We start from the raw sequence: 115343 nt of genomic DNA on the forward strand, positions 1-115343 counted from the left end.
AAAGTGTTACCTATGTGCCAGTTCATACAACGCCATGCCCCCTGACAACCCCCGGCGCCCGGCGAGCTCATCGCCGCTGAAGCGGTAAACCCACCGGCCATCACCCAAACATTCGGGGTCGTTCGCGATTCGTTCCCGACGATCGCTCTCTTTCGCTGTTCCCGACAGCTCAACCCCGCCTGAGTTGGGTCATAGCCTGGGGCGATGAGAGCCGGGGACAAGGGCGTGGCGGTGTGACTTGCAGCGACTGTTGCGTTCAGCGTTGCTTTGAGCTTAAAGCGAGGCTCGGTTCCGGCTTAAATCGCCTCCGTTTTCTCTCCGACTGGCCAGGGTCCGGGCGTCGGGAACGGCCGGAGGCTGAGAGCGTCGGGAGCGCATCTCAGTCGACCCAGGACTGGGAGATAAAACGGAGGTCTGCCGCTTCAGCGGTCGATTTATTTGGCCGGGAGTCCGGGGTCTCGGGGGAGTGACGGTGACTCCCCTGAGCCGTTCACTAATTCGATGGTGACATATTAAACAGGTTTGGAAGTGAACGGGACCTTAGCTGATCCTTCATAAGCAACCCTCATCAGGTCCTCTGACTCGATCAAAACCCCGCCTCAACCTCTCGCATATCCGGCAGCTTATGCGCTATGCCTTTATGGCAATCAATACAGGTTTTTCCGTCTTTGATCGCCTCATCGTGCATTTTGGCCGCCACGGTTTTCTGCGCGGTGAAATCCATATAGTCGAAGTTATGGCAGTTTCGACACTCCTGGGAGTTATTGTTTTTCATCCGCCGCCACTCGTTTTGCGCCATCGCCAGGCGGTGATCGTCAAACTTCTGCGGCGTGTCTATCAGCCCAAAGGCCTTAGCGTACAGCTCCTTGCTGGCCTGAATTTTACGGATCATTTTCGGCACCCATTCGTGCGGCACATGGCAATCCGGGCAAGTCGCACGCACGCCACTGCGGTTGTTGTAATGCACCGTGCCCATGTATTCCTCATACACGTTATTGCGCATTTCATGGCAGCCGATGCAGAACTCTTCGCGGTTGGACATTTCCATCCCGGTGTTGAAACCGCCCCAAAAAATTATCCCGGCAGCAAAGCCAATCAGCAGCAACGTGCCTAGCGCTAACCGACTCGGCCTGCGCCACCACTGCCACACGCGTTTAATGATGCCGGGTTGACGAGTTGATTTATCCATAACTTATTTCCCAAACCCTTTAGATGGCTCGAAGGTATTTTCAACAATCGGGGCAACATCCGCCTGGGGCACGTGGCATTGCAGGCAGAAATAGCGGCGAGGCGCCACGTTCGAAAGCACCTTGCCGTCGCTATCCATAAAGTGCGTTGGGCTGACGCGCGGAGCCCCCGTGGTGCGGTAACTTTCAACGCCGTGGCACTGCAGGCAGCGGTTACTGGTCGTCGTGACCTGGTAGCCGTCCACGCTATGCGGGATCATCGGCGGCTGGTTAACGTAGTTCAGCGCCATCCGCTGCTGCTGCTTTGGCATCAGCACAGCCCCTTCCGGGGTGCCGGACACTTCAGGCGATTGCTTAAGATCCACGTCAGTTGCCGCCCAAAGCGCACCGCTGACAACCAGAGTGAATGCCGCTCCCCATTGAAACAACGCCTTCATCAGGCCTTGGTTATTCATGATTTAGCTCCCAGGCTCCATCGAATTGTTATTCTGAAAACACCCTCCGGACACTTAGCGATGCCGCGACCGAAGGGCATTGCGCGTTACACCTTCGCCAGCTTTACGGAGCACTTCTTGAAATCCGCCTCTTTGGAGAGCGGGTCGGTGGCGTCGAGCGTCAGGTTATTCACAAGCTGCGCGGCGTCGAAGAACGGCATGTAGACCAGGCCTCGGGGCGGCTTATTGCGGCCACGGGTTTCGACGATGGAAACCACTTCACCACGGCGAGAAATCACCTTCACTTTGTCGCCACGGCGCAGACCGCGCGCCTGGGCATCCAGCGGATGCACAAACGTGACGGCCTCGGGGAAGGCACGATGCAGCTCCGGCACGCGGCGCGTCATGCTGCCGGTATGCCAGTGCTCGAGCACACGCCCGGTAGATAGCCACAGGTCGTACTCCTGGTCCGGGGCTTCTGCCGCCGGCTCGAACGGCAGCGCGAAGATCACCGCTTTCCCGTCCGGTTTACCGTAGAACTTGAAGCCTTCCCCGGCCTTAACGTACGGGTCGTGGCCCTCGCTGTAGCGCCACTGGGTTTCTTTCCCGTCGACCACCGGCCAGCGTAAGCCCCGGGCTTTGTGATACTCGTCAAACGGGGCCAGATCGTGCCCGTGCCCGCGGCCAAAGCTGGCGTATTCCTCAAACAGGCCTTTTTGCAGGTAGAAGCCCAGCTCGCGGGATTCGTCGTTTAGCTGCTCTGCTGCCAGTTCGGTCACCGGGAACTTGCGGACCACATCGCTGGCAAACAGCACGTCGAACAGGGTTTTGCCCCGGTATTCTGGTTTTTTCTCGAGAAGCTCAGCAGGCCAGACATCCTCGACCTTGAAGCGTTTCGCGAAGGTCACAAGTTGCCAGAGATCGGACTTCGCCTCGCCCGGCGCGCTCACCTGCTGACGCCAGAACTGCGTACGGCGCTCGGCGTTACCGTAGGCGCCCTCTTTCTCAACCCACATTGCCGTCGGCAGGATCAGGTCCGCCGTTAACGCACTGATGGTCGGATAAGGATCGGAGACGATGATGAAATTACGCGGATCGCGCCAGCCCGGCATACGCTCTTCGGTGATATTCGGCCCGGCCTGCATGTTGTTGTTGCACATCACCCAGTACACGTTGAGCTTGCCATCTTTCAGCGCCCTGTCCTGCGCCACTGCGTGCAAACCTACTTTGGCTGGGATAGTGCCGGCGGGCAGCTGCCAGGTTTTTTCGACGATCTCCCGGTGCTTTTCGTTGGTGACGACCATGTCTGCCGGTAAGCGGTGTGCAAAAGTGCCCACTTCACGCGCGGTGCCGCAGGCGGACGGCTGCCCCGTCAGCGAGAATGGCCCGCAGCCTGGCTGAGAGATTTTCCCGGTCAGAAGATGCAGGTTGTAAACCAGGTTATTCGCCCAGACGCCGCGCACGTGCTGGTTAAAGCCCATCGTCCAGTAGGAAATCACTTTTTTATTCGGGTCAGCGTAGAGCTTCGCGAGCGCTTCAAGCTGGTCTTTCGGCACCCCGCTCATTACAGCGGTTTTCTCCAGCGTGTACTCGGCGACAAACGTTTTGTATTCGTCGAAGCTCATCGGCTCGGAAGCGTCAGATCCCGGATTCTTCGCGGCCTTTTCCAGCGGGTGCGTCGGGCGCAGCCCATAGCCAATATCCGTCACGCCACGGCGCAGGTTAACGTGCTGCTTAAAGAACGACTCGTTCACCGCGTTGTTCTGAATGATGTAGTTGGCGATGTAGTTCAGGATCGCCAGATCGCTTTGCGGCGTGAAGACCATACCGTTGTCCGCCAGCTCGAAGCTGCGGTGCTGGAAGGTCGAAAGCACGGCAACCTTGACGTTTTCATCGGTCAGGCGGCGGTTAGCGATGCGTGACCAGAGCACCGGATGCATCTCCGCCATGTTGGAGCCCCAAAGCACAAAGGCGTCCGCCTGCTCAATATCGTCATAGCAGCCCATCGGCTCATCCATGCCGAAGGTGCGCATAAAGCCCACGACGGCAGACGCCATGCAGTGACGCGCGTTCGGATCGATGTTGTTCGAACGGAAGCCTGCCTTGAACAGCTTCGCGGCGGCGTAGCCTTCCCACACCGTCCACTGGCCGGAGCCAAACATGCCGATACCGTCCGGGCCTTTCTCTTTCAGGGTGTTCTTAAATTTATCTTCCATCACGTCGAAGGCTTTTTCCCAGCTTACCGGCTGGAACTCGCCCTCTTTGTGGTACTGCCCGTCTTTCATGCGCAGCAGCGGCTGGGTGAGACGATCTTTTCCGTACATGATCTTTGGCAGGAAGTAGCCCTTAATGCAATTCAGCCCTCGGTTGACCGGCGCTTCCGGGTCGCCCTGGCTTGCGACGACGCGGCCATTTTGGGTCCCCACCAGCACGCCGCAGCCGGTACCGCAGAAGCGGCACGGCGCTTTGTCCCATTTAATGGCATCGGGTTTGCCGACCACCGCACGAGCCACGCCCGGTGCGCTGAGGCCCGCCGCCGCGGCAGCTGCGGCAACGGCATTCGCTTTCATAAAGCTACGACGACTGAGTTTCATGGTGCTTCCTCACCTTGTTCATTCTGCTGGTGATAAACCAGCGACACCGCCAGCACGCCGGAGATATTGCGTGCCCGCTCAATTTGTTCCAGCAGCATGTTGCTTTCGGCGGCTTCAATAACCACCGCAAGTTTGCCGCTGTCGATATCGTCAACCGCAACCTCGCTGCCGGGCAGCGAGTTGATCGCGCTGCGTACGGCAGCAACATGTTCAGGTCTGGCCTGAACCACCAGGCCGCATACGTGCCAGTCAGTGTGCATTTTGTGGCCTCAGGGTGATGGCTGACGTTGGGCACCCGGCAACACAAGCGCCGCAGCCGTGACAGGCAGACAAAGAAATCTGTGGACGGGAAACGTCCTGCAGAGTGGGGATGAACCGGATGGCCTGCGGTTCACAGGCATCTTCGCAGCTGCGACATTCCACCTGATGCCAGGCCAGACAGGTTTCGGCGAGCTGTAAAGTCAGTGCCCAGGGTTGCGCTGATTGCGGGGCAAAAAGCCGCTGAGGGCAGGCGTCCGCGCACGCGTAGCAGAAAGTGCACTCGCCCCGGCTAAAGTCGATTTCGGGGTAGCCGCCCTGGCCACGGCGAAGCACCCGGCTCTGACAGGCGGTCACGCAGCTATCGCAGCGCGTGCAGTCCAGAAGAAAATGGTTTTCATCACCGCTCCATGGAGGGCGAACAGCGGGAGTAGAACTGTGCCAGCCCCCGGTCAGCAGGCCGCGACGGGTCAGTTTAGCCATTGGGCAGATCCTTGCTCAAAATACCCGGCCAGGTCGACACCGGGTAGAAACGTCATTCTTTTTATCCGCGTATTCTCTGCGGTTTTTACGGCACTTAAGGTATGTGACGAGGGGTTACAAAAGCATCCCCATAAAGGGGTAAATGCCGTTGTCGGATCAAAGAGGTGCACGGTTTCGGCGTGACGGGGAGGAATCAGCAGATGTAAGACAGACGTTATGCTGTCGCAAAGCTTGCGTTAAATACGGCTGCATTTTTCGCGCTGGGGCGAAAAAGTCACCGCCAGGCGTTTGCGTCTCAGGCAGATTCTGGTAGGTTTCGCTCCACCGCATACTTTAAAGGGTTATTCCCCCGTGACAGTCAAACGCTCGGTCTCCACCAGCCTTGCCCGCGCTTTCTTTTCGATTGTTTTGCTGTCATTGCTTTCCACCGGCATCGCGATGCTGACGCTCGCCAGCAGCCTGAAAGACGCAGAAGCAGTGAACATTGCGGGCTCGCTGCGTATGCAGAGCTACCGTCTGGGCTACGATCTTCAGAGTAACCCCAGGGCTATTGCGGCACATTTACAGCAGTTTCAACAGTCGCTGAACGCCCCAACATTGCTGCAGCTTAACCGGTTTTGGGTGCCTGCTGAGGTGCAAGCCCGCTATAACGCTCTGCAGCAGGCCTGGCAGCAAATGCAACAGCATATTCAGAACGAAGACATCGACTGGTACCGCTATAACATTGCCGCCTACGTGGAACAAATCGACCTGTTTGTGCTGGCGCTGCAGCATTATGCCGAGCGAAAAATGATGCAGGTTGTCGCGGCTTCGGTGGTCGGTTTTATCGCTATTTTTACCCTGGTATTCTTCACTTTGCGCCGCATCCTCCAGCAGGTGGTCATGCCGCTCAATACCATGGTGGAAGCGAGTAAAGCTATTGAGCGCGGCGAATTTACCCTCCCGAACCTTGACCGCTCTCTGCCCAATGAGCTGGGCGCCCTGGCACAGGCTTTTATCCGCATGGCAGATGAGCTGCAAAAACTTTATCGTTCCTTAGAGCAGCAGGTGGAGCAAAAGACCCTGCGCCTGCAGGAAGCCAACCGCATGCTCGAAGTGCTGTACAGCTGCTCCCAGGCGCTGAACGTCAGCACCATCAATCGCGACTGCTTCATGCAGATCCTGCAAATCATCCACCAGCATGAGGCGATCAGCGCCCTGGAAATGCAGGTGGGTGAAAACTGGCGGCTGACGGAAGGCTCCCCGGTCCCGGACGAAAAATGGCATACGCTGCCGCTGGTTCAGCAGGACAGCGCTTTTGGCACGCTGCGCTGGCAGTCACCGGATAAAGCCCCTTCCCAACAGCTGATGAAAAGCGTGGCCACCATGCTGGGGCGAGGTGTGTACTTTAATCAGGCACAAAAACACTACCAGCAACTGCTGTTAATGGAGGAACGGGCTACGATTGCCCGCGAGCTGCATGACTCTCTGGCCCAGGTGCTCTCATATCTTCGTATCCAACTGACGCTGCTCAAGCGCGCGGTGCCCGAGGAAAACCTGCCCGCACAGCGAATTGTCGGGGATTTTTCCCAGGCCTTAAACGACGCCTATCGCCAGCTACGTGAGCTGCTCACCACCTTCCGCCTGACGCTGCAGCAGGCAGATTTACCCGCCGCGCTGCAGGAGCTGCTTGAACCGCTGCGCGAGCAAACCCAGGCAGACATCAGCCTGAAATGCAGCATGCCGACTCAGGTTCTGGACGCTTCGCAGCAAATCCACCTGCTGCAAATCATCCGGGAGGCGGTACTGAATGCGATTAAACACGCCAATGCGAGCCATATTGAGGTGGTTTGCCGCTCAGAAAGCGGCGGCGAGCATTTCGCTTCGGTATTTGACAACGGGCACGGGATCGCCAGCCTTGAAGAGCCGGAAGGTCACTACGGGCTGAATATCATGCACGAACGCGCAGGCCGACTTGGCGGCCAGCTGACAATATCCCGTCCGCCAGAGGGCGGAACGCGAGTAGAAGTCCACTTTACCTCTGCGCCTCCGGCTGACGCCGGGAGCCATAACAATAATTAGCTTTAGTCAGGAGTTAGCAATGTCTGAGAAAACGGTATACCAGGTTTTAATCGTGGACGATCACCCGCTGATGCGGCGCGGAGTGCGCCAGTTGCTTGAGCTGGACAGCACGTTTACGGTCGTCGGTGAGGCCAGCAGCGGTGCGGAGGCCATCAGTTTAGCGAATCGCCTGTCGCCGGATTTGATTCTGCTCGACCTGAACATGAAGGGCCTGAGCGGCCTCGATACGCTCAACGCCCTGCGCCGGGACGGGATCAGCGCCCGCGTGGTTATCCTGACCGTGTCCGACGCCCGCAGCGATATCTTTACGCTGATTGATGCCGGGGCCGATGGTTACCTGCTGAAAGACAGCGATCCGGAGGTTTTATTGCAGGACATTCACCGCTGCCTGACGGGTGAAAAAGCATTTAGCGAGCAGGTACGCGAGTATATTACCAACCGTGGGAGTGAGCGGCAGAGCAGCGATCCGTTTGCTATTCTCACTGAGCGTGAGCTGGACGTGCTGTCAGAGGTGGCCCGTGGGCTGTCAAATAAGCAAATTGCCAGCGGGCTGCATATTTCAGAAGAGACGGTAAAAGTGCATATCCGTAACCTGCTTCGTAAGCTGCAGGTAAGGTCACGCGTCGCGGCCACGGTATTATTTTTGGAAAGCCGGGGTTAAAACGACCCAATAAACGGTATGGTTACAAATCCTGCCAATTCCATAGCATATTTACACTATCTCCTAGATTTCTCCACGTTTGACTAAGCGGTTAAAGCTACAGTGATGCGGTTATTGATAACAATTAGAAGCTTTTAAGGGGTCCTGACCGCATGGCGAATTTTTTCATTTCTCGCCCCATTTTTGCCTGGGTGCTGGCAATTTTACTTTGCCTGACCGGGGCACTGGCTATTTTTTCACTGCCCGTCGAACAATATCCCGATCTTGCGCCACCCAACGTAAGGATCACCGCCAACTATCCAGGCGCTTCCGCGCAAACCCTGGAAAACACCGTCACGCAGGTGATAGAGCAAAGCATGACCGGCCTGGACAACATGATGTACATGTCGTCCCAAAGCAGCAGCGCCGGTCAGGCCACCATTACCCTGAGCTTTAAGGCCGGGACGGACCCGGACTCTGCGGTACAGCAGGTGCAAAACCAGCTGCAGTCTGCGGTAAGAAAGCTGCCGCAGGACGTGCAGACTCAGGGCGTCACGGTGAACAAGACCGGTGACACCAATATTCTGATGGTGGCCTTTGTTTCCACCGACGGCAGCATGGATAAGCAGGACATCGCTGACTACGTGGCCAGTAACGTACAGGACCCGATGAGCCGCGTGAACGGCGTCGGCAGCGTCGATGCTTACGGCTCGCAGTATTCCATGCGTATCTGGCTCGACCCGAATAAGCTCATCAACTACCAGATGACCACCCAGGACGTGGTCACCGCCATCAAATCCCAGAATGCGCAAATTGCCGTGGGCCAGCTTGGCGGCACGCCGTCGCTGGACAAACAGGCGCTGAACGCCACCATCAATGCCCAGTCGCTCCTGCAAACACCGCAGCAGTTCAAAGACATTACGCTGAGGGTGAATCAGGACGGTTCGCTGGTCACGCTGGGGGATGTGGCGGACGTTGAGATGGGGGCGGAGAAATATGACTTCCTGAGCACCTACAACGGGCAGCCCGCTTCCGGGCTTGGCATTAAGCTGGCTTCCGGTGCCAACGAAATGGAAACCGACAAGCTGGCCCGCGCCAAGATCGAAGAGCTTTCGCAGTTTTTCCCACACGGTCTGGAAGCTAAAATCGCCTACGAAACCTCCCCGTTCGTTAAAGCCTCAATCACCGACGTGGTGAAAACGCTGCTGGAAGCGATTCTGCTGGTGTTCCTGGTGATGTACCTGTTCCTGCAAAACTTCCGCGCCACGCTTATCCCGACGATTGCCGTACCGGTGGTGCTGCTCGGCACCTTTGCCGTGCTGTATGTCTTCGGCTACAGCATTAACACGCTGACGATGTTCGCCACCGTGCTGGCTATCGGCCTGCTGGTGGATGACGCCATCGTGGTGGTAGAAAACGTCGAGCGAATTATGAGCGAGGAAGGCCTCTCCCCTCGGGAGGCGACACGCAAATCCATGGGCCAAATCCAGGGAGCGCTGGTCGGCATCGCCATGGTGCTCTCCGCCGTGTTCGTGCCGATGGCGTTCTTTGGCGGCACAACCGGGGCGATTTACCGCCAGTTCTCGGTCACTATCGTCGCCGCCATGGTGCTCTCGGTGCTGGTGGCGATGATCCTCACCCCAGCCCTGTGTGCAACCATTCTTAAGCCGCTGCATAAAGGTGAGCATCACGGCCAGAAAGGCTTCTTTGGCTGGTTTAACCGCACCTTCAACCGCAGTGCCGAACGCTACGAAAACGGCGTGGCAAGAATCCTCTCCCGTAGCCTACGCTGGATGCTGATTTATGCCCTGCTGCTTGGCGGCATGGTGTTCCTGTTCCTCAAACTGCCGACGTCATTCCTGCCCCAGGAAGACCGCGGCGTGTTCACCACGTCAGTACAGCTTCCGAGCGGCGCAACGCAGCAGCAGACAACCAAAGTGGTGCAGCAGGTGGAGCAGTATTACCTCACCAAAGAGAAAGACAACGTCGTGTCGGTGTTCTCCACCATTGGCGCAGGCCCGGGCGGGAACGGGCAAAACGTGGCGCGCATGTTTATTCGCCTGAAGGACTGGGACGAACGCAGCGCCGACGGCAGTTCGTTTGCCATCATTGAACGGGCCACCAAAGCCTTTAATAAGATCAAAGAAGCGCGCGTCATTGCCAGCAGCCCGCCAGCGATTAACGGTTTGGGCAACGCCGCAGGCTTTGATATGGAGCTGCAGGATCATGCCGGCGCGGGGCACGATGCGCTCATGCAGGCGCGTGACCAGCTGTTGGAAATGGCCGGCAATAACCCGCAGCTCACGCGAGTGCGCCACAACGGCCTGGACGACAGCCCGCAGCTGCAAATCGATATCGACCAGCGTAAGGCTCAGGCGCTGGGCGTCTCCATCGATGATATCAACAACACCCTGCAAACGGCCTGGGGCTCAAGCTATGTGAATGACTTTATGGATCGCGGGCGCGTGAAGAAAGTGTATGTCCAGGCTGCGGCCAAGTACCGCATGCTGCCGGACGATATCAATAGCTGGTACGTGCGTAATAAAACAGGCGGCATGGTGCCGTTCTCCGCCTTTGCCACTTCCCGGTGGGAAACAGGCTCGCCTCGCCTGGAGCGATACAACGGCTATTCCGCGCTGGAAATTGTCGGGGAAGCGGCACCTGGGTTAAGTACCGGTACCGCCATGGACATTATGGAAGATCTGGTCAGCAAGCTGCCGAACGGCTTTGGTCTCGAGTGGACGGGCATGTCCTACCAGGAACGCCTCTCCGGCGCGCAGGCACCTGCCCTGTACGCCATTTCATTGCTGGTCGTATTCCTGTGCCTTGCGGCGCTGTACGAGAGCTGGTCCGTGCCGTTCTCTGTCATGCTGGTGGTACCGCTTGGGGTGATTGGCGCCCTGCTCGCCACCTGGATGCGAGGCCTTGAGAATGACGTTTACTTCCAGGTCGGGCTGCTAACGGTGATCGGCCTTTCGGCGAAAAACGCCATTTTAATCGTCGAATTTGCCAACGACCTGAACGCCAAAGGCCAGGACCTGGTTGCCGCCACGCTTGAGGCCTGCCGCCAGCGACTGCGCCCGATATTAATGACGTCCCTGGCGTTTATTTTCGGGGTTCTGCCGATGGCGACCAGCACCGGGGCAGGCTCCGGCAGCCAGCATGCGGTAGGCACCGGCGTGATGGGCGGGATGATCTCCGCCACCGTGCTGGCCATCTTCTTTGTGCCGCTGTTCTTCGTCCTGGTGCGCAGACGCTTCCCGCTCAAAGAGCACCACGACTAAACTCTCGGGCAATAAGCCACAAAAAAGGCGGCCTTTTCAGGTCGCCTTTTTGCTGATGTTCGCAGAGTATTCAGTACCAGAATATCGCGCCGTTGCTTTTTATGCCGGAACGCTTATTTGCGCAACATACCTTCGATGAAGTCTTTCCACTGCCCTAATTCGTGCTCGATCATAACCGCCTCTCTTGATGTTGGCGCAAGTATACGCGGATATATCCTGCAGTTGAACCTTTTTTGAGCGGTCAACTATTGAGCACCATCACAAATATATCGTTAGCAGAATAACGGTTTAGCACTGAATCGCGGCTCGATAATTCCCCTCACCTGCGGCAGAATGGTCGCCCTATGGCAAACTAAAACGGAACCGACCGCCACTATGATCACCATGTACGGCATTAAAAATTGCGACACCATCAAAAAGGCGCGCCGCTTTTTAGAAGCTCAGGGCGTGGATTACCAGTTTCACGACTATCGAGCTGACGGGCTGGATGCCACGCTGCTGAACAGTTTTATCTCTGAGCTTGGTTGGGAAGCGCTGCTAAATACGCGGGGCACAACCTGGCGCAAGCTGGATGAGGCCCATCGCGCATCCATTAATGACGCACAAAGCGCGGCGGCGCTGATGCTGGAGATGCCGGCAATCATCAAACGCCCATTGCTCTGCGCGCCCGGTCAGCCTATGCTGCTGGGTTTCAACGAAACTCATTATCAGCAGTTTATCAACGAGGTATAGTCCTATGTCCTGCCCGGTTATTGAGCTGACGCAACAGCTTATTCGTCGTCCTTCCCTGAGCCCCGATGATGCCGGTTGCCAGGCGCTGCTGATTGAGCGCCTGCGCGCGATTGGTTTTACCGTTGAACACATGGATTTTGGCGACACCCAGAACTTCTGGGCCTGGCGTGGGCAGGGGGAGACGCTGGCGTTTGCCGGGCACACCGACGTGGTGCCATCAGGGGATGCCGACCGTTGGATTAACCCGCCGTTTGAGCCCACGATTCGCGACGGAATGCTGTTTGGTCGTGGCGCGGCGGACATGAAAGGTTCGCTGGCGGCGATGGTGGTAGCGGCTGAACGTTTTGTCGCCCAGCACCCCAATCATAAAGGCCGTCTGGCATTCCTGATTACCTCCGACGAAGAAGCCAGCGCAACCAACGGCACCGTGAAGGTTGTTGAAGCGCTGATGGCGCGCCGCGAGCGTCTGGATTACTGCCTGGTTGGCGAGCCGTCCAGTACCGAAGTCGTTGGCGACGTGGTGAAAAATGGCCGTCGCGGCTCCCTGACCTGTAACCTGACCATTCACGGCGTCCAGGGCCACGTTGCCTACCCGCATCTGGCCGATAACCCGGTACATCGCGCAGCGCCAATGCTGGCAGAGCTGACGGGCATTGAGTGGGATAAGGGCAACGAGTTCTTCCCGGCCACCAGCATGCAGATTGCCAACGTTAAAGCCGGCACTGGCAGCAACAACGTTATTCCGGGCGATATGTTTGTGCAGTTTAACTTCCGCTTCAGCACCGAGCTAACCGATGAAGACATCAAACAGCGCGTCGTCGCCCTGCTGGATAAGTACGAACTGCGCTACACCGTCGAGTGGTGGCTTTCCGGCCTGCCGTTCCTGACGTCACGCGGTAAGCTGGTGGATGCGGTAGTGAACGCCGTTGAGCACTATAATGAAATTAAACCGCAGCTGTTAACCACGGGCGGTACATCTGACGGGCGCTTTATCGCCCGCATGGGTGCTCAGGTTGTTGAGCTGGGGCCGGTGAATGCCACCATTCATAAAATCAATGAATGCGTTAACGCCGCCGACCTGCAGCTGCTGGCCCGGATGTATCAGCGCATTATGGAACAGCTTGTCGCCTGACGGGCAGTCAACTGAAGAGGTATCAGCATGGAATGGCTATCGCATTACTGGTGGATTATCGTCCTGGTGTTATTGCTGGGGATTTTTATTAACGTCATTAAAGACCTGAACCGAATCGATCCGAAGAAGTACATGGCAGACAAGCCTGAGCTTCCGCCGCATCGTGATTTTAACGATAAGTGGGATGACGAGGACGACTGGCCTAAGAAGAAATAGCAGTCTGTCTCACTCCGGGCGATTCCGGAGTGAGACGGATATTTACAGCAGCTCAATCAGATCATCATCTTTTGGTGCCGCGCCGCCGCTCAAAGCCTCATCGAAATAGTGCTTCGGCACGGTGTAGCGCAGGTGATCCAGCGCCGCCTTCATGCTGCGGTCGTCTATCGCATGCCCCAGATCGTCAATCAAATCCAGCGTCACGTCCCCGCCCAGGCTAAGTAACTTCTCGGCGGCATCCACCGCGTGTGTCGCGTGGATCACTTTGTCGTTGTCGCCATGGATAAGATGGATTGTGGTGCTGGTGGAGGCCTGCTGCGGCAGCTCCGCATAACGCCCGCTAAAAGCAATGACCCGAGCCGCAAGACCCGGCTGAGCCTTAATGCTCTCCAGCGCCATAATAGCCCCCTGCGAGAAGCCAATCAGCGCCGTCGCCGTGGGCGGCACGCCGCTTTGCCGCTGCCAGTCACGCACGGCGTCAATAAACTCAGGCATCGCGGCATCCACGCGCTGCTGACGGTTTTCTTCCGTCACGCCTGCCACCGAAAACCACTCCCGACCTGCGCCACTTTGATTCGGCCCGCTAATACTGACCACCAGAGCATCAGGAAATTCTGGTGCAAACCAGCTCCCGATTTCGCCCATGGCTTTAGCCGTGTCGCCTACGCCGTGGAACAGCAGTACCAGCTGGCTGGCTGGCGTTGCGGGGCTTTGGACAACAAAATGGTCATGTTTCATGGTTTTCTCCTGGTTAATGGAGACAACTATACGCCGCTGCATGGGGATGACCATGCCGTTTCATTGAACAAGTTAGTGGAATTTTTGCAATTGCATAATGCCGTGGTGCAGCTCCGCCGTACGATCCCGATCGAGATTTTCCAACGCACTTTGGGCTTCCTCACGCATCAGTGCAAGCAGGGCTTTTTTGCCGGGAAGCCCCAGCCGCTGGCTGAGCGTCTCGTTGCTTTCATGTTGCTGCAGGCGCCCGCGAAGCGCATGCAGCGGTAAAACGGACGCCAGCAAAAGGCGATTCAATGTCCCCAGACAGGCTTCCAATGGACGATGGGCAAAGGCAAAACCGGATAACTCTTCCCAGTCTTCGGCCAACAGTTCTGTTGGACAATCCGCGGTAAGAGGCAAAGACAATTCAAGCCAGTCTTTTTGCCACGGCCAGTCTCGCCGTAGCCGCCGCCGCTCATTTTCTGCCAGCAACCTGCCTTCGGGCTTCAGAGGCAATAGTGCCATAGCGCTGTAGCAGCCGCTGCTGGCTTCTTTGTGGCTTCCGATTCGCACCAGCTCAAAACCACAGCGTTGCCAGAAGCGCCACAGTTCATCGGTATAGCCGAAGCTGACCGAAAGATAATCACATTGATGATTCACCGCCTGCCGCGCATGTTCAATCATGCTGGCACCAATATGCTCGCGCTGACGCAGAGGATGAACCGCAATGCGGCTGATACGCAGCCCGCGAAGCGTAGCGGCCAATGGGCTTCCGCCATGTGCCGCCAGCGATTGTGCCACCAGATTGCCTCTCGGGCGCCGGAACCCGGCCCACACGCAACGGCTTAGCGTTGCATCGAGTCCACCTTCTTCAACCAGCCACAAAGCGCCTGCACACTGCTCTTTGATAATGGCCGCGATAAAATGCTGGCCGGGCGCATCAAGCATCCGCCGCCAGTCGAGCGGCGAGGTACGGTAATGTGCGCCCGAAAGCAGCCGATACATCTGCTTTAATTGCTCAGGGTTACTAAGCCAGTCTGCCTGCTCAACAACCTGTAAAACGGGATTGCCTTGCGGGAATTGCGCCAGATCCGGCTCATCAAAAAGCATGATCTTGTCAATCACCTGCTCCAGCGGATCGTTCGGCGCCCAGCGGATCGGCGTATTCAGCGTGAAAAGCTTGAGGGACGGAAATGCCGCACAGAATTTCAGTAAAAATCCGCGCCCGGTTCCCTCGTACCCCTGCACCGTCGTGGTCAGTAAAACGCGGGGGAAACGCTCTATTAGCTGGCGTAGCAGCGGGGTCGGAATAGCGGCGGCCTCGTCCACAATCAGCCAGTCATATGCCGCGAATTCACGCTCTGCGGCCAGCGCGTCCGGGGCCATAAACTGAAATGATTCGCCCGCATAGCTTGCCAACACGTCGGTGGCAGCCTTCGCGGGCGCTGTCACGAGACAAGCACCTGGTGTCCGGTCAACGAGCATGCCCGCCAGCGCAGATTTCCCCCGGCCTCTGGCCGCCGTTACTACCGCCACGCCGCGCGCCATCCCGGACAAATTATCAAGGATAGCGGCCTGCTCTTGCTCCGGCGCACCGCTGGCGGGCTGCCAGACCGGGCGGTGAGCAAAAGGATTCAGGGTGAATGATTCATGCTGCTGCCACAGCACGGCTTCTGAATCTTGCCGTATGCAGCGCTGAAGATGGGAAACAAAATGGGGGGTCGGAATCGGCTGTGGCGCATCGCTCCAGCGGCCGGAATCTTCATCCGGAAGCGAAGCCCAGCGCGACCACTCAGGCGTCAACAGCAGCAACCAACTGCCCGCTTTGAGCATCCCGGAAAGTGCAGCGAAGGCGGCGGCATCCAGCCCTCGCCTGGCATCAAAAACGGCATGCTGAAACTCACGCCCAAGCATGCTGCGCACTGCCGAGGGCGCGCAATGCAAAGGCAACTCAGGGGAAGAGCCAACCCACAGCCAGTCTCCGGGTAAAGAAGTCGACAGCGTTGCAACCTGCTCGCGGCTCCACTGACTATCACCGGCCAGCACCATCAGCCGGCGGATGCCCGTCTGCCGCATATGCGCCGTTGCCTGCTGCATCGGCGCGATGAAAGTTGCTGCGGTCATCGATTAACGGAGCGTATTGCCGAAGGTGTTGCACTGGGCCGGATCGCCGCTGTCAAAACCCCGTTTGAACCAGGTATAGCGCTGCTCGGAAGTGCCGTGGGTAAAACTGTCCGGCACCACTCGGCCCTGGCTTTGCTGCTGCAGGCGGTCGTCCCCAATGGCTTCAGCAGCATTGAGCGCTTCTTTCAGGTCACCTGAATCAAGCACCTGCTGTTTCTGCATGCTGTTGCCCCAGACGCCGGCGAAGCAGTCGGCCTGAAGTTCCATTTTTACCGACAGGCGATTAGCTTCGGCCTGAGAAGCATTCTGCTGTAGCTGGCGCACTTTCGGTTCAATACCCAACAGCTTCTGCACGTGATGCCCCACTTCGTGAGCAATGACGTAGCCCTGGGCAAAGTCGCCGCCCGCCCCAAGTTTGTTGCGCATATCATCGTAGAAGGAGAGGTCGATATAAACGGTGCTGTCCGCCGGGCAATAGAACGGCCCCATCACGGACTGGCCGGTACCGCAGCCGGTGCGCGTTGCCCCGCGGTACATCACCAGCTTAGGCTGCTGGTAGGTACGCCCCATCTTCTGGAAAATTTCACCCCATGTATCTTCGGTTGTCGCCAAAATGACCGAGGTAAATTTGGCGGCTTCGTCGTCTTTCGGGCTGATGGAGCGCTGCTGGGAAGACTGCTGAGAAACCTGCGGCTCGCCGGACAGGAAGGAAGTAAGATCGACGCCGTAATAGCTTGCCACAATGACCACGACCAGCAGCACCAGCCCGCCTTTTCCGCGTGGGATGCGAAAACCGCCGCCGCCCATGCTCATTCCAGGGCCAGAGGCGTCATTGCGCCTGTCTTCTACATTGTCGCTTTCGCGACGTCCTTGCCAACGCATACGCTCGTCCTCATTCACAACCTGTAATGGAATACTCGTCATACTTCAAGCTGCAGCTGCGTTGGCCGCACCCGCTCACCTCAGTCACATAGTTAGCTATGCGCCTGAGGACTCACGGCCTTGCCGCGTGATTCAGCACTATGGCCTCACCCCTTTGGGGCCAGCGCAAGCGCTGTTCAAAACGACCACGCGTTTTGTGCTACAACTTGAATTATTTAGAGTATAGATCGTAGGTGGTTACCGGCAGGATTACCATAAGAACAGACAGCGAAAAAACAGGGTGCGCAAAAACGCACCCCATTGCGCAACGTAAACGATTGCGTAGTTAGTCTAATTTAACGCCGAGACGGTGAGCAACTTCCTCGTACGCTTCAATCAGGCCACCCAGACTCTGGCGGAAACGGTCTTTGTCCATTTTATCAAGCGTTTGCTTGTCCCACAGGCGGCTGCCGTCCGGGGAGAATTCGTCACCCAGCACCACTTCGCCTTTGAACAGCCCAAACTCCAGCTTGAAGTCAACGAGGATCAGGCCAGCGTCATCAAACAGTTTGCTCAGTACGTCGTTAGCTTTGTAGCTCAGTTCACGCATGCGGGCCAGATTCTCTTTGCTCACCCAGCCAAAGGTTTCGCAGTAAGATTCATTGACCATCGGGTCATGCATGGCGTCGTTTTTCAGGAACAGATCGAACAGCGGTGGGTTCAGCTCAATACCTTCTTCAATACCAAGGCGCTTCACCAGTGAACCCGCGGCGCGGTTACGAATCACGCACTCTACCGGCACCATGTCGAGTTTCTTCACCAGCACTTCGTTGTCAGAAAGCAGCGCTTCCATCTGGGTCGGGATACCCGCTTCTTCCAGTTTGGCCATAATGAAATGGTTAAACTTGTTGTTTACCATGCCTTTACGGTCGAACTGCTCGATGCGCGCCCCGTCACCTGCTGACGTATCGTTACGGAATTCGAGCACCAACAGATCCGGATTTTCGGTACTGTAAACGGTCTTCGCTTTGCCGCGATACAACTCAGCTTGCTTTTGCATCTTTCTTACTCCAGGTATAGCGATCGCTTGCGCAATCGAGGGGGGTTAATACATAAGGCTTAAAAAACAAGGGCCGGAATTAACCGGCCCTTGAGTATTACTTGCTGAATGCTGCCTGGAAGACAGCGACCAGTGCATCGTTCTGAGACTGCGTCAGCGGGTGCCCTTTCGGATCGATGAACTGCAGGCTGCTGCGGTTATCGAGGTCGCCAACCTGCAGCTTATAGTCGCCGTTGGTGAGCCCAGGATCTTTCGCCCCCAGATCACTCCAGCTGCTGTCAGACAGCGCTTTGTAGGTTACCGCGATATTGCCCTGAGAGCGGGTTGTATCGGTGACCTTCATGCCCACTTTTTCAAGCGCGGCCGGCAGACGGTTCCACACGACGTTGAACGGCGCACGAACGACCAGCATTGGCAGCCCGGTATCATCCGCGGCACTCTGCACGTCAAGCTGCGCTGAGCTGCGGTTGTCCAGCGCATTCTGACGGGTCGTTTCAGACTTATCGAGACCGGCACTGATGATGTTCAGCATTTGCGCGCTATAGCGCTGCAGAGATGAAGCATCCGCCACCGGCTTGCCGCCCTGCTCCAGGTTCAGCAGCTTAACAACGACTGACTGCTGGTAGCCCTGAGGCTGCACGCTAATCTGGTAGCGGCCACGATACTGGACGTCTTCGTCAGCGCGGTTCCACTGAACCCAGTCGGTTGTCAGGGTCTGGCTGGCATCGTTGCGCTGGGCAATAGCGTAGTTCCCGGCTTGCAGGATACTGACCACCTGAGGCCAAAGGCCGCTTGCCTTGTTAGCTTCAACCTGCAGCGTGGCGGTATCACCGGTGAACTGAGTACGAGCCCCGTTCACCAATGCCAGCGCCTGCGCCGGCGGGCGAATATCCAGCTGCTTGCCTACAGCACCGCTGCCGTTGGTGACCGGAATGTTGTAGTCGCCATTCTGAATCGGCAGGATCATCCCGGCCGGAGAGTGGATTTCCGCAAGTGGGGTCGCATCCAGGTAGGACTCATCGCCGCTAACCTGACGCTTGTAACGCTGATCGGAACTGCACGCCGCTAACAGCATGGCGAGCGAAACAACAGCAACTTTTGCCACCGTCGACTTCTGTACTGAGTAAGCCATCAAATCTCCCTAAGCTTTACAGCAGACCGGCATGCTTAAGCGCGCTGATAATCACCGGGCGACTGGCGTCGGTCAGCGGCGTCATCGGCAGGCGTAAGGTGTCGGTTGCCACAAGACCCAACTCCCTCGCGGCCCATTTCACCGGGATAGGGTTAGGTTCTACAAACAATTTATGGTGCAGCGGCATCAGACGCTGGTTAATTTCGCGAGCCTGTGCAAATTGCCCTGAGGTGGCAAGTTTACACATTTCTGCCATTTCACGCGCGGCTACGTTTGCCGTCACGGAAATCACGCCGTGGCCGCCAAGCTGAATGAAGTCCAGCGAGCTGGCGTCATCGCCGCTCACCAGGATGAAGTCATCTTCAACCAGCTCTTTGATCTGGTTTACGCGGCTTAAGTTCCCGGTGGCTTCTTTGATACCGATAATATTTTTGATTTTCGCCAGGCGGCCAACGGTTTCCGGCAGCATGTCACAGCCGGTACGCGACGGCACGTTGTACAGCATCTGCGGCAGATGGGTGCTTTCAGCAATCGCTTTAAAGTGCTGGAACAGGCCTTCCTGAGTAGGCCGGTTGTAATACGGGGTGACCGTCAGGCAGCCCACAATGCCGCTGTCCTGCAGGTGATGCGTCAGGGAAATCGCTTCGGAAGTGGCGTTAGCCCCGGTACCGGCAATGATCGGGATACGCCCGTCCGCCAGTTCCACGGTAAGCTTCACTACGTCGACGTGTTCGTCGTGGCTTAAGGTAGCCGATTCGCCGGTAGTCCCTACCGAGACAATCGCCGATGTTCCGCTGGCGACATGGTAATCAATCAGTTTTTTCAGGCTGGACCGGCAGACATTACCTTTCTCATCCATCGGCGTAATTATCGCGACAACACTTCCCGTAAACATTAGCCACCCTCTGTGCAAACATGTTCTCCAATGTTACGTTTGGTGCCATAGCAAAAGCAAGCCGCCAGAAGGCGCTAAGCGGTTGGCAGCATACTTTTTTTATGCTTTCCTAATGTGAATCTCACCGATTGACAGGAAGAACACGTTTGACACCCTCATCACACCATTATTTGGTTATCACAGCCCTGGGGGCGGACCGTCCGGGTATCGTCAATACCATCACACGTCACGTAAGCAGCTGCGGCTGTAATATCGAAGACAGCCGGCTGGCGATGCTGGGTGAAGAGTTCACCTTTATCATGCTGCTTTCCGGCACCTGGAACGCGATAACCCTGATCGAATCCACTCTGCCGCTAAAGGGCGCCGAACTCGATCTGTTAATTGTGATGAAACGCACAACCGCACAGGAAAGACCGGCCACGCCGGCCACGGTTTGGGTGCAGGTTGAAGTGGCAGACTCGCCGCACCTGATTGAGCGATTTACCCATCTGTTTGATACCCATCAAATGAACATTGCCGAGCTTGTTTCCCGCACTCAGCCCGCTGAAAACGGCGTGGGGCCACGTCTGTATATTCAGATCACGGCCCACAGCCCCGGTTCACAGGATGCGACAATTATCGAGCAAGCGTTTAAAGCCCTATGTACAGAACTGAAAGCAGAAGGCACTATTAACGTGGTTAACCCACAGCAAGATGATTAAAGACGGAGAGTAGTGATGAGCCCACTGAAAGCCGGTGATATTGCACCGAAATTTAGCTTGCCCGATCAGGACGGCGAACAAGTAAATTTAACCGACTTCCAGGGACAGAGAGTTCTGGTTTATTTCTATCCAAAAGCGATGACACCAGGCTGCACCGTGCAGGCATGTGGTTTGCGCGACAACATGGATGAGTTGAAAAAGCGTGGCGTGGAAGTGCTGGGTATCAGCACCGACAAGCCGGAAAAACTTTCCCGTTTTGCCGAGAAAGAGCTGCTTAACTTCACCCTGCTTTCTGATGAAGACCACGAGGTTTGCAATCAGTTTGGCGTGTGGGGCGAGAAATCTTTTATGGGTAAAACCTACGACGGCATTCACCGCATCAGCTTCCTGCTGGACGGCGACGGTAAAGTGGAAAAGGTGTTTGACGATTTCAAAACCAGCAACCACCACGATATCGTTGTGAACTGGCTGACCGAAAACGCCTAAGTACAGATAAAGAACAGATAAAAAAGCCGACATCTTAGTCGGCTTTTTTCTTCCTGTTATTCCCGACTCGTCGCGTCATCTACCGCTGAAGCATCCGGCCAGGCGTGAACCACGGCTTTAATCAGCGTTGCCAGCGGGATTGCAAAGAACACGCCCCAGAATCCCCACAGCCCGCCAAAAATCACCACTGACAGAATAATCACCAGCGGATGAAGATTCACCGCCTCCGAGAACAGCACCGGCACCAGCAGGTTGCCGTCCAGCGCCTGAATAATGAGATACACGCCAAAGAGCGTCCAAAACTCAGTGCCCAGGCCAAACTGGAACAGCGCCACGCAAATCACCGGAATAGTGACCACAAACGCGCCGATGTAAGGAATTAGCACCGAGAAGCCAACCAGCACCGCCAGCAGTAGCGAGTAATTCAGCCCGAAAATAATAAAGCCGATATAGGTCGCCACGCCCACGACAATCATCTCCAGCACTTTGCCGCGAATATAGTTGGTGATTTGCTGGTTCATCTCCAGCCAGACTTGCCCGGCCAGACCTCGGTTGCGCGGCAGAACACGGCGCACGGCATTCAGCATCTGCTCTTTGTCCTTCACCAGGAAGAACACCATCAGCGGCACCAGAATCAGGTAAATAGCCAATGTCAGCAGCCCAACCAGCGACGCCAGCGAGAATTTCACCACCTGGTCGCCCATGCCGGAAAGCCGACTGCGAACGTTTTCGGCCATGGCGTCAATAATGCCCGCATCCACCAGCGCCGGATAACGCTTCGGCAATGTGGCGGCAAAATCGGAAAGTTTGTTGAGCATCCCCGGCATATCACGAATCAGGTTGATGCCCTGCTGCCAGGCGACGGGCGCCACAAACAGCACCATCAGCAGCAAAATGCCGACAAACAGCACCAGCACAATGGTGGTGGCCCACGTTCGGGAACAACCGATACGCTCGAGGCGCACCGTAGGCCACTCAAGCAAATAGGCCAGAACGATGGCAACCAGCAGCGGTGCCAGCAGACCGTGCAGGAAGAACAGGATGCAAAAACCCGCCACCAGAATAACCAACAGGGCAATCGCCTCCGGGTCGCTGAAGCGACGGCGATACCACTGCAACAACATGTCGAGCATACATCCCTTCCGTGAAGTTTTTTTTGATGCCGAATTGTATCGAAATGTCACCGCAAAGACTTTGCTTTTTACGGCGGATTACAAAGGAGAATCCACCAAATAAAATCTTCGCAGCTTCAACGCCCTACAGTACACTTCTTTAAGCGAACAAACTTGTACTCATCGTGTCAAAATCTGACAACGACTAAACGGGACAGTAGTTATGGTTAGGCAGTTGAAAAAGACCCTGATTGCAACACTTACGGCCTCGCTGCTGGTAGGAACCCTACTGCCAGCGCGCGCGGATGTGACTGACCAACTCCCAGATATGGGAACATCTGCGGGCAGCACGCTGTCTATCGCGCAGGAAATGCAGATGGGCGATTTTTACGTCCGCCAGCTGCGCGGTAGCGCCCCGCTGATTAACGATCCGCTGCTAACGCAGTACATCAACTCACTGGGCATGAGGCTGGTTAGCCACGCTAATTCGGTGAAGACCCCGTTCCACTTCTTCCTGATCAACAACGACGAAATCAACGCCTTTGCCTTCTTCGGCGGCAATGTGGTGCTGCACTCGGCGCTGTTCCGTTATGCCGATACGGAAAGCCAGCTGGCTTCTGTTATGGCTCACGAAATCTCCCACGTTACCCAGCGCCACCTGGCGCGTGCGATGGAAGATCAAAAGAAAAATGCGCCGCTGACCTGGGTGGGAGCCTTAGGCTCAATTCTGCTGGCGATGGCCAGCCCCCAGGCCGGGATGGCCGCCCTGTCCGGAACGCTGGCCGGGACGCAACAAGGCATGATCAGCTTTACGCAGCAGAATGAGCAGGAAGCTGACCGCATCGGTATTCAGGTACTCCAGCGTTCGGGCTTTGATCCTCAGGCGATGCCAGGCTTCCTCGAAAAGCTGCTCGATCAGGCCCGCTACTCCTCTCGTCCACCGGAAATTCTGCTGACCCACCCATTGCCGGAAAGCCGCCTGGCGGATGCCCGCAACCGCGCCAACCAAATGCGTCCGGTGGTGGTTCAGTCCTCGGAAAGTTTCTACATGGCAAAGGTTCGCACCCTGGGGATGTATAACTCGGGCCGCAATCAGCTAACCCCGGATCTGCTGGATGCCTGGTCAAAAGGCAACGTGCGTGAGCAAAACGCGGCGCAATATGGTCGCGCGCTGCAGGCTTTGCAGGCGGATAAATACGACGAGGCAAGAAAAACGCTTCAGCCACTGATTAGCGCCCAGCCGGGCAACCCGTGGTATCTCGATCTGGCCACCGATATCGATCTCGGCCAGCACAAAGCCAACGACGCGATCAACCGGCTGAAAAACGCCCCGGACCTGAAGAATAACCCGGTGCTGCAGCTGAACCTCGCCAATGCTTACCTGGAAGGCGGGCAGACCGCCGAGGCAGCAACGCAGCTTAATCGCTACACGTTCGCTCACCCTGACGACACCAACGGCTGGGATTTATTGGCTCAGGCTCAGGGGAAACTGGGCAACCGCGATCAGGAGTTAGCGGCTCGCGCCGAAGTCATGGCGCTCAATGGCCGCCTGGATCAGGCTATTTCAATGCTCAGTAGCGCCAGCTCGCAGGTGAAACTCGGCAGTCTGCAGCAGGCCAGGTACGACGCCCGGATCGATCAGTTGCGCCAGCTTCAGCAGCGCTTTAAACCTTATATGAAGATGTAACAGGAGTTCGTATGTCCACGAAGGTCGAAATTTATCACAACCCGCGCTGCTCCAAGAGCCGTGAAACGCTGAACCTGTTGAAGGAAAAGGGCGTCGAGCCAGAAGTGGTGCTCTACCTGGAAACGCCGCCTGACGCAGCTACCGTCGAATCACTGCTGAAGAAACTGGGATTTACCAGCGCCCGGGAGCTGATGCGCCGCAAAGAAGACTTGTACAAAGAACTGAAGCTGGACGACGCCAGCCTCAGCGAAGAAGCGCTCATTCAGGCGATGATTGAGCACCCGAAACTCATCGAGCGCCCAATCGTACTGGCCAACGGCAAAGCCCGCATTGGCCGCCCGCCGGAACAGGTGCTCGAGATCCTCTGACCTGCCCCGCCCGTTCCCTCTCCGGGAACGGGTTAGCCGCTCACCGGCACAATTTTCAGCTCAGCCAGCCCCACGCCAATCTTACGCGGTTCATGCCCCAGAATATTGCCTTCGTTGGACAGCTGCGGCTTCGGTGGTTCAATGGTCAGCGCTTTGCTGCCTGCCGGGTTATCAAAACGCAGCGTGACGGTAGAAAGCTGGTCGCCGAAAGTAATGGTTTGCTCTTCATCACCGACCTTCACCGAAACCGGCTCGGCGACGTTTGGCCCAAAGGCTTTGGCCACCAGCACCAGATCAAACGTGGTCGGCAGCGGATCCTGATACTCAATGGTCACCACGGGCGCCATATTGGCGTTTGACCAGCGGCCCCAGGCTTCCGGGCGTGAAATGCCGCTGAACTGCTTCACGCTTTTCGGCGCCCCAGCTACGTTAAAGATAAAGCTGTCCGCCTGGTAGCGAATACTGTTCTCATCCGCCTTCAGCAGAGCCACATTATTTTTGAAACGATCGTTACTAAGCGTTTGCTCGTCAAACTGCACGTTGTATTCATCCAGCGGTTTGTCCACCAGCCGCACCGTTGGCTCTCCACCAAGCTGCCCCTGGGCCACGCACAAGCCAGTAGAAAGCGCGAGCTGCGGCTCCCACAGGCGCGCCATTTTGTAGCAACGATCGGCCCAGATAAATCGGTCATCGCTTTTAAAATCCGCCAGTTGATAGCGCAGCGGCGCGGAGTACTCGCTTTCCGGCAGCGGTTCAATTTTGCCTTTGCCGATTTTCAGCAATAGCGGCAGCTTGAAGTGCGCGCCAGAATAACTGAACGTGTTCTTCTTCTGATCGATGCTGTAGCGGCTGATGGTTTTCGGGAAGTTCCACAGATCGATCACGTCCGGTTTCCACTCGGCAACCTTCTCTTTCAGGTTGGTAAAGACCATCGACAGAGACTCGCCCGACAGGCTGCTGCGCCCCAGGCCGATGTAGTTCCCCCCGCCGAGGATATCCAGCACCGTCGCGCCGTTATCCATCGTGTTACGCTTCACGGCTTTTATTTCCGCCTGCGGTTTATCGCCGCGAATGACAAAGAACAGGTTCTGCCTGTCCTGCTTCGTCAGGTATTTATACGCCGTGTTGTTCATCGCCAGATGGTCGGAAGAGACCACGATCACCGTGTTACGGAAATACGGCGAGGCTTTGATTTTGTCTATCAGAGCCGCGATATGCTCCTGGCTGCAGGAAACGGCGCTGAAAGATCGGTTTTCTTTGCCCTCGTAGCTGTAGCTGCGGCGGTTGCAGGTTTTCGAGATAAAGCCATCGGGATGATGGGTATCGACCGTCAGGGTAAACAGCGAGAAACGCTTCCCGGCTTTAGAAAGCTCGATAAACTTGTCATAAGCTTCGTCCAGCACCGTATCGTCGTAAAAGCCCCAGTTATTCCGGTAATTTGGGTCGGCCACCATTCCCTTAAGCTCCTGCGCGCCGTACATATGCTCGAAGCCGTGGGACTGCAGGAAAATGTCTTTACCCGCAAAGCGCAGGTCCGCGCCCTGGATAAAGTAGTTTTGATAGCCGGATGCCTTAAGAATATCCCCGAGGCAGATGTTCTTCGGGAAGAAGCTCGACATTGACGCCGAGGAGTTCCCCTCGAAAGGTGCGAACAGCGGGATCCCGCACTGCGAGGCCACAATGCCCGCAATGGTGTAGTCCATCCCCGCCATCTGCCCGGTATGGCTGAAATCTATTGCCTGGCTTTTCAGAGCGTTCAGCTCGGGCCCTAAGCCAGGAAACGTCTGCTCATCAAAATAGGTGCGTTCCAGACTTTCGCCGTAGATATAAACCAGGTTGAGCTTCGGCTGTTTAATGGTGCCTTCAGGGACTTTATACCAGTCGGCAAAGTCAGACGTGCCGGTTCGGGTCTGGGATTTAATCAGCGACACCACCTGCTGGTAGGCAGGCGTTGTTTTGATTGAAAACAGGGCCAGAAACAGCGCCAGGGCACTGTAGCCCAAATGATGAGGATGATTCTTCCGGCGTAAAATCCAGGTCAGACCACCAAAAATCGCAATCAACCCGACGGCGAGGCCCAGCCCAGGCAAAATGTATTTGCCGACGCCCGCACCTGTCATGCTGCTGGTGAGCGTATAGAGCACCGCGTCGTTAATGCCTTCGCCGGTAAAATAATTACTGGCCAGCAACGTCACGTTAAGCACGATAAACAGCCCGAGCATCAGTAAGATGACCGACAGCCACCAGATATTTCGACCCGCCTTTACCGCATATACGGCAATAGCTGCCAAAAACAGCACCAAAGAAAGCAATTCGGACAATGCCAATACCTCAACCCTCGCGCGGCCTGGCGCGATTATTCATGCAGAAAAATAACAGCCGGTAATTTAACCTTACCGTCATATAGCTGCAATTCCCCTGACATTACTTTGCTCACCACCTCGACTTTTCAGAATATCCCGCGAATTTTAGGACTGATGACCTTTAATAGTTTTCAACGATTACAACCATCGCTACTACAACGAACCGGGGAATTGACCTTTTTAAGGCTAAAGTGCTGTAATTTCGCCGCTGTTATAATTTTTTAAAGTGGAATTGTAACGCGCAACACCGGCCACCCCCGCAACGGGTGGCCTTTTTTATGCCCGTCGCATAGCTGTTAGGAAATACCTCTTGATTCAATAAAGCCTACCCATTAGTGACGCAGTTCAAAATTCGGTACCTTTCTCCCATCGCAAAACGGAGGAAGTTTAGATGTCTTTAATTAATACCAAAATCAAACCATTCAAAAACCAGGCTTTTAAAAACGGCGAATTCGTTGAAGTTACGGAAAAAGATACTGAAGGCCGCTGGAGCGTTTTCTTCTTCTACCCGGCTGACTTCACTTTCGTTTGCCCGACCGAACTGGGCGACGTGGCTGACCACTACGAAGAACTGCAGAAACTGGGCGTAGACGTGTATTCCGTTTCTACCGACACCCATTTCACCCACAAAGCGTGGCACGGCAGCTCTGAAACCATCGCTAAAATCAAATACGCGATGATCGGCGACCCAACCGGCGCGCTGACCCGTAACTTCGAAAACATGCGTGAAGACGAAGGTCTGGCAGACCGCGCTACCTTCGTGGTTGACCCACAGGGCATCATCCAGGCTATCGAAGTGACCGCCGAAGGCATTGGCCGTGACGCGTCTGACCTGCTTCGTAAAGTGAAAGCGGCTCAGTACGTGGCTTCTCACCCAGGCGAAGTTTGCCCGGCTAAATGGAAAGAAGGTGAAGCGACTCTGGCTCCATCTCTGGACCTGGTCGGCAAAATCTAAGTTTTACCCGCGTTACCCTCTTTTATTTTACGGCTGCTCCGGCAGCCGTTTTTTTCTCGCCACCAGGGAGACTGACCATGCTCGACACAACAATGAAAACCCAGCTCAAAGCCTATCTTGAGAGACTAACGAAACCTGTTGAGTTGATTGCCACGCTGGACGACGGCGCGAAATCATCTGAAGTAAAAGAACTGCTGGCAGACATCGCTGAGTTATCCGACAAAGTTTCTTTCAGCATTAATAACGACCTGCCGGTGCGCAAACCGTCATTTTTAATCACTAACCCAGGCTCAAGCCAGGGCCCGCGCTTTGCCGGCTCTCCGCTGGGTCACGAATTCACTTCCCTGGTGCTGGCTTTGCTCCAGGTCGGCGGTCACCCGTCCAAAGAATCTCAGGATCTGCTGGCGCAAATCCGTGAGATCGACGGCGACTTCCACTTTGAAACCTATTATTCCCTCTCCTGCCACAACTGCCCGGACGTTGTGCAGGCGCTGAACCTGATGAGCGTGCTGAATCCGCGCATCACCCATACTGCTATCGACGGCGGCGTTTACCAGAATGAAATTCAGGCACGCAATGTGATGGGCGTGCCTGCCGTGTTCCTGAACGGCAAAGAATTTGGTCAGGGCCGCATGACGCTGGCTGAAATCGTGGGCAAAATTGATACCGGCGCAGAAAAACGCGCGGCGGAAGCGCTGAACCAGCGTGAGGCTTATGACGTGCTGATCGTCGGCAGCGGCCCTGCGGGCGCGGCGGCGGCGGTCTATGCGGCGCGTAAAGGCATCCGTACCGGCCTGATGGGCGAACGCTTCGGCGGCCAGGTGCTGGATACCGTGGATATCGAAAACTACATTTCCGTGCCGAAAACCGAAGGCCAGAAGCTGGCGGGCGCGCTGAAAGCCCACGTGGACGACTATGACGTGGACGTGATCGACACGCAAAGCGCCAGCAAGCTTATCCCGGCGAAAACCGAAGGCGGCCTGCACCAGATCCAAACGGCATCAGGCGCCACGCTGAAAGCACGCAGCATTATCGTGGCGACCGGCGCAAAATGGCGCAACATGAACGTGCCGGGTGAAGATCAGTACCGCACCAAAGGCGTGACTTACTGCCCGCACTGCGACGGCCCGTTGTTCAAAGGCAAGCGCGTGGCGGTCATCGGCGGCGGGAACTCCGGCGTGGAAGCGGCCATTGACCTGGCGGGTATCGTTGAGCACGTCACCCTGCTGGAATTTGCCCCGGAAATGAAGGCCGATCAGGTTCTGCAGAACAAAGTACGCAGCCTGAAAAACGTCGACATCGTGCTGAACGCCCAGACGCTGGAAGTGAAAGGCGACGGCAGCAAAGTGACCGGCCTGCAGTATAAAGACCGCGTGACCGAAAGCGTACATGACGTTGCCCTGGCCGGCATCTTCGTCCAGATCGGCCTGCTGCCGAACACCACCTGGCTGGAAGGCAGCGTGGAGCGCAACCGCATGGGTGAAATTATCATCGACGCGAAATGCGAAACCACCGTCAAAGGAGTATTCGCTGCAGGCGACTGCACCACCGTGCCTTACAAACAGATCATCATCGCCACCGGCGAAGGCGCGAAAGCCTCCCTGAGCGCGTTTGATTACCTGATTCGCACCTCAGCCCCGGAATAAAGCACCTGCCAATAAGGCCGCGCCACAGCGGCCAGCCATAAAAAAAGCGGCCTGTCATAGGCCGCTTTTTCACGTTCTAAATCTTACTTACGACGCCAGGTCGTGCCACCCGCGCCGTCTTCCAGCACAATGCCCATCTCGTTCAGGCGGTCACGCGCCTGGTCCGCCAGCGCCCAGTCTTTCGACTGACGCGCATCGTTACGCTGCTTGATCAGCGCTTCGATTTCCGCCACTTCGCCGTCGTCCGCCTGCGCGCCGCCCTGCAGGAACTGCTCCGGATCCTGCTCCAGCAGGCCCAGAATTGCGGAGAGCTTACGCAGCGCCGCCGCCAGTCCGTTTGCCGCCGCAAGATCTTCCGCTTTAAGACGGTTCACTTCGCGGGCCATATCGAACAGCACGGAGTAGGCTTCCGGGGTGTTGAAGTCATCGTCCATCGCTTCGCGGAAGCGGGCTTCGAACGCTTCGCCCCCGGCTGGCGCCACGCTACTGTCGGTCCCACGCAGCGAGGTGTACAGACGCTCCAGCGCCGAGCGAGCCTGTTTCAGGTTCTCTTCACTGTAGTTGAGCTGGCTGCGATAGTGGCCGGACATCAGGAAGTAACGCACGGTTTCCGCGTCGTAATACTTCAGCACGTCACGCACGGTAAAGAAGTTACCCAGGGATTTAGACATCTTCTCGCGGTCAACCATCACCATCCCGGAGTGCATCCAGGTGTTGACGTACTCGCCGTCGTGGGCACAGGTAGACTGCGCGATTTCGTTCTCGTGGTGCGGGAACATCAGATCGGAGCCGCCGCCGTGAATGTCAAAGTGGTTGCCCAGCTCTTTGCAGTTCATGGCGGAACATTCGATATGCCAGCCCGGGCGGCCTTCGCCCCACGGAGACGTCCACGCAGGCTCGCCTGGCTTGGACATTTTCCACAGCACGAAGTCCATTGGGTTACGCTTAACGTCAACCACGTCCACGCGTGCACCCGCCTGAAGCTGATCCAGATCCTGGCGAGACAGCAGGCCATAATTCGGGTCGGTCAGCACCGAGAACATCACATCGCCGTTTTCCGCCACATAGGCGTGATCGCGGGCCAGCAGCTGTTCAACAATTTCGATGATTTCCGGAATGTGTTTGGTCGCACGCGGCTCGCTGTTCGGGCGTGAAATGTTCAGCGCGTCGAAATCTTTGTGCATTTCGACGACCATGCGGTCGACCAGCGCCACAAAGTCTTCGCCATTTTCATGGGCGCGCTTAATGATTTTATCGTCGATGTCGGTGATGTTACGCACGTAGTTCAGCTCATAGCCGAGGGAACGCAGGTAGCGCGCCACCACGTCGAACGCAACAAAAGTACGGCCATGGCCGATGTGACAGAGATCGTAAACGGTGATACCACACACGTACATGCCTACCTTTCCGGCATGAATAGGTTTGAATTCCTCTTTTTGGCGAGTCAGTGTATTAAATATTTTTAACATCAGGGGATTCCATGTAAGCGTGTGGAAGAATACTCCCGGTTATCTTACCCGATTATTTTCCCCGACGGCAGTCTGCTTTGCATTACTGACTATGATGTAGCGTTATGCTATAACAGCGTGCTGGTACGACGGCACCGTTTGCCGCCGTACTCTCTGACACTCATAGGATGCAAGCATGGTTACTTTTCACACTAATCACGGCGACATCGTCATCAAAACTTTTGATGATAAAGCGCCTGTTACCGTTAAAAACTTCCTGGACTACTGCCGCGAAGGCTTCTACAACAACACCATTTTCCACCGTGTGATCAACGGCTTTATGATCCAGGGCGGCGGTTTCGAACCGGGTATGAAGCAGAAAGCGACCAAAGACACCATTCAGAACGAAGCGAATAACGGCCTGAAAAACACCCGTGGTACGCTGGCAATGGCTCGTACCCAGGCTCCGCACTCTGCTACCGCACAGTTCTTCATCAACGTGGCCGACAACGACTTCCTGAACTTCAGCGGCGAAAGCCTGCAGGGTTGGGGCTACTGCGTGTTCGCAGAAGTGGTTGAAGGGATGGACGTGGTTGAGAAAATCAAAGCCGTTTCCACCGGCCGCAGCGGTATGCACCAGGATGTACCGAAAGAAGACGTTATTATCGAAAGCGTGACCGTCAGCGAATAATGTCGACGCTGTTTATTGCAGATTTACACCTCTGCCCAGAAGAACCGGCGATCACCGCCGGTTTTCTGCGTTTCTTATCCGGTGAAGCCCGCCAGGCGGATGCGCTCTATATTCTTGGCGATCTGTTCGAAGCCTGGATTGGCGACGACGCGCCGGAGCCGCTCTACCAGCAAATCGCCGCGGCTATTAAAGCGGTGGTTGATACCGGCATTCCCTGCTATTTCATTCACGGCAACCGGGACTTTTTACTCGGCAAGCGCTACGCCAAAGCCAGCGGCATGACTCTGCTGCCGGAAGAAAAGCTCCTCGATGTTTATGGCCGAAAAATCCTGATCATGCACGGCGACACGCTGTGTACCGACGACGAAGGCTATCAGGCATTTCGCCGCAAGGTTCATCAGCCGTGGCTGCAGAAGCTCTATCTCGCCCTGCCGCTGTTTATTCGCCAGCGTATCGCCGACCGGATGCGCGCCGACAGCCAGGCGGCGAATAATATGAAGTCGCTGGAGATCATGGATGTGAACCCGCAGGCGGTGGTCGACACTCTTACCCGCCACAATGTCCAATGGCTGATTCACGGGCACACTCATCGCCCGGCGATTCACGAACTTGAGGCTAACGGGCAACCCGCTTTCCGCTGCGTGTTAGGCGCGTGGCATAAAGAAGGGTCGATGATCAAAGTCACGCCGGAAAACGTCGAGCTGATTCATTTTCCTTTCTGACCTAAAAGCCCGCTTTTTTGCCGATTCGTTAACCACGCAACCGTTTTCCTTGCCCGAAGTTCGTGCTATTCTCTGAGCCCTTCTGATACGGGCGCCCGTCGCCCGATGATGTCTGCACACCCACAGGAGTTTTGAGACGCATGTCTTCTGAGCACACCCCGGCGCGTATCGCCATTGTTATGGGTTCCAAAAGTGACTGGGCCACCATGCAGTTCGCCGCTGAAATCCTTACCGCCCTGAATGTCCCTCACCATGTCGAAGTCGTCTCCGCCCACCGCACGCCGGATAAGCTTTTCAGCTTTGCCGAGCAGGCCGAAACTAATGGCTACCAGGTTATCATCGCCGGAGCCGGTGGCGCAGCGCACCTGCCGGGTATGCTGGCCGCGAAAACCCTGGTCCCGGTGCTGGGTGTGCCGGTTCAAAGCGCTGCTCTGAGCGGCGTGGACAGCCTTTATTCTATCGTCCAGATGCCGCGCGGCATTCCTGTCGGCACGCTGGCCATCGGTAAAGCCGGAGCCGCCAACGCCGCCCTGCTGGCCGCGCAGATCCTGGCCCTGCATGACGCAGACCTGAGCCAGCGCCTGGCGACCTGGCGTCAAACCCAGACCGACGAAGTGCTGGATAATCCTGATCCACGGAGTGAAGCATGAAGCGCGTTTGTGTCTTAGGTAACGGCCAGCTGGGGCGCATGCTCCGCCAGGCCGGTGAGCCGCTGGGCATCGCCGTTTACCCTGTCGGGCTGGACGCCGAGCCGGAAGCCGTACCGTTCGCCCAGAGCGTGATCACCGCCGAGATTGAGCGCTGGCCTGAAACCGCGCTCACCCGCGAACTGGCGCGCCATAACGCCTTCGTTAACCGCGATATCTTCCCGATCATCGCCGACCGCCTGACGCAAAAACAGCTGTTCGATAAGCTCGGCCTGGCCACCGCGCCGTGGCAGTTGCTCTCCGGCAGCCATGAATGGCAGGACGTGTTCAGCCAGCTGGGCTCTCTGGCTATCGTGAAGCGCCGCGTGGGCGGCTACGATGGCCGCGGCCAGTGGCGCTTACGTGCCGATGAAACCGACCAGCTGCCGGAAGAGTGCTACGGCGAATGCATCGTCGAGCAGGGCATTAACTTCTCCGGCGAAGTTTCTCTGGTAGGCGCGCGCGGCCACGACGGCAGCACGGTGTTCTACCCGCTGACCCACAACCTGCACCAGGACGGCATTCTGCGCACCAGCGTTGCCTTCCCGCAGGCCAACGCCGAACAGCAGCGTCAGGCCGAAACCATGCTCACCGCCATCATGCACGAGCTGGGCTACGTCGGCGTGATGGCGATGGAGTGCTTCGTCACGCCAGCCGGCCTGCTGATCAACGAGCTGGCCCCGCGCGTGCACAACAGCGGGCACTGGACGCAAAACGGCGCGTCTATCAGCCAGTTCGAGCTGCACCTGCGCGCCATCGTGGATTTGCCGCTGCCGCAGCCTGTCGTTAATGCCCCGTCGGTGATGGTGAATCTGATCGGCACCGACCTGAATTATGCCTGGCTGAAACTGCCGCTGGTGCACCTGCACTGGTACGACAAAGACGTTCGTCCGGGCCGTAAAGTCGGGCACCTCAACCTGAACGACAGCGACACCGGCCGCCTGAGCGCCTCGCTGGAAGCCCTGGTTCCCCTGCTCCCGGCCGAATACGCCAGCGGCATTGCCTGGGCGCAGAGCAAGCTGGTGAAGTAAAACCGCACCTCGTCTGACCCTCTGTTTGACTTTAGAGGGTCAGACCATTTCCCCCCTTCCCCTTTCCTTTGCCTGACCAGAAGCGCACAATCCCCCCGTTTCGCCGCTTCAGACTAAGGTTATGCCATGGAAAAACGCCCCAACACGCAGGACTACGATCGCCTGCTGCTCAACGACATCCCGCTGATTGACGTTCGCGCCCCGGTAGAGTTCGCTCAGGGTTCAATGCCCGCCGCCCATAACTTACCGCTGATGCTGGACGATGAACGCGCTCAGGTCGGAACGTGCTATAAGCAGCAGGGCCAACAGGCCGCCGTCGAACTGGGGCACCGGCTGGTCAGCGGCGAGCGAAAAGCCAGCCGAATCGAACGCTGGCTGGAAAGCTGCCGCCAGCAGCCGGAAGGCTATTTATGCTGTGCCAGAGGCGGAATGCGTAGCCACATCGTGCAGCAGTGGCTGCGGGAAAACGGCCTCGAGTACCCGCTGGTCACCGGCGGTTACAAAGCCCTGCGCCAGCATGCCATGCAGGTAATCGACACCCGTTCTCAGTCGCCGATGATTATCGTCAGCGGCAACACAGGCTGCGGCAAAACCATCCTGATCCGCTCCCTGCCAAGGGGCGTTGACCTCGAAGGGCTGGCGCACCATCGCGGCTCGTCGTTTGGCCGCACGATTGTCGCCCAGCCTTCTCAGGCCAGCTTCGAAAACAATCTCGCCGTCACTCTGCTCAAAATCAGCCCGACCGAATTGAAAACACTGGTTGTAGAGGATGAAGGCCGGATGATTGGCTCCCGCCATATCCCCGAAGCCTTCAGGGAACAGATGCTGCGCTCGCCGATTGTGGCCATCGAGGATCCGTTCGAGCTGCGGCTGGAGCGCCTCAAAAACGAATACTTCCGGCAGATGAGCGAGGCGTTTTTATCCGTCAGCGAGGAAGAAACCGCGTGGCGCGATTACGCCGAGTATCTGCACCACGGTCTGTTTGCCATCCGCCGCCGCCTGGGCATGGAACGCTTTCAGCAGTTCACCACCAGGCTGGACGAAGCCTTGTTAACCCAGAGGAAAACCGGCTCCTGCGAAGGCCATCTGGCCTGGCTGTCGCCGCTGCTGAAAGAGTATTACGACCCGATGTATCGCTATCAGCTCAGCCAGAAGGCCGACCAGATCGTCTTCCGGGGGGATTACCAGCAGGTCGAAGCCTGGCTGCGCAGCGTCAACGAGTAGCCGATTTTTCCCCGGCTGCGAGCGTCAGCCCTAGTCCGGTCACCGCCAGCCCAACCAGCGGAATGCCCACTGCCCACGGCAACGTAAACGCCAGCGCGAACAATGCCGTGCCGGTCGCTGGCCCCACAGATCCCTGCAGATCGCTCACCACCGAAAGTGCCGCCATATAGGTCGCGCGTAACCGCACCGGGGCTAACTTGTTCACCGCCGTCGGGATCAGCGGGCCGGTCATCATCTGCGACAGAGAATAAAGGCAGACCGCCATCACCAGCGTGACGACGTGTGGATGTGCCAATAGCAAAACAAAGGCAGCGATCAGCGCCAAACCCGCACTGAGCGTGATAAACAATGCAGAGCGTCGGGCAAACAGCTTCGTTAAGGCCAGCTGGCCGACCGTATTAATCCCCGCCCCGAACGCGAACAAATAGCCGATACTGGCGGCGCTCATCCCCATCTGATTGCTGGCGTACAGCGGCATGACGGCCTCCACCCAGCTCCCGGCCACGCCCAGCAGTAGCACCCAAATCAGCACCCCGGCCAGGCGGCGATCCCGGAACGCGGGCAGCAGCGCGCTCAGCCCCTCTTCATCATCGGCCTCATCGTCCACTCCAGCGGCCAGCGGACGCGTTTCCGCCAGAGAGATCGCCAGCAACAGGCCGCCGGCCACCATCACCGAACCTCCGGCCAGGAAAACGTAGCCCAGCCCCTCTTGCACCAGCACCGTGCCCAGCAGCGGCCCGGCAATCGCGCCCGCGCCGGAACACACGCGCATGATGCTGAACTGGCGGCGGTGCTCCGAGGCTGGCGTGGCGTCCGCCACCACGGTGTAAATGGTCGGGTGCAGCACCGATTCAAACAGGCCAATAACGATCAGCACAGCGGCGGCGGCAAAAACGCCGTGCGTAAAGAACAGCGCGATAAAGCCCACCCCAACGCCGGTCGCCGAAATAATCAACACGGGCCTTCTGCCCACGCGATCGGCAATCCCGCCGATAAACGGCGCGGCCAGCAGCTCGCCCCCGGCATAGCAGCCGAACAGCAGGCCAATAAACTCCACCGGGATAGCGGCAGACTGCTGCGCCCACAGCGGGAAAAAAGGCACAATCGCGCCGTCGACCAGGCCAACGATGAAATAGAGGATAAAACCCAGAACGTGGGGCTTGCGGTACGAAACAACGGGGGATGCGAATAGTGCCATGATATTACCCAAGTACAATTACCCCGAATGCCGGGGAGAATATGTACGTTGGATAACGTTAACGTTTACGACTTGCGAGAAGCTGGAGCGATACTAGCCAATCGCCGGGAAAAGGGCAACTGTGAGATTTGGGGCAACCTGGATACAAATTTTCAAAGATACGCCGCCCCCTATGCCACCAAGTTCTCTGAACCGCAAACTATCACCCACACATCAAAACATCTGCGTGGGCTCGGAATAAACATGAAATCTAACTTCAGCTAAAGGTTACCAAAATCCAAATGAGCTTTATTTGGCAAAGAAAAAAAGGAAAGCCAATACTGTCATGATCGCCGCTGCCCATTTCCATTTCTTCGATTGCTCAAAGTAAAAAAATAGCATCTGAGATAGAGATATAATGAGTAATATTACCCCTGAAAAAACGGCATTATTATTGCTGCCATTACCTAATGCCCCCCTGGAAAATGCCGAATCCATATCATATATGACATCATATTTATCAACCATAGATAAATACATCGCAACCATACACAATAGATAAAACAGAACAAGTACAACCCTAATAAACACTCTCATTCTGCCCCCTACTTCAAAACCAGTCTGTTAAAGTGCGGCCAATGCTTGACAATAAAATCACCCTATCGCGTATCTTTTTTTATATTTTCCAGACTCGGACTCGTACCACGGTTATATCTCGCCCCAATAATTTTCACATCATTCATACTAAGCCGCGAGGGTAACCTGTCATAGTCGGCAAGTTGGCGTAAATGCATAGCAGCAAGATTGATATTATAGGTGTCTTTTTCAAGGCACTGAGACAGGGAGCGAAGCTCTGATGTGCTCATTGTGTCAGCATCCAGCCCCATAGTTTGAGCGGCAGTACGCAACTGCATACTGACAAATCCAAACGAGGTTTTAGCCGGAGGGGAGGTTATTGTGAAATAACGGTCGGTATACGCAGGCCCGCTCCAGTCTATGGCTCGAACCTCAAAAGCAAAACGATCTATGATATTTGGGTCACCGCCTACCTCTATCCAGCAAACACCCGCGAGCAATTCTGGCGGAAGTTTATAGCGAAACGCTGCAGCTCTGATAAGAGTACGATTTTTTTTGACCCATGCATCTTTAAAATCTCGGACATAAGATCTGCCGCCGCCGAATTTTTCGGGAAGTATTTTCCAGCGAAAGACATCAAGAAAAGTCCATGATGGTGATTTCGTCATCCCTCTACATTGTTGGAAATTACGCATATCCATATAAAAATCTCCATTATTCGGGGGCGCTTCTTTTCTGGCCTTGATTGGCCTCATCTCTTGCTCATCCCTCCGATCATACGGGATGGCTGCACAGTAACCCAGATGAAAAATCAGACAGATTGGCAAACTTCGAGGCGACTCGCAGGAATGATGAAACGCTATAGAAAATTACAGCCTGGGACTTATCAGGAGAAAGCCGCCGGGAAATGAGCCTCGCCAGCAGCTAAAATTATGCTGGCCGAACGAACGTCCGGCCAGAAAGAAGGTTAATGCCTGTCGCGCTTGTCTGCCCGTTTGGCGAGATAGTCGCCAAACATTTGCACGATCTGCACCAGCACGATCAGCGCCACGACCGTGACCACCATGACCTGGGTTTCGTAGCGGTAATAGCCGAAGCGGATCGCGAGGTCGCCCACGCCACCGCCGCCGACAATCCCCGCCATCGCCGAGTAACCGATCAGGCTGACCAGGGTTATCGTTAACCCACGCAGCAAACCGGCGCTGGCTTCCGGCAGCAGCACGGTGCAGATGATGCGCATCGGGCTGGCGCCAAAGGCCTCCGCCGCTTCAATAATGCCTTTGTCCACTTCCCGCAGCGCGCCGTCCACCAGGCGGGCATAAAACGCAATCGCCGCCACCGACAACGGCACGGACGCCGCAATCGGCCCGATGGTGTTACCGAGCAGGAACTGCGTCAGCGGCAACAACAGCACCAGCAGAATGACGAACGGCACCGAGCGCACGATGTTCACCAGCACCGAGCTGATGATGTTCAGCGCGCGGTTCTGCCAGAAAAGATTGCGGTCGGTCACGAAGATCAAAAAGCCCAGCGGCAGGCCGCCGATGATCGCCAGCAGCGTGGAAATGCCCAGCATCTGGAAGGTTTCGCCAAAGGCAATCGTCAGGTCCGCGACTAAATCATCCATTCAGCACCTCCACACAGGCCGTATGTTTCCGAATATGGTCGATGGCATCCCCTACCGCTGCCGGGTTGCCGGGCGCAGTGATCGCCACCACCAGAATGCCCAGCGCGCGGTCGCTGATGTACTCAATCTTGCCGTGCAGAATGTTCACCGCCACACCGTATTTCACCGCCGCGAAGGAGAGCACCGGCTGTTCAGCAGAGTCACCGACGAACATGATTTTCAGCAGCGCGCCGCGCATGTTGTCCAGCAGGCGCACCGGCAGCGTCAGGTTCAGCGTGTGGGACACCAGCTGGCGGGTAAACTCATGCTGCGGATGCGCGAAGATGTCGAACACCTCGCCGGATTCCACCACTTCGCCGCCGGACATCACCGCCACACGGTCGCAAATCGTCTTGATCACGTTCATCTCGTGGGTGATCAGCACGATGGTGATCCCCAACTGCTGATTGATTTTCTTCAGCAGCGCCAGAATGGTGGCCGACGTTTCCAGATCCAGCGCGGAAGTCGGTTCATCACAGAGCAAAACATCCGGGTGGTTAGCGATGGCTCGCGCAATGCCCACGCGCTGTTTCTGCCCGCCGCTCAGCTGCACCGGGTAGCGGTTCGCTTTGTCGGCCAGGCCCACCAGCTCAAGAATTTCGGCCACGCGCGGGCCGATTTTACTGCGTTCCCAGCCTGCGGCTTTGAGGCTGAACGCCACGTTCTGCCTGACCGTCCGGGTGTGCATCAAATTGAAGTGCTGGAAAATCATGCCGATACGCTGACGCGCTTTGCGCAGCTCGGCCCCCTGCAGCGAGGTTACCTCAGTTCCAGCGATTTTTACGCGGCCTTCACTCGGGCGCTGGAGCGCGTTCAGAGTACGTAATAAGGTACTTTTCCCGGCTCCGCTGGTGCCGACAATACCAAAAATCTCCCCCGCGCCAATGTGCAGTGAAACATCGTTCACCGCCCGGCTGGTCTGGCTCCGGCCCGTGGGGAAGTCCACGCAGACCTTTTCAATCTCAATCATGACAACCTCAAATTAGCGACAAAAGGCAGGCATCCCGCCTGCCCGCTTTGCTCTATTACTTTTTATCGGCGGCAACCATCCAGTCCGGTTTCTGGAAGGCGTTGAAAATATTCTGCGGATCGTCGATCGCTTTTTCGTAGGCCGGGGACTGCACGGTTTCCACGATGTCTTTGGCGAACGGTTTATCCGCATCTTCGGCACGCACCGCGATGATGTTTTTGAGATTCTCGTCCAGGTGTTCCTGTTTCAGCGCGGAAGAGAGTTTTAGCCCGGCCGCAATCGCAAAGTTACCGTTGACCAGCGCGGCGCTGGCGCTGTCCAGCGTGCGCGGCAGCTGTGCGGCTTCCAGCGATTTAAACACCAGGCCTTTCGGGTTGGTGGCGATGTCGCGCTCGGAGGCTTTAGTCGGGTCAATGTTCTCTTTGATGGTGATAAGCTCCATGGACTGCAGGAAGCGCAGCCCACGGGCGAGGTTGGTCGGGTCGTTAGACAGGGTGACAATGTCGCCCTGCTTCAGCTCGTCCAGGCTTTTGACTTTATGGGAATAAATGCCCATCCCGGCGGTTGGCACGGTAATCAGCTTCGCCAGCTTGAGGTTTTTGTCGGCGGTGAATTTGTCGAAGTACAGCGAGTGCTGGAACAGGTTGGCGTCGATGCTGCCGTTGGCCAGCGCCATGTTGGGCTGCACGTAGTCGCTGAACTCACGCACCACGACTTTATAGCCTTTCTCTTTTAACGACGGGGCGATGGCCTGTTTGACCATGTCGCCGTATGGCCCCGGCGCTACGCCGAAGACGATGGTGTGCGGGTCGCTGTTGGCCTGAGCAAACTGCAGACCGCTGGCCAGAAGTAAAACGCCGGTCGCCACGCGCCAGCCGAAATGATTTCCCATGGGTATTCTCCCTTACAGAATGATGTGTGGTGTCCTGAGGCGAGCCTCTTTCACGGGCCGCTTACTAAGTTGTTGATCCAACTGGACAGAATAAGATGGCACATTCCGTTAACAGGGTTAATTGAAAATATTTCATCTTGCTCGCAGGAGAAGGCGCGGCGGGCATGAACAGGGCTTTTGCGAATAACAACCAAGCAAAGCGGAAAACCCGCTTTGCATTGAGATGAGCTTAATCCGCGCAGGATTCCGCCCGTTTGCGCTTAACGTTTGTTTTGACATTGAACAGCAAATAACTCGCCAGCGACAAACAGCCCACGCCCACAGCGCCGTAGGTCAGCACGCCAGAAAAACCGTTATTCAGCGCCTGAACAATCATGTCGCTGCTGAGCATGGCTCTGGTGCCGCCGGCTATTTGCTCGGCCAGGGCATACCTTTCGCTCACGCTGTCGATATGGCTCTGTAAGCTTTCGGCTATCCCCGCCACCAGCAGGCTCCCCATTAACGCAATATTGATGGCGAGGGTAATTAGGCGCGAACTGATATCAATCCCGGAAGCCATGCCCACGCGGTTAGCGCCCACGGAGCCGGTGGTGGTGTTGGTGACCGGGGTATTGATTAACCCCAGCGCCATGCCCGAGAGTATTGCGCCGGGCAGTAAACTGACGTGATAGATAACGCCCAGCCTCATCAGCACAAATCCCAGGCCGATAGCAAGCAGCCCCAGCGGGATGATGCGTGCGGCCCCAAAGCGCAGCACGAGTTTTTCACCGACCGGCGGCATTAATAGCGTGGGCAAAGTGTAGGCCAGTAGCGCCATGCCGGTCTCCATAATGCTGTAACCCTTCCCAATCTGGTAATAAACCGGCAGATAAATCATCAGCGGCCAGAAGCTGAAATTCATCCCCACAGATCCCATTAGCGCCCCGGAGAAAGGCCTGATCCGAAAGACGGAGAAATCAAACATAGGATGCGGGTGGCGGAGCTCAATAATGACGAACAGCGCCAGGCTGATAAACGTGCCCAACAAGATGAACTGGGCTTCACGGCTGGCCCACCCGATGTTCCCGCCCTGGGTGATGAGCCAGGTCGCCCCCACCACGCCCACGCTCAACGTCATCAGGCCAGCAACATCCAGCGGTGTCGTGGTGTTTTCGCGCGACTCGATAACATTTTTCAGCGTCAGGGCCAGAGTGAGCAGCGCAATAACGCCGTGGATCAGAAATACCCATTGCCAGCTAAACCACGCCTCCAGCACGCCGCCGATGACGGGGCCAAAGCCCAGTCCAAAACCAAACGTGATCCCCCAAGCGGAAAACGCCCGGCTGCGCGCTTTTCCTGCCGGAAACTGAACCGACAGGATGGCAATCAGGCTGGTTAACATCGCCCCGCCGCTCAGTCCCTGCAAAAAGCGCCCCACAATAAGCCATTCCGGCGTCCGGAACAGGCCACAGAGGATCGACGTCAGGCCAAACCCAATAATGCTGATAATAAAAATACGCTTGCGGCCATATTTATCCGCCAGCGTCCCCGTGGCCATCAGCACCGCGGTGCAGGAGAGGGTGTAAGCATTCATGATCCATTGCAGTTCACGGAAATTGGCCTGCATCTGCTTTTCCAGCACCGGCAGGATAACCGGGACGCTGGATATTTCCAGGCCCGACATCAACGCGGCTAAGCAGACCGCCATCAACGCTAAGAGATTTTTCATACTGATTTCCTGCCAAACGTTAAGAAGGTGCCAGCATGAAAGATTCGGGGTGGAGTAGAAATCGACGCTCAGGTCAGATATCGTCAAGATCGTGCCATTTTTAGAGACAGGACAACCATGCCGGGCATCTCTCCAGATCAAGACCGCACTTTTAGACCGAAAAATCGACGGCTGGTTGTGCTGGCCTATCAGTGTCTCTGCACTTTTGAGTTCGGGATTGCCGTCGAAGCTTTTGGCCGCGTGGACGAAGTGCTCGGCCAGCCTCTCTATGACCTGCGCGTCGCGTCGTTAGAGAACGGCGTTTTTGACGCTCAGGGCGGCGTGCGTTTAGTGGTGGATGGCGGGCTGGAGCTGCTGGAAGACGCAGGAACCATTGTCATCCCCGGCTGGCGAAATGTTTTTGAACCGGCCCCGGAGCCGCTGATTGCCGCCTTACAACGCGCCCATCAAAACGGTTCCCGCATAGTGTCGATTTGCGCCGGCAGTTTTATTCTCTGCGAAACAGGATTACTGGACGGCAAGCGAGCCACCGCCCACTGGAACAGCACCGAGATCCTCGCAAACAGGTTCCCTGCGGTACAGGTGGAGCACAGCATGATCTACGTCGATGAGGGCAGCCTGATCACCTCCGCAGGCGGCGCCGCCGGGGTCGATCTCTGCCTGCATCTTATTCGCCGTGATTACGGGATTGAAATCGCCAACCGGACTGCGCGGCGCATGATTACGCCCCCGTTACGGGAAGGCAGCCAGGCACAGTGGGTCCAACAGCCCGTTCCTAAACGCAGCACCAAAAATCTGGCGCCGTTGCTGGACGACTTGCGCCACCATCTCAATGCCCCCCTGGTGATTGAGCAGTTAGCCAGGCAAGCGGGCATGAGCCGCCGCACCTTCATCCGCCGGTTCAAAGATGCTACCGGCACCACGCCGGGCGAGTGGATGCTCAGCCTCCGGCTGGAAAAGGCTTGTGCGCTGCTGGAAAGCGAGAAAATCAGCATTGACCAGGTGGCAGAGCAGTCTGGATTCGGCTCAGCGGAAACACTCCGGCATCATTTCAGGCTGCGTTTTAAAACCACGCCCACAGAGTGGCGCAAAGCCTTCAGGGCCCGAACATGCTTACCCGTTTCTGAATAGATAAAAAATAAGGCAGGAAACGCTGAATGAGGCGGGCAGCAAGGCTGCCACCCGCCAGAGGCACGATTAGAAATCGTAGCGCAGACGAACCAGGTTCATGTCGCCCAGGTTGTCGGTGCTGGAGGTGAAGACGTGCTCGTAGTCCACCTGGAAGCCGTAATCCAGTTTGAAGCTCACGCCCACACCGTTGTCGATGCGCTGGTAGCTGCGGCCGGTCACGTACTGCAGACGGTCACCCATGAAGTATGGCTGCACGGATTTCACCGCGTACTGGCCAACCGGGATGGTGTAACCCGCGAAGTACTCGATGCCCCACGCGTCGCCGGAGAAGTAGTTGTTCACGTCTTTCAGCTTGGTGGTCAGGAAGTTCTGGTACCAGCCGCCGCCGAAGCTAAACGTCCAGTTGTCCGGTTTCCAGCTCAGCGCCGTACCGTAGATGTTCTGGTTGTAAGACTTGCTGTCGCCGTCGGTCGGGTTACGCATGTCGGCACGGGTGTAGTTCCATGCGGTACCCCAGGTCAGGTCTTTGGTGATGTGGTAATCCACGCCCAGAGAGCCGCCGCCTTTACGCTTGTAGCGCATGCCGTTGGTGGCACGGATGTCGTGATCTTCAAACAGGTAAGAAGCGTACACGTCCGCATCGCCGAAGGTGTTTTTGTACTTCAGCATGTTGCGGGAACGGTAAGAACCGTCGTAGTCGCCGTTCATGCCGTTACCTGGAGCCTGACCGATCATGTCGTAGTCCCAGATATCGGTTTTCGCGCCAACCACATCATAGTAGATGCTGTTTTGCTGGCCGTAGGTCAGCTGACCCCAGGTTTTGCTTTTCAGACCGGTGTACAGCATACGGCGAGTAGTATTGTTCGCGCCTTCTGCATAGTGGTTGTCCCACTCGAAGACCGCCGGAATATTCACGCCCAGCTCGTAATAGCTGATCCAGCTAATATCATCGAACAGATAATAATCAGCCGCGAAGCGGAAACGGGTGCCGCCATCAAAGCCATTACGTTTGTAAGAGCCTTTATCGCCGTCGCCGGACATCATATTAAACTGTGGACGAATACTGCCGCCCACGGTGAAATTGAGGCGGCTGAGCGGGTTACCGGCCTGCGGATCTTGCTTCAGGACAGTGATTTCTGCGTTAGCAGCGAAAGATGCCATACCTGCAAGCAGGCCGGCCCCAATCAGTAATGGTAAAGCGCGCAAATTTGCTTTCATGTGGATCCCTAGTAACCATATTTATTATAAGCGGGGGCATATTAACGCTTATTAAGTCCGATTTCTGAGGGATTTTTATTAATTCGTGCGGTTATCCATCAGTCTTTTCTTAATAGATATTAAAAAAACACCAATAAATGCAGAAAATATGTTCTAACGCAATAAATAGCGAAATATAACAAAGTTTATAGCGGTAGCCGGGCATCCCTGCCCGGCCTCCTCAGACGACAAACTGGCGGAACAGCGCCTTCCCTTTCAGCAAACGAACGCCCAGCCAGCCGCCGCAAAGCGACAGCAATACCGCCCCGGTGACCGGCAGTACGATCCACAGACGCAAATCTGGCTCCCACGGGAAGTCGAACACGTGCGTTTGCAGTACGCCCAGCGCCGTTTCCGCGCCGATGGCCGCTACCAGACCGGACACCAGCCCCAGCACGGCAAACTCGCACCACAGCGTGGTTCTGAGCAGCTTTTTACCCGCGCCCAGCGTGCGGTAAACCACCAGCTCCTGATGACGCTGGCGCATACCCACCTGTACCTGAGCCAGCAACAGCAGCAGACCGCAGGCGGTCACCAGCACCACCATCACCTCAAGCGCGCGGCTGACCTGCTCCAGCACCTGGCCGATTTGTTTCAGGATAGCCCCGATATCCAGCAGGCTGACGGTCGGGAATTCGCGGTTAAGCTGGGTCAGCAGGCCGTTATTCCCCTCCCAGCGGAAGCTGGTGAGCCAGCTCTGCGGCTGTCCGTCCAGCGCGCCCGGCGGGAAGATAAAGTAGAAGTTTGGCCGCAGGCTTTCCCAGTCCACTTTGCGCAGGCTAGTCACCTTCGCGGTGAAGTCCTGGGTATCCCCCATAAAGGTCACGCTGTCGCCGAGTTTAATGTTCAGGCGTTGCGCCACGCCGTCGTCCATCGACACTTCCCCGGCCTTCGGCGGCCAGCTTCCCGCCAGGATAGGGTTATGATCCGGCTTCTGGCTCTGCCAGGTCAGATTCAGCTCGCGGTTCAGCGCCTCATCCGGGTTGCCCTCGGTGGGCTGGCCGTTAATCGCCGTCATGCGCGCCCGTACAATGGGATAGAACGACTCCGGGATCACCTGATGGTCGGCAAGGAAGGTTTTCACCGGCTGAACCTGCTCCGGCGCAATGTTCACCAGGAAGTAGTTCGGGCTTTCCGGCGGCAGCTGCTGCTGCCATCTGTCCAGCAAATCCCCCCGCAGCACTAACAGCAATGCCAGCAGCATAAACGACAGCGAGAACGCCGCCAGTTGGCTGAGCGTCGCCCACGGCTGGCGCAGCAGGCGGTTAACCGCCAGGCGCAGGGCCAGGTTTTTCAGCGTCAGCTTTTTCAGCAGTTTCAGGACGCCCCAGCCAACGAGGCCGCACAGCGCCGCCAGCACCAGCGTGCCCGCCAGCACCGCCCACAGCAGCGAACTGCCACCCATTAGCAACGCCAGCAGCAGCACCACCACTACGCTGATGACCGGCAAATAAATTTTCAGCGGCCAGACGTTGGCCACGGCGTCACGGCGCAGCACACGCAATGGCTGAGTGGCCAATAGCAGCCGGTACGGGCGCAGCCCCACCAGCACGGAGATTGTGACCATCGCGCCGATAGCCCACACCCACGGCCACAGGCTCGCTGGCGGCAGCGCGGCAGGCAGCACCGGCTTCAATAGTTGCATCAGCGCGGCCTCAAACAGCAAGCCGACGGCACCTCCCGCAATGGCTGAGAGCACCAGCACCATCAGCCACTGGCCGATAATCAGCTTCCGGAGCGCCGCCCTGCCCGCCCCCAACGTTTTCAGGATTGCCACCAGGTCGTAACGGCTGCGGCAGTAATGGCTCATCGCCACGGCAATCGCCGCCACGGCCAGCAGCAGCGTCAGCAGCGCAGAAAGCAGCAGGAACTGCTGCGAACGCTCCAGGGATTTGCCCAGCGCGCCTTCGTCCTGCTCCATGCCGATCCAGCGCTGCTCCGGCTTAAGCTTAGGCAGCAGGTAGTTTTCATACTGCAGCAGCTGCTGCGGGGTACCACCAAACTTGTAGCGCCAGCTAATACGGCTGCCGGGCTGCACCGCCCCGGTTTTCTCGACGTCGGCCAGGTTCATCATCAGGCGCGGCGCAATCTGGAACGGGTTAAATCCGGCGTCCGGTTCCTGAATCACCTGCCCGACAATACGCAGCGTGGCGTCGCCCACGTCAATGTTGTCGCCCACTTTCAGGTTAAGCAAAGCCAGCAGGCGCGGGGCAAGCAGTGCGGTGCCTGGCTCAGGCTTCAGGCCCGGCGGGTTAGTTTCCAGCTCGCCGTACATCGGGTACACGCCGTCGACCGCTTTCACATCGGCCAGCTGCGGCGTGTCCCCGGCAAAGGTCATGGTGGCGAAGCTCAGCTGTTTGCCGACCTTCAAGCCGTCGCTTTGCGCCTGAGTCAGCCACTCGTCCGGTACGGCGCGGGCGCTGCGCAACGTCCGGTCGCCCGCCATGTATTCGCGGCTTTGCTGGCTGAGCCCTTTTTCCATTCTGTCGCTGATGCTGCCCAGCGCCAGCACGCAGGCCACCGCCAGACTAAGCGCCAGCCAGACAATCAGCAGCGAGGGAGAGCGCCACTCGCGCCAGAACCAGCGGGCTATCATGCTTCCTCCCACAGTTTGCCTTCGCGCAGCCGCAGGCGGCGGTCGCAGCGTGCCGCCAGCTGTTCGTCGTGGGTGACGAGGATCAGCGTGGTGGCGAAATCACGGTTGAGGGAAAACAGCAGGTCGGCAATGCGATCGCCGGTTTGCCTGTCGAGGTTGCCGGTGGGCTCATCGGCAAACAGCACGCCCGGCTTGCCGTTAAACGCGCGAGCCAGCGCCACGCGCTGCTGCTCCCCGCCAGATAGCTGAGCTGGCAGGTGATCTAGGCGTTTGCCTAAGCCCAGCTGTTCCAGCAGCGCTTTAGCCTGCGCCCGGCTGGCCGAACTGTTTTCGCCGCGCAGCAGCGAAGGAAGTTCCACGTTTTCCAGAGCATTAAGGGTGGGCACCAGCATAAAGGACTGAAACACAAAGCCAACGTTCTTCGCGCGCAGCGCCGCCCGGGCCTCTTCATCCATGCTGTGCAGCGGCTGCCCGCAAAGGTGGACTTCGCCGTCCGTGCCGTCATCAAGCCCAGCCAGAATCGCCAGCAGCGTGGACTTGCCCGATCCTGACTCGCCAATCAGGGCGATGGTTTCGGCCGGTTTGACAACCAGCTCAACTCCGGTAAGGATGGAAAGCTCGTGTTCACCCTGACCCACGGACTTACTAAGATGATGAACTTCAACAATGTTTTCCGCTGGCATTTGCCCTTCCTGTTTCTGGCTTTGATGACTTTCCGCGCCGCCGCGGCGGACACGCTATTGATTTTAGGCGATAGCCTGAGCGCCGGTTACCGTATGGCGGCCACCAGCGCCTGGCCCGCCCTGCTGGATGCCAAATGGCAGCCGCAGGGTACAAAAGTCGTGAATGCGAGCATCAGCGGCGATACCGCGGCACAGGGCCTGGCTCGCCTGCCGGCGCTGTTAAAACAGCACCAGCCCCGCTGGGTTTTAGTGGAGCTTGGCGGCAACGACGGCCTGCGTGGGTTCCAGCCTCAGGCGGTAGAAAAAACCCTCAACCAGGTTATCACCGACGTGAAGGCTGCCGGTGCGCAGCCGATGCTGATGCAAATTCGCCTGCCCGCCAACTACGGACGCCGCTATAATGAGGCGTTTAGCGCTATTTATCCGCAGCTTGCCAAAGCGTTTGATATTCCCCTGCTCCCGTTCTTTATGGAGGAGGTATATCTGAAACCGCAATGGATGCAGGATGACGGCATTCACCCTAATCGGGATGCTCAGCCGTTTATCGCCGACTGGATGGCGACGCGGCTGACTCCGCTACTCTCTAAATAACCGGCACAGCCGCGTCGGATACAACGAGATAGTTAAACACGACTGATAAATAATCGGGGCGCCCTTCGGGTAAAGTTATGCAAAAATCCGTTTTAATTACAGGCTGCTCCAGCGGGATTGGCTTAGCCAGCGCGCAGGAGCTACAGAAGCTTGGCTATAACATTCTCGCCGCCTGCCGCAAACCAGCCGATGTAGAGCGCATGAATCAGCTTGGGTTTACCGGCATTGAGCTCGATCTTGACGATGCGGAAAGCGTCCAACGCGCCGCCGCCGAAGTGATTGCCATCACCGGCAACCGCCTGTATGGGCTGTTTAATAACGGTGGCTACGGTGTGTATGGTCCGCTGAACGCCATTTCCCGCGAACAGCTTGAGCAACAATTTTCCACCAACTTCTTCGGCACGCACCAGCTCACCATGCTGCTGCTGCCGGCCATGCAGCCTCATCAGGAAGGCCGCATCGTGATGACCAGCTCGGTGATGGGGCTGATTTCCACGCCGGGTCGTGGGGCCTACGCCGCCAGTAAATATGCACTTGAAGCGTGGTCCGACGCGCTGCGCATGGAGCTTCGCCACAGCGGGATTAAAGTCAGCCTGATTGAGCCGGGGCCGATCCGCACCCGCTTTACCGATAACGTCAATCAAACCCAAAGCGACAAACCGGTAGAGAATCCGGGGATTGCCGCACGGTTTACCCTCGGCCCGGAGGCGGTGGTAGCGAAAGTACGCCATGCTTTTGAAAGCCCAAGGCCGAAGCTGCGCTACCCGGTGACCGTGGTAACTCACGTGATTACCGTGCTCCGCCGCCTGCTGCCAGCGTGCGTAATGGACAAAATTTTACGGAGCTGAGTTGAAGTCCCGGCCTCAGCCCCCATGTAAAAAAACAAATGCTTAACAGAGAATCGCCCATGTCCGCAGAAAACATTATTAACATTACCGAAGCGAACCTGCATCAGACGCTGGAACAGTCCATGGCTAAGCCGGTGCTGTTTTATTTCTGGTCTGCCCGCAGCCAGCATTGCGAGCAGTTAACGCCGATCCTGGACAAGCTCGCGGCCCAATACAGCGGCCAGTTTATTCTCGCTAAAGTTGACTGCGACGCCGAGCAAATGGTGGCTTCGCAGTTTGGCCTGCGCTCCATTCCTACCGTCTATCTGTTCCAGAATGGTCAGCCGGTGGACGGCTTCCAGGGCCCGCAGCCGGAAGAAACGATTCGCGCCCTGCTCGACAAAGTGCTGCCGCGTGAAGAAGAGCTGAAAGCCCAGCAGGCCGTAGAGCTGATGCAGGAAGGCAAGCACGCCGAAGCCCTGCCGCTGCTGAAAGATGCGTGGCAGCTGTCCGGCCAGAACAGCGAAATTGGCCTGCTGCTGGCGGAAGTGCAGATTGCCCTGAACCGCAGCGAAGACGCAGAAGCGGTGCTGAAAACCGTGCCTCTGCAGGACCAGGACACCCGCTATCAGGCGCTGGTTTCCCAGATTGAACTGCTGAAACAGGCCGCCGACACGCCGGAAATTCAGCAGCTGCAGCAGCAGGTTCAAAACGAGCCGGACAACGCCCAGCTCGCCAGCCAGCTCGCGCTGCAGCTGCATCAGGTTGGCCGGAACGAAGAAGCGCTGGAGCTGCTTTACACTCACCTGAAAAAAGACCTGGGTGCCGCCGACGGCCAGGCACGCAAAATGATGATGGAGATTCTGGCGGCGCTGGGGACCGGCGACGCGCTGGCGTCCAAATATCGCCGTCAGATTTATGCGTTGATGTATTAAGCAGAGAGAACGAAAAAAGGCCGGATATTCCGGCCTTTTGTTTATCGGTAAACGCGGATCCCGCCCTCCACCCCATTAGGGCTCAGCAATACCTGCCAAAGCTGAATATTCCTCGCGCGAAATGCGCCCGCACAGGCGTTCAAATAATAGCTAAACATCCTCTTGAAGCGCTCGTCATAATTACGCGAGATGTTAGGCCAGCAGCGGAGGAAATTATCGTACCAGGCCATCAGCGTTCTGTCGTAATCAGCCCCGATATTGTGCCAGTCCTCCATAATAAAATATTTTTCACTGGCGCTGGCAATGTGGCGCACCGAGGGCAAACAGCCGTTAGGGAAGATGTATTTGTTGATCCATGGATCGACGTTTAAATCCGTTTCATTCGACCCAATGGTATGCAGCAGGAACAGGCCATCAGGTTTTAAATTGCGGGCTGCAACTTCAAAATAGGTATTGTAGTTTTTTGGCCCGACGTGTTCGAACATGCCCACGGAAACAATGCGATCAAATTTGCTGTTGAGGTCTCGATAATCCTGCAGCAGGATCTCGACGTCCAGGCCCCGGCAGCGATCCTGGGCCATTTTTTGCTGTTCCGCCGAAATAGTTACGCCGACGACGGAGACGCCATATTCCTGCGCCGCATACTGCGCCAGCCCGCCCCACCCGCAGCCGATATCCAGCAGATTCATGCCCGCTTTGAGCTGCAGTTTTTCACAGATCATCCGCAGCTTGTTACGCTGCGCCTCTGCCAGATTTTCCGCGTCTTTCCAGTAGCCGCAGGAATATTGCATATACGGATCGAGCATCGCGGCAAACAGATCGTTGCCAATATCGTAATGTTCTTTGCCGACTATCCAGGCGCGTTTGCGAGACTGCAAATTAAAGACTCTGGCCCCGGCAATACGCAGCAGGTCGGAGAAATGCTTCGGCATTTTGCTATCCAAGCCGTGGCGCAAAATATGGGTAAATAAAATGTCCAGCCGGTCGCAGTCCCACCAGCCATCCATATAACTTTCACCCAGGCCGAGAGAACCTTCCTGTAATATTCGCTTGAAGAAGTCTGGATTGTTCACCCGAATATCTGCCGGGCCGTTGCCGTCAATATCAATCGCCATGGGTGAAATTAATTCTTCCACAATTTTCTGCCAGCGGTTGTTATTCGCCTGATGCTGCTCAGCTATTATTGTTCCCATTGCTTCCTCACCGGGATAAGTGTTCTTGCCAAATACCGCTCGCCCGATAGCGCGAGCTGCCGAAGCATTCGATACTACGCCTGCTGACACCATGCGTGAAATGAACTTACTCCATGAAAATCATTCCATTTAGGCATAATAAAAATTAAAACAGCAATTAATTCTTCTCGGATACAGGGATGTTGCTGAATGTTTCAAATTAAGCAGTTAGACTGAATGCAAAACAAACAGGAGGTTTTTTAATGCTTATCGTGATCCCCGTATTAATTCTCGTGGCGCTGGTGATTGTGGCTGCCGGGGTAAAAATCGTGCCCCAGGGCTTCCAATGGACCGTCGAACGCTTTGGCCGCTACACCAAAACCCTGATGCCAGGCCTGAATCTTGTGGTGCCGTTTATGGATCGCGTAGGCCGCAAAATCAACATGATGGAACAGGTGCTCGACATCCCTTCTCAGGAAGTCATTTCCAAAGATAACGCCAACGTCGCCATTGACGCCGTGTGCTTTATTCAGGTGGTTGACGCCCCGCGCGCCGCCTATGAAGTCAGCAACCTTGAGCTGGCGATCATCAACCTGACGATGACCAACATCCGTACCGTGCTCGGCTCGATGGAGCTGGATGAGATGCTGTCCCAGCGCGACAACATCAACACTCGCCTGCTGCACATCGTCGACGAAGCCACCAACCCGTGGGGCATTAAAATCACCCGTATCGAAATCCGTGACGTGCGCCCACCGGCTGAGCTGATTGATGCGATGAACGCCCAGATGAAAGCTGAACGTACCAAGCGCGCCTATATTCTTGAGGCCGAAGGGATCCGCCAGGCGGAAATCGTCAAAGCCGAAGGTGAAAAGCAGTCGAAGATCCTGAAAGCTGAGGGTGAGCGTCAGTCGGCTTTCCTTGAGGCGGAGGCCCGCGAGCGTAGTGCTGAAGCAGAAGCCCGCGCCACGCAGATGGTGTCCGAAGCTATCGCCAAAGGGGATATTCAGGCGGTGAACTACTTCGTGGCCCAGAAATACACCGACGCGCTGCAGCAAATCGGGTCGGCCAATAATAGCAAAGTGGTGCTGATGCCGCTGGATGCCTCCAGCCTGATGGGCTCCATCGCCGGGATCAGCGAACTTATTGCCCAGAGCGGCACCGAGCGTAAAAAATGATCGACAGCATTCTCGCGCACCCACACGTCTTCTGGCTTGCGCTTGGCGGACTGCTGCTGGCGGCGGAGATGCTCGGCGCCAGCGGCTATCTGCTGTGGAGCGGCGTGGCGGCGGTAATCACCGGCCTGCTGGTCTGGCTGCTGCCGCTTGGCTGGGAAACGCAGGGCGTCTGCTTTGCCCTGCTGACGCTGGTCGCCGCCTTTCTCTGGTGGCGCTGGCTGTCCAGCCGCAGGCAGCAAAGTCCAGGTGAAGTGCTGAATCAGCGCGGGCAGCAACTGGTTGGCCGCCGTTTCCGCCTGGAAGCGGCGCTGGTCAATGGCCGGGGACATGTTCGCGTGGCCGACAGCAGTTGGCCAGTCACCGCCGATGAAGATCTCCCGGCGGGCTGTGAAGTTGTGGTGCTGGCCGTGGAAGGCATAACGCTCAAAATTAAAGCGGTTTAGTTAATCTCGTGGCGATGGCAGCAGCCGGAAAGATTGTCGATGATCGGGCAATCGGCGCTGTCATCACCTGGGCAAGCCTCTGCCAGCGTGAGCAAATGCTGGCGCATATTCTGCAGCTCAATAATGTGCCGCTCGATATCCGCGACTTTCTGCAAAGTGCGGGCTTTTACGTCCGCGCTGTGCCGGGCCGGATCGTTAAACAGGCTCACCAGCTCTTTGCACTCTTCCAGATTAAACCCAACCTGACGGGCCTGGCGCAGCAGCGTCAGCTCATCGAGATGCTTTTGCGTATAGCTGCGGTAGCCGTTGTCGGCGCGAAACGGCGGCGTGACCAGCCCTTTCTCTTCGTAAAAACGAATCGCCTTGCTGGTTAGCCCGGTTTTTTTCGCCACATCGCTAATATTCATTTTTGCTCCTTGACCTTCCCCTTGATGGAAGGTTTAACCTCTTTCATAGTTAACCGAATCATCCTTTCGGTCAATATTTCACCTCACCATCATACAGGAGTCTCGCGATGTCACACATTGTGGATCTGAATCTGGACGGCCTGACCTGCGGCCATTGTGTTAAACGCGTCAAAGAGAGCCTCGAGCAGCGTGCAGACGTTGAGCAGGCTGAAGTCACCCAAACCCACGCCCGCGTTACCGGCAGCGCCACGCCGGAAGCGTTAGTGGAAACAGTCCAACAAGCGGGATACGGCGCAGAAGTCGCCAGCCACCCAAAGGCTGAACCGCTGGCAGAGTCATCAACTCCGTCGGAAGCACTGACAGCGGTCGCCCCTTCGCTTCCGGCAGCCTCTACCGACGATGACAGCCAGCAGTTGCTGATCGGCGGTATGAGCTGCGCCAGCTGCGTCTCCCGGGTGCAAAATGCCTTACAAAATGTACCGGGCGTCAGCCAGGCACGGGTTAACCTTGCGGAGCGCAGTGCGCTGGTGATGGGCACCGCCTCCGCAGAATCGCTGATCAAAGCCGTGGAAAGTGCCGGCTACGGTGCCGAAGCGATTGAAGACGATCAGAAACGCCGCGAGCGCCAGCAAGAAACGGCGAACGCCGCCATGAAACGCTTCCGCTGGCAGGCGATTGTCGCCCTCGCCGTCGGGATCCCAGTGATGGTCTGGGGCATGATCGGCGACAACATGATGGTCACCGAGAGCAACCGCTCCCTGTGGCTGACCATCGGGATTATTACCCTTGCGGTGATGGTCTTTGCCGGCGGTCATTTTTACCGTAGCGCCTGGCGCAGCCTGATGAACCGCGCGGCCACCATGGATACGCTCGTCGCCCTCGGTACCGGCGCGGCCTGGCTCTACTCAATTACCGTAAATATCTGGCCGCAGCACTTCCCGATGGAAGCCCGCCACCTCTACTACGAGGCCAGCGCGATGATCATCGGCCTGATAAATCTCGGCCATATGCTCGAACAGCGCGCCCGTCAGCGCTCTTCTAAAGCACTTGAACGCCTGCTGGACTTAACGCCGCCGACCGCGCGAGTAGTGACGGAAGAAGGCGAGAAAACTTTACCGCTGGCGGAAGTCACCGCTGGAATGACGCTGCGCCTGACTACCGGCGACCGCGTGCCCGTTGACGGGGAAATCACCCAGGGCGAAGCCTGGTTTGACGAAGCGATGCTGACCGGTGAACCGGTGCCGATGCAAAAATCAAACGGCGACGGGATTCACGCCGGGACCGTAGTGCAGGACGGCAGCGTGCTGTTCACCGCCACCGCCACCGGCAGCCACACCACGCTGTCGCGCATTATCCGCATGGTTCGCCAGGCGCAGAGCAGCAAGCCGGAAATCGGCCAGCTTGCCGATAAAATTTCTGCCGTATTTGTGCCGGTCGTCGTCGCTATCGCGCTGATCAGTGCCGCCATCTGGTACTTCGTCGGCCCTGCACCGCAAATTGTTTACACCCTGGTCATTGCCACCACGGTGCTGATTATCGCCTGCCCTTGCGCCCTGGGCCTTGCCACACCGATGTCGATTATTTCAGGCGTGGGCCGTGCCGCCGAATTTGGCGTTCTGGTTCGTGATGCCGATGCCCTGCAGCGCGCCAGCACGCTGGATACCGTGGTCTTTGACAAAACGGGCACGCTGACCGAAGGCAAACCGCAGGTGGTCGCCGTGGAAACCCGCGCCGGCGTGGACGAGGTGCAAGCGATACGGCTGGCGGCCGCGCTTGAGCAGGGTTCAAGCCACCCGCTTGCTCGCGCCATTATTGAAAAAGCAGGCAATTCAACGCTGCCGGAAGTGACGTCGTTCCGTACTTTGCGCGGGCTGGGCGTCAGCGGTGAGGTGGACGGGCATAAACTGCTGCTGGGCAACAAAGCATTGCTCGACGAGCAGGGCGTGGACACTCAGCCGCTTGCCGACAGCATTGACGCTCAAGCTCGTCTGGGCGCAACCCCGGTGCTGCTGGCGGCAGACGGCCAGCTCATGGCGCTGTTAGCCATCCGCGATCCGCTTCGTAGCGACAGCATCAGTGCGCTCCAGCGCCTGCACCGTAACGGCTACCGCCTGGTCATGCTCACCGGCGATAACCCGGTGACCGCCAACGCTATCGCCAAAGAAGTCGGCATTGATGAAGTGATTGCGGGCGTGCTGCCGGACGGCAAAGCTGACGCCATCAAGCAGTTGCAGCAGCAGGGCCGCCAGGTGGCGATGGTCGGCGACGGCATAAACGATGCCCCGGCGCTGGCTCAGGCCGAGGTAGGGATTGCGATGGGTGGCGGCAGCGACGTAGCCATTGAAACCGCCGCCATTACGCTGATGCGTCACAGCCTGGTGGGCGTTGCCGATGCGCTGGCTATTTCCAAAGCCACGCTGCGGAACATGAAGCAAAACCTGATGGGGGCGTTCGTTTACAACTCGCTTGGCATTCCGATTGCCGCGGGTGTGCTCTACCCGCTGACCGGCACGCTACTCAATCCGGTGGTTGCCGGTGCCGCGATGGCGCTGTCTTCCATCACCGTGGTGAGCAACGCCAACCGCCTGCTGCGCTTTAAACCGAAAGACTAACCTCTCTGCGGCCTTCCCTTCTCCTTTTGAGCGGAAGGCCGACTTTTTCCTTTCCCCTTCCAGCCCAGGGCGTTAGCATGGCTTTTTAGCCAGGGAATCGCGATATGGGTTTGTTCCAACGTCTTAGCGCACTGCTTTCCAGCCTGACAGCCTCTACTTATCCCTGGCCTGCCCTTGATATCACGCTCCCCGGCAAGCGCCATTTGCACCTCGTGGGCAGCATTCATATGGGTACCCGGGACATGGCTCCGCTTTCCTCACGCCTGGTGGACAAACTTCGCGCGGCAGATGCGCTGATCGTCGAGGCAGATATCCGCTCTGGCGATTCGCCGTTCAGCGAAATAGTGGAGGACATCGACCTGGAGGCTCGTCTGGCTCCAGGCGATTACCAGCAGGTGCTGAGCCTGTGCAGCGAGTTAGGTATTTCACTGAGCAGCATTGAGCACCAGCCCGCCTGGCAGGTGGCACTGATTTTACAGGCACATCAGGCACAGCGGCTTGGCCTTCGCCCTGACTACGGCATCGACTATCAGCTACTGGAAGCTGCACAGCGCTACGGCGTGCCGGTCACCGAGCTTGAAGGTGCCCAAAGCCAGATAGAATTATTGAAGGGGTTGCCTGACGGTGGGCTGCCGCTGCTGAACGACACGCTGGAACACTGGCACACCAACGCGCGGCTGCTGCAGATAATGATTGGCTGGTGGCTGGAAACGCCGCCGCAGCAGGGCAATATTGCGCTACCGAACACCTTTGGCGATGCGCTGTATGACGTGTTGATGCATCAGCGAAACCGCCAGTGGCAGGCGTTTCTGCAACAGCTGCCCGCCGGGCGCTATGTGGTTGCGGTCGGCGCGTTGCACCTTTACGGCGAAGGTAACCTGCCAGAAATGCTGAAAAAAGGATAAAAAAATGGCCAATATTTCTATTGGCCCGTCAAAGAGGAATTTCATTTATTATTCTGTTTATCCCGGCTGCCGAAGCAACCGAAGCTGAATTGTCGCTTAATGTGATGGTTTACGCCATCACTATTATGTAGCGCTATATTACTCGTCAAGTATATCACTATGATTACTATTTTGTGCGTTTTCAAAACAACGAATAAAGAAGGAAACCATGACTCCCGCGGTAAAACTCCTCGAAAAGAACAAAATCAGCTTTCAAATTCATGCCTATGAGCACGATCCGCTGGAAACCAACTTTGGTGACGAAGTGGTCCGTAAGCTGGGGCTAAATGCCGACCAGGTCTATAAAACGCTGCTGGTGGCGCTGAATGGCGACATGAAACACCTCGCCGTGGCGGTGACGCCGGTTGCCGGGCAGCTTGATCTGAAAAAGGTCGCTAAGGCGCTGGGCGTTAAGAAGGTTGAAATGGCGGATCCGATGGTCGCGCAGCGAATCACCGGTTATCTGGTGGGCGGCATTAGCCCGCTGGGGCAGAAAAAACGCCTGCCAACGGTGATTGATGCTCCGGCACAGGAGTTTGCCAGCATCTACATTTCCGGCGGCAAGCGCGGGCTGGATATCGAACTCGCGGCAAGCGATCTGGCGAAACTGCTGGATGCCAGCTTCGCCGATATCGCCCGCCGCGATTAACGCTTAGTTCCAGCTTACCTCGCCCTTAGGTTGGTAAGCATTTACGTCCAGCGGGGAGTTCTGTTCGATGTACTGCTTCAGGACTTCCGCATCGACAAACCCGGTGTTGACGTAGCCCGGCTTTTTATCGATTTCCGGGTAACCATCGCCGCCGGTGCCGTTGAAGCTCAGCGTGGCCATGCGGTAAGTTTTGACCGGATCAATCGGCTGGTCTTTGATTTTCAGGTTACTCAGCTTGCCGCCGGTTGAGGTGAAGCTGACGTTAGAGAACTGCGGGTAAGCGCCGGAGTCCGGCGTTTTCTGCGCCACCGCCGTCAGGTATTCCTCAACGTCTTTGCCGTTCATGTCGATATAAACCACGGTGTTGCCGAACGGCTGCACCTTAAGCACATCTTTATAGGTAATGTTCCCGGCTTCGATAGAATCTCGCACGCCGCCACCGCTCATCACCGCAAAGTCCGCGCTGGTTCGGGCCATTTGTGCCGCCAGCAATACGCGCGCCAGGTTGGTCTGCACAAAGCGCACTTTGCTGCGGTCCCCTTCCAGATGCCCGTTCACGCTGCCTACTTTCACCTTCAGCGCGGCCTGGCCTTTGTTCTGGAACGGCGTCAGCAGGGAAAGCATCTGCTGGCTTTCGGCGATTTCAGGCGTGTAAAGTACGCGCTCACTTTGCCCGTTGTCGTAGGTGATTTTCTTTTTCAGGTTGATGGGGATCAGCTGATAGTGCACCAGCTTCATCTCGCCGTTGCGGAACTCAAAATCTGCCCGCCCGACGTATTTCCCCCACTCATGCGCCTGCACAATCCAGGTGCCATTTTGCCTGTCCGGCGCGCATGGTGTGCCCGGCACATAATCTTTCTGCTTCTGGTTTTCCTGCGCCATGCAGACCGGATCCTGTGAGTGACCACCCACAATCATCGTCAGCGCGCCTTCCGGCAGGCTTCTTGCCATTTCGACATCGCCCGGCGCATTCGAGCCGTGGTTGCCGTTATCATAGTGGCCCATATGGGTTGCGGCGATGATCACGTCCGGTTTTTCGGTGCCCTGTAGCTCCTGGATCACCAGTTTGGCTTCCTCCGCAGGTTTGCGGAATTCGATGTCGGTGAAGTATTCCGGATTGCCGATTTTGGCCGTATCGTCGGTGGTCAGGCCGATAACCGCCACCTTAATGCCCTGAGGTTTGAAAATCGCATAAGGCTTAAACAGGCGCTCGCCGGTACTTTTTTGATAAATGTTGGCGGACAGCAGCGGGAACTTCGCCCATTTTTCCTGCTGGCGCAGCACGGATAACGGATTGTCGAATTCGTGGTTGCCGACGGCCATGGCGTCATAGCCAATCAGGCTCATGCCGCGAAAATCGGGTTCAGCATCCTGCAGGTCTGATTCCGGCACGCCGGTGTTGATATCCCCGCCGGACAACAGCAGCACGCTGCCGCCTTCCGCCGCGACTTCTTTACGCACGCTGTCTACCAGCGTTTTTTGCGCTGCCAGCCCGTATTCTCCATACTCATTCCGCCAGAAGTGACCATGGTGGTCATTAGTATGAAGAATGGTAATTTTATAGGTCTTGTCTTTTTCCCAGGCCAGCGCTGAAGCGCTGGTTAAACTCAATGCCACCAGCAGCGCCGTGGTTATTGTTTTCGCAGCAAACCGCATTGCAAATCTCCATGTCAAAATGTAACTGCGCAGAAATAACAGATAGCGTTCAGGATAGACAGCTATCTTTTCCGAAATGCGACTTTCTTCAAATCCCCTGCGCGAGTATGTTAGCAGGGTAAGAATTTCTTCCGGGCGATCTCCTGCGCCGCCCGCTCTAAAAACAATAAACGTTCGTACAGGTAATTATGGCAAGCTCTCAAACCCTCACCCAGCCGGGTACGCCCCCGGAGCAAAAAAAAGCGCGTACCGCATTTGGGATCCTTGGCGCTATAAGCCTCTCCCACCTGCTTAACGACATGATTCAGTCGCTGATTCTGGCTATTTACCCGCTGCTACAGGCCGAATTCTCCCTGAGCTTTATGCAAATCGGGATGATTACCCTGACCTTCCAGCTCTCTTCATCGCTGCTACAGCCGCTGGTGGGCTACTACACAGACAAATACCCGATGCCGTGGTCATTGCCGATCGGCATGTGCTTTACCCTTTGCGGGCTGGTGCTGCTGGCGCTGGCGGGCAGCTTCCCGGCCGTTCTGGTCGCCGCGGCGCTGGTAGGCACAGGCTCTTCGGTATTCCATCCTGAGTCCTCACGCGTGGCGCGTATGGCGTCCGGTGGCCGTCACGGGCTTGCGCAGTCGCTGTTCCAGGTGGGCGGTAACTTCGGCAGCTCTCTGGGGCCATTGCTGGCGGCTATTATTATCGCGCCTTACGGCAAAGGTAACGTGGCGTGGTTCGTGCTCGCTGCTCTGCTGGCTATCGTGGTTCTGCTGCAAATCAGCCGCTGGTACGCCGCTCAGCATAAAATCGCCAAAAGCCGCCCTGCCGTGCCGGTGGTCAACCCGCTGCCGCGCAACAAAGTGATTCTGGCGGTCTCGATTTTGCTGCTGCTGATCTTCTCTAAATACTTTTATATGGCGAGCATCAGCAGCTACTTCACTTTCTACCTGATGCAAAAATTCGGATTATCCGTACAAAATGCCCAGATTCACCTGTTCGCATTCCTGTTTGCCGTCGCGGCAGGCACGGTGATTGGTGGCCCCGTGGGGGATAAGATTGGCAGAAAATACGTAATTTGGGGCTCTATCCTCGGCGTCGCGCCATTTACCCTTGTTTTACCCTACGCATCACTTTACTGGACGGGCGTCCTGACGGTGATCATTGGCTTTATTTTGGCCTCCGCTTTCTCGGCCATCCTGGTGTATGCTCAGGAACTGCTTCCTGGCCGTATAGGTATGGTTTCCGGGCTCTTTTTCGGATTTGCCTTTGGGATGGGCGGCCTGGGTGCAGCCGTACTCGGGTTAATTGCTGACCACACCAGCATCGAGTTGGTCTACAAAATATGTGCCTTCCTGCCGTTACTCGGCATTATGACAATATTCCTGCCCGATAATCGCCACAAAGCGTAGATTTTAGCGGCCAAAGTATTGCTTTGGCCGCATCCTGTCTCCATACCCTTCTGGCAGTCGCCTCAGATAACTGAGTTAAATGCTACTCAGAGTCTATTTTTTATCGAAATGCGCTTTTTATTCAAAATTCAACAATTATTCATAAACGCCGATAAAGAATTTGTCATAAACTGTGTAACAGAACGTTTTGGAACATCGGCCAACCAAAGGAGACGGAATGCATCACGCCACACCGCTTATCACCACCATTGTTGGTGGTCTCGTGCTCGCTTTTTTACTGGGTATGCTGGCTAACAAGCTGCGCATATCTCCGCTGGTGGGCTATTTATTAGCTGGTGTGCTGGCGGGACCTTTTACCCCTGGTTTTGTTGCTGATACCAAACTTGCCCCTGAGCTGGCGGAGTTAGGCGTGATTCTGCTGATGTTCGGCGTCGGGCTGCATTTTTCATTGAAGGATTTGATGGCGGTAAAGGCCATCGCCATCCCCGGCGCCATCGCGCAAATAGGCGTCGCGACGCTGCTGGGCATGGCGCTTTCCTGGCTGATGGGCTGGTCGGTGATGACCGGTATCGTCTTTGGGCTTTGTTTATCGACGGCAAGTACCGTCGTGCTGCTGCGCGCGCTTGAAGAAAGGCAGCTAATTGATACTCAGCGAGGGCAAATAGCCATTGGCTGGCTGATTGTCGAAGATCTGGTGATGGTGCTGACTCTGGTGCTGCTGCCAGCCGTCGCCGGCATGATGGAAAAAGGCAACGTTGGGCTGGTTTCCCTGAGCCTGGATATGGCTATCACCATCGGGAAGGTCGCGGCGTTTATCGCCCTGATGATGCTGGTTGGCCGCCGCCTTGTGCCGTGGATTCTGGCTCGCAGCGCAGCGACAGGTTCCCGCGAGCTGTTTACCCTTTCCGTGCTGGCGCTGGCCCTGGGCATCGCATTCGGCGCGGTTGAATTGTTTGATGTCTCCTTTGCGCTGGGTGCCTTCTTTGCCGGTATGGTGCTGAATGAGTCAGAGCTAAGCCACCGCGCGGCACACGACACCCTGCCGCTGCGCGATGCGTTTGCGGTGTTGTTCTTTGTTTCCGTCGGCATGCTGTTTGATCCGCTGATCCTGATTCAGGAACCGCTGGCGGTACTGGGCACGCTGGCCATCATCATCTTCGGTAAATCCCTGGCGGCGTTCCTGCTGGTGCGCATGTTTGGTCACTCCCAGCGGACCGCGCTGACCATCGCCACCAGCCTCGCGCAGATCGGTGAGTTCGCCTTTATTCTGGCCGGCCTCGGCATGGCGCTGAACCTGTTACCACAAACGGGGCAAAATTTGGTGCTGGCTGGCGCAATTCTGTCGATTATGCTGAACCCAATTCTGTTTGCCGTGCTTGAGCGCTACCTCGAGAAAACCGAAACGCTGGACGAGCAAACCCTGGAAGAAGCCATCGAGGAAGAGAAACAAATCCCGGTGGATATCTGCAACCACGCTCTGCTGGTGGGCTATGGCCGCGTCGGTAGCCTGCTTGGCGAGAAGCTTATTGCCGAAGGTGTGCCATTGGTGGTGATCGAAACCTCCCGCAGCCGCGTGGATGAGCTGCGCGAGCGCGGGATCCGCGCCGTGCTGGGCAATGCTGCTAACGAAGAGATCATGAGTCTGGCCCATCTGGACTGCGCCCGCTGGCTGCTGCTGACCATTCCTAACGGCTACGAAGCCGGTGAAATCGTCGCGACGGCCAGAGCAAAATGCCCGGATATCGAAATCATCGCCCGCGCACATTACGACGACGAAGTGGATTACATCACCGAGCGTGGCGCTAATCAGGTTGTGATGGGAGAAAGGGAGATTGCCAATACCATGCTTGGGCTGCTGGTGCCGCCGGTCACACAGGAAGCGGTGACGGGTTAATTCTCTTTTAGGGCAGGTCTGACACCTGCCCACGCCGAAAAAAGCTGAGCCTTCAGGCTCAGCTTTTCAGCTTAACGTTCCCAGTAAGACTCTTCGAGGCTGTCTTCCCGCTCAGGCAGGCCGCGCGTCAGGCGCGGAGAATGCTGGTTAAGAACCTGATAGCTCACGCGGTTGGCGTATTTGCATACCTGGGCCAGCGAGGAATAAGTCAGCCAGGTCAGCTTGTGTTTGCTGGAATTCGGCACGTTACTGCGGTGGTAATTGTTCGCGGTGATATCGTGCAACAGCGCCGCAAGCGCCCCGTCTCCCGCGCCATTGGTGTTCATGATCTTCTCCGGGCCGCCCATATATGGCGCGATGTGGGAGTAGATTCGCAGCGGCTCAGCGCAGTCTTTCAGGCGCATCGCGCGGCTAAATTCGAACTGGTTAAATTCGGCAATCGCACCAGGCAGAAGTGGGTGCTGGGTTTTACGCTTCGCGGTCTCTTCGGTATAACCCGCCATATAAAGGCCTACCGGCCCGGCGGTGCAAAGCACCAGGTCAACCCAGTCCAGCGCCTTGTCGGCGGCCAGCAGCGGATCGCTTTCACCGGTTAGCGCTTCACCCTCTTCTTCGTTCATCGCCAGGATCGAAACGTGCTCGCTCAGGAAAGCCTGCCACCAGGTCGGGTTTTCGGCAATCACGTATTTGGTGCCCAGAGTCAGTACCACCGGCACGTTGTGTTTCTTCGCCCAGGCAATCGCCTGCATGGTGGCCTCCGGCATCGGCTCGCCCGGCTTGCAGCGCACCAGATAAGAGGTCAGCACCAGCGCGGATGCCCCGGCAATCACTTCTTCCGGAATGCTATCCGCACGTAGCTGGTTCATGTGGCCCGGGCTGATGGCAAAAGTACGCTCGCCCTGGTCGCCAATCAGCGTAAAGCAGCGGCCAATCGGGCCATCAACGCCCTGCAAATAGTTAAGGTCGGTCCGGCTGGAGGTATTGCAGAGGTAGCGGTAAGCGTAGCTACCGATCTCGACATTGCGGCACATTACGCCGAGCAGCACCGAGCGGTCATCGGCCAGTACCGAGTAATTGTGCATGGTATTGCCGATGGTGCCCCCGGCAAACTGGTGGGTAATCAGGTTGTTGTCGACCAGCTCTTTGTAGAGCGCGTCGGCCACATCATCCTCAATCACCAGAGAGTGGCCAAAACTCAGCCCGTAGCGCTGTACAAACTCATCGTCCACTTTGGCTTCAATGTCGACCAGCGTTTGGTCGATGCCGACCACCCAGGAAGAGCCGCTTTCTGCTTCAGGCTGAGTTTGCTGTAAGAGCGGGTCGCGGGCGCTGACGGGGAAGTAGTGTTTGGATTTGCGTTTACCGGGAAATTTCATGGTGTCGTTACGGGGCTGGATAATAAGGCGGAGAATAGTAGCATTCCCCGCCTCAGGTTTCTATTTGCGATACCGCTCCACCAGATTCATCATCATCGCGATATGGGCCGGATCGTCATTCAGCGCCGGAATGTACTCGTATTTCGTCCCGCCCGCCTCGATAAACACTTCCCGGTTCTGGACCGCCATCTCTTCCAGCGTTTCCAGGCAGTCAGCGGAGAAGCCCGGGCACATCACCTGAATATGCTTCACGCCCTTTTCGGCCAGCATTTTCAACGTTTCGTCGGTGTACGGCATCAGCCAGGGTTCGCGGCCAAAGCGGGACTGGTAGGTCATCATCACTTTTTCCGGCGGCAGCTCAAGGGCGCTCAGCAGTTCGCGGGTGGTGTCGCGGCAGCGCTGCGGGTAATCATCGCCTTCATTCGCGTAGCGCTGCGGAATACCGTGATAGGAAAGCAGCAGCACGTCCGGTTCACCGTGTTCGGCAAAAGAGCGTTTGACCGAGGCCGCCAGCGCGTTGATGTAAGCCGGCTCTGTCGCGTAGTCGCGAATCAGGGAAATAGAAGGCAGACTGCGGTAATCGGCGAAGATACGCCCCAGCTCGTCCCATACCGCCGCCACGGTTGAGCAGGAAAACTGCGGATAAAGCGGCAGCACCACAATGTGCGTCACGTTCTGCGCCAGGAGGTCGTCCACGGCGCTTTTGAGCGACGGTTCGCCGTAGCTCATCCCCAGCGCAACCGGCGTGTCCGGCAGCTGCTGCGCCAGCGCTTTTTCCTGCCGACGGCTGTATACCATCAAGGGCGAGCCCTCTTCCATCCAGATGGACTGATAGAGTTTGGCGACACGCGGTGAACGGATCGGCAGAATGACGCCGCGCAGCAGCGGCCACCAAAGCAGGCGGGGCGTATCTACCACGCGCTTATCGCTGAGGAACTGACGAAGATAACGGTTGACCGCCGCCGGTGTCGGGGCGCTCGGCGTACCAAGGTTAGCCAGTAAGATGCCAATTTTTTCCTGATTCATTCCCACCCCTTATCTGTAAATTGCCGTCAATTGTAACGTAAAAGAGCGAAACGAGAACCGATTACAGTGAAAGGGGAAAATAGGGGCAAAAAAATACCAGGGCATGCCCTGGTATTTTTTGCCGCTGCGGGAAATTATCCGAGGATTTTTTCCAGTTCAGCGCGCACGTCAGCCACGGCCTGGGTGCCGTCAACTTTAGCGTATTGGGTGTTACCCGCCTGCGCTTCTTTAGAGTAGTAGCCGATCAGCGGCGCGGTCATCTGATGGTATTCCACCAGGCGTTTACGCACGGTTTCTTCCTGATCGTCTTTACGGGTAGTCAGCTCTTCGCCGGTCACGTCGTCTTTACCTTCAACCTTAGGCGGGTTGAATTTAATGTGGTAAACGCGGCCGGAAGCAGCGTGCACGCGGCGACCCACGATGCGGTCAACGATCAGCTCGTCAGGTACGTCGAACTCCAGCACGAAATCAACCTTGATGCCCGCTTCTTTCATGGCGTCTGCCTGCGGGATAGTGCGTGGGAAACCGTCCAGCAGGAAACCGTTACGGCAGTCTTCCTGCGCAATGCGCTCTTTAACCAGGGCGATAACCAGCTCATCGGTCACCAGTTTGCCAGCATCCATGATGTCTTTGGCCTGTTTACCCAGTTCTGAACCAGATTTAACCGCAGCACGCAGCATATCACCGGTGGAGATTTGCGGAATACCGTATTTCTCCATGATGAACTGAGCCTGAGTCCCTTTACCTGCGCCCGGTGCGCCGAGCAGAATGATACGCATTGCGTAATTCCCCATACATTTAATTATTCAATCGAATTTGAGGCGAAAACCATACCACTAAAGGCGGTATCATCACAAGAAAGGGAGGCGCTCAGGCTGAAGCCCCGGGCCTCGATTTCGCCTGAATCCCGACCACTTAGCGGCCCTGATGGAAGCCAGAATCGGTTCAGCCAAACAGCATTTTTATTTTTCAGCAGCGGCCTTATCCCTTATCTCATCGGGGGAATAATAAGGTCTTCGCCTGGTAATTTATGAACCGTCAGGCTGGCTGAAAAAGGCCTGCTATATAGATTAGGTTTATGTACAGCAATTATAATGACGGCCAACACAGCCTGCCGACGCTGTTTGGCGTCAGGCTGTTAACCAGGAGATCTATTTTGCTAAAAGGAAGAGCGCCCGCCATGAATAAGCCCTTAATTGCCATTATCTGTTGTTTGCTGCTAAGCGGGTGCACATCTCAGTGGGTAAAAACCCGCAGTAACGCGCAGGAGTACACCAGCGCACGAGGAGACTGTGAAACCCAGTCCCAGCAGGCTTTTCCGGTAAGGAATGAGGTTGCACAACGTACTAAGTACACCACTTACTACGAAGCCTGTACTAAAAAAGATGAGTGTGATGGCGAGAAAACCCGGGCGGTAAAAAAGCCAGAAATTGAAAGCTATGTGATGGACGTGAATAGCGAAAGCCGGGACCGGTTATTTAATCAGTGCATGGAACTGAAAGGTTGGGAAAGCAAAATAAAGTGGCTGTAATATCTGAAATTCAACATCCATAGCCCGTATTCCGACAGAAAAATAACCTTACTTTTTAAAGCATGAAATTTTCTGCAGTTACTGTGCCTGAATATTTAAGTGAAAAAAAACCACCTGTCTATACAGGTGGTTTTGTCAGATAATCAATCGGACTTAAGAAACCAGCAGCTGGTTCATGCGGCGGATGAACTGGTTAGGATCTTCCAGCTGGCCGCGCTCAGCTAACAGCGCCTGGTCAAGCAGCAGCTCAACCCACTCGCTAAACTGCGCGTCATCCTGCGTATCCGCAGCGCGTTTCACCAGCGCATGCTCCGGGTTAAGCTCGAAGATGTACTTCACTTCCGGCACTTCCTGGCCCGCAGCGGCAAACAGTTTCGCCATCTGGGTGCTCATGTCGTTGCTGTCGGTGGTGACGATCGCCGGGGTATCGGTCAGGCGATGCGTCAGACGCACTTCCTTCACACGCTCGCCCAGCAGGGTTTTCACGCGGTCCACGAACGGCTCCAGCGCCTTCTCAGCTTCTTTCGCTTCTTCGGTTTCTTCGTCCGTCAATTTATCCAGTGATTCATCGGTCTTGCTGACTGACTGGAACGCTTTCCCGTCGAACTCGGTCAGGTAGCTCATCATCCACTCGTCGATGCGATCGGAAAGCAGCAGGACTTCGATGCCTTTCTTACGCAGCAGTTCCAGGTGTGGGCTGCTCTTCGCCGCCGCGTAGCTGTCCGCGGTGATGTAGTAGATCTTCTCCTGGCCTTCTTTCATGCGGGAGACATACTCTTCCAGCGACACGGTCTGCGCGGAGGAGTCGTTGTGCGTGGTCGCGAAGCGCAGCAGTTTAGCGATAGCTTCCTGGTTCGCGTTATCTTCCGCCGGGCCTTCTTTCAACACCAGGCCAAAGTTTTTCCAGAAGGTCTGGTATTTCTCAGCATCGTCTTTCGCCAGCTTGTCCAGCATCTGCAGCACACGCTTGGTCAGCGCGCTGCGCAGGTTCTGGGTCACGCGGCTGTCCTGCAGGATTTCACGGGAAACGTTCAGCGGCAGATCGTTAGAATCTATCAGGCCACGCACGAAGCGCAGGTAGTTCGGCATGAACTGCTCGGCATCGTCCATGATAAACACGCGCTGCACGTAGAGTTTCAGCCCGTGTTTGTGGTCACGGTTCCACATATCCCACGGCGCCTGCGCAGGGATGTACAACAGGCTGGTGTATTCCTGCTTCCCTTCTACGCGGTTGTGGCTCCAGGCCAGCGGGTCGGTAAAGTCGTGGGCGATGTGCTTGTAGAACTCTTTGTATTCGTCATCGCTAACTTCGGATTTGCTGCGGGTCCACAGCGCCTGAGCTTTGTTGATTTTTTCCCAGCTAACGATGGTCTCACCGTCTTTTTCTTCCTGCTGTTCAATCTCAACCGGCAGAGCGATGTGGTCAGAATATTTGCTGATAATGGAACGAACGCGCCAGTCGTCGAGGAACTCATCTTCGCCTTCACGCAGATGCAGCGTGATTTCGGTACCACGATCGACTTTCTCAATGTCGGCCACGGTGTATTCACCCGCGCCTTCAGACTCCCAGAACACGCCCTGCTCCGCGCTGGCACCGGCGGCGCGAGTGCGAACGGTGACTTTGTCCGCCACGATAAACGCAGAATAGAAGCCTACGCCGAACTGGCCGATAAGCTGGCTGTCTTTCGCCTGGTCAGACCCCATGGACTCGAGGAAAGCCTTGGTGCCGGATTTAGCAATGGTGCCCAGATGATCGATAACTTCATCACGGGTCATGCCGATGCCGTTATCGGCAATAGTCAGGGTACGGTTGTCTTTGTTAAAAGAGACGCGAACGCGCAGTTCACCGTCACCTTCGTAAAGGCTGGCGTCAGACAGGGCGCGAAAGCGCAGCTTGTCTGCCGCATCGGAGGCGTTGGAGATCAGCTCACGCAGGAAGATTTCTTTGTTTGAATAGAGAGAATGGATCATCAGGTGCAGAAGCTGTTTTACCTCTGACTGAAAACCGCGGGTCTCTTGTCCTTTCATGGTCATTGATACCTCAACAAAATCATACGGGATGAAGAAAACGTTGAGGGGGATATGGTAGCGATTTGTGCCTTTTCAAGCTGGAGGAGGCAAAAACCTCCCCCAACCGATTAAAAATTAATCTTATGGCGACCCAGCAGCGAGTGTGAAAGCGTGGTGCCATCCACCATTTCCAGCTCGCCGCCCACCGGCACCCCGTGGGCGATACGGCTGGCTTCAACGCCGTACTGCGCGCACAGCTCGGCAATGTAGTTCGCCGTGGCTTCGCCTTCTACCGTCGGATTAGTGGCAAGAATAACTTCTTTCATCGGCTCGCTGGCAAGGCGCTGCTCAAGGCGATCCAGTCCAATATCGTTCGGGCCAATGCCGTCCAGCGGCGAGAGGTGCCCCATTAAGACAAAGTAGCGGCCTGAGAACTGGCCGGTTTGCTCGATGGCGTGAATATCCGCCGGGCTCTCCACCACGCAAATCTGGCCGTTTTCCTGGCGACGTGGATTGGAGCAAATGGAGCAAACTTCCTGCTCGGTAAAGGTACGGCAATCCGCACAGTGGCCAATCTCGGACATGGCGCGGGTCAGCGCCTGAGCCAGACGCATGCCGCCGCTGCGGTCGCGCTGCAACAGGGCAAACGCCATACGCTGGGCGGATTTCGGGCCAACGCCGGGCAGGCAGCGCAGGGATTCCATAAGGGCTGAGAGTAAAGGACTGGTTTGCATCGCTCGGGCTTGTGAGAAAAAAGTGGGCTATAGCCTAACATTAGCCCCGCGGATGGGTATAGGAAAAGATATCCCCCGCACGAAGGCTCGCCGGGGGAAATGTTTACGCGATGTCTTTGCCGAAACGGCCCTGATTAAAATCATCGATGGCCTGATGAATCTCCTCTTTGGTGTTCATCACGAACGGGCCATAACCCACCACAGGCTCATTCAGAGGCTCACCGCTGAGCAACAGAACCACCGCGTCATTATTGGCTTCGAGGGTCACGCTTTCGCCTTTGGCATCCAGCACTACCAGCTGTGCTTCACGCGCCACCTCTTCACCGTTGACCAGCACCGTGCCTTTCAACACCACCAGCGCCGTGTTCCAGCCGTCTTTCACCGCCAACTGCGTAACGCCTTGTGGGTTCAGGCGCAAATCCCAAATGCTGATTGGCGAGAAGGTCCTGGCCGGGCCTTTGGTTCCGTCAAACTCACCGGCAATCACGCGAACCTTACCGGCATTGTCCGGCAAATCGACCACCGGAATATCGCCGTCGGTAATCGGCTGATAGCCAGGCGCGGTCATTTTGTCTTTTGCAGGCAGGTTAACCCACAGCTGCACCATTTCCAGGCTGCCGCCCGCTTCGCTGAATGCCGGAGAATGGTATTCCTCGTGAAGGATGCCGCTCCCGGCGGTCATCCACTGCACGTCACCCGGACCAATCACACCGCCGTTGCCCGCGTTATCGCGATGCGCCACTTCGCCTTTGTAGACGATGGTCACGGTTTCAAAGCCACGATGCGGATGCTGATCCACGCCGCGCTGGCCTTTATTGCTCGGCTTAAATTCCGCCGGGCCCGCGTAGTCCAGCAGCAGGAACGGGCTAAGCTGCTCGGCAAATTTTGAGTACGAAAACAGCGACCGAACCGGGAAACCATCCCCCACCCAGTGGGAAGCCGGTGCGGTGTAGACGCCAAGAATTGATTTCATGATTCTCTCCACAAGGGTTGTTTCTGATGGGATAAAGCTTACCCGTCAGACGCTCAGCCCGGTAGAGTGCTAAAATGGACTCAGTGTTCCATAATCAGGACAATAGAAATGCAGGACCTAAACGATCTGTGGTACTTCGTGCAGGTGGTAGACCACGGCGGTTTTTCCCCCGCCAGCCGGGTTATCGACATTCCAAAGTCCCGCCTGAGCCGCCGCATTGCGCTGCTGGAAGAGCGGCTTGAAACCCGCCTGCTGCAGCGCTCGACGCGGAGCTTCACGGTCACCGAAGCCGGGCATATTTTCTACCGCCACTGCAAGGCAATGATGATTGAAGCAGAAGCGGCGCAGGAAGCCATCGACACGCTCAAGTCAGAGCCGCGAGGGCTGATCCGCCTCACCTGCCCGATAGCGCTGCTGCATGTCCACGTCGGCGATATGCTGGCGCGCTTTATGCAGCTTTATCCGCAGATTGTGATTCAGCTTGAGGAAACCAACCGCCGCGTGGACGTGCTGAACGAAAACGTTGATTTAGCTATTCGCGTGCGTCCTTTGCCGCTGGAAGACAGCGACCCGGTGATGCGCAAGCTGGCCACCCGCAGCATGTGCCTGGTCGCCAGCCCGGATCTGGTCGCCCGCCAGGGTATGCCTGCGGCACCTACAGATCTCGCCCACTGGCCAAGCCTGGCGCTGGACAGGCCGCAGCAAACTTATCGCTGGTGCCTGTTTGGCCCGGAACAGCAGGAGGTGATTGTTCACCACAAGCCCCGCTATGTGACGACGGATATGATCGCGCTGCGTACCGCGGCGCTGAACGGGATTGGCGTCGTGCAGCTCCCGAAGCTGATGCTTAACGACGCGCTGGCGCAGGGCAAGCTGGTTCACGTGTTGCCAGAATGGCGAGCAAGAATGGAGATCGTGCATGCGGTCTTCCCTTCACGACGAGGGCAGTTACCGGCGGTGCGGGCGTTAATTGATTTTCTGGCGGAGAGCTATCAGGCGCTGGACGAGGAGTAAGAAAACGGCCTTCTCCCGGGCGGGAGAAGGCGGAAAAGCATCAGAATGGCATTTTGAAGCCCGGTGGCAACTGCATGCCGTTGGACACCCCAGCCATTTTTTCTTTCTGCGCTTCGCCGATACGGCGAGCGGCATCGTTGAAGGCTGCGGCAACCAGGTCTTCAACCATCTCTTTGTCATCTTCCATCAGGCTTGGGTCGATTTCGACACGGCGGCAGTTGTGCGCCCCGTTGATGGTCACTTTCACCAGGCCCGCGCCGGACTCGCCGGTGACTTCCATGTTGGCGATTTCTTCCTGAGCCTGGGCCATTTTTTCCTGCATCTGCTGGGCCTGCTTCATCAGGTTACCCAGACCGCCTTTTCCAAACATAATCTTCTCTCTTTCATCGGGCCAGCCCTCACAGAATGCGAGAGTGGCTATCAGGGTTTCACACTATGCCGCGCCAGGCGAGGCATATCAAACAGGGCGAATACTATCTTCATCCAGCTCAGCATCAAAGAACCTTTGCAGAGTCTGAATATTGCTGTCGTTGCTCATCGCCTCGCGCGCCTGCGCCAGCTTCTCTTCGTAGATAGCCTGACGCCACTCCAGCGGCGTGCGGCGAGCCAGATTATCATCTTCAATAATAGTCAGTTCTATCGCTTCGCCATGGTGCGAACTCAGGGCATCTGACAGCGTTTTTTGCGCCGATGGCGAATTCAGGTGGCGCTGGCCAGGACGCAAATGCAGGCAAACCCGGTTGCCGTCCACCTCTTTCCAGGCGTTAAGCGCCAGCTGTTGTACCAGCTTTGGCAGCACCAGCTGATTGATTTCCGCCGCCCATTCATCGCGCTCGATAGCCTCTTCGGCCAGCTTCTGCGCCAGCTCCGGCGTTTTTTCATGCTCAAGCGCCTTTTTCAGCGCCTTGGGTGTAGCGACCGGTTCAGGGGCGACTTCCGTCGGATTTTGTGCCTTCCAGCGATAGGCTTCAGGCTTCGCTGGTTTTTCCAGCGCCGTCGGCGCAGGGCGCGCCTGAACGCGTTCGGTCACCGAGGCCAAACGTTCCAGCGCGGAGCTTTTTGCCGGCCGCGCTAGTCGTTGCGCTGCCGGCTCATTCTTTTTTGCTTTATCAGCCTCCTGCTGGCGCATCAGTTGGCTGCGCGCCTGGAGGATCTGGCTGGTGGCATCCGGCAGCGGAGAGGCTTCCCTGTCCGGCGGCGGTGCCGCCTGCTGCTGCCTTACCGCTGGCTGGTGTGAGACCGGGTTAATCACGGGAATGCTTGCCGCCTGGCGAGGTGCTTCCGGCTCAGGCAGCGGCTTGCGCGGATGGAAAGCCAGCGCGCGCAGCAGCGTCATTTCTACGCCCATTCGGCGATCCGGCGCCCACGGCAGCTCTTTGCGGCCAATCAGCAATGTCTGGTAATAAAGCTGCACGTCGGCCGGGGGAACAACGCGGGCAAGCTCTCGCATGCGCTGTTCGATGGCTGCCATATCGCTGCCAAGGGCGGACGGAGAAAGCTGAACCATCGCCACGCGGTGCAACAGCGCGGACATTTCTACCAGCAGAGCTTCCCACTCCACGCCGCGCGCGGCTGCGTCGTTCAGCAATGCCATGACTCGCTGGCCGTCAGCCTGGACGACAGCTTCAATCAGCGACAGCGCCTGGTCATCATCCAGCGTGCCGAGCATTGCGCTGACGGCGGCGGTTGTGACCTGCCCGTCGCCGCTGGCAATCGCCTGGTCGGTGAGGCTCAGCGCATCACGCAGGCTGCCGTCCGCCGCGCGGGCTAACAGCTGCAGCGCGCGGGGCTCGCTCACGACCTTCTCTTCACCAAGAATGTGCTCCAACTGATGGCGGATCTGTTCGACGTCCAGCGCTTTCAGGTGGAATTGCAGGCAGCGAGAAAGAATGGTCACCGGCAGCTTTTGCGGATCGGTAGTGGCCAGCAGGAATTTTACGTGCGGAGGCGGCTCTTCCAGCGTCTTAAGCAGCGCGTTAAAGCTGTGGCGCGAGAGCATGTGCACTTCGTCAATAAGGTAGACTTTAAAGCGGCCACGCGCGGGGGCGTACTGCACGTTGTCCAGCAGATCGCGGGTGTCTTCTACTTTGGTGCGCGAGGCGGCGTCTATCTCAATCAGGTCGACAAAGCGGCCCTGTTCTATTTCGCGGCAGTTATCGCAGACGCCACAAGGGGTCGCGGTAATACCGGTTTCGCAATTCAGCCCTTTCGCCAGCAGACGGGCGATTGAGGTTTTCCCCACCCCACGAGTGCCGGAAAAAAGATACGCATGGTGGATGCGGCCCAGCGACAAACCATTAGCCAGCGCGGTCAGTACGTGTTGCTGGCCGACAACATCAGCAAAAGTTTGGGGGCGCCATTTGCGGGCTAAGACCTGGTAGCTCATCTGGAGTTAGGCTCTGGTTCGCGGGAAAGGTGAATCGAGGGGGTAATGCTAACATAAGCCCCGCCCGCTGGGCGAGGCTTGTGATATCTGTGTTAACACCAAGCTGTAATGTCCCCTTTGAACCATTCTAAAATGTCCCCAGACAATTCTCTGGGGGATTTTTCATGATCAAAGAGACTGTTACGATGAGTCATAAGGAACTCCACCGACTTCAGATTATTCAGGAGTCAATTAATCGACATATTACTCAGGAACAAGCTGCGGCACGCATTGGCATTTCTATTCGGCAGGTTAAACGTCTGGTGCAACGGTATAGAAATGAAGGGCCTTCTGGTCTGGTTTCCCACCGACGTGGAAAGCGTCCTAATAATTCCTTTTCTACTGAATTCAGAGCAACAGTAATTTCACTCCTCAAAGGCCGTTACGCTGATTTTGGACCTACGTTTGCGTGCGAAAAATTGCGCGAGATACACGGTTTATCTTTATCCGTTGAAACTCTCAGAAAGTGGATGATAGAAGAGGGGTTATGGCGTGAACGCCGTCGTAAAATTGCCCGTATATATCAACGCCGCATGCGACGACCATCTTACGGTGAACTGATCCAGATTGATGGCTCACCTCATGACTGGTTTGAAAATCGAGGCCCCAGATGTACACTGATCGTTTTCATTGATGATGCCACCAGTGCGTTGATGGCGTTGCGTTTTGTGCCTGCTGAAACAACCCGGGCTTACATGGAAACCCTCCGGGGTTACCTTAATGATCATGGCGTACCGCTCGCTCTCTACTCTGATAGACACAGTATATTCAGGGTAAATAACCCAGAGCGGGAAGGTGAGCTGACCCAGTTCACTCGTGCGATAAAGACACTGGGCATCGAGCCAATCCATGCCAACAGCCCGCAGGCAAAAGGGCGGGTAGAGCGCGCCAATCAGACACTACAGGACAGGCTGGTCAAAGAAATGCGGCTTCAGAATATCAGTGATATTGAAACAGCAAATGCATGGTTGCCGACCTTTATTGAAGCCTATAACAACCGGTTCGCTACGTCGCCTCGTACTACTGATAATGCTCATCTTGATGTGCACCATTCTGAAGAGGAACTGGGTTATATCTTCAGCCTACAGGCGAAGCGCGTTCTGTCTAAAAATCTCACTTTCCAGTACAAAAGCAGTGCGTTTCAGGTACGCAGTGAGGGCCGGGGATATCGACTTAGGCATTCGGTTGTTACTGTATGCGAGAACTTTGACGGTGAAATTAACGTTCTGTATGACGGGAAAGCGCTGGGCTGGGAAAAGTATGTTGATGGCCCGGAGCCTATACCACTGGATGATGAAAAGAGTGTCCATGAACGAGTGGATAATGCCCGTATTGATTTACGCTCAAAATACTATGTTAAACCTAAAGCTGACCATCCCTGGCTTACGCGCCGAACGCAAAGTCATCAGCAAGTTAAGCCCCCGAAGTTACCTAAAAAGAAGCCTGATCCCGATAAAAAAGATTGAAACCAAGATCGATTCGGTTGAGTGCATATCCATTCATAGGGTAGATTCTTAAGTCGCGTTTCTGGTGTTCATTTTCGGGTGGTTTGTTACTTGTTTTACCGGGGATATGCCAGAAACGCGCTGAGTCAGTCTGGGCGGTGCGCGTAATGCGGCGTTATGGTAAATAGCCTATGCTAATGTCCGCTAAGAGCGAGAAGCGGACGTTTGGTTGACGAACTATATATATAAAAAAACATAGCCCGTCAGAATTGTGTTTTAGGGTTTGCTGATAACTGCAACATATAAAATTGAACCATCATTTTCATGGCTTACCGGTCCACTGACCCGTACCAGGTCCTGAGCATCGAAGTGCTGCCCGTTCCAGACTTTCTGCGGGATGCGGACTTTGATGGTACCGGTTGGGTCGCGGAACGTATACCACTCGTCCTGCTGCTGGCTGACAACATTGCCTTCCAGTGTGATCCACGCCCCTTCGTGCATTGACGATACGATCTGAATCCGGCTTTGACTATTCTCCTGCTGAACTTTATGACCGGCATACATGTGCTCAGTGACGACAGGCTCTTTCTCTGCGGAGAAGCCACCTTGCGCTGCCAGAGCAGGAATGGCGATGAACGAAGTGAGTAACACTCCGGTGACGAACTGACTGAAATATTGTTTTTGCATAGCAGATTCCATTTATAATTTTACATCCCCCATGGGGGATATTGTCGATGATAAATGAGCGGCTATAAAAGCTCAATTCCTATCCCCGGCAGGGGGATAAAAATATGATGGGCTTCAGAAATATAAAACCCACCGGTTGGTGGGTTCAGGCGTGAGATTCATACAGGAGAAAATCAGCTCGTTACGCCGATCCAGCCGTGATAGCCCATGTAAATGCCGACAAGTGCAATCAGTACGCTTGAGAAGTATGGAGCCCGCCGCGCCAGCGTATCCAGGCCACTCCAGCGTTTGGTTGCCTGACGAACGCTGAAAGCCGCCGCTGCGCCCACTGAAACCAGCGTGATCGCTAAACCGATGCTGAAACACAGTACCAGCGCGGCACCGAGCGTAAATTCCTTCACCTGGATGCAGAGCAGCAAAACGGTAATGGCTGCCGGGCAAGGAATAAGGCCGCCGGTCAGGCCGAACAGGATTATTTGTCCGGTGGTTACGCTGCGATTCGCAAAACGTTTTTTGATGTCGTTCGCATGCGCTTTTTCGTGAGCATCCTGATATTCGCGAGAATTAACATCCAGACCTTCCAGCGAGGAATGATCGTGGTCGTGTTCATGTTCACGGAATTCCACATCATAATCATGCACATGGCCGCGATGGCCTAAAGACAGGCGAACATCAAAGCTGTGTGGCTCCGGGATCGCCAGGGCCGATTCCATAAACCCGTCTTTTTCGACGAAATCAAATACCTGTGAAAATGTCCCTGGACCACGGTTGGTCACCAGAGAAATGTCGCGAGCTTCCCATTTCTTGCCGCTGAGCGAGCGTAAACGCCAGTGAGGGGGTTGTCCTTCTTCGAAAATCGAGAGTTCAACGCTGCCATGGCCCGTATCGATGATGCGGGTTTCGTCATGATCGTGATGACCGTGGCTGTGTTCCTCTTCCTGCTCCATCTTCCACAGCTTTTCGCCGCGCCAGGTTCGCCAGAACATCCATGCCGCCGTACCGAGAATGATGACGGCGGAAATCAGCTGAAACCAGGGTTCGGCTGATTCAGCAGTGAATTTCTGACTGATATACATTCCGCCGAACGCAATGAGCCAGACAACAGACGTATGAGAAATTGTCGCGGCAAGCCCCAGTAATACCGCTTGCTTGACCGTTCCCCGGATGGCCACAATAAAGGCGGCCATCATCGTTTTGGAATGCCCTGGCTCCAGTCCGTGAAGCGCACCGAGCAAAATAGCGCTGGGGATGAACAGCCAGGCATTGGCCACGCCTTGCTGTAAAAGAGTGGAAAAATCAGTCATGTTTCGCTTGCCTTAAAGATATTTAGTTATCTCTTTAAATTCGCTAAGCGTCTTATCAGACTCCGTGTGGTCAGCATGAAGGGCATCCTCCAGGCAGTGATCCAGATGGTCATGAATTAAGGTACGCTTCGCATTCGTTATCGCCTTTTCCACAGCGTGCAGTTGCTGGGCGATATCCAGACATGCTTTCTCATCTTCGAGCATCTGGATGGTACTTTTCAGGTGCCCTGCGGCACGTTTAAGTCTTTTAATAATGTCAGGGTGTGATGCATGAACGGTCATGGTTTATCCTCTCCAGGTGGAAGGGATAAGATAATGTGTATCAACGCCATGGTCACACTTTTTATCGGCTTATCCTCTCCTGATACGTTGTCTTTTTTTGGGAAATTACTTCTCTTTCTTCGGCCAGGACGGATGTTCATCGTCAATGACGAAATCATGCTCATGGGTCGATTCGTTGTTTGTTTCCGGGTCTTTGTGGCTGTGAACCTGAGCGTACACTTCATGCTCAGGACGCCAGATAAGTACGGCGGTGACCAGCGACAATGTTGCCACAACAGTCAGGGCGATGAATGAAGCCTGTGTCCCCCATGCCGCACCAACCCATCCGGCCAGCGGATAAGTCACCAGCCAGCATGAATGTGACAGTGCAAACTGGGCGGCAAACAGCGCCGGTCTGTCTTCCGCTGTTGACGAACGGCGCAGCAGGCGACCACCCGGTGTCTGAGAAAGTGAATAGCCCACCCCCAGCAGTGCCCAGAGCACAACCAGCGTGATGTAATCCTTCAGGAAAATGCCTGACCCCAGGCCAATGACTAAAAGCGCCGTACCTGCAAGCATCGGCATACGGTCGCTCATGTTGTCGAGGAGTCTGGGGAGAACCAGGGCCGATACCATGGACCCCACGCCGAAGAAGGCCAGCGCAATAGCGGTAGACCGCTGTGAGAAACCAAAGTCCGCCTGAACCAGAACGACGGTGTTGACGATAACCATTGCACTCGCTGCCGCTACGGCCATGTTGAGTGCCAGCAGGCCGCGCAGTCTGGGCGTTTTCAGGAAGATGCGCATACCTCGTGTAGTTTTGTCATAGATGCTGCGTTTGACCGTTAACGCTTTCATCTTCGGCAGTGTCACGGAAACAACCAGAGCTGCTGAAGCAAGGAACCCGACTGCCGTACCGGCAAACAGGTTGTGGAAACTCATGACCGTCAGCAGTGCAGCCGCCAGCATAGGGCTGATGACGCTTTCAAGATCGTAGGCCAGACGTGACAGAGACAGCGCCCGGGTATATTCACGTTCGTCAGGAAGAATATCCGGGATAGTTGCCTGGAAAGTAGGCGTAAACGCCGCCGAGGCAGCCTGAAGAATGAAGATCAGGATGTAGATTTCCCATATCTGGGTGACAAAAGGCAGCGTGATAGCCACGAGAGCGCGAACCAGGTCCAGTGTTACCAGCATGGTGCGACGCGGGAATTTATCGGCAAAAGCCGCCGCCACGGGCGCAACAAGAATATAGGCGCTCATTTTGATAGCCAGCGCGGTACCCAGCACTGCCCCGGCTCTGTCACCTGCGAGATCGTAGGCCAGTAACCCTAACGCAACGGTCGCCAGACCGGTGCCAATAAGGGCGATAACCTGTGCCATAAACAGGTGGCGATAGGTACGATTAGAAAGAATGTTGAGCATCAGGAAATCTCTTGGTTTGAAATCACATCCCCCCCAGGGGGATATTCAAAGCATAGAGGGACCTGAAAAAAATGACAAGCTTTATCCGGGTGAGGAGGATACTGATTCGTCTGTTATCTTGGATGTTAAATAAAAAAGCTTCAGGTATCCCAGCGTTATACCTGAAGCAGCATAAAAAGTGTCGAAGGTGTTATCGCCGCTTCCCTGCGCAGCCCCTCCTGACGAGAAGGGAATTAACTCAGTTGTCCCAGACAGGTTTTCAGGCTCAACCGGGTGGCTTCAATATCACTATGGATAATGGTGCACCAGTCATCACGGTTAGCCCGAATGACCTCCAGCCAGTTATTCAGTGCCTGATTAAACGCCATGGTTTTCTCGCGCTGCGGCCAGCTCATCTGGTTAGTGCTGTAAATGTCCTGCCCTGGCTGCGGCATTAGTACGGTTTGCTGCGTCGACATCCGGGAAGTCACCGGCCAGGTATCAGAGTTGCCATCCCAGGAAGGCATCACCGGGAAACCCGCTCCGCGCAAGGCCATATCCCAGGTGGCATCAAACAGGTATGTTTTGCCCTGTAGCTCAAAAGCCACAGTGTCATGAAATCCCTGTGTTTGCGGCAAAATTGCCAGAATATCCGCAGGTACAGGCAAATCAGCCCAGTCAAACCGCACCAGCTTTCGCTTTGCCGTAATGCCACCATCGGTCAGCAGTCGTTCGGCAGCAGCGGCTTTATGACGGCAGTCGCCAAAGCCCTGCTGAAACAGACTCATGCTTTCGCCATTCCATGCACCGAGCTGATAGGGTATCCGCCTGACCAGCTCAAAAATGGCTCTTCGCAGTTCAGTTGAGCCAGGTTTAAGCCCGAGCGACTGCAAAACCCAGCCCGGCGTTATCGCCTCTTGTTGATTGCGGCGGGTGTTTATTTTTTGCCATGTTTCACTGACTTTTTCAGCCAGAGAGGCTGCCAGGGTTTCCCCCGGCAGTAATGTTGTCATCAGCAACGCTCCTGTGGTGGTGAGAAAATGTCTGCGCGTCAACATATCGGGCGTTACACCTCTACGTTGCGACGAAGCGCCGACATAACCAGTGATTCACAGACCACTTCTTCATCCTCTGCCCGCTTTACGCCGGGGAAGACCATCTGACTTACCGGGGACGAACGAAGCCGGTGATAACGGGCAATCGCGCCATTCATTCCTCCCATTTGCTTACGTCTGACCAGCCGCAGTCCGTGCTCCCAGGCGACTTCATCCATCGCGCTCGCCAGAACAGGGTCATGGTTGAAGATCAGGACGCCATCCTCTTTCAGCAGGCGTGCAGCGCTGCGAAGGAAAGCCGTGTAATCCTGTTCGAAATAGGCCGCTGCCTGGGAGTAGATAATATCGACCTCACCTGCCTGAACACCTCTGTTTTCCAGCGCTCCCAGCCCGGCTGCTGTCACGTAAGGATGCTCAGTCACGCCTTTTGGCAGCGATGCATGCCACGGTGTGAGATTAGTGAAGTGCAGGAATACGCTTTCCCCAAGTTGCTCCCTGAACTCCCCGGAAAGCCCGGAAATCGTCGCCTGATGGCCGGCACATTCCTCAGCGCGAAAACCCGCCCAGGCGGCACCAATTTCCAGGAAGGTGACTTTCCCGTTTTTGTGGTGAATGTTTTTCGCATAGTGGGCGATGTCGAACCCAATTTCTCGCGCCAGGCGAAATGAACCGCCGCTGGATGTCCAGGGGCCATCAAAGCCAAAGGCAAGGATCGCTTTGAGCATCGAGCCCGTTTCCTGATGCATCATTTTCAGGAACGGAATGACTTTACGCCGTGAAGGAACCGGGACATTCGGACGCATTTTTTTGGCCTGAAGGTCGCGATTAACGCCCATGCAGAGCGTCTGCCAGTGCAGGGGATCAACACGATAATTGAGTGCAGTGAAATTACGCGCAATCTCTCGACGCGCCTGGATAGAGTCTTTATACATAGCCTCTCCGCTAAATCTGAAGTTGATTAAAGCCGGGCAGCAAAAACTGCCGGTAACAGCGATCAGATCTGGCGGATGCTGGGAGGACGGTAAATGATGTCCGTGGCCTTAACCGGGCTACGAAGATCGGCAAGCGGCAACCATCTGTCTGTTACAGGAGAGAGGGAAATCTCTACAGAGGGCGGCTGCTCAGGGGTTTCATGGAAATGGTCTGTCTGATGATGGCCTGCGTGGCCAGACTGAGGGATATCCGAATCGTGAGAGTGATCCTGCATTGACATGGTGACTTCTGCGTCATGCAGATTCATCTCGTAGCCTGTCAGGCCGTTTGTACCGTGCGACGCAAACGTCACCATCGACGACATCATCATGCCAATGGCCATGATGACGATCATCAGAACATAACGGGGCGAACGTTTAAACATCGGGTACATCGCTGATTGCTTTCCTCAATAGACAATGACAACGGTATAAAAAGATTAGCATCCCCCCGGGGAGGATGTAAGGGCTGGAATGTAAAGTCTTGTATTGGCGATATGAATAAAAAGGCCCGCATAATGCATCAGCGACCGGGGCGACCAGAATATAAGCAAGCATCTTCATTGCCAGCGCCGTTCCCGACTCCCCCTGCCCTGTCGCCCGCCAGCAGGCCCAGTGCAACGGTAGCAAGACCGGTACCGATAAGAGCAATTATGAGCACCATAAAAAGATAGCGATATGTACGGTTAGAAAGACTGAAAATATGTAGCAATCTCTACCATATGTATTAATCTCTACACTATGAAACTACATATCCTTATTCTGACACTGCCCACTGAGCAGGCCACATTACGTATGCGTGTCTGGCGGGCATTAAAAAATACCGGTGCCGCCATGCTGCGCGACGGCGTTTATCTGTTGCCTGAAGCGCAACAGAGCCATGAGATTTTTAACGAGATGAGTCGTGAAATCAGCGGTGAGGGAGGAACGGCCTTTGTTTTTGACGCAGAGACTTCCGACGAAGAGAAAATTCGCCCGTTATTCGATCGCTCTCAGCAGTACCTGATCCTGATGGAGAGCCTTCAGGTTTGTAAAAACGACCTTAATGAGGAAACCGCGGTCAGCCAACTGAAGATGGTAAGAAAACTTCGTCGCGAGCTGGATCGGATTGTGGCGATTGATTTCTTTCCTGGTGAAGCGCAGGCGCAGGCCATTTTTGCCTTGTCAGAACTGGAAGCTGGCATTAACAGGTTCATCTCTCCCGGAGAGCCTCATGCCGTCAGTGGCTTGCTGACACGGCTGAAGCCTGAGGATTTTCATAACAGGATCTGGGCTACGCGTCGCCGGCCATGGATTGACAGGCTTGCCAGCGCCTGGCTTATACGGCGTTTTATCGACCAGGATGCGCAGTTTCTCTGGCTTAAGGATGGCAACGATTGCCCGGAAGAGGCGGTGGGGTTTGATTTTGATGGCGCGACCTTCAGCCACATCGACAATCGTGTGACCTTTGAAGTGCTGATGGTCCGCTTCGGGCTGACGGGGGATGCCCTGAATGGTCTGGGGATGCTTGTGCATTACCTTGATGTTGGCGGGGTTCAGCCCCCCGAAGCCGCTGGCGTTGAAAGTGTACTGGCAGGATTGCGTGAAAGCATTACGGATGATGACACATTACTCACAGCGGCCTGTTCGCTGTTTGACGGTCTGTTAACGACGTTTGAAATGAGGTCCGGCCATGATGAACAAAACGGAGTTGCTGACGCTGGCAGAGGAAAACGTTAAGCCCAAGCCGGTCCCCCTGAAGGAGGCGTTCTGGTTCTGGATGAAGCTGGGTTTTATCAGCTTTGGCGGTCCTGCCGGACAGATTGCGATCATGCATCAGGAACTGGTCGAGAACCGGCGCTGGATTTCCGAGTCCCGTTTTCTCCACGCACTCAATTTCTGTATGGTGCTGCCCGGTCCGGAAGCTCAGCAACTTGCCACCTACATTGGCTGGCTGATGCACAGGACCTTGGGCGGAGTGATAGCGGGTTTGTTATTTATCCTTCCCTCACTTTTTATTCTTATCGCGTTGTCGTGGATCTATATCGCCTGGGGAGACGTTGCCATTATTGCCGGTATCTTTTACGGCATTAAACCCGCCGTGGCGGCAATCGTGCTGCAGGCGGCGCATCGCATCGGCTCCCGTGCGCTGAAACACGGTGCCCACTGGGCCATAGCTGCTGCGGCTTTTGTGGCCGTTTTCGCCCTGAACGTTCCTTTTCCCGTCATCGTTATTTCAGCAGCGATAACTGGCTTTATCGGCGGACGCATCGCGCCGGAAAAATTTCACAGCGGCAGCGGGCATAACAAACAGGAGAAAGCCGCCGTTGATGCTGCGGTTATTGACGATCATACGCCCGTACCGGCGCATGCCCTGTTCAGCTGGGCGAAACTGTTAAGGATTGTGGCAGCGGGTGCACTGCTCTGGCTTATTCCCATGACGGTGCTGACGCTGGGGCTGGGCTGGGCGCATCCGGTGACGCAGATGGGCTGGTTCTTTACCAAGGCTGCGCTCCTTACCTTCGGTGGGGCCTACGCCGTCCTGCCATACGTTTATCAGGGTGCTGTCGTCAATTTTGGCTGGCTGACTGCCGGGCAGATGATGGACGGGCTGGCGCTGGGAGAAACCACGCCCGGCCCGCTGATTATGGTGGTCACGTTTGTCGGATTTGTGGGCGGGTATACCCATGCCGTTTTTGGCGCGGATATGCTGTTTGTCGGCGGCGCCGTTGCCGCCTGCATGGTGACCTGGTTTACCTTTCTCCCGTCCTTCATTTTCGTGCTGGCAGGCGGGCCGTTTATCGAAACGACCCACAACAAGGCGGGTTTCACGGCACCTTTAACCGCCATCACAGCGGCCGTAGTGGGCGTCATTGTTAATCTGGGGCTGTTTTTTATCTGGCATACCGTATGGCCGGAAGGCGCAAAGGGAGGGATCGATATCCCTGCCGCCCTGATTGCCGTCGCCGCTGCGTTTGCGCTTTTCAGATTAAAATGGAAGGTTACGCACGTTATTGCCATGGCGGCTCTCGCCGGGCTGATACTCCGCCTGACCGGGCTGTCAGCTGTGTGAAAAGGGGCAGGTTATCCTGCCCCTGATTTATCAGATAACCCGTTTGATGTTCAGGTAGTCGCCGGTTGTATCAAGCTGGATCGTGATGGTCTCAGAACCACGATTTCGCCAGAACCAGCCATGTTTACCCTCGAACGCGGCCTGTAAAACGCCGTCTCCGGATGTGATCTGCCGGGCTTTACCATAGCCATGGTAGAAGCCTTTCGGGGCGTTGACCGGATCGCCGTGCGCATCCACGTTTACCGGTCCGGAACTTGTCCACTGATAGGTCACGCGGGCATCTTTGCGCATTTCCAGTTTAACTTCAGCAGCTTCGTTAGGCTTCAGGGTGATGAGCATCTGATGACGTTGCGAGCCAGCCGATGGTACTTCCGGCGCGCGCGTGGTCGCCGGAACGCTCAGCTCCGGGTAGGTGTTCTGCGTTATTGCCGGAGGATTATCCGGGATCGGTCGCTCATTAACTGGCGCAGCCAGCTGTCCTTGCTGAACAGCGCTGGCCTGATTATCGGCATCAGCTTCTTCGGCAAGCTGCGTTTTGATTTCTCCCATCTGCTTAAGCCCCAGTAAACGACCCACGCCAGTAGGATCAATGCCGTATTCCGAAGGCATGACGACGGTGATCAGCAGCGTCAGCGCCACGATGGCGGCGAGGATAGTGGACTGCATCAGTTTGATGGCAGAAGGTAATTCTGCGCGTGTTGGTAAATCAGTGTTGTACATTGTTTTGTCTCCCTCAGGCTAAAATGTAGCCACAAAGCTGGTAACTCATTAACAGAAATCCCGCGCTCATCATCACCACATTGGCGGTATAAGCGTGTCGGAAAAAGCTCGCCGTTTGCCGCCAGTAGCTCATAACGATCAGGATGGCGCTCAGCGCGAGCAGCTGGCCGATCTCAACGCCAATGTTGAAGGCAATCAGGTTGACAAACAGGCCATCGGGAGAGATTTCGAATTCCTGGATTTTGGTTGCCAGACCAAAACCGTGGAAGAATCCAAAGATGAGCGTCGCAAGCTTCGTGTTGGGCTGAACGCCAAACCAGCGCTGGAATGCCCCGAGGTTATCAAGCGCTTTATAGACCACGGACAGCCCGATAATGGCGTCAATAAGGTAAGCACTGACGCTGATATCAAAGAAGGTGCCGATGAGCAGCGTCGTTGAATGCCCGATAGCGAACAGGCTAACGTACAGCCCGATATCACGCATTTTGTAGAGAAAGAAAATCACCCCGAACAGAAACAGCAGATGATCGTAACCGGTCACCATGTGCTTCGCGCCAAGGTAGATAAACGGGATGATGTTCACCCCGGTGATTTCCTGGATGTACCCTTTGTCGCCTTCCGCCACGCCGTGCGCATACGCGCCCTGGCTGTAGAAAAGCAGTAACAACAGGAAAAACAGACAAGCCGAACGCGCCTGAGCTGAAAGCAGGCGAGCGCTCAACCGGCCCTGTGTATCAAGGCTGGTATACATAAAAATCCTTACATGTTGAATAATAACGAATTAGCAGAAGTTATTACGCAGACAGGATTCTCGGAGGGCGTTCGGGGGTGGACTGCGGCATTTGCAGTATTTGTTCTGAACTCAACGCATATATCACCCGCATGCCCGGATTCCATGCGTGCAGAGTAGGCAGAGCAAAGAGTTTATTCAGATCGTGGGAATGATCGGCATTGAGGTGATGCACGCTACCGTGGGAGTGAAACAACAATGGATCGTGCTCATTCAGTGGTTCATCGCTGTCGTGTTGATGGTCACTGATGGACGTTGTTTCCTGAACGCTGTATGCAGCCTGTGGCTTTGCCATAAACGAACTGCTCAGCACGGCAACAGCCATGATGATAAGCACGATTCTGGAAATGACTTCACGGCTGATAAACACAGTTAACGGCATCCTGATGATACAAAGTAACAACGTGCGTAATGTATCCGCTATGCTGGCTTGATTTCAATAGTTGTTTTGAGTTTGGTTTTGTCTGAAATGTTCAACAAATCCTGCCGTCCACTTCTGGCACAAAGCGGACAGTGATCACCGTTCTTACGACTACTTTCTGACTTACTTCGTGACTTGCCCTAAGCATGTTGTAGTGCGATACTTGTAATGACATTTGTAATTACAAGGGGTGTAAGACATGGGTAGCATTAACCTACGTATTGACGATGAACTTAAAGCGCGTTCTTACGCCGCGCTTGAAAAAATGGGCGTAACTCCTTCTGAAGCGCTTCGTCTCATGCTCGAGTATATCGCTGACAATGAACGCTTGCCGTTCAAACAGACACTCCTGAGTGATGAAGATGCTGAACTTGTGGAGATAGTGAAAGAACGACTTTGTAATCCTAAGCCAGTACGTGTGACGCTGGATGAACTCTGATGGCGTATTTTCTGGATTTTGACGAGCGGGCACTAAAGGAATGGCGAAAGCTGGGCTCGACGGTACGTGAACAGTTGAAAAAGAAGCTGGTTGAAGTACTTGAGTCACCCCGGATTGAAGCAAACAAGCTCCGTGGTATGCCTGATTGTTACAAGATTAAGCTCCGGTCTTCAGGCTATCGCCTTGTATACCAGGTTATAGACGAGAAAGTTGTCGTTTTCGTGATTTCTGTTGGGAAAAGAGAACGCTCGGAAGTATATAGCGAGGCGGTCAAACGCATTCTCTGAACCAAAGCATGACATCTCTGTTTCGCACCGAAGGTGACACTTCTGCTTTGCGTTGACAGGCTTGTGATATCTGACTGGATATTGACGCTTTAAAAGCATTCTCTTCGCCTCAAAAAAGCAAAGGATATGAACTTTTGGCTTGCCCAAACGCCTAAAAACCACGTTTTTTGGGCGTTTGTCTCTAAACTAAAGCCCCGCCCGCTGGGCGAGGCCTGTAGGTCGAAGAAGCTTAGTGGCCCGGGAAAGGCACCAGGCAGAAGCTTTTCACGCCCATGTTTTCCAGACGCTGCTCGCCGCCGAGGTCAAACAGGTTGATAACGAAAGCGGCATCAGTCACTTCCCCACCGAGGCGGCGAATCAGTTTCACCGTCGCTTCAATGGTCCCGCCTGTAGCCAGCAGATCGTCCACGACCAGCACTTTATCGCCCGGTTTGATGGCATCTACGTGGATTTCAAGGCTGTCGGTGCCGTATTCCAGCTCGTAGCTTTCGGCGATGGTTTCGCGCGGCAACTTACGAGGTTTGCGCACGGGAATGAACCCCACGCCCAGCTCCAGCGCAACCGGAGCACCAAACAGGAAGCCACGGGCCTCGGTGCCCACCACTTTGGTGATACCGGCGTCTTTGAAACGAGAAACTAACAGCGCAATGCTGGTGGCATATGCTTTCGGATCTTCCAGCAAGCTGGTCACGTCACGGAACAGAATTCCTGGTTTTGGGTAATCAGGAACGCTTTTAATGCTGTTTTTGAGATATTCAAGCTGCTGCGCAGTCGCGGTCATCGGTTTATGCCTGCTAAAAACATGATACTAAACAGAGTACCTGTGGGTTCAAATGTGAACCACTGGTTAACGGTTAACCAGCTGTACCCGTGCTCGAAAACGCTCGAATTTACTGGCTGGACGCGACAATTGCAACAGCTTCTGCTGCGGTTTATCGCTTTTGTTGCGCTTCATCAACCACCGGAATGCGCCACATAAAGATCAACAGCGCACAAAGTATCACCAGCAGCAAAATTCTAACCCACACTATCTTCACCAGCCATAGCGAAAGCGCGAAGGTGGCAAGAATAAACAGGATAGCTTTTGGCTTTGCACCCCGGGGCATCGCGCGGTGCGTTTGCCAGTGCTGCAGATAGCTGCCAAACCATGAACGGTACAGCAGCCAGTGGTGAAAACGCGGCGACGAGCGGGCAAAACACCACGCGGCCAGCAGCAAAAATGGCGTGGTCGGCAACAGCGGTAATATAACGCCCAGCGTCGCAAGCACTACCGCCAGCCAGCCGATGATGAGTAGAATAAGACGCTTCATGCTGTAACCTCTGACAATCCCTGGAGAGCCATTCTGTGAAAACCGCTTCGCTGTTACAAGCCCTGGAAACCCGGGTCGCCGAGCTGGCCGCCGCCGTTGAGCCGGTCGCCCTGCTTCGGGCAAGCCAGGCGCGCTTCGACCGCAAGCTTTTCCATACCCACAGCACGCAGCTGAAAGATTATCTCCAGGAAGCTCAGGCTAATCTCGCCCAGCTTCAGCTTAGCGTCAGCCACGGTAAAACGGACCAGGTGGCATTTATCGCCGAAAAGCTGGTGGCACAGATTGCCGCGCTACAGCGGGAATTGGCCACCGCGCATTTACGCCAAAGCGAGCCGCAGCAAAAGGTGCAGGAAAACCTGTACGAAAAACTGGCTACCCATCAGGATTACGAACGCAGGCTGCTGGCGATGGTGAGCGATAGAGAAAGCCAGCTTTCCCTGCAAACCACGCTTGCTGGCCAGCAAAAGCTTCAGCGAGAACTGGCCGCGCTGGAAGGCCGCCTGCAGCGCTGCCGTCAGGCGCTGACCCGCATAGAAAAAGCCATTGAAAGACGCGAGCGCGGGCTGAGTTAACCCCCAACTAAGGAGCAAGAATGTCGCTGGATAACGCCCCGGACGAGGTCAAACTGGCCGTCGATTTAATCATGCTGCTGGAGCAGCACCAGATCCCAACGGACACCGCCCTCGCGGCGCTGGACATTGTCCGTCAGGATTTTCTGCGTAAGCAGCGGGAAGCACAAACGCCTCCCGCCGGCGACTAAGGCTGGCTGGTCGGCGGCAGCAGACCGCCGTTTTTGCCTAAATCACGCTTCACTTCCGTTAGTTCATCGCCTTTTTCATTGTGCAGATGCACTTCAAGCTGGTTAAAGGCGATGTTGATATTGTTTTCACGGCAAAGTCTGTCAATGGCGCGGTTCAGCTCATCCACGGTAATGCTGCGGTCGCGTAGTTCACGGACATACAGACGCAGCTCATGGTCAAGCGTGCTGGCGCCAAACGTGGTGAAGTACACCGCCGGTTCCGGGTCGTGCATCACCCTCGGATGTTCCATCGCCGCCTTCAGCAAGATCGCTTTCACTTTATCGAGATCGGATCCATACGCCACGCCGAGCTTGATCACTACGCGGGTGATCGTGTCCGTCAGCGACCAGTTGATCAGTCGTTCGGTCACAAACGCTTTGTTCGGAATGATCACTTCTTTACGGTCAAAGTCGGTGATTGTCGTCGCACGGATGCGGATCTTACTGACGCTACCGGAGAATGTCCCGATGGTAACGGTATCGCCGATGCGGACCGGGCGTTCAAACAGGATGATCAGGCCGGAAACGAAGTTACCGAAGATCTCCTGCAAACCAAAGCCCAGGCCCACCGACAGTGCCGCCGCCAGCCACTGCAGTTTGTCCCACGACACGCCCAGCGAGCCAAACACCGTCATCGCTCCAATCACGATAATGGCGTAGTTGAGGATGGTCGTAATGGCGTAAGAGGCGCCCTGGCGCATTTTCAGCCGCGACAGAACCAGCACTTCCAGCAGGCCCGGCAAGTTTCGAATCAGCGCCCAGGCGACCATCGTCGCCACTATCGCGAACAAGATGCTGCCCATCGTAACGTTTTTCATCACCGTGGCGCCGGCTTCGCTGCCGGTGTAATGCCACAGCACGATACTGTCGAGATAGGCAAAGACGGTAATTAAATCCGACCAGATGGCGTAGAACACCACGCCGAACAGGGCGAACATCAGCAGCATGGTCAAACGCATGGTTTGCTGGTTGATCTGATCCAGCGCTAGCGGCGGCTCTTCGACCGGCTCTGCGCCCTCTGCCCCCTCTTTAACCATATTCTGGCGGCGAGCCAGCGCGCGGCGGTAGGCAATACGGCGTGCCGCAACGCTCAGACCACGAATCACCGTCTGGTGAATCAGGTTCCAGATAATGACCAGATAAACTGTGTCTATCCAGCGATTAGCCAGGCGCAGCGTGGTATAGAAATAGCCGGTTGCGGTCAGCACCAGCAGCGCGACCGGCACAACGGAGAGCACCGTAATGGTCAGCAGCCGCATCGGATGGGACTCTTTGTCCCGCCAGTTGTCGCGGCACATCGGGATAACCAGGGCGGTGATCAGCAGCAGGTTAAGGAGGATCATAAACTGCCCGAGCACATCGTCCATCAGGTTCAGCGGCGACATCTCGCCGACGACAGACCAGAATAGCAGCGGCAGCAAGGCAAAGCTGATGCGCACGATTTGGCGACGATAATGACGGGTCAGGTGCTCCGGCATGTTAAACCAGATCACGGCCAGACCGCGGCTGCTCAGAATGCGCCAGGCCATGCCAAACACCAGCCAGAACAGCGCCAGCTCTTTGGCAAACGCCCACAGCAGCTCACTGATATTGAGCTGCATAAACAGCAATACCAGCCCCACCGAGAGAATGGCCATCGTCAGCGGCAGCACTTTCAGGAAGTTGAGCAAAATCGCCTTAGGCGTGTTGAGCTGGGTATCCGTGCGCAGTTGCCCGACCTCCGAGGCCAGCTTAGCCAGCTGCCTGTCGATCCACCTGTAGCGCCAGCGCAGCAGCCCGGCCAGCAGCATTAACGGCAGCGCGGTGAACAGCGACATAAACAGCCCGTCCAGCACTTTGTGCCAGCTGATATCCAGCTTCATGCCTTTGATTTGGTCGTGCAGCGCGCCCGGGAAGGATTTGATCCACTCCCAGTTCATCGGTTTGTTACTGTTCACCCAAAAGATTTGCTGGGTCAGCATTTTCTTCAAGCTGCTGCTGACGCTCATCAGCTGCTGTTGGTTAATCTGCAGGTTAATCGCCATCATCAGCTGGTTGCCCAACTGCTTGTTGAGCTGGTCCAGCAGCTCACGACGCATGTCCACCACCTGCATCAGCGCGTCGTGAACTTCGTCGTTAACCTCGTTTTTATGCCCTTCGACAATCTTGTCGACGTAGCTGTCGCTTTGGAACAGCGCATCACGCTGCTGGTTGATGTCGAACTGCTCCAGGCGCAGGTCGGCGATGCGGTTGGTGAGGTCTTCCAGGTCGTCGGCTGACGGCAGCGTTTGCTGCTGCTGATAAAGAATGCGCGACAGCAAAAGGCTGCCCTTCAGCACCGAGATTTGTTCTTTCAGATTACGCTCGGACTGTAGCGCACGATCGAGCCAGTTTTTAACGCGGATATTCCGCTGAACCAGCTCATTCCCGCTTTGAGTGGCGTTAATCAGCCGCTGGCTGAGCTGGTGGTTAACATCCAGCTCCTGACGCACCAGAGGGTTATTCTGCACCGCGCTGGCATCGGCGTCGTCCGGCGTGACGGCTTCCTGCGCCGTTTTTTCCGTCAGCGTTAAGCGCTTACTGTTAACCGCTTCCTGCAGCAGTTGAAGCGTGTGCTCAAGCTGCCCGATATTGGCGTTAGTGTAATCGCGCTGTTTTTGCAGCGCATCCTGCAAGACAGTGTTGCCTTCCAGGCTTTTCCGCTGTTGCTCAATTTGGGTATTCAACAGCGCCTGCTGCACCAGCAGCAAGTTTTGCTGGCTTGGACGGAGAGTGGCTTCCCCCGGCGTGGTGCCGTTCAGCCTGTTACGCACCTGCAGAAGCTGCTGAGAGGCGCTGTACATGGCATTCTGCACGCGCTCAGGCTGGGTTTGCAGCGACACCAGCTGACTATTCAGCGTGGATAAATCGTTGTTGGCCGACTGCAGCTGATCCAGCACGCCGGTCAGCCGGGCTTCCAGCTGGCGAAGGGAAAGCGAACCCAGCGTTTTACGCGTCGCTTCGTCATCGGCTGGCGTGCTCAGCGAATTCAGCGCGTCAGTCGCCTGCTTCAGCTTGTCCGGTGCCTGGGCAACCGTGGTTTTGAGCTGTGCCGTTTCCTGCTTCACGCGGTCGAGCTTGTCCTGCATCTCAAGCGTTTCGGTGAGATCTTTCTGGGTAAGCTTATCGTCCGGCGTCAGCGTTTTTTGCTTATTCAGCGAGTCCAGCTGCGACTGCACCTCTGCCTTTGTAGGCAAATCGCCATTGCCTGCCGCCGCCTGGGCCACAGAAAAAGGCAACAGGACGGAAACACACAAAAACAGGAAAAGAATCAATGCGGAACGGGAAGTCCGCGACAGAGCGTTGGGCTGGGTAGTCATGGTTGAGTCATTACGGTGCTGCGCATGTGAGTGCCAGCTAAAAGTAAAAGGCCACGGAAGACGCGCAGAATAACACGGCTTCAGGGCGCAGAATAGCAATCGCCCTCGGAGGAATCTCAAATGATTTATCGGGTGAATGGCAGCCGAAAGTTACGCCGGTTTGTTCAGCGTGGGGCTAAGCTGGAACATCTCCAGCAGGACGGCGACAAAGTCTGGCGCTTTAGCATGTAAATCAAAGGTTTCCGGAGCCACCAGCCAGTTCTCAATCAGCCCGGTAATGTAGCTGCGCATCAGCGTGACGGCGAGGGAAAGGCGCAGGCCTGCAGGAAGTTTCCCGGCGTCGATACAGCGCTGTAAAGCGGCTTCGATACGCTCATTTCCTTCCATATAAAGCGTGCGTCTGGCCTGCTGCAAAACTTCGAGTTCGCCCACAAACTCGCACTTGTGGAAAATGATTTCGGTCATCAGGCGCCGGCGCTCTTCTGTCACCGTTGCCTGTAGGATATAAATGAGTAATTCTCTTATCACCGAGAGTGGATCGTCTGGATATTTTGCCCGATACTCAATCTCTAAGTCACCAATACTGGATTCGGTTAGCTCCCAGATCTCACTAAACAATTCCGACTTATTTTTGAAATGCCAGTAAATTGCACCACGAGTTACCCCGGCAGCCTGCGCGATATCCGCGAGCGAAGTCGCAGAGACGCCCTGTTGTGAAAACAGGCGAATCGCAACGTCGAGGATGTGCTGGCGGGTTTCAAGCGCCTGAGCTTTAGTTTTTCGTGCCATAAGTGAGTGAATTTACTTTAGTCAGATTTACATACATTTGTGAACGTATGTACCATAGCACGACGATAATATAAACACAGCAATGGGTTTGTGGACATTTGATCCATTGAACAACTTTGAAATCGGACACTCGAGGTTTACATATGAACAAAAACAGAGGGTTTACGCCTCTGGCGGCCGTTCTGATGCTCTCAGGCAGCTTAGCGCTTACAGGATGTAACGAGAAAGAGACTCAGCAGAGTGCGCCGCACGCCCCGGAAGTGGGTGTAGTGACTCTGAAAAGCGCGCCATTGCAGATTACTACTGAGCTTCCAGGACGCACCAACGCCTTCCGCATCGCAGAAGTTCGTCCTCAGGTTAGCGGCATTATTCTGAAGCGTAACTTCACTGAAGGGAGCGACATTCAGGCCGGTGTTTCGCTGTATCAGATCGATCCTGCCACCTATCAGGCTGCCTACGACAGCGCGAAGGGTGACCTGGCGAAAGCCCAGTCCAGCGCGAATCTCGCACAGCTGACCGTCAAACGTTACCAGAAACTGCTGGGTACCAAGTACATCAGCCAGTCTGACTACGATACGGCTGCGGCCACCGCGCAGCAGGCAAACGCTGACGTCGTCGCAGCAAAAGCCGCGGTTGAAACTGCACGTATCAACCTGGCATACACCAAAGTGACCTCGCCTATCAGCGGCCGCATCGGGAAATCCGCGGTCACCGAAGGTGCGCTGGTTACCAGCGGGCAAACCACCGCCCTCGCCACCGTCCAGCAGCTTGACCCTATTTATGTGGATGTGACCCAATCCAGCGATGACTTCCTGCGCCTGAAGCAGGAGCTGGCCGACGGCAAACTGAAACAGGAAAACGGTAAAGCGAAAGTCCAACTGATGATGAACAACGGCGTCACCTATGCTCAGGAAGGCACGCTGGAATTCTCTGAAGTGACCGTTGACCAGACCACCGGGTCTATCACCCTGCGCGCTATCTTCCCTAACCCGGACAAAACCCTGCTGCCAGGGATGTTTGTTCGCGCCAAGCTGGAAGAAGGCATTAACCCGAATGCCATCCTGGTTCCGCAGCAGGGGGTCACTCGTACGCCACGCGGCGATGCCTCGGCAATGGTTGTAGGGAAGGATGACAAAGTTGAAGTTCGTCAGCTGCAAACCAGCCAGGCGATCGGCGACAAATGGCTGGTTACCGATGGGTTACAAACAGGCGATCGCGTGATTGTTACCGGCCTACAGAAAGTAAAACCGGGTGTTCAGGTAAAAGCGCAGGAAGTTGCGGAAGACAATAAAGGCCAACAGCAACCCGCCGCAGGCGCGCAGCCCGAACAACCGAAGTCTTAACTTAAACAGGAGCCGTTAAGACATGTCTAAGTTTTTTATCGATCGCCCCATCTTTGCCTGGGTAATCGCCATCATCATTATGTTGGCGGGTGCGCTTGCGATCATGAAATTGCCTATCGCGCAGTATCCAACGATCGCGCCACCGGCTATTCAGATCTCAGCCAACTACCCGGGTGCAGATGCTAAAACGGTACAGGATACCGTCACGCAGGTTATCGAACAGAACATGAACGGTATCGATGGCCTGCTGTACATGTCCTCTACCAGTGATTCCTCTGGTACCGTTCAGATAACCATTACCTTCGACTCCGGCACTGATGCCGATATCGCACAGGTTCAGGTTCAAAACAAACTGCAGCTGGCTATGCCGCTGCTGCCGCAGGAGGTGCAGCAGCAGGGTGTTAGCGTCGAGAAGTCCTCAAGTAGCTTCCTGATGGTTCTCGGTATGATCAATACCGACGGCACCATGAATCAGGACGATATCGCGGACTACGTAGGCGCGACCATCAAAGATCCGGTCAGCCGTACTCCCGGTGTCGGTGACGTTCAGCTGTTTGGTGCTCAGTACGCGATGCGTATCTGGATGGACCCGAACAAACTGAACAACTACCAGCTGACGCCGGTGGATGTGATCAATGCTATCAAGGCACAAAACGCCCAGGTCGCAGCGGGCCAGCTCGGCGGGACTCCGCCGGTCAAAGGCCAACAGCTGAACGCCTCCATCATTGCGCAGACCCGTCTGAAATCCGCAGACGAGTTCAGCAAGATCCTGATGAAGGTCAACCCGGACGGCTCTCGCGTCCTGCTGAAAGACGTAGCAAAAGTTGAGCTGGGCGGCGAAAGCTATGACGTTATCGCCCGCTATAACGGCCAGCCAGCTTCCGGCCTGGGGATTAAACTTGCCACCGGTGCTAACGCCCTGGACACGGCCGAAGCGGTACGTGCGACGGTTGAAAAACTGCAGCCGTTCTTCCCTGCTGGCCTGAAAGTTGTTTATCCGTACGACACTACGCCGTTCGTTAAAATCTCTATTAACGAAGTGGTGAAAACGCTGATCGAGGCTATCGTGCTGGTGTTCCTGGTGATGTATCTGTTCCTGCAGAACTTCCGGGCAACGCTGATCCCAACCATTGCGGTACCGGTGGTACTGCTGGGCACGTTCGCTATCCTTGCCGCCTTTGGCTACTCGATAAACACCCTGACGATGTTCGGCATGGTGCTCGCGATAGGCCTGCTGGTGGATGACGCCATCGTCGTGGTGGAGAACGTTGAGCGCGTTATGGTGGAAGAAGGACTGCCACCGAAGGAAGCCACGCGCAAATCCATGGGCCAGATTCAGGGCGCGCTGGTCGGTATCGCGATGGTACTGTCCGCGGTATTTGTCCCGATGGCGTTCTTCGGCGGCTCTACCGGCGCAATCTACCGTCAGTTCTCGATTACTATCGTTTCCGCGATGGTGCTGTCGGTGCTGGTGGCAATGATTCTGACCCCTGCGCTCTGTGCAACCATGCTTAAGCCAATCCCGAAAGGTCATCACGATGACAAGAAAGGGTTCTTCGGCTGGTTCAACAGAATGTTCGAGAAGAGCACGCATCACTACACCGACAGCGTCGGTAACATTCTGCGCAGCACCGGCCGCTATCTGGTGGTGTATTTGCTGATTGTTGTCGGCATGGCGTTTCTGTTCGTTCGTCTGCCAAGTTCGTTCCTGCCGGATGAAGACCAGGGCGTGCTGTTAGCCATGGCGCAGCTGCCGGCGGGTGCAACCCAGGAGCGTACGCAGAAAGTCCTTGATGAAGTGAACGACTACTTCCTGACCAAAGAGAAAGCCAACGTTAACTCAGTGTTTACCGTTAACGGCTTCGGCTTCTCCGGTCGTGGTCAGAATACCGGTCTGGCGTTCGTGTCGCTTAAAGACTGGAGTGAGCGCTCTGGAGAAGAGAACAAAGTTCCGGCTATTGCAGGCCGTGCGATGGGCACCTTCTCGCAGATTAAAGATGCAATGGTCTTTGCCTTTAACCTGCCGGCGATTGTCGAGCTGGGTACCGCAACCGGCTTTGACTTCCAGCTGATTGACCAGGCAAACCTTGGCCACGAGCAGCTCACTCAGGCTCGTAACCAGCTGTTCGGCATGATTGCCCAGCACCCTGACCTGCTGGTTGGCGTGCGTCCGAACGGTCTGGAAGATACACCGCAGTTCAAAATCGATATCGATCAGGAAAAAGCACAGGCGCTGGGGGTATCCATCAGCGATATCAATACCACGCTGGGCGCAGCCTGGGGCGGCAGCTACGTCAATGACTTCATCGACCGTGGCCGCGTGAAGAAAGTGTACGTCATGGCCGAAGCGCCATACCGTATGCTGCCAAGCGACATCGGTAACTGGTACGTGCGTGGCTCTTCCGGCCAGATGGTACCGTTCTCCGCGTTCTCTACCTCACGCTGGGAATACGGCTCACCGCGTCTGGAACGTTACAATGGCTTGCCGTCCATGGAAATTCTTGGCCAGGCAGCACCGGGTAAAAGTACCGGTGAAGCAATGGACATGATGGAACAGCTTGCGTCGAAATTGCCAACCGGCATTGGCTTTGACTGGACGGGCATGTCCTACCAGGAACGCCTGTCCGGCAACCAGGCCCCTGCCCTGTACGCCATCTCGCTGATTGTGGTGTTCCTGTGTCTGGCGGCGCTGTATGAGAGCTGGTCAATTCCGTTCTCGGTCATGCTGGTTGTTCCGCTTGGCGTATTCGGTGCCCTACTGGCGGCAACGATGCGTGGCCTCACCAACGACGTTTACTTCCAGGTTGGCCTGCTAACAACCATTGGTTTGTCGGCGAAGAACGCGATACTTATCGTTGAATTCGCCAAAGATCTGATGGAGAAAGAAGGCAAAGGTCTGATTGAAGCGACGCTGGAAGCCGTGCGTATGCGTCTGCGTCCGATTCTGATGACTTCTCTGGCGTTTATCCTCGGGGTAATGCCGCTGGTTATCAGTACCGGTGCGGGCAGTGGCGCGCAGAACGCCGTAGGTACCGGTGTAATGGGCGGTATGGTGACCGCGACCGTGCTGGCTATCTTCTTCGTGCCGGTGTTCTTCGTGGTGGTACGCCGCCGCTTTAGCCGCAAGAGTGAAGATATTGAACATGCGCATGCGGTAGAGCATCACCAGTAAGCCGTTCAATCACATAACAAAAGGCCGCGTAATGCGGCCTTTTTTATGAATACAGAAACCGGTTTCAGTATTGTTAATTCAGATTTCTTATTTCCACATTCACTTCTCTCTTCCGCATTATCTTCAACATAAATGCCGCCTCATTTCGGAAAAAATAACGCTTAAATGCTCGTTAATCCATGATTAACGAAACAACAAAAACCGAAGTGTTACATTTATTTGGGAATATTCTTACAAATTAACGCCTGATTTTTAGCCGGATACAGAATAGTCTTATAGATGGATTAACCAGCTGAAAGTTATAAATATTACCGATTATGGGTTAATGACTGCCTGAGAATTTAAGTTAAAATTCATACTAAAGTTTTAATTCACATTTAGTAACGTATTCTCCTTTTTTAACTTAATTGTAATTTTTCGTTAGAGCCGCATGAAATCCAGGCAATATTGATTTATAGTTACAGCACATGTAATAATCGTGGCAACAGTTCTTCACCTCTTCAGGTGTGTCCACCCCAACCCGTTGTGTTTATCATTTGGTTTACCGATAAAAGGGGCAGCACTATGGACGAATACTCACCAAAGCGGCACGACATCGCGCAGCTTAAGTTCCTCTGTGAGAGTCTGTATCACGATTGTCTGACCAATCTTGGTGAGAGCAATCATGGGTGGGTTAATGATCCTACGTCGGCCATTAATCTGCAGTTGAATGAATTGATTGAGCACATTGCAGCATCGGCGCTTAATTATAAGATTAAGTATCCAGATGAGAGCAAATTGATTGAACAGATTGATGAATACCTGGACGATACTTTCATGTTATTTAGCAATTACGGCATTAACGCACAGGACTTGCAGCGGTGGCGTAAATCAGGGAATCGCTTGTTCAGATGTTTCATCAGTGAGAGTCGCGCTAACCCAGTAAGCCACTCGTTCTAAAAATATTAAAATACTTAAGGCGAATTTATGACTACCAAGCTCACTAAGACCGATTATTTGATGCGCCTGCGGCGTTGTCAGACAATTGATACGCTGGAACGCGTAATAGAAAAAAATAAATATGAATTATCAGATAATGAACTGGCGGTATTTTATTCAGCAGCCGACCACCGTCTTGCAGAACTGACGATGAATAAACTGTATGATAAAATCCCACCCTCAGTGTGGAAATTTATTCGTTAATAGCTGTCTTATTAAATAATATTTAAAATCACATTTTATCTTCTGTTATTGTCTGGTTTGTCTCAGTCGATGTTACACAGGTTTGGATTAACGCCCGTTAACCAGCCAGCGAAATACCGCCAGCACTCCTCAACGCTAACCTTCCGCGCCGCAGTCTGCGACGTGAGGTCCATCACGCTCGGGGAACGATACCCACTCTTTTCTTCCGAAATTCAGGTAGCCTTGCAGGCCACTGAAGAGGGAACCCGTGATGAGTGAAGAAAAGCGTAAAATGATTGCCGGAGAGCTATACCGGCCTGGAGACGAAACCCTGCAGCTGGAGAGCCACAAAGCACGCCAACTGCTGCATCGCTACAACCAAAGTTCGCCGGACGAACAGGCGTACCGCGATGAGATCCTCGCCGAGCTGCTTGGCCAGAGCGAAGGGGCTTACATCGAACCCACTTTCCGCTGCGACTATGGCTACAACATCTACCTGGGTAAAAACTTCTACGCCAATTTTGAATGCGTCATGCTGGACCCTTGTCCTATTCGCATTGGTGACAACTGTATGCTGGCACCTGGCGTTCATATTTATACCGCGACCCATCCCCTGGATGCAGAAACACGAAATAGCGGCGTCGAACTTGGCAAGCCGGTGACAATTGGCAATAACGTCTGGATTGGCGGACGCGCGGTTATTAATCCGGGCGTCACCATTGGTGATAATGTGGTGGTGGGTTCAGGCTCGGTAGTGACCAGAGATATTCCAGCCAACTGCGTTGTGGTGGGTAACCCGGCCCGTATCATTAAGACACTTTAAGTCGGTCAGGCTTGTTAACTGTTATGGTTATTTTTGGCTTATCTGTTACTTTTTTGCCTGGTCCCTGGTTCTTAAAATAGTCTGGCCACGCGTACAACCGAAACAGAGAACTTAGAAGGCACACCATGTCAGAAATTCAGCGCCTGCTTACCAATACCATCGAACATCTGAATGAAACTGAAAAGCGCGATAACCGCCCGCGCTTCAGTATCAGTTTTATCCGCAAGCATCCCGGATTATTTATCGGCATGTATATCGGCTGGTTTGCCACAATGTGGGTAATGCTGGAATCAGAAACCCTGGCGGGCTCAGTATGGCTGCTGGTCGTGCTGTTCGCGCTGATGAACGCGTTTTTCTTCTTTGACGTCAACCCTCGCTACCGCTACAGCGATATTGACGTTCTCGACCTGCGCGTTTGCTATAACGGCGAATGGTACAACACCCGCAACGTGCCCACGGCGCTGATCGATGAAATTCTTAACTCCCCAGGCGTGGATGAAGAGCAAAAATCTTTGTTGCACAAAATGCTCAACCGCAAAGGGGAACTGTCGTTTTATGATGTCTTCTCACTCACCCGCCAGCAACCTGCGGGTGAGCGATAACCGCTAGCGACGTTTCTTCCGTCCCTGCACCGCTTTAAAACGCGGATTAGATTTGCAAATCACATACAGCCGCCCCTTACGCTTCACAATCTGGCAATCGGGGTGGCGCTGTTTTGCACTGCGAAGTGAATTCAATACCTGCATTTCTTAAGACTCCTTCCCGCCAAAGAACTTGCCAAAACGCTGCTGGAAGCGCGCCGGGCCGCCTTCATTGACGAAGACTTTCTGTTTGCCGGTGTAATGAGGATGTGAAGCAGAAGAGACTTCGATCGTCACGTAGGGGTAAGTCACCCCGTCCAGCTCAATCTCGCGGTCGGTTTTGATCGTCGAGCCCACTTTAAAATATTCATTTACGCTGGTGTCGTGAAACACCACGGTCCGGTAAAACGGATGGATATCGCGCTGCATAAAAATTATTCCGATATGTTATAACGTAACAATAAAATAAAAGATGATTGGGCAAATTGCAAGCGGGGTTTCAACGGGAAGGTAGGCCAAAAAGAAACGGGCACCGCCTGGGTGCCCGCTGTGATTAGAGTTTAAATCCGGCGACTACACGCTCAAGCTGAGTGGATTGTTCCGCCATCGAATGCGAGGCGGAAGAGACTTCCTGGACCAGCGCGGCGTTCTGCTGCGTGGTGCTATCCAGCTGATTAATCGCCAGATTCACCTGCTCAATGCCGGTGCTCTGCTCGCGGCTGGAAGACATAATTTCGGCCATCAGCGTCGTCACGTTACGCACGCCCTGAGTCAGCTCTTCCATGGTGCTGCCAGCCTGATTAACCAGCTCAGTCCCCAGATTCACATTGCTCACCGAATTTTCGATCAGCGCTTTAATTTCCCGTGCCGATTGCGCAGAGCGCTGAGCCAGGCTGCGAACCTCAGAAGCCACAACCGCAAAACCTCTGCCCTGCTCACCGGCTCGGGCGGCCTCAACAGCGGCGTTGAGCGCCAGGATATTGGTCTGGAAAGCGATGCTGTCAATCACGCTGATAATATCCACCACTTTGCCGGAAGAAATCTGAATAGCATTCATCGTGCTGACGACCTGCTTCACCACTTCTCCCCCTTTCACCGCCACGCTGGACGCTTCGCGCGCCAGCTCGTTGGCGTGGGCGGCGTTGTCGGCATTCTGGCGAACGGTGCTGGTCAGCTCCTCCATCGAGGCCGCCGTTTGCTCAATCGAACTGGCCTGATCTTCGGTGCGGGCGGATAGATCCTGGTTGCCCGTCGCAATCTGATGAGAGGCCGAAGAAATGGCCCTGGCGCTATCCCCAACCTGCCGCAGCATGGTTTGCAGGTAACTAATCACGCCGTTAAAACTGTCGATAATGGCGTTAAATTCCGGGCTGCTGGTTGGCTCAAGGCGCTGCGTCAGGTCGGCACCGCCGGCGGAAAGGCGGCTGATGTTGTGGTTAAGATCGCCCAGGCGGCGCATCATATTGCGAACAAACAGCACCAGGATCCCGAGCAAAACGATCGCCATCGGGATCTGCACCATGCCAAGGCGAAGCAGAATCGCGTCCGTTTGTTTGGTCAGCAGCGCAGTTGGCAGGTCAACCGCCAGAATCCACGGGCTGCCTTTTACCGTCTGCAAAATAACGGTGTGCGACGTGCCATCGTTATCGTATTCATTCTCACCGCTCTGGCCGGCATTAAAACCAGGCAGCATTGCCTCAACCGCTTTCGCCATTGGCAGCGAGCCGCTCAGCTCAGAAAGATTCTTTAAGCCCGCCGTTTTGCCAATCTGATCCGCGTTACCGACAACTTTCCCGTCAGCTTCGATGATCAGCACCTGGCCTTTCACCGCCTCGCTCATCTGTTTGGCCAGCTGATTAAAGAAGCCCAGCGTCACGTCGATGGTTGCCACGCCCCACGGCTGCCCCTCTTTGGTAATCGCCATGGCGCAGTTAGTCCTTGGCTGGGGGCTGGCGTCATCCTGGTAGGCGTTCGCCCAGGCACATTGCCCTGCCGGAGAAGCCAGCCCGGCTTTGTACCACACCTGCTCGTAGTAGTTAGGCGCGGCATCCGAGTTCCAGTAGGTATTTTCTTCAAGTTTATTGCTGCCGTTGCGGGCAAAGAAAGTGCTGAACTTATTGCGCCCCGCCTCGCGTTTTTCCGGCAGAGGCCAGATGCCGCCGCCAAACACGTTCACATCCTGGTACTGATCCACCAGCGTCGGTAATAACTTATTAATATCATCGCTTTGCATCGCAGACACGGACTGGGTAATGCTGCGCATCTGCGCCTGCACCCGGTTCATCTGCTCGGTAATATTGACCGCCACGTTATCCACTTCGAAGCGAATCAGTTGGGTTTCATTGCGCTTCAGCTGCGGCGTCACAAAAAAGTGAATCACCAGCGAAGTGACAGCAATTAACAACATGAAAAACAAACATAAAGAGGTAATAAATCGGGATTGTGTAGTTTTTAGCATGATGAAGACACCTGGGGGTAGAAAGCGAAACGCTTAGCAACCTCTTCGGCATAAAACCCATAAACTTAACTGCCGCCATAACTTAACTGCTCGTTAACTATTTCTAAATGTAATGAAGCCTCAGTGAAATCCATAAGTTACCCCTATTCATTGAAATATTTTGCAATGATTAGACTTTTCTCGTTTCCGCAAATGCTTAGAACCCCACCGGGTCATACCTTAGAAGATAACAATATTGGGCGAGGTTTTTTGATTGCGGCAAGGTAAGCGCTAACGCTACCCGACCGTATCCAGAAGGACATTGCCATGATGCTGTGCCGCTGTTGTGCCGAACTCAACCCGACCGCCTTTTCTAAGACTTTATTGACCGGAGTAAACTATGAGCACCAATCCAGGCCTGGCACTGCCGATTCTTGACCTTTCCCAGCTGAGCGGCAGCGAAACTGACCGTTCGGCCTTCCTCAGCCAGCTGCGCTACGCCGCGCGAGAAATTGGCTTTTTCTACCTGATCAACCACGGTATCAGCCCTGACCTGCAGCAGGCGGTCCAGGATGAAGCCCGCAGCTTCTTTGCCCTCCCTGACGATGAAAAACAGCAGGTGGCGATGATCCACTCGCCGCATTTCCGTGGCTACAACCGCGCCGCCAGCGAACTTACCCGCGGCCAGCCCGACTGGCGCGAACAGTTTGACCTCGGCGCAGAGCGCAATGCATTGCCGCCGGATGAATACGCCCCGGCGTGGCGTCGCCTGCAGGGGCCAAACCTCTGGCCGACCGCCAGGCCAGAACTCAAGCCCACGCTTTTACAGTGGCAAAGCGAAATGACCGCGGTGGCGTTAAAACTGCTGCGCACCTTTGCCGAAGCCCTTAGCCTGCCGGTCGATGCCTTTGACGACCTTTACGGCAACCTGCCCAACGAACACATCAAACTGATTCGCTATCCTGGGCAGTCTGCCACGCAGAGCAGCCAGGGCGTGGGCGCTCATAAAGACTCCGGCTTCCTGAGCTTCCTGCTACAGGACGAGAAAAAAGGCCTGCAGGTCGAAGTCTCGCCGGACAACTGGGTCGATGCCCAGCCGCTGCCGGGCAGCTTTGTGGTCAACATTGGCGAACTGCTGGAGCTGGCCACCAACGGCTACCTGCGAGCCACCGTCCACCGCGTGGTTTCTCCTCCTCAGGATGAAGAACGTCTGTCCATCGCCTTCTTCCTTGGCGCACAGCTCAACGCCGTCGTGCCGGTTTATCAGCTCCCGGAATCGCTGGCCCGCGAAGCCCAGGGGCCAGAAAGCGACCCGCAAAACCCGCTGCTGCGCGACGTGGGCTGGAACTATCTGAAAGGCCGCCTGCGCTCACACCCTGACGTGGCGGAGCGCTATTACCCGGATGTCCTTCGTAACAGCAGTGAACTGATCGCTTAATAACACATTAAAACAAAAGGAAAATAATGATGAAAAAGACCGCTTTTAAATTGGCTGGCGTTGCGCTGTCACTGTCTCTGGCTTTCGCGGCACAGGCCGCAGATGCGCTGCGCGTCGCGGCAGATCCGGTCCCGCATGCGGAAATCCTCGCCTTTGTGCAAAAACTCGACCCTAATCTCAAGCTGAAGGTCGTCGAACTGAGCAACGGCGTTAACGCCAACGAACTGCTGGCGAACGGCGACGTCGATGCCAACTACTTCCAGCATGTGCCTTATCTACGTGACCAGGAGAAAGCGCTCGGCAAGAAATTTGTCGTTGCCGCCACGGTACATATCGAACCGCTGGGCATCTACTCGCACAAATACAAAGACCTGAAATCCATCCCGGAAGGCACAACCATCGCGGTGCCGAACAACGTCACCAACCTCAGTCGTGCCCTTTACCTGCTCCAGGACAAGGGCCTGATCACCCTCAAACCGGAATTTAAGGACGCCGCCACCAACCAGGCAACGCCCAAAGACATTGCCAGCAACCCGAAGAAGCTGAAAATCCTGGAAGTTGAATCCCCGCAGATTCCCCGTTCGCTGGATGACGTAGGCCTGGGCGTGATCAACGGCAACTATGCGCTGGAGGCCGGACTCAGCCCGGCCAAAGACTCCCTTGGCCTGGAAAGCGCCACCCATAACCCTTACGCCAACATTCTGGTCACCAACCCGAATCTGGAAAACGACCCGCGCATCAAACAGCTGGCGAAAGACCTTGAATCCCCTCAGGTGGCCGAGTTCATTCGCAAGCAGTACAACGGCTCGGTGATCCCGGTAGAGACTAAGTCATGATCGCCCTTGAGCGGCTGAGCAAAGTGTACGCCGGAGAAGGCCGACCGGCGCTGGATGACATTAACCTTGTGGTCCCGGATGGCGCTATTTACGGCATTCTGGGCCGCAGCGGCGCCGGGAAAAGTACGCTTATTCGCTGTCTCAATCTGCTGGAGCGGCCCACCTCGGGCCGCATTATCATGAATGACCGGGACATCACCACTTTTAACCAGCGCGAGCTGCGCCAGCACCGCCAGCGCACCGGCATGGTGTTCCAGCATTTCAACCTGATTCACGCCCGCAGCGTGGAGGACAACGTTGCCGTGCCGCTGGAAATCTCCGGCACACCGCGTGAGGCTCGCCAAAAGCGCGTTGCCGAGCTGCTGAATCTTGTGGGCCTGAGCGACAAAGCCAAAGCCTTTCCCTCCCAGCTTTCCGGCGGGCAAAAACAGCGCGTTGGCATTGCCCGGGCGCTGGCCGCCCACCCGGAAATCCTGCTCTGCGATGAGGCCACCAGCGCGCTGGATCCTGACACGACCGCGTCAATACTGGCCCTGCTGGCGGACATCAACCGCCAGCTTGGGCTGACGATCGTACTGATCACCCATCAACTGGAAGTCGTCAAAGCCATCTGCGATCACGCGGCGCTGCTGGAGCACGGCCAATTAATCGAAAGCGGCCCGCTGTCTGAACGATTAGTCGACCCGTTCTCCAGGTTACGCACTTCGCTGCTGCACGACGCAGAGGCCGAACGCGAGTTCTTACGCCGCCACGGCGTGGAAGGGAGAGTCTTATGCGAAGTAGCATGAGTTGGGAAGATCTTTGGCCGCTCCTGCTGGACGGCACCCTCGACACGCTTTACATGGTGGGCCTGGCCGGGCTGTTTACCGTACTGATTGGGCTGCCGCTCGGCGTCCTGCTGTTCCTGACTCGCCGGGATGCAGTATTGCCCGCGCCCCGCCTGAATCAGGTACTCGGCAGCATCATTAACGTGGGGCGCTCGTTGCCGTTTATTGTCCTGCTTATCGCGCTGATCCCGCTGACCCGCATTATCGTCGGCACCACGCTCGGCAGCACTGCCGCTGTGGTGCCCATCACCATCGGCGCCTTCCCCTTCTTCGCCCGCGTGGTCGAAAGCGCGCTGGATGAGGTAGACAAAGGCCGGATTGAAGCCATTCTGTCGATGGGCGGCAACGCCTGGCATGTGGTGAGTAAAGTGCTGCTGCCCGAGGCGCTCCCTGCCATTCTGGCGGGCATCACGCTGACAATAGTGATGCTGATCGGCTTCTCTTCAATGGCCGGTGTTATCGGCGGCGGCGGCCTGGGCGACCTGGCGATTCGCTACGGCTACCAGCGCTTTAACAACCAGGTCATGGTCGGGACCGTCATCATCCTGATTGTAATGGTGCATCTGGTGCAAAGCCTCGGCGACCATTTAGTTCGCCGCCTGGCCCATCGCCGCTGATCCGCCCTGATGAACGCCCGATGCTCTGCATCGGGCCACCCTCTAATTTCCCTCTTTCGCTGATGATCCAATCTGGATCACAAAACCACATTGTTAACGTTAACTATTGCGATTAACATCACATTTATGAAGCTTACGCTCTTCTCCCAGCCAAAAGTTAACGTTAACAATACAGTCATTCAAGCATTCAGAGACTGCACACATGGCACTGACCAAACGCAATAAACACCACTATCTGATCCTGAGCGGGCTGCTGTTTACCTTTTTCTGGACCTGGTCATCGGCGTTTTCACTGATCGCCCTCTGGCTGAACCAGAAAATCGGCCTGAAAGGAGCGGAAACCGGGCTGATCTTCTCCATCATCGCCTTTACCGCCCTGTGTGCCCAGCCGCTGTACGGCTTTGTTCAGGACAAACTGGGGCTTCGTAAATCGCTGCTGTGGGTGATAGGCGTCCTGCTTCTGATAAGCGGCCCCTGGTTTATCTTCGTCTGCACGCCCTTGCTCCAGATAAATATTGCCGCAGGTGCTATCAGCGTCGGGCTTTATGTCGGGGCAACCTTCTTCGCCGGGATTGGTGCGCTGGAGTCCTATACCGAGCGCGTCAGCCGCATCGTTGGCTTTGAATACGGCAAGTCACGCATGTGGGGCTCTTTAGGCTGGGCTGGCGCTACATTTTTTGCCGGGCTGCTCTTTAATCTCGATCCACAGCTGAATTTTTGGATGGGTAGCGCCTCTGCCTGCCTGTTTCTGCTGTTGCTGTGGCGCATGCGCGATATGCAACCCAACGCCCTCAGCGAACTGGAATACGGCAAAGCCAGCGCCCTTACGCTGACCGATGCCTTCGGGCTGCTGAAGCTCTCTCGCTTCTGGGCGCTGGTCCTTTTCGTTTGCGGCGTCAGCGTCTACAACGTATACGATCAGCAGTTCCCGGTTTATTTCGCCTCGCTGTTTAACGACGTACAGCGCGGCAACGAAATGTTTGGTTTTCTCAACTCTTTCCAGGTCTTTCTGGAAGCGGGCGGAATGTTTCTCGCCCCAATGCTGGTTAACCGCATCGGTGCCAAACGCGGTTTGCTGCTCAGCGGCCTGATCATGGCGATGCGTATTTTTGGCTCCGGGATGGCAAGCGATCCGCTGACCATCTCCTGCATGAAGCTATTGCACGCCGTTGAGCTTCCTATCCTGCTTATTTCAATGTTTAAGTACATCACCACGCAGTTCGATCAGCGACTCTCCGCCACGCTGTATCTGGTGGGCTTCCAGTTTATAACGTCAATCTGTGCCACCGTACTTTCTCCACTGGTGGGGCGCGGCTACGACCAGCTAGGCTTCGCAGACACCTACATGATTCTGGCCGGACTGGTTCTGGCACTCACGCTGATATCCGCTTTTCTGCTCAAAGACTCAACCCCCGGGAACGAACATCCTTCTTTAAATCTGACCACCAGGTAATGCTATGAATACCCCACTGAACAAGGCGCAATCCGCCTTAGAAACTCTGCAAACAGCGCGCGGCAACGCCTTTTATCCGCTCTATCATCTGGCCCCACCCGCAGGCTGGATGAACGATCCTAACGGCCTGATTTATCACAATGGCCTTTACCACGCCTTCTATCAGCACCACCCGTTCGATCAAAACTGGGGGCCAATGCATTGGGGGCATGCCACCAGCCGGGATATGGTTCGCTGGGAACATCAGCCCATTGCGCTGGCGCCGGGGGACGAATGGGATCGCGATGGCTGCTTCTCCGGCAGCGCGGTGGACGATAACGGCGTGCTCTCGCTGATTTACACCGGGCATATCTGGCTGGAAGGTGCGGGCAATGACAGCGCTATACGCCAGGTGCAATGTCTCGCCACCAGCGAAGACGGGGTTCACTTTAAGAAACAAGGCGTCATTCTCACCCCACCGCCCGGCATCATGCATTTCCGCGATCCGAAGGTATGGCAACAGGAGGGCACCTGGTGGATGGTCATTGGCGCCCGGGACGAGCACGATCGAGGCAAAGTATTACTTTATCGAGGCAATTCACTTCGTGACTGGCAGTTAGATCGCATTCTCGCAGAAGCCAACGCGGATATGGGTTATATGTGGGAATGCCCGGATTTCTTTCCGCTCGGAAACAGCCAGATCCTGATGTTTTCCCCGCAGGGCATCAAGGCTAAAGGCCTGGCTTATCAGAACCTGTTCCAGAGCGGCTATTTGCGTGGGCGATGGCAACCGGGGAAAGGCTTCACCGTTTATCAGCCGTTTGAAGAGATGGATCACGGCCACGATTTTTACGCCCCGCAGTCCTTTGTCGCCGAAGATGGCCGCCGCATCGTGCTGGGATGGATGGACATGTGGGAATCTCCCATGCCTTCTAAACGCGAAGGCTGGGCGGGTTGCCTTACCGTGCCGCGCGAGCTGTGCGTGATGCCAAACGGCAAACTCTACCAAAATCCGGTTCACGAACTGGCAACGCTCCGCACCGGGGAGCAATTAGTGCTGCCCTGCGTGCTGGATACGCAAGAGCTGATGCTGCACCCGAATGCAGAAGCCGTGGAGTTAGAGATAGCCTGGGAAGCCGGGCAAAGCACGGCTGAACGCTACGGTATTCGCCTTGGACAGGGTTGTGAGCTGTTTGTCGATGCGTTGACGCAGCGTCTGGTGCTGTCACGCGGCTATCAGGACGCGCAGTTGGACGGCAATCGCAGCGTGCCGTTATCGGAAAAAGGCGACCTGCATCTGCGGATTTTTATCGATCGCTCTTCCATCGAAGTCTTTGTTAACCAAGGCGAATATTGTCTCAGCAGCCGCCTCTACCCGCAGCCAGGGGAACGTCAACTGGAACTGTTTGCCAGTCACGGGAAAGCCTTATGCCGGGGCGGCACGCTGTGGCAATTGAACGCGCTATAGCGAAACGCGCTTGACCAGCGGGCAAGGCAGCCGCTGGATGCCGCTGCGGGTCAACCCGTCAATTAAATGCAATGCCGCCTGGCGACCAATCGCGTCATGCGGCAACTGAACCGTCGTCAGCGGCGGAAGGAACAAATCACCGATCCCTATCTGATTATCGAATCCAAGCACAGCCACCTGCTCAGGAATTGCCACGCCCTGCGCCAACAGCGTCTGCCAGGCCACAAAAGCGATGCGGTCATTACCGCACACCAGCACATCGAAATCCGCTTTTCCCTGCTGGCAATGTGCCAGAACAAGCCCAGCCAATTCAGGATAATGGCTATCGCCCCACTGCATGTGATACTGCATCACAGTCTCAACGTCGAGCCCGGCTTCGCGCCAGGCCTGCTCGAATCCATCCTGACGAGAACGGCTGGCAAGCGCTTCTTCGGGCAGCCACAGGCAAAGCGGACGGCGGTATCCCCGCTCAATCAGATGGCGAGTGGCCTGGTACTGCCCGTTAAAATCATCCGGAATGTAACTCGGTAAATCAGCATCATCACTAATACAGTTGGCCAGCACCACCCGGTGGTTTTTTAGTACCGCAGGGAGCTCAACGTGCCGCAGCCCCATCGAGGTAAAAATGATGCCGTCCGGCCGCTGAGCCAGGAGTTGATTCACTGCCCGCTCGGCGTCGTCAGCAGAAAGAATATTAATGAGAAAACTGTTCCAGCCTCGCTCACGTGCAGTCTGCTCAATGGCCAACAGTATTTCTACAGAATAGGGCGTGGTGGCGGTGTCCAGCGCCAGAATACCGATTGTCGATGCTTTAACGCCTTTGCTTCGAATCTTCCTGGCGGAATAGTCCGGCACATAATTCAGCTCATCAATGGCCCGCTGTACCCGCTCCCGGGTCGCCGGGCTAACGTGTTCAGCCTGATTAATGACCCTGGAAACGGTCATCAGCGACACGCCCGCCAGGGTTGCAACATCTTTCAGAGAAGCCATATCCAATCATTCAGCACGAGAGAAAAACCGATAGTAGCGGTTTTTACACGCTTTTACTCGACGAGAATGCGTTTGTCTCTTTCTCACGCACCAGCACGGTGGTCAGCGCGAAAGAAAGTCCCAGCGCCAGCGCCACGCCCAGCAGGGCAAAGATAAAGTACGGCCCAATATAAGCGGGCAGACTAAAAATGCTCGACAGAATATAGCCGTACAGCCGCACGCCGAAGAACGCGATGAAGGCCGACGCAATCGAACTGGCAACCGTGGCGGCAATAAACGCTTTCTTGTAGCGGGTTAACACGCCAAACAGCGCCGGTTCGGTAATCCCCAGCAGCGCGGAGATCCCGGCAGAGAGCACCACCGAACGATCCGCCTTCGACTTGCTCTGCCGCCAGATGGCAAACGTCGCCCCGGCGATAGCCATGTTGGCCATAAACATCATCGGCATCAGCATGTCATAGCCGCGATCGGTAAAGTTCTGCAGCGCAATCGGCGTCATGGCGTGGTGCATTCCGGTCAGAATCGCTATCGGGCGAATTGCGCCCACCACCAGCCCGGCGAAGCTCGCGGAAATCCCGAACAGCCCTTCAATAAACCAGGCCAGCCCTTTCCCTAGATAAATCCCCAGCGGGCCGATCACCACCAGCGCCACCAGCGCGGAGATGAATAACGTCAGTGTCGGGGTGAACACCGTTTTCAGCACGTCAGGCATAATGCTGTCCACCCAGCGGTGGATGTAGCTCAGCGCCAGCACCGAGAAAATAACCGGGATCACGCTGGAGGCGTAGTTAAACACCGAAACCGGGATCGCATTCAGAAAATAGAAAGCATCCACCGCGCCCGCCTGATGCGCGGCCAGCGCTTTCGCCGCCTCAATCAGCGACGGATACATGAAGCAGGCCGCCACCGCCGCCGCGAGGTATTCGTTAGTTTTAAACATTCTTGCCGCGGAGATCGCGAGGAAAAACGGCAGGAAATAAAACACGCCGCTGGCGATGAGATCGATAACGATCACCGTATCGCTTTTGGCCGAAATCAGCTTGAGCGCCACCAGCCCGGCCAGCAGGCCTTTGATCATCCCCGCCCCGGCTATTGCCGGGACAATCGGGCCAAAAACGCCGGAAACCGTGTCCATAAACAGCGACACCAGGCTCTTACGCTCTTTCTTGCCAGTAGAAGCGGCAGGAGCCTCTTTTGCGCCGCCAAGCAGCGCAGTCAGTTGCTCATACCAGCTGTTCACCTGCGGGCCGATGATTATCTGAAACTGATCGCTTTGTGTCTGCGCGCCCAGCACGCCGGGCAGCTTTTTGATCTCCGCCTGGTTCACTTTATTATCATCAATTAAATCGAAACGCAGACGCGTCATGCAGTGCCAGACTTTATTAATATTATCCGTCCCGCCGACCAGACGAATAATAGAAGCAATGACGTCACGACTCTCCATGAATAACTCCCCGGTGTTGGTTTATTGTTATGTGTTGCTGCGCCGATGGTAGAGAATCGAAAAATCAAAAACAAACCAATGAAACATGACAATCGTCACAAATAGCTAAAACAAAAGAAAAACAACAGCAATTGGTACGGTTTTATGGCCTTTAAAAGTGAAATAACTGACCAATAAAAAAGAGTCAAAAAAGCGTTTACCCGAAGAGAAAAATAGGGTGATAGTAATAGCAGAACTTAATTCACTGTGTTTATCTCAGCCTGACGGTGGAGCTTTCTCGTGCTACCCACAATTATCGAAAATATTGAATGTTTTATTACTAAACCGGACCGGCACAACCTGGTCACGGTCCGCGTCACCACTCACAAAGGCGTCACCGGCCTCGGCTGCGCCACCTTCCAGCAGCGGCCGCTGGCGGTAAAAACCCTGGTCGATGAATACCTCAAGCCGCTGTTAATTGGCCGCGACGCCAACCACATTGAAGACCTGTGGCAGATGATGACCGTCAACGCCTACTGGCGAAACGGCCCGGTCATGAACAACGCCATCGCCGGCGTGGATATGGCGCTGTGGGACATCAAAGGCCAGCTGGCGAATATGCCGCTTTACCAGCTTTTGGGCGGCAAATCGAAGGATGCCATCGCCGTTTACAGCCACGCCGCCAGTGAAACGCTTGCAGGGCTTTATCAGGAAGTGGATAAGCTGCTGGCGCAAGGATACCGCTACATTCGCTGCCAGCTGGGGTTCTATGGCGGCACGCCTCAGAGTATGCACCAGACCAAAGATCCCACGCCCGGCGCGTATTACGACCAGGACGAATACATGGCTAACACGGTGGAAATGTTCCGCGCATTGCGTGAGAAATACGGCCACCGCTTCCATATCCTGCACGACGTTCACGAGCGGTTATTCCCCCAGCAGGCCATTCAACTGGCGAAAGCGCTGGAGCCTTACCAGCCGTGGTTTATCGAAGATATTCTGCCGCCGCAGCAAAGCGCGTGGCTGGAACAGGTGCGCCAGCACTCCTCCGTGCCGCTGGCGATGGGCGAACTGTTCAACAACCCGGCGGAATGGCATGACCTGATCGTGAACCGCCGCATCGATTTTATTCGCTGCCACGTTTCGCAGATCGGCGGGATCACCCCGGCGCTAAAACTGGCGGTGCTCTGCCAGGCCTTTGGCGTGCGCCTCGCCTGGCACGGGCCACCGGACATGACGCCGATTGCGGTTGCGGTGAATACGCACCTGAACATTCACCTGCATAACGCGGCGATTCAGGAGTTTATTCCCGTCAAAGAGAACACCGCCGCCGTCTTCCCCGGCTCCCCGGCTGCGGAAAAAGGCTATATGTATCCGCTGGAAAAATCGGGCATTGGCGTGGGGTTTGACCAGCAGCAGGCTGAACGCTTCCCGGTGGAATATCGCCCGCACGAATGGACGCAAAGCCGCCTGCCCAACGGCGCGATCCACACGCCTTAAGACGTTTTACGGCGGGCGAGATTAGCGTGGTTGAAGGGGATAACGTAGGTGCAGGAATAGTTGATATCGACGATATCACTGATCTCAAACACCCGTCCCCCTTCCAGAATGCCGCGATTACTGATTTGCATCGCGGGCTGGCCCTTCTTGCATTCGAGCAGTTGGGCCTGTTCTTTATTGACCGCAACGGCCTGGTAGCGGGTCAGTAAATGCGAAATACGAAACCCCTTGCTCAGGACATATTGCTGCAAAGAGCTTTCTATCGCCTTCTGGTTGAGGTCGGGGAAATCTTTAGCCGGCAGGCGCGACGTTTCAATCTGTACTTTCTGGCCATCCACCAGGCGCAGGCGGCAAAACTGCCAGATAAACTCCCCGGCGCCGAGGCCAAAAACCTGCTGTTCGTCGCGGTCGGGCAGCTTTTTATGCAGGCTAATCAGCCGAAACGTAATGCGGTCGAAAGACTTTTCGGTAATCGAGTTATACACCAGCGGACTGCTGCGGGCCTGCTCGTTAATCCAGATCCCGGACCCTTGAATAATGGAAACCACGCCAATGCTGACCAGTTTTTCCAGCGCCTGTCGAATGGTAAAGCGTGAAACCCCATATTCTTCGGCCAGCTGCCGCTCAGGCGGCAATTTGCGCGGGCCAGGTTCGCTGTGCTGATAAATTTTGCTCAGTAAATCCTGGGTCACAAAGTCTTTCTTTTTCATCGAGGGCTCCTAACCTTTGCGCTGAAACATAACATTCCTGTGCCCGGTGAACTATGCTGGCAGGTAAATTATCCCTGACATTTACCCCCTTACGCCGGAACCCACTTATGACAAGCCAAAAAAGGGTCACCCTCGTCAATGGCGTACTGATCGTGGCAGTGCTGCTGCCCATCTTGCTTAGCATTTATCTGGCCCATAACAAAGCCGAGAAAAACTTCCATAACGAGCTTGAAAATTACGCCGATCGTGGAATGGTCCGCAGCGACAAAGTTATTAGCCAGGCCAACATGGCGCTCAGGCAAATCAACGCTTTTCGCGGCCAGCACTGCTCTGCCAGCCACCTGGATGCCATGCGCCGCGTCGCTTTTGATTATCTCTACATCCAGGAAGTCGTCTATCTCGTCGGCGACCGGGCCGTATGCTCTTCCCTTGAAGCAGCACACCATGGCATTAAGCTTGGCCCACCCGATACGCAAAGCACACGGGGCTTCTTCGCCTGGTACACCGACGTCACCGATCTGGGTTTTCAGCGCCCAATGATATACATCGGTAACCAGGATCATGTGGTGGTTATCGATCCGCAGGCCTTCATTGACGTCATTCCTCTTGGCAATACGCCGGTCAACGTTGCCCTGGTTGGCCTGGCGCGTAATCGACTGATTGCCAGTAACACCGGGTTGCCCAACAACAGCTGGGAAAGTCAGGTAGCAAAGGGCGTGACAACTTACTCCGACGGGAAAAACGACTATGTCATTCTCCGCTCTCCGGCGTCCGGGTTGGCCCTGATAACCTGGGCGTCCAGTGCTCCGCTGCAAACGGCCTGGTATAAGCAACTGGTCATCTGGCTGCCAATAGGTATTCTCGTTAGCCTTAGCGCAGGCTGGTTCATCACTCGCCTGCTGCGCCGTCTTGAATCCCCGCAGGCGCGTATTCAGGACGCCATCAGAGGCCGGGAATTTAGCCTCGAATATCAGCCCATCGTTGATTTAAAAACCGGTGAAGGCGTAGGTGCAGAAGCGCTGCTTCGCTGGCGCTTACCGGACGGGAGTTTCATCAGCCCGGACATCTTCATTCCCATTGCCGAGCAGACCGGGCTTATTTCGCAGATCACCGAGCTGGTGATTAAAAAGACTTTCGCCGATCTCGGTGACTGGCTGCACGCCCACCCCCGGCACCATATTTCAATCAATCTCTCCCCGAGCGACGTGCTTAACGACAGGGTGCTGCTGGCCATCAGGCCGCTGCTGCTGAAGTATCAGGTCAAAGCGGAACAAATAGCGCTGGAGATTACCGAGCGAGGCTTTGCCGACCCTAAGGTGAGCGCCCCGATTGTGGCGAAATACCGCGAAGCGGGTCATCCTATCTATCTGGATGACTTTGGCACCGGCTATTCCAGCCTCAGCTACCTGCAGGATCTCGACGTCGATATCCTGAAAATAGACAAATCGTTCGTTGACGCGCTGGAGTACAAAAACGTCACGCCGTACATCATTGAAATGGCGAAAACGCTTCATCTGGCAACGCTCGCCGAAGGGATTGAAACGGCGGCGCAGGCGGCGTGGCTGCGGGAACACGGGGTCGCCTGGGGGCAGGGCTGGCTTTACAGCAAAGCCCTGCCGAAACAGGCTTTTATCGACTGGATTGCCCGCAACCGGATTGTGAACTGATCACTTCCGCAACAGCTGCTGGAGGCGCTGCTGCTGGCGTTTCTCCAGCCAGCCCTTCAGCAGGAACAGGCGGAGGCCGCCCATCACCAGCAGCGCGCCCCAAATCAGCGTTGCCCACTGGAACCAATAGTGGCCCGGCGAAGTCAGCCAGTTAATAACGGCCAGCCCGGTACACACAATCGCCCACACCAGCACCGAACGGTAGAAGCGATACTCGCGGGCCACGCGGCGCTTAGCTTCAAGAATGCGCGTATTGAGCGCATCCTCTGGCTCACCGTCCGGCTCATTGTCGTCGTATAAATCCGTCACCTTGAGATCGAACGCCGCCGCAATCGCGCTCATGGTTTCCAGGCTTGCCTGCCCGCCATTTTCAATACGCTGAATAGTTCTGACGCTCAGGGAAGAGAGTTCGGCCAGCTGCTCCTGGGACCAGGCGCGGGACAAACGCAACGCT

The 115343-nt window shown here is 55.7% G+C and carries 108 protein-coding genes, 1 pseudogene and 1 other annotated feature (1 of these 110 running past the window's edge); of the genes and pseudogenes, 51 read left to right on the top strand and 58 right to left on the bottom strand.

Annotated elements, in window-relative coordinates; all coding sequences use genetic code 11:
- Positions 1-586 precede the first annotated feature (586 nt).
- The 5 genes from napC to napF all read right to left on the bottom strand — a co-directional run bounded on the left by napC (position 587) and on the right by napF (position 4956).
- Entirely contained in the window at positions 587-1189 is a 603-nt protein-coding gene (gene napC / locus A936_RS23330) for a cytochrome c-type protein NapC (protein ID WP_008460173.1), read from the bottom strand.
- 3 nt (positions 1190-1192) lie between these two features.
- Positions 1193-1642 (bottom strand): nitrate reductase cytochrome c-type subunit, encoded by a 450-nt coding sequence (napB, locus tag A936_RS23335; RefSeq protein WP_008460176.1) that lies wholly within the window; start codon positions 1640-1642, stop codon positions 1193-1195.
- 86 nt (positions 1643-1728) lie between these two features.
- The gene (napA, locus tag A936_RS17655; RefSeq protein ID WP_008460177.1) at positions 1729-4215 is read right to left on the bottom strand and encodes a nitrate reductase catalytic subunit NapA; all 2487 of its coding nucleotides are present in this window, start codon (positions 4213-4215) and stop codon (positions 1729-1731) included.
- Positions 4212-4475, bottom strand: coding sequence for a chaperone NapD (napD, locus tag A936_RS17660; RefSeq protein WP_008460179.1), 264 nt, complete (start codon positions 4473-4475; stop codon positions 4212-4214). Before napD ends, napA begins: the two co-directional genes overlap by 4 nt.
- Positions 4465-4956, bottom strand: coding sequence for a ferredoxin-type protein NapF (napF, locus tag A936_RS17665; RefSeq protein WP_008460180.1), 492 nt, complete (start codon positions 4954-4956; stop codon positions 4465-4467). The genes napD and napF overlap by 11 nt, the downstream gene beginning before the upstream one ends.
- A gap of 351 nt (positions 4957-5307) precedes the next feature.
- Here napF and narQ point away from each other — a divergent pair, with 351 nt between their 5' ends.
- The 3 genes from narQ (at position 5308) to acrD (ending at position 10941) form a co-directional block, all read left to right on the top strand.
- Positions 5308-7017, top strand: a complete 1710-nt coding sequence (gene narQ / locus A936_RS17670; RefSeq protein ID WP_008460181.1) for a nitrate/nitrite two-component system sensor histidine kinase NarQ — start codon at positions 5308-5310, stop codon at positions 7015-7017.
- A gap of 19 nt (positions 7018-7036) precedes the next feature.
- The gene (gene narP / locus A936_RS17675) at positions 7037-7678 is read left to right on the top strand and encodes a nitrate/nitrite response regulator protein NarP (protein ID WP_008460183.1); all 642 of its coding nucleotides are present in this window, start codon (positions 7037-7039) and stop codon (positions 7676-7678) included.
- A 152-nt stretch (positions 7679-7830) separates the two neighbouring features.
- Positions 7831-10941 (top strand): multidrug efflux RND transporter permease AcrD, encoded by a 3111-nt coding sequence (acrD, locus tag A936_RS17680; protein ID WP_008460186.1) that lies wholly within the window; start codon positions 7831-7833, stop codon positions 10939-10941.
- A 113-nt stretch (positions 10942-11054) separates the two neighbouring features.
- Here acrD and ypfM read toward each other — a convergent pair whose 3' ends face one another.
- A complete protein-coding gene (ypfM, locus tag A936_RS23520) occupies positions 11055-11114 on the bottom strand; it encodes a protein YpfM (RefSeq protein ID WP_139827443.1) in 60 nt (19 codons plus the stop codon).
- Positions 11115-11316: 202 nt separating this feature from the next.
- On the opposite strand from ypfM, the gene A936_RS17685 reads away from it, so the two are divergent.
- From A936_RS17685 to A936_RS17695, 3 genes are read left to right on the top strand one after another with little or no spacing between them, the layout of a single operon-like run.
- Positions 11317-11673, top strand: a complete 357-nt coding sequence (locus A936_RS17685) for an ArsC family reductase (RefSeq protein ID WP_008460187.1) — start codon at positions 11317-11319, stop codon at positions 11671-11673.
- A 4-nt stretch (positions 11674-11677) separates the two neighbouring features.
- The gene (gene dapE, locus A936_RS17690) at positions 11678-12805 is read left to right on the top strand and encodes a succinyl-diaminopimelate desuccinylase (RefSeq protein ID WP_008460188.1); all 1128 of its coding nucleotides are present in this window, start codon (positions 11678-11680) and stop codon (positions 12803-12805) included.
- A 27-nt stretch (positions 12806-12832) separates the two neighbouring features.
- Entirely contained in the window at positions 12833-13021 is a 189-nt protein-coding gene (locus A936_RS17695) for a YpfN family protein (protein WP_008460189.1), read from the top strand.
- Between the two features lie 42 nt (positions 13022-13063).
- Here the strand turns inward: A936_RS17695 and ypfH are convergent, their stop codons facing one another.
- The 6 genes from ypfH to dapA all read right to left on the bottom strand — a co-directional run bounded on the left by ypfH (position 13064) and on the right by dapA (position 19813).
- Positions 13064-13759, bottom strand: coding sequence for an esterase (gene ypfH / locus A936_RS17700; RefSeq protein ID WP_008460190.1), 696 nt, complete (start codon positions 13757-13759; stop codon positions 13064-13066).
- 72 nt (positions 13760-13831) lie between these two features.
- Entirely contained in the window at positions 13832-15865 is a 2034-nt protein-coding gene (locus A936_RS17705) for a tRNA(Met) cytidine acetyltransferase TmcA domain-containing protein (RefSeq protein ID WP_034809794.1), read from the bottom strand.
- Positions 15866-15868: 3 nt separating this feature from the next.
- Entirely contained in the window at positions 15869-16747 is an 879-nt protein-coding gene (ypfJ, locus tag A936_RS17710; protein ID WP_034809797.1) for a KPN_02809 family neutral zinc metallopeptidase, read from the bottom strand.
- Positions 16748-17072: 325 nt separating this feature from the next.
- Positions 17073-17786, bottom strand: coding sequence for a phosphoribosylaminoimidazolesuccinocarboxamide synthase (purC, locus tag A936_RS17715; RefSeq protein WP_008460193.1), 714 nt, complete (start codon positions 17784-17786; stop codon positions 17073-17075).
- Between the two features lie 97 nt (positions 17787-17883).
- Positions 17884-18918, bottom strand: a complete 1035-nt coding sequence (bamC, locus tag A936_RS17720) for an outer membrane protein assembly factor BamC (RefSeq protein ID WP_008460194.1) — start codon at positions 18916-18918, stop codon at positions 17884-17886.
- A 16-nt stretch (positions 18919-18934) separates the two neighbouring features.
- On the bottom strand, positions 18935-19813 hold the full coding sequence (gene dapA, locus A936_RS17725; protein ID WP_008460195.1) for a 4-hydroxy-tetrahydrodipicolinate synthase: 879 nt from the start codon (positions 19811-19813) through the stop codon (positions 18935-18937).
- A 146-nt stretch (positions 19814-19959) separates the two neighbouring features.
- Between dapA and A936_RS17730 the strand changes: the two genes are divergently transcribed.
- Together A936_RS17730 and bcp are read left to right on the top strand one after the other, a co-directional pair.
- On the top strand, positions 19960-20514 hold the full coding sequence (locus A936_RS17730; protein ID WP_008460196.1) for a glycine cleavage system transcriptional repressor: 555 nt from the start codon (positions 19960-19962) through the stop codon (positions 20512-20514).
- 15 nt (positions 20515-20529) lie between these two features.
- Positions 20530-21000: a thioredoxin-dependent thiol peroxidase gene (bcp, locus tag A936_RS17735; RefSeq protein ID WP_008460197.1), complete on the top strand. Its 471-nt coding sequence runs from the start codon at positions 20530-20532 to the stop codon at positions 20998-21000.
- Between the two features lie 56 nt (positions 21001-21056).
- On the opposite strand, the gene A936_RS17740 is transcribed toward bcp, so the two are convergent.
- Positions 21057-22133 (bottom strand): AI-2E family transporter, encoded by a 1077-nt coding sequence (locus tag A936_RS17740; RefSeq protein ID WP_008460198.1) that lies wholly within the window; start codon positions 22131-22133, stop codon positions 21057-21059.
- 202 nt (positions 22134-22335) lie between these two features.
- On the opposite strand from A936_RS17740, the gene bepA reads away from it, so the two are divergent.
- Complete coding sequence (gene bepA / locus A936_RS17745; RefSeq protein WP_008460199.1) at positions 22336-23799, top strand: beta-barrel assembly-enhancing protease; 1464 nt, start codon at positions 22336-22338, stop codon at positions 23797-23799.
- Between the two features lie 11 nt (positions 23800-23810).
- On the top strand, positions 23811-24167 hold the full coding sequence (gene arsC / locus A936_RS17750) for an arsenate reductase (glutaredoxin) (protein WP_008460200.1): 357 nt from the start codon (positions 23811-23813) through the stop codon (positions 24165-24167).
- 32 nt (positions 24168-24199) lie between these two features.
- Here arsC and opgB read toward each other — a convergent pair whose 3' ends face one another.
- Entirely contained in the window at positions 24200-26488 is a 2289-nt protein-coding gene (gene opgB, locus A936_RS17755; RefSeq protein ID WP_008460201.1) for a phosphatidylglycerol--membrane-oligosaccharide glycerophosphotransferase, read from the bottom strand.
- Positions 26489-26921: 433 nt separating this feature from the next.
- On the opposite strand from opgB, the gene ahpC reads away from it, so the two are divergent.
- Positions 26922-27485, top strand: a complete 564-nt coding sequence (gene ahpC / locus A936_RS17760) for an alkyl hydroperoxide reductase subunit C (protein WP_008460202.1) — start codon at positions 26922-26924, stop codon at positions 27483-27485.
- A 77-nt stretch (positions 27486-27562) separates the two neighbouring features.
- Complete coding sequence (gene ahpF, locus A936_RS17765) at positions 27563-29131, top strand: alkyl hydroperoxide reductase subunit F (protein ID WP_008460203.1); 1569 nt, start codon at positions 27563-27565, stop codon at positions 29129-29131.
- 83 nt (positions 29132-29214) lie between these two features.
- Here ahpF and cysS read toward each other — a convergent pair whose 3' ends face one another.
- Positions 29215-30600, bottom strand: a complete 1386-nt coding sequence (cysS, locus tag A936_RS17770) for a cysteine--tRNA ligase (RefSeq protein ID WP_008460204.1) — start codon at positions 30598-30600, stop codon at positions 29215-29217.
- 175 nt (positions 30601-30775) lie between these two features.
- Here cysS and ppiB point away from each other — a divergent pair, with 175 nt between their 5' ends.
- The 5 genes from ppiB (at position 30776) to mnmH (ending at position 34933) form a co-directional block, all read left to right on the top strand.
- Positions 30776-31270 (top strand): peptidylprolyl isomerase B, encoded by a 495-nt coding sequence (gene ppiB, locus A936_RS17775; RefSeq protein ID WP_008460206.1) that lies wholly within the window; start codon positions 30776-30778, stop codon positions 31268-31270.
- Positions 31270-31992 carry a UDP-2,3-diacylglucosamine diphosphatase gene (gene lpxH, locus A936_RS17780; RefSeq protein ID WP_008460209.1) on the top strand — a complete coding sequence of 241 codons (723 nt, stop codon included), beginning with the start codon at positions 31270-31272 and terminating at the stop codon, positions 31990-31992. Before ppiB ends, lpxH begins: the two co-directional genes overlap by 1 nt.
- Before the next feature lie 140 nt (positions 31993-32132).
- Entirely contained in the window at positions 32133-32642 is a 510-nt protein-coding gene (gene purE / locus A936_RS17785) for a 5-(carboxyamino)imidazole ribonucleotide mutase (RefSeq protein ID WP_008460210.1), read from the top strand.
- On the top strand, positions 32639-33709 hold the full coding sequence (gene purK, locus A936_RS17790; protein ID WP_008460212.1) for a 5-(carboxyamino)imidazole ribonucleotide synthase: 1071 nt from the start codon (positions 32639-32641) through the stop codon (positions 33707-33709). The genes purE and purK overlap by 4 nt, the downstream gene beginning before the upstream one ends.
- A 126-nt stretch (positions 33710-33835) precedes the next feature.
- Positions 33836-34933, top strand: a complete 1098-nt coding sequence (gene mnmH, locus A936_RS17795) for a tRNA 2-selenouridine(34) synthase MnmH (protein ID WP_008460214.1) — start codon at positions 33836-33838, stop codon at positions 34931-34933.
- On the opposite strand, the gene A936_RS17800 is transcribed toward mnmH, so the two are convergent.
- From A936_RS17800 to A936_RS17830, 7 genes are all read right to left on the bottom strand, one after another.
- Positions 34923-36131 carry an MFS transporter gene (locus A936_RS17800; protein ID WP_034809800.1) on the bottom strand — a complete coding sequence of 403 codons (1209 nt, stop codon included), beginning with the start codon at positions 36129-36131 and terminating at the stop codon, positions 34923-34925. The two genes, mnmH and A936_RS17800, sit on opposite strands and share 11 nt — an antisense overlap.
- A gap of 288 nt (positions 36132-36419) precedes the next feature.
- Positions 36420-36638: a hypothetical protein gene (locus tag A936_RS17805; protein ID WP_237717594.1), complete on the bottom strand. Its 219-nt coding sequence runs from the start codon at positions 36636-36638 to the stop codon at positions 36420-36422.
- A 131-nt stretch (positions 36639-36769) separates the two neighbouring features.
- On the bottom strand, positions 36770-37387 hold the full coding sequence (locus tag A936_RS17810) for a hypothetical protein (RefSeq protein WP_083845859.1): 618 nt from the start codon (positions 37385-37387) through the stop codon (positions 36770-36772).
- Positions 37388-37653: 266 nt separating this feature from the next.
- Positions 37654-38313 (bottom strand): methionine ABC transporter permease, encoded by a 660-nt coding sequence (locus A936_RS17815; protein WP_008460218.1) that lies wholly within the window; start codon positions 38311-38313, stop codon positions 37654-37656.
- The gene (gene sfbB / locus A936_RS17820) at positions 38306-39322 is read right to left on the bottom strand and encodes a virulence-associated ABC transporter ATP-binding protein SfbB (RefSeq protein ID WP_008460219.1); all 1017 of its coding nucleotides are present in this window, start codon (positions 39320-39322) and stop codon (positions 38306-38308) included. Before sfbB ends, A936_RS17815 begins: the two co-directional genes overlap by 8 nt.
- A gap of 55 nt (positions 39323-39377) precedes the next feature.
- A complete protein-coding gene (locus A936_RS17825) occupies positions 39378-40214 on the bottom strand; it encodes a MetQ/NlpA family ABC transporter substrate-binding protein (protein ID WP_008460221.1) in 837 nt (278 codons plus the stop codon).
- Positions 40215-40443: 229 nt separating this feature from the next.
- Positions 40444-41922: an MFS transporter gene (locus tag A936_RS17830; protein WP_008460223.1), complete on the bottom strand. Its 1479-nt coding sequence runs from the start codon at positions 41920-41922 to the stop codon at positions 40444-40446.
- 117 nt (positions 41923-42039) lie between these two features.
- Between A936_RS17830 and A936_RS17835 the strand changes: the two genes are divergently transcribed.
- Entirely contained in the window at positions 42040-43053 is a 1014-nt protein-coding gene (locus A936_RS17835) for a helix-turn-helix domain-containing protein (protein ID WP_008460225.1), read from the top strand.
- A 66-nt stretch (positions 43054-43119) separates the two neighbouring features.
- On the opposite strand, the gene A936_RS17840 is transcribed toward A936_RS17835, so the two are convergent.
- The 3 genes from A936_RS17840 to ybbA form a co-directional block, all read right to left on the bottom strand.
- Complete coding sequence (locus tag A936_RS17840; protein WP_008460227.1) at positions 43120-44271, bottom strand: porin; 1152 nt, start codon at positions 44269-44271, stop codon at positions 43120-43122.
- Between the two features lie 220 nt (positions 44272-44491).
- Positions 44492-46906 carry a putative ABC transporter permease subunit YbbP gene (gene ybbP, locus A936_RS17845; protein ID WP_008460228.1) on the bottom strand — a complete coding sequence of 805 codons (2415 nt, stop codon included), beginning with the start codon at positions 46904-46906 and terminating at the stop codon, positions 44492-44494.
- Positions 46903-47589, bottom strand: coding sequence for a putative ABC transporter ATP-binding protein YbbA (ybbA, locus tag A936_RS17850; RefSeq protein ID WP_008460230.1), 687 nt, complete (start codon positions 47587-47589; stop codon positions 46903-46905). The genes ybbP and ybbA overlap by 4 nt, the downstream gene beginning before the upstream one ends.
- Here ybbA and tesA point away from each other — a divergent pair.
- The 3 genes from tesA (at position 47560) to A936_RS17865 (ending at position 49942) form a co-directional block, all read left to right on the top strand.
- Positions 47560-48180 carry a multifunctional acyl-CoA thioesterase I/protease I/lysophospholipase L1 gene (tesA, locus tag A936_RS17855; protein ID WP_166864843.1) on the top strand — a complete coding sequence of 207 codons (621 nt, stop codon included), beginning with the start codon at positions 47560-47562 and terminating at the stop codon, positions 48178-48180. The two genes, ybbA and tesA, sit on opposite strands and share 30 nt — an antisense overlap.
- Positions 48181-48257: 77 nt before the next feature.
- On the top strand, positions 48258-49028 hold the full coding sequence (locus A936_RS17860; protein WP_008460234.1) for an SDR family oxidoreductase: 771 nt from the start codon (positions 48258-48260) through the stop codon (positions 49026-49028).
- Positions 49029-49087: 59 nt separating this feature from the next.
- The gene (locus A936_RS17865; RefSeq protein ID WP_008460235.1) at positions 49088-49942 is read left to right on the top strand and encodes a co-chaperone YbbN; all 855 of its coding nucleotides are present in this window, start codon (positions 49088-49090) and stop codon (positions 49940-49942) included.
- Between the two features lie 41 nt (positions 49943-49983).
- On the opposite strand, the gene cfa is transcribed toward A936_RS17865, so the two are convergent.
- On the bottom strand, positions 49984-51135 hold the full coding sequence (gene cfa, locus A936_RS17870; protein WP_008460236.1) for a cyclopropane fatty acyl phospholipid synthase: 1152 nt from the start codon (positions 51133-51135) through the stop codon (positions 49984-49986).
- A 242-nt stretch (positions 51136-51377) separates the two neighbouring features.
- On the opposite strand from cfa, the gene A936_RS17875 reads away from it, so the two are divergent.
- Complete coding sequence (locus A936_RS17875; RefSeq protein ID WP_008460237.1) at positions 51378-52292, top strand: SPFH domain-containing protein; 915 nt, start codon at positions 51378-51380, stop codon at positions 52290-52292.
- Complete coding sequence (locus A936_RS17880; protein ID WP_008460238.1) at positions 52289-52735, top strand: NfeD family protein; 447 nt, start codon at positions 52289-52291, stop codon at positions 52733-52735. The genes A936_RS17875 and A936_RS17880 overlap by 4 nt, the downstream gene beginning before the upstream one ends.
- Here the strand turns inward: A936_RS17880 and cueR are convergent.
- Entirely contained in the window at positions 52732-53142 is a 411-nt protein-coding gene (gene cueR / locus A936_RS17885) for a Cu(I)-responsive transcriptional regulator (protein WP_008460239.1), read from the bottom strand. The two genes, A936_RS17880 and cueR, sit on opposite strands and share 4 nt — an antisense overlap.
- Positions 53143-53249: 107 nt before the next feature.
- Between cueR and copA the strand changes: the two genes are divergently transcribed.
- The 3 genes from copA (at position 53250) to ybaK (ending at position 57347) form a co-directional block, all read left to right on the top strand.
- On the top strand, positions 53250-55754 hold the full coding sequence (gene copA / locus A936_RS17890; RefSeq protein WP_008460242.1) for a copper-exporting P-type ATPase CopA: 2505 nt from the start codon (positions 53250-53252) through the stop codon (positions 55752-55754).
- A gap of 104 nt (positions 55755-55858) precedes the next feature.
- Entirely contained in the window at positions 55859-56659 is an 801-nt protein-coding gene (locus tag A936_RS17895) for a TraB/GumN family protein (protein WP_008460243.1), read from the top strand.
- Between the two features lie 208 nt (positions 56660-56867).
- Positions 56868-57347, top strand: coding sequence for a Cys-tRNA(Pro)/Cys-tRNA(Cys) deacylase YbaK (gene ybaK / locus A936_RS17900; protein WP_008460244.1), 480 nt, complete (start codon positions 56868-56870; stop codon positions 57345-57347).
- Positions 57348-57350: 3 nt separating this feature from the next.
- Here the strand turns inward: ybaK and ushA are convergent, their stop codons facing one another.
- Positions 57351-59003, bottom strand: coding sequence for a bifunctional UDP-sugar hydrolase/5'-nucleotidase UshA (gene ushA / locus A936_RS17905; RefSeq protein ID WP_008460245.1), 1653 nt, complete (start codon positions 59001-59003; stop codon positions 57351-57353).
- A 188-nt stretch (positions 59004-59191) separates the two neighbouring features.
- Between ushA and A936_RS17910 the strand changes: the two genes are divergently transcribed.
- Positions 59192-60409: an MFS transporter gene (locus tag A936_RS17910; RefSeq protein ID WP_008460246.1), complete on the top strand. Its 1218-nt coding sequence runs from the start codon at positions 59192-59194 to the stop codon at positions 60407-60409.
- 217 nt (positions 60410-60626) lie between these two features.
- The gene (gene ybaL, locus A936_RS17915) at positions 60627-62303 is read left to right on the top strand and encodes a YbaL family putative K(+) efflux transporter (RefSeq protein WP_008460247.1); all 1677 of its coding nucleotides are present in this window, start codon (positions 60627-60629) and stop codon (positions 62301-62303) included.
- Positions 62304-62374: 71 nt separating this feature from the next.
- Here the strand turns inward: ybaL and A936_RS17920 are convergent, their stop codons facing one another.
- The 3 genes from A936_RS17920 to adk all read right to left on the bottom strand — a co-directional run bounded on the left by A936_RS17920 (position 62375) and on the right by adk (position 65484).
- Positions 62375-63679, bottom strand: a complete 1305-nt coding sequence (locus tag A936_RS17920; protein ID WP_008460248.1) for an inosine/guanosine kinase — start codon at positions 63677-63679, stop codon at positions 62375-62377.
- 60 nt (positions 63680-63739) lie between these two features.
- Positions 63740-64705, bottom strand: coding sequence for a ferrochelatase (gene hemH / locus A936_RS17925; protein WP_008460250.1), 966 nt, complete (start codon positions 64703-64705; stop codon positions 63740-63742).
- A 134-nt stretch (positions 64706-64839) separates the two neighbouring features.
- Positions 64840-65484 (bottom strand): adenylate kinase, encoded by a 645-nt coding sequence (gene adk / locus A936_RS17930; protein ID WP_008460251.1) that lies wholly within the window; start codon positions 65482-65484, stop codon positions 64840-64842.
- A 401-nt stretch (positions 65485-65885) separates the two neighbouring features.
- On the opposite strand from adk, the gene A936_RS17935 reads away from it, so the two are divergent.
- Entirely contained in the window at positions 65886-66236 is a 351-nt protein-coding gene (locus tag A936_RS17935; protein ID WP_008460252.1) for a hypothetical protein, read from the top strand.
- Positions 66237-66389: 153 nt separating this feature from the next.
- On the opposite strand, the gene htpG is transcribed toward A936_RS17935, so the two are convergent.
- The 3 genes from htpG to A936_RS17950 form a co-directional block, all read right to left on the bottom strand.
- Positions 66390-68264 carry a molecular chaperone HtpG gene (gene htpG, locus A936_RS17940; protein WP_008460253.1) on the bottom strand — a complete coding sequence of 625 codons (1875 nt, stop codon included), beginning with the start codon at positions 68262-68264 and terminating at the stop codon, positions 66390-66392.
- Between the two features lie 110 nt (positions 68265-68374).
- The gene (recR, locus tag A936_RS17945) at positions 68375-68980 is read right to left on the bottom strand and encodes a recombination mediator RecR (protein ID WP_008460255.1); all 606 of its coding nucleotides are present in this window, start codon (positions 68978-68980) and stop codon (positions 68375-68377) included.
- Between the two features lie 103 nt (positions 68981-69083).
- Positions 69084-69953, bottom strand: coding sequence for a pirin family protein (locus tag A936_RS17950; RefSeq protein WP_008460257.1), 870 nt, complete (start codon positions 69951-69953; stop codon positions 69084-69086).
- Between the two features lie 108 nt (positions 69954-70061).
- Between A936_RS17950 and A936_RS17955 the strand changes: the two genes are divergently transcribed.
- Entirely contained in the window at positions 70062-70967 is a 906-nt protein-coding gene (locus A936_RS17955) for a LysR family transcriptional regulator (RefSeq protein ID WP_008460258.1), read from the top strand.
- Between the two features lie 40 nt (positions 70968-71007).
- Here A936_RS17955 and A936_RS17960 read toward each other — a convergent pair whose 3' ends face one another.
- Together A936_RS17960 and dnaX are read right to left on the bottom strand one after the other, a co-directional pair.
- Positions 71008-71337: a YbaB/EbfC family nucleoid-associated protein gene (locus A936_RS17960; RefSeq protein ID WP_008460260.1), complete on the bottom strand. Its 330-nt coding sequence runs from the start codon at positions 71335-71337 to the stop codon at positions 71008-71010.
- A gap of 87 nt (positions 71338-71424) precedes the next feature.
- A complete protein-coding gene (gene dnaX / locus A936_RS17965) occupies positions 71425-73353 on the bottom strand; it encodes a DNA polymerase III subunit gamma/tau (RefSeq protein WP_008460262.1) in 1929 nt (642 codons plus the stop codon).
- Positions 72025-72089, bottom strand: a sequence feature (DnaX frameshifting element). It overlaps the preceding gene by 65 nt.
- Positions 73354-73517: 164 nt before the next feature.
- Between dnaX and A936_RS17970 the strand changes: the two genes are divergently transcribed.
- Entirely contained in the window at positions 73518-74858 is a 1341-nt protein-coding gene (locus tag A936_RS17970; RefSeq protein ID WP_004196353.1) for an IS1202-like element ISEsa1 family transposase, read from the top strand.
- Between the two features lie 255 nt (positions 74859-75113).
- Here A936_RS17970 and A936_RS17975 read toward each other — a convergent pair whose 3' ends face one another.
- The 7 genes from A936_RS17975 to A936_RS18005 form a co-directional block, all read right to left on the bottom strand.
- On the bottom strand, positions 75114-75536 hold the full coding sequence (locus A936_RS17975; RefSeq protein WP_032072095.1) for a nickel resistance OB fold protein NcrY: 423 nt from the start codon (positions 75534-75536) through the stop codon (positions 75114-75116).
- Positions 75537-75697: 161 nt separating this feature from the next.
- A complete protein-coding gene (locus A936_RS17980; RefSeq protein WP_004196366.1) occupies positions 75698-76828 on the bottom strand; it encodes a Ni(II)/Co(II) efflux transporter permease subunit NcrC in 1131 nt (376 codons plus the stop codon).
- A gap of 12 nt (positions 76829-76840) precedes the next feature.
- Positions 76841-77110 carry a nickel-sensing transcriptional repressor NcrB gene (locus A936_RS17985; protein ID WP_004196355.1) on the bottom strand — a complete coding sequence of 90 codons (270 nt, stop codon included), beginning with the start codon at positions 77108-77110 and terminating at the stop codon, positions 76841-76843.
- Positions 77111-77215: 105 nt separating this feature from the next.
- On the bottom strand, positions 77216-78514 hold the full coding sequence (gene ncrA, locus A936_RS17990; protein ID WP_004196314.1) for a nickel resistance membrane nickel efflux protein NcrA: 1299 nt from the start codon (positions 78512-78514) through the stop codon (positions 77216-77218).
- 233 nt (positions 78515-78747) lie between these two features.
- Positions 78748-79506, bottom strand: a complete 759-nt coding sequence (locus A936_RS17995; protein ID WP_004196325.1) for a hypothetical protein — start codon at positions 79504-79506, stop codon at positions 78748-78750.
- A 53-nt stretch (positions 79507-79559) separates the two neighbouring features.
- Complete coding sequence (locus A936_RS18000; RefSeq protein ID WP_004196315.1) at positions 79560-80480, bottom strand: methyltransferase domain-containing protein; 921 nt, start codon at positions 80478-80480, stop codon at positions 79560-79562.
- A gap of 62 nt (positions 80481-80542) precedes the next feature.
- Entirely contained in the window at positions 80543-80914 is a 372-nt protein-coding gene (locus A936_RS18005) for a hypothetical protein (RefSeq protein ID WP_004196359.1), read from the bottom strand.
- Positions 80915-81314: 400 nt separating this feature from the next.
- Between A936_RS18005 and A936_RS18010 the strand changes: the two genes are divergently transcribed.
- Together A936_RS18010 and chrA are read left to right on the top strand one after the other, a co-directional pair.
- Positions 81315-82238, top strand: coding sequence for a chromate resistance protein ChrB domain-containing protein (locus tag A936_RS18010; RefSeq protein ID WP_008460269.1), 924 nt, complete (start codon positions 81315-81317; stop codon positions 82236-82238).
- Positions 82195-83571: a chromate efflux transporter gene (gene chrA, locus A936_RS18015; RefSeq protein ID WP_004196363.1), complete on the top strand. Its 1377-nt coding sequence runs from the start codon at positions 82195-82197 to the stop codon at positions 83569-83571. Before A936_RS18010 ends, chrA begins: the two co-directional genes overlap by 44 nt.
- Before the next feature lie 30 nt (positions 83572-83601).
- Here chrA and A936_RS18020 read toward each other — a convergent pair whose 3' ends face one another.
- From A936_RS18020 to ydfV, 4 genes and pseudogenes are all read right to left on the bottom strand, one after another.
- The gene (locus tag A936_RS18020) at positions 83602-84291 is read right to left on the bottom strand and encodes a hypothetical protein (RefSeq protein ID WP_004196322.1); all 690 of its coding nucleotides are present in this window, start codon (positions 84289-84291) and stop codon (positions 83602-83604) included.
- Positions 84292-84304: 13 nt separating this feature from the next.
- Positions 84305-85042, bottom strand: a complete 738-nt coding sequence (locus A936_RS18025) for a HupE/UreJ family protein (protein WP_008460272.1) — start codon at positions 85040-85042, stop codon at positions 84305-84307.
- 43 nt (positions 85043-85085) lie between these two features.
- Positions 85086-85451 carry a hypothetical protein gene (locus A936_RS22985; protein ID WP_009651956.1) on the bottom strand — a complete coding sequence of 122 codons (366 nt, stop codon included), beginning with the start codon at positions 85449-85451 and terminating at the stop codon, positions 85086-85088.
- A gap of 127 nt (positions 85452-85578) precedes the next feature.
- Positions 85579-85677, bottom strand: a pseudogene (ydfV, locus tag A936_RS23805) (protein YdfV); the annotation flags it as partial.
- Positions 85678-85701: 24 nt separating this feature from the next.
- Between ydfV and relB the strand changes: the two are divergent.
- Together relB and relE are read left to right on the top strand one after the other, a co-directional pair.
- The gene (relB, locus tag A936_RS18035; RefSeq protein WP_004196370.1) at positions 85702-85941 is read left to right on the top strand and encodes a type II toxin-antitoxin system antitoxin RelB; all 240 of its coding nucleotides are present in this window, start codon (positions 85702-85704) and stop codon (positions 85939-85941) included.
- Complete coding sequence (gene relE, locus A936_RS18040) at positions 85941-86228, top strand: type II toxin-antitoxin system mRNA interferase RelE (protein WP_000323025.1); 288 nt, start codon at positions 85941-85943, stop codon at positions 86226-86228. Before relB ends, relE begins: the two co-directional genes overlap by 1 nt.
- A gap of 229 nt (positions 86229-86457) precedes the next feature.
- Here the strand turns inward: relE and apt are convergent, their stop codons facing one another.
- A complete protein-coding gene (gene apt / locus A936_RS18045) occupies positions 86458-87009 on the bottom strand; it encodes an adenine phosphoribosyltransferase (RefSeq protein ID WP_008460281.1) in 552 nt (183 codons plus the stop codon).
- A gap of 151 nt (positions 87010-87160) precedes the next feature.
- Positions 87161-87538: a DUF454 family protein gene (locus A936_RS18050; RefSeq protein ID WP_008460284.1), complete on the bottom strand. Its 378-nt coding sequence runs from the start codon at positions 87536-87538 to the stop codon at positions 87161-87163.
- A 35-nt stretch (positions 87539-87573) separates the two neighbouring features.
- Between A936_RS18050 and priC the strand changes: the two genes are divergently transcribed.
- Together priC and rsmS are read left to right on the top strand one after the other, a co-directional pair.
- Complete coding sequence (priC, locus tag A936_RS18055) at positions 87574-88110, top strand: primosomal replication protein PriC (protein ID WP_008460286.1); 537 nt, start codon at positions 87574-87576, stop codon at positions 88108-88110.
- 20 nt (positions 88111-88130) lie between these two features.
- Complete coding sequence (gene rsmS / locus A936_RS22990; protein WP_008460289.1) at positions 88131-88298, top strand: pleiotropic regulatory protein RsmS; 168 nt, start codon at positions 88131-88133, stop codon at positions 88296-88298.
- Here rsmS and mscK read toward each other — a convergent pair.
- Together mscK and acrR are read right to left on the bottom strand one after the other, a co-directional pair.
- Complete coding sequence (gene mscK / locus A936_RS18060) at positions 88295-91675, bottom strand: mechanosensitive channel MscK (RefSeq protein WP_008460290.1); 3381 nt, start codon at positions 91673-91675, stop codon at positions 88295-88297. The two genes, rsmS and mscK, sit on opposite strands and share 4 nt — an antisense overlap.
- A gap of 150 nt (positions 91676-91825) precedes the next feature.
- Positions 91826-92464, bottom strand: coding sequence for a multidrug efflux transporter transcriptional repressor AcrR (gene acrR / locus A936_RS18065; protein ID WP_008460292.1), 639 nt, complete (start codon positions 92462-92464; stop codon positions 91826-91828).
- A gap of 143 nt (positions 92465-92607) precedes the next feature.
- On the opposite strand from acrR, the gene A936_RS18070 reads away from it, so the two are divergent.
- The 6 genes from A936_RS18070 (at position 92608) to A936_RS18095 (ending at position 99565) form a co-directional block, all read left to right on the top strand.
- Positions 92608-93807: an efflux RND transporter periplasmic adaptor subunit gene (locus tag A936_RS18070; protein WP_008460293.1), complete on the top strand. Its 1200-nt coding sequence runs from the start codon at positions 92608-92610 to the stop codon at positions 93805-93807.
- A 22-nt stretch (positions 93808-93829) separates the two neighbouring features.
- Positions 93830-96979 (top strand): multidrug efflux RND transporter permease subunit AcrB, encoded by a 3150-nt coding sequence (acrB, locus tag A936_RS18075; RefSeq protein ID WP_008460295.1) that lies wholly within the window; start codon positions 93830-93832, stop codon positions 96977-96979.
- Positions 96980-97543: 564 nt separating this feature from the next.
- Entirely contained in the window at positions 97544-97918 is a 375-nt protein-coding gene (gene tomB, locus A936_RS18080) for an Hha toxicity modulator TomB (protein ID WP_008460297.1), read from the top strand.
- Positions 97919-97945: 27 nt separating this feature from the next.
- Positions 97946-98161, top strand: a complete 216-nt coding sequence (hha, locus tag A936_RS18085) for a hemolysin expression-modulating protein Hha (RefSeq protein WP_008460299.1) — start codon at positions 97946-97948, stop codon at positions 98159-98161.
- Between the two features lie 250 nt (positions 98162-98411).
- Entirely contained in the window at positions 98412-98963 is a 552-nt protein-coding gene (gene maa, locus A936_RS18090) for a maltose O-acetyltransferase (RefSeq protein ID WP_008460300.1), read from the top strand.
- Positions 98964-99088: 125 nt separating this feature from the next.
- Complete coding sequence (locus A936_RS18095; RefSeq protein ID WP_008460303.1) at positions 99089-99565, top strand: YlaC family protein; 477 nt, start codon at positions 99089-99091, stop codon at positions 99563-99565.
- 3 nt (positions 99566-99568) lie between these two features.
- Here the strand turns inward: A936_RS18095 and ykgO are convergent, their stop codons facing one another.
- From ykgO to A936_RS18105, 3 genes are all read right to left on the bottom strand, one after another.
- Positions 99569-99709, bottom strand: a complete 141-nt coding sequence (gene ykgO / locus A936_RS22995) for a type B 50S ribosomal protein L36 (RefSeq protein WP_003859006.1) — start codon at positions 99707-99709, stop codon at positions 99569-99571.
- A gap of 3 nt (positions 99710-99712) precedes the next feature.
- Positions 99713-99973 carry a type B 50S ribosomal protein L31 gene (locus tag A936_RS18100; RefSeq protein ID WP_008460319.1) on the bottom strand — a complete coding sequence of 87 codons (261 nt, stop codon included), beginning with the start codon at positions 99971-99973 and terminating at the stop codon, positions 99713-99715.
- 124 nt (positions 99974-100097) lie between these two features.
- A complete protein-coding gene (locus A936_RS18105) occupies positions 100098-102002 on the bottom strand; it encodes a methyl-accepting chemotaxis protein (protein WP_008460321.1) in 1905 nt (634 codons plus the stop codon).
- A 379-nt stretch (positions 102003-102381) separates the two neighbouring features.
- Here A936_RS18105 and A936_RS18110 point away from each other — a divergent pair, with 379 nt between their 5' ends.
- The 6 genes from A936_RS18110 to A936_RS18135 all read left to right on the top strand — a co-directional run bounded on the left by A936_RS18110 (position 102382) and on the right by A936_RS18135 (position 108599).
- Complete coding sequence (locus A936_RS18110) at positions 102382-103419, top strand: isopenicillin N synthase family dioxygenase (RefSeq protein ID WP_008460324.1); 1038 nt, start codon at positions 102382-102384, stop codon at positions 103417-103419.
- Between the two features lie 29 nt (positions 103420-103448).
- Entirely contained in the window at positions 103449-104255 is an 807-nt protein-coding gene (locus tag A936_RS18115; RefSeq protein WP_008460325.1) for a MetQ/NlpA family ABC transporter substrate-binding protein, read from the top strand.
- The gene (locus A936_RS18120; protein WP_008460326.1) at positions 104252-105043 is read left to right on the top strand and encodes a methionine ABC transporter ATP-binding protein; all 792 of its coding nucleotides are present in this window, start codon (positions 104252-104254) and stop codon (positions 105041-105043) included. The genes A936_RS18115 and A936_RS18120 overlap by 4 nt, the downstream gene beginning before the upstream one ends.
- A complete protein-coding gene (locus A936_RS18125) occupies positions 105040-105699 on the top strand; it encodes a methionine ABC transporter permease (protein ID WP_166864839.1) in 660 nt (219 codons plus the stop codon). The genes A936_RS18120 and A936_RS18125 overlap by 4 nt, the downstream gene beginning before the upstream one ends.
- 202 nt (positions 105700-105901) lie before the next feature.
- Complete coding sequence (locus A936_RS18130) at positions 105902-107152, top strand: oligosaccharide MFS transporter (protein ID WP_008460328.1); 1251 nt, start codon at positions 105902-105904, stop codon at positions 107150-107152.
- Between the two features lie 4 nt (positions 107153-107156).
- Positions 107157-108599: a glycoside hydrolase family 32 protein gene (locus A936_RS18135; RefSeq protein ID WP_008460329.1), complete on the top strand. Its 1443-nt coding sequence runs from the start codon at positions 107157-107159 to the stop codon at positions 108597-108599.
- On the opposite strand, the gene A936_RS18140 is transcribed toward A936_RS18135, so the two are convergent.
- Together A936_RS18140 and A936_RS18145 are read right to left on the bottom strand one after the other, a co-directional pair.
- Positions 108594-109589 (bottom strand): LacI family DNA-binding transcriptional regulator, encoded by a 996-nt coding sequence (locus A936_RS18140; RefSeq protein ID WP_008460330.1) that lies wholly within the window; start codon positions 109587-109589, stop codon positions 108594-108596. The two genes, A936_RS18135 and A936_RS18140, sit on opposite strands and share 6 nt — an antisense overlap.
- A 43-nt stretch (positions 109590-109632) precedes the next feature.
- Positions 109633-111033 carry a PTS transporter subunit EIIC gene (locus tag A936_RS18145; protein ID WP_008460332.1) on the bottom strand — a complete coding sequence of 467 codons (1401 nt, stop codon included), beginning with the start codon at positions 111031-111033 and terminating at the stop codon, positions 109633-109635.
- A gap of 279 nt (positions 111034-111312) precedes the next feature.
- Here A936_RS18145 and A936_RS18150 point away from each other — a divergent pair, with 279 nt between their 5' ends.
- Complete coding sequence (locus A936_RS18150; protein WP_008460333.1) at positions 111313-112512, top strand: enolase C-terminal domain-like protein; 1200 nt, start codon at positions 111313-111315, stop codon at positions 112510-112512.
- Here the strand turns inward: A936_RS18150 and A936_RS18155 are convergent.
- Positions 112509-113222, bottom strand: a complete 714-nt coding sequence (locus tag A936_RS18155) for a GntR family transcriptional regulator (RefSeq protein ID WP_008460334.1) — start codon at positions 113220-113222, stop codon at positions 112509-112511. The two genes, A936_RS18150 and A936_RS18155, sit on opposite strands and share 4 nt — an antisense overlap.
- Positions 113223-113329: 107 nt before the next feature.
- Here A936_RS18155 and pdeB point away from each other — a divergent pair, with 107 nt between their 5' ends.
- Positions 113330-114889 (top strand): cyclic di-3',5'-guanosine monophosphate phosphodiesterase PdeB, encoded by a 1560-nt coding sequence (gene pdeB, locus A936_RS18160; RefSeq protein ID WP_008460335.1) that lies wholly within the window; start codon positions 113330-113332, stop codon positions 114887-114889.
- On the opposite strand, the gene A936_RS18165 is transcribed toward pdeB, so the two are convergent.
- A protein-coding gene (locus A936_RS18165) for a 2TM domain-containing protein (protein WP_008460336.1) crosses the window boundary here: on the bottom strand, positions 114890-115343 show its 3' portion. Its footprint extends 17 nt past the window's final position; the window shows 454 of its 471 coding nt (coding positions 18-471); its start codon lies off the right edge, out of view — the gene reads right to left on this strand; it ends in the stop codon at positions 114890-114892.

Origin of the sequence: Enterobacter sp. Ag1 (assembly GCA_000277545.1) — a bacterium.
Lineage (GTDB): Bacteria > Pseudomonadota > Gammaproteobacteria > Enterobacterales > Enterobacteriaceae > Cedecea.

Excerpts from the sequence above, each read along its gene's own strand:
- ncrA (WP_004196314.1), bottom strand. The coding sequence starts at position 78,514 with ATGCTCAACATTCTTTCTAATCGTACCTATCGCCACCTGTTTATGGCA.
- A936_RS17955 (WP_008460258.1), top strand. The coding sequence starts at position 70,062 with ATGCAGGACCTAAACGATCTGTGGTACTTCGTGCAGGTGGTAGACCAC.
- arsC (WP_008460200.1), top strand. The coding sequence starts at position 23,811 with ATGTCCACGAAGGTCGAAATTTATCACAACCCGCGCTGCTCCAAGAGC.
- A936_RS17895 (WP_008460243.1), top strand. The coding sequence starts at position 55,859 with ATGGGTTTGTTCCAACGTCTTAGCGCACTGCTTTCCAGCCTGACAGCC.
- A936_RS17810 (WP_083845859.1), bottom strand. The coding sequence starts at position 37,387 with ATGGATATGCGTAATTTCCAACAATGTAGAGGGATGACGAAATCACCA.
- ahpC (WP_008460202.1), top strand. The coding sequence starts at position 26,922 with ATGTCTTTAATTAATACCAAAATCAAACCATTCAAAAACCAGGCTTTT.
- A936_RS17800 (WP_034809800.1), bottom strand. The coding sequence starts at position 36,131 with ATGGCACTATTCGCATCCCCCGTTGTTTCGTACCGCAAGCCCCACGTT.
- A936_RS18050 (WP_008460284.1), bottom strand. The coding sequence starts at position 87,538 with ATGAAGCGTCTTATTCTACTCATCATCGGCTGGCTGGCGGTAGTGCTT.
- A936_RS17865 (WP_008460235.1), top strand. The coding sequence starts at position 49,088 with ATGTCCGCAGAAAACATTATTAACATTACCGAAGCGAACCTGCATCAG.
- ppiB (WP_008460206.1), top strand. The coding sequence starts at position 30,776 with ATGGTTACTTTTCACACTAATCACGGCGACATCGTCATCAAAACTTTT.
- sfbB (WP_008460219.1), bottom strand. The coding sequence starts at position 39,322 with ATGATTGAGATTGAAAAGGTCTGCGTGGACTTCCCCACGGGCCGGAGC.
- A936_RS17880 (WP_008460238.1), top strand. The coding sequence starts at position 52,289 with ATGATCGACAGCATTCTCGCGCACCCACACGTCTTCTGGCTTGCGCTT.
- A936_RS17975 (WP_032072095.1), bottom strand. The coding sequence starts at position 75,536 with ATGGAATCTGCTATGCAAAAACAATATTTCAGTCAGTTCGTCACCGGA.
- pdeB (WP_008460335.1), top strand. The coding sequence starts at position 113,330 with ATGACAAGCCAAAAAAGGGTCACCCTCGTCAATGGCGTACTGATCGTG.
- purK (WP_008460212.1), top strand. The coding sequence starts at position 32,639 with ATGAAGCGCGTTTGTGTCTTAGGTAACGGCCAGCTGGGGCGCATGCTC.
- ykgO (WP_003859006.1), bottom strand. The coding sequence starts at position 99,709 with ATGCAGGTATTGAATTCACTTCGCAGTGCAAAACAGCGCCACCCCGAT.
- hemH (WP_008460250.1), bottom strand. The coding sequence starts at position 64,705 with ATGAATCAGGAAAAAATTGGCATCTTACTGGCTAACCTTGGTACGCCG.
- bcp (WP_008460197.1), top strand. The coding sequence starts at position 20,530 with ATGAGCCCACTGAAAGCCGGTGATATTGCACCGAAATTTAGCTTGCCC.
- A936_RS18125 (WP_166864839.1), top strand. The coding sequence starts at position 105,040 with ATGAGTTGGGAAGATCTTTGGCCGCTCCTGCTGGACGGCACCCTCGAC.
- A936_RS17740 (WP_008460198.1), bottom strand. The coding sequence starts at position 22,133 with ATGCTCGACATGTTGTTGCAGTGGTATCGCCGTCGCTTCAGCGACCCG.
- A936_RS17835 (WP_008460225.1), top strand. The coding sequence starts at position 42,040 with ATGCCGGGCATCTCTCCAGATCAAGACCGCACTTTTAGACCGAAAAAT.
- A936_RS18105 (WP_008460321.1), bottom strand. The coding sequence starts at position 102,002 with ATGCTAAAAACTACACAATCCCGATTTATTACCTCTTTATGTTTGTTT.
- mscK (WP_008460290.1), bottom strand. The coding sequence starts at position 91,675 with ATGACTACCCAGCCCAACGCTCTGTCGCGGACTTCCCGTTCCGCATTG.
- dapE (WP_008460188.1), top strand. The coding sequence starts at position 11,678 with ATGTCCTGCCCGGTTATTGAGCTGACGCAACAGCTTATTCGTCGTCCT.
- A936_RS17805 (WP_237717594.1), bottom strand. The coding sequence starts at position 36,638 with ATGGTTGATAAATATGATGTCATATATGATATGGATTCGGCATTTTCC.
- A936_RS18020 (WP_004196322.1), bottom strand. The coding sequence starts at position 84,291 with ATGTACAACACTGATTTACCAACACGCGCAGAATTACCTTCTGCCATC.
- A936_RS17705 (WP_034809794.1), bottom strand. The coding sequence starts at position 15,865 with ATGACCGCAGCAACTTTCATCGCGCCGATGCAGCAGGCAACGGCGCAT.
- A936_RS17840 (WP_008460227.1), bottom strand. The coding sequence starts at position 44,271 with ATGAAAGCAAATTTGCGCGCTTTACCATTACTGATTGGGGCCGGCCTG.
- dapA (WP_008460195.1), bottom strand. The coding sequence starts at position 19,813 with ATGTTTACGGGAAGTGTTGTCGCGATAATTACGCCGATGGATGAGAAA.
- A936_RS17830 (WP_008460223.1), bottom strand. The coding sequence starts at position 41,922 with ATGAAAAATCTCTTAGCGTTGATGGCGGTCTGCTTAGCCGCGTTGATG.
- acrR (WP_008460292.1), bottom strand. The coding sequence starts at position 92,464 with ATGGCACGAAAAACTAAAGCTCAGGCGCTTGAAACCCGCCAGCACATC.
- acrD (WP_008460186.1), top strand. The coding sequence starts at position 7,831 with ATGGCGAATTTTTTCATTTCTCGCCCCATTTTTGCCTGGGTGCTGGCA.
- A936_RS17815 (WP_008460218.1), bottom strand. The coding sequence starts at position 38,313 with ATGGATGATTTAGTCGCGGACCTGACGATTGCCTTTGGCGAAACCTTC.
- recR (WP_008460255.1), bottom strand. The coding sequence starts at position 68,980 with ATGCAAACCAGTCCTTTACTCTCAGCCCTTATGGAATCCCTGCGCTGC.
- purE (WP_008460210.1), top strand. The coding sequence starts at position 32,133 with ATGTCTTCTGAGCACACCCCGGCGCGTATCGCCATTGTTATGGGTTCC.
- adk (WP_008460251.1), bottom strand. The coding sequence starts at position 65,484 with ATGCGTATCATTCTGCTCGGCGCACCGGGCGCAGGTAAAGGGACTCAG.
- napB (WP_008460176.1), bottom strand. The coding sequence starts at position 1,642 with ATGAATAACCAAGGCCTGATGAAGGCGTTGTTTCAATGGGGAGCGGCA.
- napC (WP_008460173.1), bottom strand. The coding sequence starts at position 1,189 with ATGGATAAATCAACTCGTCAACCCGGCATCATTAAACGCGTGTGGCAG.
- narP (WP_008460183.1), top strand. The coding sequence starts at position 7,037 with ATGTCTGAGAAAACGGTATACCAGGTTTTAATCGTGGACGATCACCCG.
- tomB (WP_008460297.1), top strand. The coding sequence starts at position 97,544 with ATGGACGAATACTCACCAAAGCGGCACGACATCGCGCAGCTTAAGTTC.
- ushA (WP_008460245.1), bottom strand. The coding sequence starts at position 59,003 with ATGCGGTTTGCTGCGAAAACAATAACCACGGCGCTGCTGGTGGCATTG.
- A936_RS18130 (WP_008460328.1), top strand. The coding sequence starts at position 105,902 with ATGGCACTGACCAAACGCAATAAACACCACTATCTGATCCTGAGCGGG.
- A936_RS17960 (WP_008460260.1), bottom strand. The coding sequence starts at position 71,337 with ATGTTTGGAAAAGGCGGTCTGGGTAACCTGATGAAGCAGGCCCAGCAG.
- mnmH (WP_008460214.1), top strand. The coding sequence starts at position 33,836 with ATGGAAAAACGCCCCAACACGCAGGACTACGATCGCCTGCTGCTCAAC.
- ybaK (WP_008460244.1), top strand. The coding sequence starts at position 56,868 with ATGACTCCCGCGGTAAAACTCCTCGAAAAGAACAAAATCAGCTTTCAA.
- htpG (WP_008460253.1), bottom strand. The coding sequence starts at position 68,264 with ATGAAAGGACAAGAGACCCGCGGTTTTCAGTCAGAGGTAAAACAGCTT.
- tesA (WP_166864843.1), top strand. The coding sequence starts at position 47,560 with ATGAACTTCAACAATGTTTTCCGCTGGCATTTGCCCTTCCTGTTTCTG.
- A936_RS17935 (WP_008460252.1), top strand. The coding sequence starts at position 65,886 with ATGAATAAGCCCTTAATTGCCATTATCTGTTGTTTGCTGCTAAGCGGG.
- A936_RS17920 (WP_008460248.1), bottom strand. The coding sequence starts at position 63,679 with ATGAAATTTCCCGGTAAACGCAAATCCAAACACTACTTCCCCGTCAGC.
- hha (WP_008460299.1), top strand. The coding sequence starts at position 97,946 with ATGACTACCAAGCTCACTAAGACCGATTATTTGATGCGCCTGCGGCGT.
- A936_RS17995 (WP_004196325.1), bottom strand. The coding sequence starts at position 79,506 with ATGACAACATTACTGCCGGGGGAAACCCTGGCAGCCTCTCTGGCTGAA.
- A936_RS18095 (WP_008460303.1), top strand. The coding sequence starts at position 99,089 with ATGTCAGAAATTCAGCGCCTGCTTACCAATACCATCGAACATCTGAAT.
- ybbA (WP_008460230.1), bottom strand. The coding sequence starts at position 47,589 with ATGCCAGCGGAAAACATTGTTGAAGTTCATCATCTTAGTAAGTCCGTG.
- napD (WP_008460179.1), bottom strand. The coding sequence starts at position 4,475 with ATGCACACTGACTGGCACGTATGCGGCCTGGTGGTTCAGGCCAGACCT.
- napA (WP_008460177.1), bottom strand. The coding sequence starts at position 4,215 with ATGAAACTCAGTCGTCGTAGCTTTATGAAAGCGAATGCCGTTGCCGCA.
- A936_RS18155 (WP_008460334.1), bottom strand. The coding sequence starts at position 113,222 with ATGAAAAAGAAAGACTTTGTGACCCAGGATTTACTGAGCAAAATTTAT.
- A936_RS18115 (WP_008460325.1), top strand. The coding sequence starts at position 103,449 with ATGAAAAAGACCGCTTTTAAATTGGCTGGCGTTGCGCTGTCACTGTCT.
- dnaX (WP_008460262.1), bottom strand. The coding sequence starts at position 73,353 with ATGAGCTACCAGGTCTTAGCCCGCAAATGGCGCCCCCAAACTTTTGCT.
- A936_RS17860 (WP_008460234.1), top strand. The coding sequence starts at position 48,258 with ATGCAAAAATCCGTTTTAATTACAGGCTGCTCCAGCGGGATTGGCTTA.
- ahpF (WP_008460203.1), top strand. The coding sequence starts at position 27,563 with ATGCTCGACACAACAATGAAAACCCAGCTCAAAGCCTATCTTGAGAGA.
- A936_RS17910 (WP_008460246.1), top strand. The coding sequence starts at position 59,192 with ATGGCAAGCTCTCAAACCCTCACCCAGCCGGGTACGCCCCCGGAGCAA.
- A936_RS18145 (WP_008460332.1), bottom strand. The coding sequence starts at position 111,033 with ATGGAGAGTCGTGACGTCATTGCTTCTATTATTCGTCTGGTCGGCGGG.
- relB (WP_004196370.1), top strand. The coding sequence starts at position 85,702 with ATGGGTAGCATTAACCTACGTATTGACGATGAACTTAAAGCGCGTTCT.
- A936_RS18110 (WP_008460324.1), top strand. The coding sequence starts at position 102,382 with ATGAGCACCAATCCAGGCCTGGCACTGCCGATTCTTGACCTTTCCCAG.
- copA (WP_008460242.1), top strand. The coding sequence starts at position 53,250 with ATGTCACACATTGTGGATCTGAATCTGGACGGCCTGACCTGCGGCCAT.
- A936_RS17985 (WP_004196355.1), bottom strand. The coding sequence starts at position 77,110 with ATGACCGTTCATGCATCACACCCTGACATTATTAAAAGACTTAAACGT.
- cysS (WP_008460204.1), bottom strand. The coding sequence starts at position 30,600 with ATGTTAAAAATATTTAATACACTGACTCGCCAAAAAGAGGAATTCAAA.
- A936_RS18140 (WP_008460330.1), bottom strand. The coding sequence starts at position 109,589 with ATGGCTTCTCTGAAAGATGTTGCAACCCTGGCGGGCGTGTCGCTGATG.
- cfa (WP_008460236.1), bottom strand. The coding sequence starts at position 51,135 with ATGGGAACAATAATAGCTGAGCAGCATCAGGCGAATAACAACCGCTGG.
- A936_RS17875 (WP_008460237.1), top strand. The coding sequence starts at position 51,378 with ATGCTTATCGTGATCCCCGTATTAATTCTCGTGGCGCTGGTGATTGTG.
- bamC (WP_008460194.1), bottom strand. The coding sequence starts at position 18,918 with ATGGCTTACTCAGTACAGAAGTCGACGGTGGCAAAAGTTGCTGTTGTT.
- cueR (WP_008460239.1), bottom strand. The coding sequence starts at position 53,142 with ATGAATATTAGCGATGTGGCGAAAAAAACCGGGCTAACCAGCAAGGCG.
- ybbP (WP_008460228.1), bottom strand. The coding sequence starts at position 46,906 with ATGATAGCCCGCTGGTTCTGGCGCGAGTGGCGCTCTCCCTCGCTGCTG.
- chrA (WP_004196363.1), top strand. The coding sequence starts at position 82,195 with ATGAACAAAACGGAGTTGCTGACGCTGGCAGAGGAAAACGTTAAGCCC.
- rsmS (WP_008460289.1), top strand. The coding sequence starts at position 88,131 with ATGTCGCTGGATAACGCCCCGGACGAGGTCAAACTGGCCGTCGATTTA.
- bepA (WP_008460199.1), top strand. The coding sequence starts at position 22,336 with ATGGTTAGGCAGTTGAAAAAGACCCTGATTGCAACACTTACGGCCTCG.
- A936_RS18000 (WP_004196315.1), bottom strand. The coding sequence starts at position 80,480 with ATGTATAAAGACTCTATCCAGGCGCGTCGAGAGATTGCGCGTAATTTC.
- A936_RS18010 (WP_008460269.1), top strand. The coding sequence starts at position 81,315 with ATGCGTGTCTGGCGGGCATTAAAAAATACCGGTGCCGCCATGCTGCGC.
- relE (WP_000323025.1), top strand. The coding sequence starts at position 85,941 with ATGGCGTATTTTCTGGATTTTGACGAGCGGGCACTAAAGGAATGGCGA.
- A936_RS17825 (WP_008460221.1), bottom strand. The coding sequence starts at position 40,214 with ATGGGAAATCATTTCGGCTGGCGCGTGGCGACCGGCGTTTTACTTCTG.
- A936_RS18005 (WP_004196359.1), bottom strand. The coding sequence starts at position 80,914 with ATGTACCCGATGTTTAAACGTTCGCCCCGTTATGTTCTGATGATCGTC.
- A936_RS18070 (WP_008460293.1), top strand. The coding sequence starts at position 92,608 with ATGAACAAAAACAGAGGGTTTACGCCTCTGGCGGCCGTTCTGATGCTC.
- A936_RS18100 (WP_008460319.1), bottom strand. The coding sequence starts at position 99,973 with ATGCAGCGCGATATCCATCCGTTTTACCGGACCGTGGTGTTTCACGAC.
- lpxH (WP_008460209.1), top strand. The coding sequence starts at position 31,270 with ATGTCGACGCTGTTTATTGCAGATTTACACCTCTGCCCAGAAGAACCG.
- ybaL (WP_008460247.1), top strand. The coding sequence starts at position 60,627 with ATGCATCACGCCACACCGCTTATCACCACCATTGTTGGTGGTCTCGTG.
- maa (WP_008460300.1), top strand. The coding sequence starts at position 98,412 with ATGAGTGAAGAAAAGCGTAAAATGATTGCCGGAGAGCTATACCGGCCT.
- A936_RS18025 (WP_008460272.1), bottom strand. The coding sequence starts at position 85,042 with ATGTATACCAGCCTTGATACACAGGGCCGGTTGAGCGCTCGCCTGCTT.
- purC (WP_008460193.1), bottom strand. The coding sequence starts at position 17,786 with ATGCAAAAGCAAGCTGAGTTGTATCGCGGCAAAGCGAAGACCGTTTAC.
- acrB (WP_008460295.1), top strand. The coding sequence starts at position 93,830 with ATGTCTAAGTTTTTTATCGATCGCCCCATCTTTGCCTGGGTAATCGCC.
- A936_RS18135 (WP_008460329.1), top strand. The coding sequence starts at position 107,157 with ATGAATACCCCACTGAACAAGGCGCAATCCGCCTTAGAAACTCTGCAA.
- A936_RS17980 (WP_004196366.1), bottom strand. The coding sequence starts at position 76,828 with ATGACTGATTTTTCCACTCTTTTACAGCAAGGCGTGGCCAATGCCTGG.
- ypfJ (WP_034809797.1), bottom strand. The coding sequence starts at position 16,747 with ATGCGTTGGCAAGGACGTCGCGAAAGCGACAATGTAGAAGACAGGCGC.
- napF (WP_008460180.1), bottom strand. The coding sequence starts at position 4,956 with ATGGCTAAACTGACCCGTCGCGGCCTGCTGACCGGGGGCTGGCACAGT.
- A936_RS17950 (WP_008460257.1), bottom strand. The coding sequence starts at position 69,953 with ATGAAATCAATTCTTGGCGTCTACACCGCACCGGCTTCCCACTGGGTG.
- A936_RS18120 (WP_008460326.1), top strand. The coding sequence starts at position 104,252 with ATGATCGCCCTTGAGCGGCTGAGCAAAGTGTACGCCGGAGAAGGCCGA.
- A936_RS17685 (WP_008460187.1), top strand. The coding sequence starts at position 11,317 with ATGATCACCATGTACGGCATTAAAAATTGCGACACCATCAAAAAGGCG.
- apt (WP_008460281.1), bottom strand. The coding sequence starts at position 87,009 with ATGACCGCGACTGCGCAGCAGCTTGAATATCTCAAAAACAGCATTAAA.
- A936_RS17970 (WP_004196353.1), top strand. The coding sequence starts at position 73,518 with ATGATCAAAGAGACTGTTACGATGAGTCATAAGGAACTCCACCGACTT.
- ypfH (WP_008460190.1), bottom strand. The coding sequence starts at position 13,759 with ATGAAACATGACCATTTTGTTGTCCAAAGCCCCGCAACGCCAGCCAGC.
- A936_RS17695 (WP_008460189.1), top strand. The coding sequence starts at position 12,833 with ATGGAATGGCTATCGCATTACTGGTGGATTATCGTCCTGGTGTTATTG.